Source organism: Armatimonadota bacterium, assembly GCA_031459765.1.
GTDB lineage: Bacteria > Sysuimicrobiota > Sysuimicrobiia > Sysuimicrobiales > Kaftiobacteriaceae > Kaftiobacterium > Kaftiobacterium secundum.
On the sequence record JAVKHY010000010.1, the window covers coordinates 1 to 84,109 of the forward strand.

An 84,109-nucleotide genomic window follows, 5' to 3' on the forward strand; every position below is an offset into this window, starting at 1 on the left:
CTGATCACCCCGGTGGCGCTGGAGGAGGGGCTGCGGTTTGCGATTCGGGAAGGCGGGCACACCGTGGGGGCCGGCGTGGTGACCAAGGTGGTGGAGTAGGCCCATGGCCCAGAAGATCCGGATCAAGCTGAAGGCGTTCGACCACAAGGTGCTCGACCAGTCCGCGGAGCGCATCGTGGACACCGTGCGGCGTACAGGGGCGCGGGTGAGCGGTCCCGTGCCGCTGCCGACGGACCGGAACCTCTTCTGCGTGATCCGCTCGCCCCACATCGACAAGGAGTCCATGGAGCACTTCGAGCTGCGCACCCACAAGCGGCTGATTGACATCCTGGAGCCGACGCAGAAGACGGTGGACGCCCTCAGCCACCTGGATCTCCCGGCGGGTGTGGACATCGAGATCAAGCTGTAGGTCGGGGACGGCGATGACGGCGATTATGGGACGGAAACTGGGCATGACCCAGGTCTTCGACGACCGGGGGAACATCGTGCCGGTGACGGTGGTGGAAGCGGGCCCCTGCGTGGTGACGCAGATCCGCACCCCCGAGCGCGACGGCTACCGCGCCGTGCAGCTCGGCTTCGAACCGGTGAGCGAGCGCCGGGTGACCAGGGCCATGAAGGGCCACTTCGCCCGGGCGAAGGTCGCCCCGCGCCGGGTGTTGCGCGAGTTCCCGGTGGAGGAGGACGAGACCTTCACCGTGGGTCAGGAAGTGACCGTCGGTGCCTTTGACCGGGGCGACATCGTGGATGTGGTCGGCACGACGAAGGGACGCGGGTTCAGCGGCGCGATGAAGCGCCACAACTTCCGCGGACAGCGCGACACCCACGGCGTCTCGCTCATGCACCGCGCGGTGGGGTCGCTCGGCATCTCGGACGTGGGACGGGTCTGGCCCGGGAAGCGGATGCCCGGACGCTACGGCGGCGAGCGGGTCAGCGTGCGCGGACTGCAGGTCGTCGGGGTGGACGCCTCTCGGAATCTGCTCCTGTTGAAGGGCGCCCTCCCCGGCCCCCGCGGCGGCCTGGTCCTCATCCGCCGGCGGACGCCGGCCAGGACCAAGAGGTGAGCGGCGTGGCGCAGGCGCAGGTCTTCGACCAGCACGGCCAGGATCGGGGGACGGTGGAGTTGCCGGCGGCGGTCTTTGGGGTCCGCCCGCACCGGGCGGTGATGCATGAGGCGCTCGTGGCGCAGCTCGCCGGACGGCGGACGGGAACGCACTCCACAAAGACCCGCGGCGAGGTGGCCGGGAGTACCCGCAAGATCTACCGGCAGAAGGGCACGGGGCGCGCCCGCCACGGCAGCCGCAAAGCGCCCATCTTCAGAGGCGGAGGCATTATCTTCGGCCCCCAGCCCCGGGACTACACCCAGGGGACGCCGAGAAGGGTCCGCCGCCTGGCCATCCGCTCCGCCCTGTCCAGCAAGGCCGCCGAGGGCAGGATCGTGGTCGTCGAGCCGCTGCCGCTCGACGCGCCCAAGACCCGCAGCGTCGCCGACCTGCTCAACCGGCTGCCCGTGGCCGGCAGGACGCTGCTGGTGACGGCCACGCCGGATCCGACCCTGGTCCGCTCCGCGGCCAACCTTCCGGGCGTGCAGGTGGCGGATGCGGCCAGTCTCAACCTGCACGACGTCCTGGCCGCGGACTACCTGGTGTTGACCCGGCCGGCGGTGGACCGGGTGGCGGAGGTGTTTGCGCCGTGAGCCTGGAGGCGCGGGCCGTGATCCGGCGGCCGATCCTGACCGAGAAGAGCATGCGCGGTTCTCAGATCGGCAAGTACACTTTCGAAGTGGCCGATGACGCCAGTAAGAGCACCATCAAAGACGCCGTAGAGCGGTTGTTCGCGGTGACGGTGACCAAGGTGAACACCGTGCGCGTCCCGGGGCGCCTGAAGCGGCGCGGGGCGCATACCTATCGGGTCGGCGGATACAAGAAGGCCATCGTCACGCTGGCGCCGGGGGAGAAGATCGACCTGGAAACCCTGACCTAAGCGGCAGAGGACGGCGCCGCGCGGGGAGGCGGTGGATCGTGGGACTGAAGAAGTTCAAGCCGGTGACGCCGGGACGGCGGTTCATGACCGTCCAGACGTTCGAGGAGTTGTCCAAGAAAGAGCCGGAGGACCGGCTTGTTGTCGCGTTGCGCCGGTCGGGCGGACGGAACGCGCAGGGTCGGATCACCGCACGCCATCGAGGCGGCGGCAGCAAGCGGCTCTACCGCCTGGTGGACTTCAAACGCGACAAGGACGGTGTGGCGGCCCGGGTGACGGCGATCGAGTATGATCCCAACCGTTCCGCCAACCTGGCCCTCCTGCAGTACCAGGACGGCGAGCGGCGCTACATCCTGGCGCCGGTCGGCCTGCAGGTGGGGGATGCCGTGCAGTCGGGTCCCGATGCGGAGATCCGGCCGGGGAACGCCCTTCCGCTGCGGGCCATCCCCGTCGGCACCCTGGTGCACAACGTCGAGCTGTACCCGCACCGCGGCGGCCAGATGGTGCGCGCCGCCGGCGCGGCGGCCCAGGTCCTGGCCAAGGAGGGCGACTTTGCGCACCTGCGCCTGCCGTCGGGCGAGGTCCGGCTGGTGAGCCTGGACTGCCGGGCCACGGTCGGTCAGGTGGCCAACCTGGATTGGGACGCCGCATCTGGCGGCAAGGCCGGTCGCAGCCGCTGGCGCGGCCGCCGGCCCAGGGTGCGGGGCGTCGCCATGGATCCGAGCAGCCACCCCCACGGCGGTGGGGAGGGCCGATCCCCCATCGGGATGCCGGGACCGGTGACCCCCTGGGGCAAACCCACGCTGGGCTACAAGACACGGAAGCCCAAGCGCAGCGATGCCTTGATCGTGAAGCGGAGGAAGTAGAGCTATGGGTCGCTCGACAAAGAAAGGGCCCTTCGTGGACCTGCACCTGCTCCGGAAGGTGCAGGAACTGAACAAGACGCGCGAGCGGCGGGTGATCAAGACCTGGTCGCGGCGCAGTACGATCCTCCCCGAGATGGTCGGGCACACCATCGCCGTGTACGACGGCCGACGGCACATCCCGGTGTACATCACGGAGCAGATGGTGGGGCACAAACTGGGGGAGTTTGCGCCGACCCGCACCTTCAAGGGTCACGGCACGCGGGTCGCCGCCGAGCGCACGACGGGCGTGGCCGTGCCGGCCGGGGGACCGGCTCCGGCGGGCGGGACGCCTCCCGCCGCCCAGAGCTGAGGAGCGGAAGAGCGATGGAAGCGAAAGCTGTGGCCCGGTACGTGCGGATCTCGCCCTTCAAGGTGCAGCGGGTCGTCGAGGCGATTCGCGGGCGCCCGGTGCGCGAAGCCCAGGCCCTGCTGGCGCACATGCCCAGCCCGACCGCGCAGGTCGTGGCCAAAGTGCTGAATTCGGCCGTGGCCAACGCCGAGAACAACCTGGAGCTGGACCGCGACCGGCTGGTCGTGGCGCGGGCGTTTGTGGACCGCGGTCCGTCGGCCAAACGGCTCCAGCCGCGGGCGCGCGGACGCGCCGACGTCATCACGAAACGCAGCAGCCACGTCACCGTGGTCGTGGCGGAGAAAGGACGATAGCCGTGGGGCAGAAGATCCATCCGGTGGGCCTGAGGGTCGGGATCATCCGCGACTGGGAGTCGCGCTGGTATGCCCGGAACATGGCCGGGCTGATCCAGGAAGACCTCAAGATCCGCACCCACATCAAGCAGAAGCTCCACCGCGCCGGGATCTCCCGCGTGGAAATCGAGCGCGCCGCGACCCGCGTGCGGGTGATCATCCACGCCGCCCGTCCCGGAATCATCATCGGTCGCGGCGGCACCGGGATCGACGCCCTGAAGAAGGACCTGGAGGCGATGACGGGCAAGCAGGTGCAGCTTAACGTCCAGGAGATCCGCCGCCCCGAGCTGGAGGCCGTGCTGGTGGCCGAAAACGTAGCCCAGCAGCTGGAGCGCCGCATCGCCTACCGGCGGGCGATGAAGCAGGCCGTGCAGCGCAGCCTCCGGGCCGGGGCGAAGGGGATTCGGATCGCGGCCAGCGGGCGGCTGGGCGGCTCCGAGATCGCGCGGTACGAGTGGTACCGGGAGGGGCGGGTCCCGCTGCACACGCTGCGGGCGGACATCGACTTCGGCATTGCCGAGGCCAAGACGACCTACGGCCGCATCGGGGTGAAGGTCTGGATCTACCGCGGAGAGATCCTCCCCGAGCGGCGGCCGGAGGCCGAGGTCCGCCGCCTGCGGCCCGCCGAGCGGCCTCCCGAGCCGGTGGCCGGCGCGTCCAGCGGACCGGCGGTGATCCCGTACCAGGACCCCCGGCCGGCGGTGCGGAGGAGAGACAGCGATGTTGATGCCTAAGCGCACCAAGTACCGCAAGGCGCACCGCGGTCGGATGACGGGCCGCCGCCTCGCCGGCACGACCATCGCCTTCGGCGAGTACGGGTTGCAGGCGCTGGAGCCGGCCTGGCTGACCAGCCAGCAGATCGAGGCGGCCCGCCGCGCGATCATGCACTTCATCAAGCGCGGCGGCAAGCTGTGGATCCGCATCTTCCCGGACAAGCCGGTGACCAAGAAGCCGGCGGAGACGCGCATGGGCAGCGGCAAGGGCAACCCCGAGCTGTGGGTGGCCGTGGTGCGGCCCGGCCGGGTGCTCTTCGAACTGGGGGGTGTGCCGCCGGCGGCGGCGCGCCAGGCGTTCCTGCTGGCGGCGCACAAACTGCCCATCAAGACCAAGTTCGTCCAGCGCGAGGAGGTGGCGGTGTAGTGGACGCATCCGCCCTGCGGGAGCTGGGCGTCGACGACCTCCTGCGGAAACTGGACGAGGCCCAGAAGGAACTCTTCAACCTCCGGATGCGCGTGGCCGGACAGCAGCCGAACACGACGAAGATCCGGGAGTTGCGCCGGCAGGTGGCCCGGCTCAAGACGGTCCTGGCGGAGAAAGGCGTGAGGACGTGACGATGGCGGACGGGCGGGCAAAGCGCAAGACCCGGGTGGGTATCGTGGTCAGCGACAAGATGGACAAGACGGTCGTGGTGCGGGTGGAGACCCTGCGCCAGCACGTCACCTACGGCAAGACGGTGCGGCACGTCCGCAAGTTCAAGGCCCACAACGAGGGCAATCAGGCCCGCGCGGGGGATCGGGTGCTGATCATGGAGACGCGGCCGCTGTCGCGGGAGAAGCGGTGGCGCGTCGTCCAGGTGTTGGAGAAGGCGAGATGATTCAGAACTATACGCGATTACGGGTGGCGGACAACACCGGCGCCCGAGAGATCATGTGCATCCGGGTGCTCGGCGGCAGCAACCGCCGCTACGCCGGGGTGGGCGACGTCATCGTGGCCACGGTGAAGCAGGCCACCCCCAACAGCCCCATCAAGCAGGGCGAGGTGGTGCGCGCCGTGGTCGTGCGGCAGACCCGTCCCCTGCGCCGGCCCGACGGCTCCTACATCCGGTTCGACGACAATGCGGCGGTGATCCTGACCGACGCCCAGAACCCGCGGGGCACGCGCATCTTCGGCCCGGTGGCCCGGGAACTGCGCGAGAAACAGTTCATGAAGATCATCTCCCTGGCCCCGGAGGTGCTGTGACCATGGCGGTGGTAGCGGGCCGGCAGCCGGTCCACGTGAGGAAGGGCGACACCGTGGAGGTCATCGGCGGCAAGCACCGCGGCAAGCGGGGGAAGGTCCTCAAGGTCCTGACCAAGGACGGGACGGTGATCGTCGAAGGAGTCAACCTCGTCAAGCGGCACACCAAGCCGACCCAGAAGCTGCCTCAGGGCGGTATCGTGGAGAAGGAAGCTCCGCTGCACGCCAGTCGGGTCATGCTGGTGTGCCCGAAGTGCGGGAAAGCCGCGCGTATGGCCCACGGCTACCTTGCCGACGGTACGAAGATCCGCGTCTGCAAGCACTGCGGAGAACAGGTAGAGAAGTAGGCCCGGGGGCCCGAGGTCCCGGGACCGGAGGAGAAGATGCCGAACGACGAGCCCAAGTCCAAGCGCACCGAGCCGCCCGCGGCGCAGGGAGCGCCGAAGGCCGACAGCGCGCCCCGGGCCTCGCGCAAGCCCAGGGCGCCCAAGGGCGAGGCGCCGAAGGCCGAGGGGCGGCCGCCGCGGACGGAAGGGACAGCCGCCTCCCAGGGGACGTCGGCGACGGAGCGCGACGCCGCCGGGACGGTCCTGCGCACCCATCCCGTCCGCCTGCGCGAGCGGTACCGCACAGAGGTCGTTCCGCGGCTGCGGGAGCGATTCGGCTACCGGAACATCATGGAGGTCCCGCGGCTGGAGAAGGTCGTGATCAACATGCGGGTCGGCGACGCCACCACCGATACCCGGTTTGTGGACAAGGCGGTGGAGGAGCTGACCCTGATCGCCGGCCAGCGCCCGGCCGTGGCCCGGGCCCGCGTCTCCATCGCGGCCTTCAAACTGCGTCGCGGCATGCCCATCGCCGCGCGGGTGACCCTGCGCGGGGACCGGATGTACGAGTTCGTGGACAAGCTGTTCAACGTGGCCCTGCCCCGCATCAAGGACTTCAAGGGGATCAGTGCCCGACAGTTCGACGGCCGCGGCAACCTGAACATCGGCGTCCGGGAGCAGCTCATCTTTCCCGAGATCGACTACGACCGGGTGGAGAAGATCCGCGGGATGGACATCACCCTGGTCACGACGGCGCGCACCGACGAGGAGGCGCAGGAACTGCTGCGGTTGCTGGGGCTGCCGCTGCGCGAGGCGGCGCCGGAACCTGTCGGGACGCGTCGGTGAAAGGAGCGATCCGTGGCCAAGAAGGCGTTGTTGAACAAGTGGAAGCGTGAACCGAAGTTCAAGGTGCGCCGCTACAGCCGCTGTCAGCGGTGCGGGCGGCCGCGCGCCGTGTTCCGCAAATTCGGGCTGTGCCGGATCTGTCTGCGACAACTGGCCCACCGCGGCGAGATCCCCGGCCTGGTCAAGGCCAGCTGGTAGGAAGGGGTGGAGCCGTGGGCACGATCACCGATCCGATTGCGGACATGCTGACGCGGATCCGGAACGCCAACAGCGCGCGACATGAGCACGTGGACATTCCGGCCAGCAGGCTGAAGATGGAGATTGCGCGCATCCTCAAGGACGAGGGCTTCATCGCGGACTGGCGGTTCATTGAGCGCGGGCCGCAGGGATTGCTGCGGATCACCCTGCGCTACGGGCCACGCAAGGAGCCGGTCCTGTCGGGGCTCCGGCGGGCCAGCCGGCCGGGCCTCCGCCTGTACACGACGCGCCGCGAGATCCCGCGCATCCGGGGCGGGATGGGCGTGGCCATCCTGAGCACCTCCCGCGGGGTCATGACCGACCGCCAGGCCCGGCGCGTCGGGGTCGGCGGTGAGGTGCTGTGCTACGTCTGGTAGCGGCGGCGATGACGGAGGAGGGAGCATGTCGCGCGTAGGCCGATCGCCCATCCCGATCCCGAAGGGGGTTCAGGTCCAGATCCAGGGACGGACCGTCGAGGTCCGCGGCCCGAAGGGAGCCCTGGCGCGGGAACTGCCGCCCGAGATGTCGGTGGAGCTGTCGAACGGGATGCTGCTGGTGCGCCGGCCTACCGACCAGGAGCGGCACCGGGCGCTGCACGGGCTCACCCGGGCGTTGCTGGCCAACATGATTCGCGGGGTGACCGAGGGGTTCAAAGTGGAACTGGAGATCCAGGGCGTCGGCTACCGAGCCGCCAAGCAGGGGAATGCGCTCTCCCTGCAGGTCGGGTACTCCCATCCCGTCGAGATCATCCCCGAGCCGGGGATCAGTTTTGAGGTGCCCCAGCCCAACCGCATCACGGTCAGCGGCATCGACAAGGAACGGGTGGGCCAGGTGGCCGCCCGGATCCGGGCGGTCCGGGAGCCGGACCCCTACAAAGGGAAGGGGATCCGCTATCTCGGAGAGCGGATCCGGCTCAAGCCGGGCAAGGCCGGCCGGACCGTAGGCGGGGCGGCGAAGGCGTAGGTGGGAGGACGGCAGATGCTCAAGCCAGTGGACCGCAAGGCGCTGCGTCGGCGGCGCCACCTGCGCATCCGACAGAAGGTGGTGGGCCGGCCGGAGCGTCCGCGGCTGTCGGTGTTCCGCAGCCTCAGACACATCCAGGCGCAGATCATCGACGACACGCGGGGCGTGACACTGGCCGCGGCGTCGACGCTGGACCCGGAGATCCGGGAGGCCGTCCGCGGCCGGAAGAAGTCCGAGGCGGCCGGCGTGGTCGGCGAACTGATCGCCAGGCGGGCGCTGGAGCGCGGAATCCGACAGGTGGTGTTCGACCGGGGCGGCTACCTGTATCACGGCCGGATCAGGGCGCTGGCCGAAGGGGCCCGGAAGGCCGGGCTGCAGTTCTGAAAGGAGGCAGCGATGCCGGTCAAGAGAGTGGATCCCGCCACGGTCAACCTCACCGTGGAGAAGGCGGTGTGGATCAACCGGGTGGCCAAGGTGACCCGGGGCGCCAAGCGCTTCAACTTCGCCGCCCTGGTCGTCGTGGGGGACGAACAGGGCCACGTGGGCGTGGGACTGGGCAAGGCGGCGGAGGTGCCGGACGCGATCCGCAAGGCCGTGGAGGACGCGAAGAAAGGGCTGATCGAGGTGCCCCTGCGCGGGACGACCATCCCCCACGAGGCGCTGGGGGTCTACGGAGCCTCCCGCGTCCTGCTGCGCCCGGCCACAGAAGGGACGGGCGTCATCGCCGGCGGATCGGCGCGCGCCGTCCTGGAGGCGGCCGGAATCAAGGACATCCTGACCAAGTCCCTGGGCTCGCGCAACCCGATCAATCAGGCCCGGGCCGTGCTTGAAGCACTGCAGCAGTTGCGGCAACCTGAAGAGGTGGCGAGGGTGCGCAACAAGCCGGTGGAAGAGGTCATGGCGTTTCGGAGATAGCGGATGAAGATCTCGGATCTCAAGCCAGCGCGTGGTTCCCGCCGTCCCGCGCGTCGCGTGGGGCGCGGACTGGGGTCGGGGCGCGGGGTGTACAGCGGCCGCGGCCGGAAGGGCCAGCAGGCGCGGTCGGGCCGGCCGCCCCGCCCGGGATTTGAAGGGGGCCAGACTCCGCTCAGCAAGCGCCTGCCGTTCCGCCGCGGGGTGCGCGCCGGCGGCGCCGTGCACACGGGAGGGAAGCCCCGGGTGCGATACACGCCGGTGAACCTGCGGGACCTGAACCGGTTTCCGGCCAACGCCGAGGTGACCCCGCAGACCCTGCGGGACGCCGGGGTGGTGCGGGGATCGGCGCCGGTGAAGATCCTCGGCGACGGCACGGTTGACCGCGCCCTGGTGGTCAAGGCGCAGGCCTTCAGCCGGTCGGCGGCGGACGCCATCCGCCGCGCCGGCGGCCGGATCGAGGTGATCCCCTAAATGTCCATGCTCGCCGGGCTGGTCAACGCCTTCCACGCGGGGGATCTGCGCAAGCGGGTCCTCTTTACCGCGGTGATGCTGGCGCTCTTCCGCCTGGGGGCGCACCTCCCCGTGCCCGGGGTGGACGTGGCCGCGGTGGAGCGCTTCTTCCGCCAGCAGGGGACCATCTTTAGCTTCCTGGACCTGTTCGTCGGCGGGGCGCTCAGCAACTTCGCCATCTTCGCCCTCGGCGTCTTTCCCTACATCACCGCCTCGATCATCATGAGTCTGATGCAGGTCATCTTCCCCTCCCTCAAGGAGATGGCGCAGGAGGAGGGGGAAGCCGGGCGGCGGCGGATCGGCATGTACACCCGTTACCTCACCGTGGCCCTGGCCGTCCTGCAGGGCGTGGCTCAGACCAGCGTGATCCGCAGCATGGGCGCCCTCCCCGACGCGCGCCCGCTGACCCTGGGCATGATCGTGGTCACGCTCGTGGCCGGGACGATGCTGCTGACCTGGATGGGCGAGATCATGACGGAGTACGGGGTGGGCAACGGCGTCTCGCTCATCATCTTCGGCGGGATCGTGGCCCGGCTGCCCGACCAGACGGCGCGCACCCTGGCCCTGGTCGGCGTGGGCGAGGTCAAGTGGTACCAGTTCCTGCTCGATGTGCTCGTCGTGCTGGGCAGCGTGGTGGCCGTGGTGGCCGTGACCCAGGCCGTCAGGAAGATTCCGGTGCAGTACGCCAAGCGGGTGGTCGGCCGGCGGGTCTACGGGGGGCAGTCCACGCACCTCCCCCTGCGCCTCATCCAGGCCGGCGTCATCCCCATCATCTTTGCCGTCTCGGTCCTGCAGTTTCCCCAGACCATCGCCCAGTTCGTGCGGTACGAGCCGATCCGGCGGATCGGCGAGACCATCCTCCCGGGCCGGCCGCTGGGAGACCTGCTGTACTTCGTCCTGATCATCCTGTTCACGTACTTCTACACCGCGGTGTCCTTCGATCCGAACGACGTTTCGGAGAACATCAAGAAGTACGGCGGCTTCATCCCCGGCATCCGGCCCGGCAAGCCGACCACGGAGTACCTCTCCCGGGTGGTGGAGCGTCTCACCCTGGTGGGCGCCCTGGTGCTCGCCGTCATCGCCGTGGCTCCCATCTACCTGGCCCGCGGCACGGGGGTACTGACCTTCTACCTGGCCGGCACATCGCTGCTCATCGTGGTCGGCGTGGCCCTGGAGACGATGAAGCAGATCGAAGCCTACGTGCTCATGCGGCACTATGAAGGGTTCATGCGGTGAACCTGATCTTCCTCGGGGCGCCGGGCGCCGGCAAAGGGACCCAGGCCCGTCTGCTGCAGGAGCGGGAGCAGATCCTGCAGCTGTCCACCGGGGACATGCTGCGTGCGGCAATCGCGGAGGGCAGCCCCCTGGGGATGCAGGCCAAGGCCTATGTCGAGCGGGGGGCCCTCGTCCCCGACGACGTCATGATCGCCTTGATCGAGACGCGGCTGACGCGTCCGGACGCCCGGCGCGGCTTCGTCCTGGACGGGTTCCCGCGGACCCTGCCCCAGGCGGAGGCGCTGGACCGGATGCTGGAGCGGGCGGGCCGGCGGGTGGACGCCGTCCTGTACTTCGACCTCGACGACGACACCATCCTCCGGCGTCTGACCGGCCGGTGGGTGTGCCGGCAGGCCGGGCACATCTACCATCTCGAGTTCAAGCCGCCCCGGCAGCCCGGGCGCTGCGACGTGGACGGCAGCGAGCTGGTCCAGCGCGTGGACGACCGGCCGGAGACGGTCCGCCGGCGGCTGGAAGTGTACCACCGGGAGACGGAGCCGGTGGTGGAATTCTATCGCCGGCGGGGGGTCCTGGCCACCGTGGACGCCGACGGGGGCATCGAGGACGTCTACGAGCGTGTGCTCCGGACGATCCGGGCGCGAATGGAGCTGCGGGCCTAGATGGTCCGGCACATGATCATCGTCAAGTCGCCGGAGGAAGTGGAGCGGATGCGCCGCGCGGGGCGCCTGGCCGCGGAGGCCCTCCGCGAGGTGGCCAGGGCGGTCCGGCCCGGGGTGACCGGCGCCGCGCTGGACCGGCTGGCCGAGACCTTCATCCGCGACCACGGGGGGGCGCCGTCCTTCAAGGGGTACCGGGGTTTTCCGGCCAGTATCTGCGTCTCGGTCAACGATGCCGTCGTGCACGGCATCCCCGACGGCCGGCCGTTGCGCCCGGGCGAGATCGTCTCGATCGACCTCGGGGTCGAGGTGGACGGGTTTCACGGCGACATCGCGGTGACCCTGCCGGTGGGGGAGATCGGTCCCGAGCTGGCCCGGTTGCTCCGGGTGGCCCGCGAGGCGCTGTTCCGGGGGATCGCCGCGGTCCGGGCCGGCCGGCACCTGGGCGATATCGGGGTGGCCATCCAGCGCCATGCCGAAGGGGCCGGGTTCTCCGTGGTCCGAGACTTCGCCGGACACGGCATCGGCCGGCACCTGCACGAGGAACCGCAGGTCCCCAACTTCGGCGAGCCGGGCACGGGCCCGGTGCTGCGGAGCGGCATGACCCTGGCCATCGAACCCATGGTCAACGAGGGAACGTGCGAGGTGTTCCTGGAAGCCGACGGCTGGACCGTCCGAACCCAGGACGGGCGTCCGTCCGCCCACTTTGAGCACACGGTCGCGGTCACGGACGACGGCGCGGACGTCCTCACCGCCATCCCGGGCGGGGTGCTGTAGCGGCTGGGGCCGGGACCTCGTGACGTGGACGAACCGTCGTTTGGCGAGTATAATGAGATTTTGTGCTATGCGGTGTGAAATGCGCCGGGAGGCGTGATGGCCAAGAAAGACGCGATCGAGGTCGAGGGACAGGTCGTCGAGGTCATGCCCAACGCCCTGTTTCGCGTGGAGCTGCAGACCGGTCACAAGGTGCTGGCGCATATCTCCGGCAAGATGCGGATCAACTTCATCCGCATCCTGCCCGGGGATCGGGTCAAGGTGGAGCTCTCGCCCTACGACCCGACCCGCGGCCGGATCACCTACCGGTACCGCTGAGCGAAGGAGACGGCGATGAAGGTCCGGGCGTCCGTCCGGCGGATGTGCGAAAAGTGCAAGGTCGTCAAGCGCGGGGGGCGGGTGTACATCATCTGCGACAACCCCAAGCATAAGCAGAAGCAGGGGTAGGAGGTCAACCATGGCGCGGATTGCCGGTGTGGACCTGCCCCGGGAGAAGCGGATCGAGGCGGCCCTCCCGTACATCTTCGGGATCGGGCTCAGCCGCTCGCGCCAGATCCTGGCCGCGACGCAGGTCAATCCCGACACCCGGGTGCGGAACCTGACGGAGGAAGAGATTACCCGGTTGCGCGACTACATCGACCGGCACTTCAAGGTGGAGGGCGACCTGCGCCGGGAGATCGCCATGGACATCCGGCGGCTGCAGGAGATCGGCTGCTATCGCGGCCTGCGGCACCGCCGCGGCCTGCCCGTGCGCGGGCAGCGCACCCGGACCAACGCCCGGACCCGCAAGGGCAAGAAGAAGACGGTCGGATCCGGCCGCCGCAAGATCGAGAAGAAGTGAGGTAAAGGAAAGGAGCGTTCATGGTCAAGAAAGCGCGCGGGCGCAAGCGAGAGCGGAAGAACGTGCCGCTGGGCGTGGCCCACATCCAGTCCACCTTCAACAACACGATCGTCACCATCAGCGACCCCCAGGGAAACGTCCTGGCCTGGTCCAGCGCCGGCCAGACGGGGTTCAAGGGATCGCGCAAGGGGACGCCCTTTGCGGCGGGTCTCGCCGCCGAGGCCGCGGCGCGCAAGGCCATGGAGCACGGGGTGAAGCAGGTCGAGGTCCTGGTCAAAGGGCCGGGGGCGGGCCGCGAGGCGGCCATCCGCGCGCTGCAGGCCGCCGGCCTGGAGGTCAACCTGATCCGCGACGTGACCCCGATTCCGCACAACGGCTGCCGGCCGCCCAAGCGGCGGCGCGTGTAGAGGCAGGAGGGCGGGATGGGACGGTATACGGATGCGGTCTGTCGGCTGTGCCGCCGCGAGGGGATGAAGCTCTACCTCAAGGGCGAGAAGTGCTACACCGAGAAATGCCCGGTCCACAAGCGGCCGGTGCCCCCGGGCATGCACGGCCAGGGCCGGCGCAAGCTCAGCGAGTTCGGCGTGCGCCTGCGCGAGAAGCAGAAGCTGCGCCGGATCTACGGGATTTACGAGACGCAGTTCAAGACCTACTTCCGCCGCGCCGCCCAGGCTAAGGGGGTGACGGGCGTGCGGCTGTTGCAGCTGCTGGAGACCCGGCTGGACAACGTCGTCTACCGCCTGGGCTACGCCACTTCTCGCCGGGAGGCGCGGCAGATGGTGCTCCACGGGCACATCGGCGTGAACGGCCGCAAGGTGACCGTCCCCTCCTACCAGCTGAAACCGGGCGACGTCGTGGCGCCCACCCCTCACGGGAAGGAGCACCCGCGGGTGAAGGAACTCGCCGCCACGGGGTTGCGCACCCTGCCCTCCTGGCTGGAGTTCACCCCCGAGCGGCTGGAAGGGCGCGTGCTGGCCCTTCCGGCGCGTGAAGAGATCGACGTGCCGGTGCAGGAACAGCTCATCGTCGAGTACTATTCGAGATAGTCCGGCCGGAGGAAGCGCCGGGACGGCGGCCGTCGCGGCAGGATCGGACAGGCAGTGATCGGGAGGAGTGCATGAGCATCGCCACTATCTGGGAAGCCCCGAAGACCAAGATCGAGTACGCCGAACTCTCCGAGACGTACGGAAAGTTCCTCGTCGAGCCGCTGGAGCGCGGCTTCGGCATTACCCTGGGTAATGCCCTGCGCCGGGTCTTGCTGTCCTCCATTCCGGGCGCGGCGGTCACCTCGGTGAAGATCGAGAACGTCCTCCACGAATTCTCCACCATTCCCGGCGTGGTGGAGGACGTCACGCAGATCATCCTCAACCTGAAGGAACTCACCCTGCGTCTGCATACCGACAAGCCGAAACTGCTCCGGCTGGAGGCGCGGGGGAAGAAGGTGGTCACCGCCGCGGACATCGCGGAGGACGCCGAGGTGGACATCCTCAACCCCGACCTGCACATCGCCACCCTGGACAAGAAGGACGCCCGGCTGGCCATGGAGCTGGTCGTGGAGCGGGGCAAAGGGTACGTGCCGGCCGAGAAGCACCGGAAGAGCGAGCACGTCATCGGCGTCATCCCGGTGGACTCCATCTTCTCGCCCATCCAGAAGGTCAACTACGTCGTCGAGGATACCCGAAGCGGGACGGCCGAGATGGACCGCCTGGTGCTGGAGGTCTGGACCGACGGCTCGATCCGGCCCGAGGAGGCCGTCCAGGAAGCGGCCCGGATCCTGATCGACCAGTTCAAGCTCTTTGCCGGCATGGGCGAGGAGGCCGAGGCCTTCGGCGGGCTGGAGCCGGGCGCGGACGCGCAGATGGCCAAGTTGTACGCCATGCCCATCGAGGATCTGGACCTTTCTGTCCGGCCCTACAACTGCCTGAAACGGGCCGGGATCAACACCGTCGGCGACCTCATGCAGCGCACCGAAGAGGAGATCGTCAGCGTGAAGAACTTCGGGCGCAAATCGCTGGACGAAGTGCGCGAGAAGCTCACCGCGCTCGGCCTGTCGCTGAAGCGGCGGGATGTGTCATCGGCCGGGGCGTGACGGCCCGGCCGATGGGCCTCGTGGGATGAGGGAGCAACCATGCTGGGGCGTGTGACTCGGAAACTCAACCGCGACAGCGGCGAGCGCAAGGCGCTGTTCCGCGACCTGGTCAGCGCGCTCATCACCCACGGTCGCATCGAGACCACGGCGGCCAGGGCCAAGGAGACGAAGAAGATCGCCGATGGGCTGGTCGCCCTGGCTCTGCGGGATGACGTACACGCCCGCCGACAGGCCCGCCGCCTGCTTACCGACCCGGCGGTGGTGAAGCGCCTGTTTGCCGAGGTCGCCCCCCGGTATCGGACGCGGGTCGGGCGCGGCGGGTACACCCGTGTCATCCGGACCCGGGCACGCCGGGGCGATGCCTCGGAGATGGCGATCGTGGAGCTGGTCTCGTAGCGCACCGCCGCGACGGGCCCCCGGCTGGGCCGCGCCGGCAGATGCGTGCGCCCGTCGATCCCACCCTTCCGAGATCGCCGCGGCGCACGGCGCCGCAGCGATGACATGGCCGCCCTGATCGAAGTCCGCAACCTGCGCCACGTCTACAACGCCGGCACCCCCCACGCCGTAGTCGCGGTGGACGGCGTGTCGATGACCATCGAGCGGGGGGAGTTCGTGGCCATCGTGGGCGGCAACGGCTCCGGCAAGTCCACCCTGGCCAAGCACCTCAACGCGCTCCTCCTTCCGACCGAGGGCGAAGTGCGCGTGGACGGGCTGGACACGCGCGACCGCAGCGCCCTGTGGGAGATCCGCCGGCGCGTGGGCATGGTCTTTCAGAATCCCGACAACCAGCTCGTGGCCACCGTCGTGGAGGAAGATGTGGCCTTCGGGCCGGAGAACCTGGGCCTCCCCCCGGAGGAGATCGCCCGGCGCGTGGCCGCGGCCCTGACCGCGGTGGAGATGCTGCCCTTCCGACGGGCCGAGCCGCACCTGCTGAGCGGGGGGCAGAAGCAGCGGGTGGCCATCGCCGGGGTGCTGGCGATGCGCCCGGAGTGTCTGATCCTCGATGAAGCCACGACGATGCTCGACCCCCAGGGGCGGCGCGAGGTGCTGGACACGGTGCAGCGCCTCAACCGGTCGGGGGTGACCGTCATCCTCATCACCCACAGCATGGACGAGGCCGCGCTGGCCCACCGGGTGATTGCGCTCTTTCGGGGGCACATCGCCCTGGAGGGCCCTCCGGAGCGAATCTTCGACCGCGGCCGCGACCTGGAGGCCATCGGTCTGGGGCTCCCGCTGGTCCCGGCGCTGGCCCGCGCCCTGCGGGAGGACGGCCTCCCCCTGAGGGACGGAATTCTCTTTCCCGAGCATCTGGTGGATGCCGTGGCCCAACTGGCGGCCGCCGCCCGGGGACGAATCGATGGCGTTCATTGAGTGCGAGGCGCTCGGTCACATCTATCTGAAGGGCACCCCCATGGAGACCGTGGCGCTGCAGGAGGTCACGCTGCGCATCGACGAAGGGGAGTTTGTCGCGTTGATCGGCCCGACCGGCTCGGGCAAATCCACCCTCGTGCAGCACTTCAACGCGTTGCTCCGTCCCACGTCCGGCACCGTTCGCGTGGGCGGCGTGGATCTGTCCGCTCCCCGGGCCGACCTGCAGGCGGTCCGCCGCCAGGTCGGGATGCTGTTCCAGTATCCCGAGCACCAGCTCTTCGAGGAGACCGTGGCCGAGGATGTGGCCTTCGGTCCCAGGAACCTCGGTCTTTCGGAAGATGAAGTACAGGCGCGCGTCGCCGAGGCCCTGCGTGCCGTCGGTCTGGATCCCGCCGTCTTTGGTCCGCGGTCACCCTTTTCGCTGTCGGGCGGGGAGATGCGGCGGGTGGCCGCCGCCGGGGTGCTGGCCATGGCCCCCCGGGTGCTGATCCTCGACGAGCCGGCGGCGGGGCTGGATCCGCGGGGGAAGGCGGAGATCCTGGGGCACTTCCGCGCCCTGCATGTCCGGCGGGGGACGACCATCGTCCTGATCACCCACGACATGGACGAGGTCGCCGCGCTGGCCCAGCGCGTCATTGTCCTGGACCGGGGGCGCGTCGTGATGGACGGTCCGGTGCGCGAGGTCTTCACCCGGGCCGACGAGCTGCAGGCCCTCGGGCTCGGTGTCCCGGCGGCGACGGACGTGGCGCGCCGGCTCCGCGCCCGGGGCCTGCCGGTGCGGGAGGACGTGCTCACCGCCGAGGAGGCGCGGATCGCCATCCGGGAGGCCCTGCGGTGGAACTGAGCCGCTACGTGACCATCGGGCAGTTCATCCCCCGCGACTCCCCGGTGCACCGACTCGACCCGCGGACCAAGCTGGCCGCGGTGACCATGCTCATGGTGGCCATCTTCGTCGCCCGGGACTTCGCCGGCTACACCCTGCTCACGGCATTCCTCCTTGTCGTCGTCGCGGTCTCCCAGCTCCCGCTCGGCTACCTGCTCCGGGGGCTGCGGCCGGTGGTCTTTCTGCTGCTGCTGACCGTCCTGCTGAATCTCTTCTTCAGCGGGATTTCGGGCGGGACCCCGCTGGTTGCCTTCCGGGGCGTGGTGGTGACGCGGGAGGCAGCGCTCCGGGCCCTCTTCATCGCCGCCCGCCTGGTCCTGCTGATCGCCGTGACCTCGCTGTTGACGTACACGACGTCCCCCGTGGCCCTGACCGATGGGATCGAGCGCCTCCTCCGTCCCTTCCGGCGGATGGGAGTACCGGCCCACGAACTGGCCATGATGATGACCATCGCCCTGCGGTTCATCCCGACCCTGGTGGAGGAGACGGAGAAGATCATGAAGGCCCAGATGGCCCGGGGCGCCGTCTTCGACCGCGGCGGGGCCTTGCGGCGGGCCCGGGCCCTGGTGCCGGTGCTGGTCCCCCTCTTCGTCAGCGCCTTCCGGCGCGCCGACGAGCTGGCCCTGGCGATGGAGGCGCGGTGCTACCGGGGAGGCGAGCACCGCACGCGGATGAAAGAGTTGCGCTTTGCGCCCCAGGACCTGGTGGCCCTGGCCGTGACCGTGGCCGCCTCTGTCGTCGTCTCCCTGCCCTACGTGGCGTGGCGGCACCTGCTCCGGTGACCCGCAACATCCGCCTGACCATCGAGTACGACGGAACCGATTTCTCGGGCTGGCAGCGCCTGAGGCGCCGTCCGTCCGTGCAGGAAGAAATTGAGCGGGCCATCCGTGCTGTGACGCGGGAGTCGGTGCATCTCATCGGCGCGGGACGGACCGACGCCGGGGTCCACGCCCTGGGCCAGGTGGCCAACTTCCGGACCGCCAGCCGGCTGCCTGTGGAACGGATCCCACCCGCGCTCAACCACCATCTGCCGCCGACGATCCGCATCCTGGAGGCGGCCGAGGTCGATCTTGCCTTCCACGCCCGGTACTCTGCCCTCGGCCGGACCTACCGGTACGCCGTCCTGAACCGTCCCGCCCCGTCGGCGATCCTCCGGAACCATGCCCACCATGTCCCCCAGCCGCTCGCCCTCGACGCGCTGGCGGAGGCCCTGCCGGCCCTGCAGGGACGGCATGCCTTTACCTCTTTTCGCGCCACCGGGTCGAGGGAGCGGTCTACGGTGTGTACGCTTCGCCGCGCCGAGGTCGTCCGCAGCGGCGACATAGTCATCTTCACCTTCGAGGCGGACCGGTTTCTCCGGCACATGGTGCGCCTGATGGTGGGCACGCTGCTGCGGGTGGGAACGGGGAAGCTGCCGCCGCAGGCGGTGGCCGAGATCCTCGCCGCAGAAGACAACGCCCGCGCCGGTCCCCGCGCCCCGGCCCGCGGGCTGTTCCTCGTCCGCGTGGACTACTGATATAATGCGCTCTGGCGGGCCCGTAGCTCAACGGCAGAGCGGCACCCTCATAAGGTGTGGGTTCCTGGTTCGAGCCCAGGCGGGCCCACCACGGGCGCCCGGCCTCCTCTGAGCCGGGATCGTCGCATGGCCCGACTGTCCGGCCTGTCCGCCGGGCAGGTATCCCACCGGGCAAGGATGGGCCGCTGCCGAGGGGAATAGTACTGCGGCTGTCGCGGCGAGGAAGGCCCGCGCGGCGGAGGTGGCGGCATGGATGAACGCGAGCGCACCGGGATCTTCCGGGTCGGCGCGCCCACATCCAGGGACATCCACCAGATCTTCAAGCACGTCTATCAGGCGCTGCGGGAGAAGGGGTACAACCCGGTGGATCAGATCGTGGGCTACCTGCTCAGCGGAGATCCGACCTACATCACCAGCCACCGGGAGGCGCGGACCGTCATCCGTCAGGTAGACCGACTGGTGCTCCTGGAGGAGCTCGTCCGCTGCTACGTTGAGCACAAACTCTAATCGGCGGATCCATCCGCCGGGACCAGAGGACGGCAGGCCGACGGAGACGCCGCGATGGACCAACTGATCATCCAGGGCGGGAGGCCTCTTCGGGGGTCGGTGCGGATCTCCGGGGGGAAGAACAGCGCGCTGGCCATCATCACCGCCGCCTGCCTCGCTCCCGACGTCTCGGTGCTGGACAACGTTCCGCTGTGCCGTGACGTCCTCACCCTCTCCGCCATCCTGGAGGCCCTCGGGGCGAAGATCACCCTGGCCGGGGGGCGGATGACTATCGACGCCCAGGCCGTCTCCCAGCACGTGGCCCCCTACGACCTCTGCCGGCAGATGCGGGCGTCCTTCTATACGGCGGGGATGCTGCTGGGCCGGCTGGGGCGGGCGCAGGTGCCGCTGCCCGGAGGCTGCGTCATCGGCTCGCGGCCCGTCGATTTCCACCTGCGCGGGTTTGCCGCGATGGGTGCCACCGTCCTTACCGAGCACGGCTATGTGCACGCCGAGGCCCCGCACCTGGGGTCGGCCAACTTCTTCGTCCCGCGCAGCAGTGTGGGCACGACCATCAACCTGATGCTGGCCGCCACGCTGGCCCGGGGCACCACGATCCTGGAAAACGCCGCGCGCGAGCCGGAAGTGGTCGATACCGCCGTGTTCCTGAATCTGATGGGCGCCAGAATCAAGGGTGCCGGGACGAACACGGTCATCGTGGAAGGGGTGCGGGAGCTGCACGGGGCGACCTATGCCGTGATTCCCGACCGCCTGGAGGCCGGAACCTACCTGATTGCCGCCGCCGCCACCGGCGGGGAGGTGCTGGTGGAGCAGATGATCCCGGAGCACCTCGGCGCCCTGCTGGTCAAACTGGAGGAGGCCGGCGCCGTCGTGGAGCGCCGGACCGACGGCGTGCGCGTGCGTCGGGAGGGGCCGCTGCGCGGCGTGGACGTGGACACGGCGCCCTTCCCCGGGTTTGCCACCGACCTGCATCCGCCCTTCGTCGCGGCCATGGCGGTCGCGGACGGCCGCAGCACCGTGCGGGAAACCATCTTCGAGTCGCGCTTTGGCTATGTGGACGAACTGCGCCGTCTGGGCGCGGACCTCCGCGTGGAGAACGACACCGTGGTGGTGAACGGCGTGCCGTTCCTCACCGGCGCGCCGGTGCAGGCCCCGGATCTCCGGGCCGGCGCGGCGGTGGTGATCGCCGGGCTGACCGCCCGGGGAGCCAGTGTCATCTCCGGCGTCGAGAACATCGACCGCGGCTACGAGCGGATTGAGGAGAAGCTGACGGCGCTGGGCGCCAGCGTCGAGCGGGTCACCACGACGACGGAACCGGCAGTGGCCCGGGTCGGCTGAGGGGGCCGAATCCCCCTGCGCCTGCTATAATCAGCACGCCGGCCGGGCCGGCCGCCGCGGGCGAGTAGCTCAGCGGGAGAGCATCCGGTTTACACCCGGAAGGGCGCAGGTTCGATCCCTGCCTCGCCCACCATTACCCCACGGAGGTTGGACCCGGCTACCGACTCCGGTTTCTGCCGCGGCGAGCTACCGGTCCCCCGACGACCTCGACACCTGGCTCAGCACCAGGCTCAGCCGCCGGTTGATCGCATTGAGGACCGCCCTGGCCGTGCCGGCGTATTTGTTCTCGTTTCCCGGAGCGATTCCCAGGAGCTTCTCCTCGCCCGCCGGGCTCATCAGCATGACCGCCACCCACAGCGCCTGGTGCTCGCCGTGGGAGACGGACTGGATGTCCTGGAGGATGACCCCGTACCCCGGAGGAAGCAGCTCGGTCAGGGCGCGGGCTGTCGCCTCCCCGACCAGGAACGGGATCCGATCCGGCGCATTCCGGCCGACGACACGGCCGACGGCATGGCGCTCACCGTACTGAACCTCCACCTCGACGGTGGCGGAGAGGCCTCCTTCGGCGAGGTTCCATCGGACGAGAGACACCCGGTGGGACTCGCCCGAAGGCGGCGCGGAGGCCGCCGGGGTTTCCTGCCCGGTCTTCGGAACCGAGGGCGGTTCACCAGCCGGCTCAGGGGCGGCGGGGAGCGGCTCCGGTCCAAGGATCTCAGGTCCCGCCGCTTCCGTGATTCCCGCGGGGGCGGAAACAGGTTCTTCCGGTGGCGCCGCCGGGCCCTCCGGCGACGCGGCCTCCTGGGGCGCGGGAACGGCGGCTGCCGCGGGCGGGAGGACCTCCTGCGCCACCGCCGGCTCCGGCGCCGTGGTGGCCGGTTCGACCGGCGGGATCGGAGCCTCAGCCAACTCGGCCGCCGCGCGGGCCGTCTCCCCCGGCTCCGGAATGGGTGGTGTTTCGGGTTCCCGTGGGATCGCCGGCTCAGCGGACGGCAGCTCATACACGGGAGCCTCCGCTTCCTCCAGGGGTTCCGCCGCGGCGGGTTCTTCGACCGGCGGGATCGCTTCCGCCGGGATTCCGGTCGATGGCGGGGACGGGGCGGGCGTCGTTCCGGCCGGAGCCGGGCCCCGATCGGCCTCCGTAGCCGGACCTCGGCCCCGCAGCGCGATCTCCGCCGAGATGATGAGCGCATCAAGCGCCGCGTAGGCGTCGGCCGGATTGGCCACGGGATCGGTCCCCGCCACGCCGAACCGGCCCTCCGGAACGCGGCCCTCTGCCGTCTCGATGGACAGCGTGAAGACCCGGTCGCGGATGCGGTTCAGCAGCTCCCGGATCTCGTCGTACGGTCGCTGGGTGAGGATGAGGAAGGCATCGCCCGAGTGGCGACCGAGGAGGTCGCGCCCGTCGAGCTGCAGGCGGAGGAGGCGCGCCACCTGGGCAAGGATGGAGTGGCCGGCGCGATAGCCGAAGACATCCATCAGCGTGCCCAATCCCGCGACCTGGATGCACACCGCGTGGATCTCCGACCTGGTAATCCAGGCCGTTCCCTCTGCGCGGAGGGCTACCGACCAGGGGAGGTGGGTAATCGGGTCGATTGTCGACATCTGCGGATCGCCGTCCATTGGTCTCCTCCGGGGTCCGATAACATCATGCCCAATTACATGAATCTAGACCAATTCTTGTGCCCGACTCGCCAGGAGATTCGATAGACGAAAGTCTATCAGTCCTGCCAGGGCCGGATTCGGAGGGAATCTTCGGCATCCCACAGAATATCGTTCCGCATTGGCTCGTTTTCCTGCGTGAACGGGCCCTGGACTCATCCAGAAGCCCCCCGACGAGGTGAACCTTGTGAAGAAACTCAAGCCGACGGATACGGATGTGCTGCTCCGCATCATGCAGATTGCGGACTCCCCCTCGAACCTCGACGCCATGCAGTACATCCTGTTCCAGTTCGACTTCAAGGATTACGAACAGTTCATCCTGGAGTGTCCCCCGGGGAGCATTCGGTTCAACAATTTCTTGCGGGTGGCGGTGTTCTGCGACAACCTGGGCGTGCTCGTGGACGGCGGTGCGCTCGATCCCGAGGTGGTCTTCGAACTCTACCCCATCCCCTGGGCCAAGATGGAACCCATCGTCATGGGGATGCGCCGCGAGCTGGGATGGCCGGATCTCTTCGACTATTTCGAAAAGCTCGGCAAGCAGTATCAGAAGTGGTGGGAGCCCAAGGCGAAGAAGATCAAACTTCCCGAAGCGCCCAAAGGTGAGGCGCCGCGCCCGGCGCTGCGGCCTGTGGCCCGGCCGACCCTGGTGCAGGCGACGCGGTTCGCGCGTCCCGGTGCCGTCCCGGCCCGCCCGGGGGCGGGAGCGGTGAAGCCGGCGGCCCGTCCGGCGGCTCCGGCCCGTCCGACCAAACCCGCCGCGAAGAAACCTGCGGCGAAGGCCAAGAAGAAGAGTCGGCGCTAGGGGTTCGGGTCTAGCTGTGGGCCGCGGCCTTCCCGGTGTCCGGGAGGGCCGCGCTGGCGTCGGCCAGGATCTCCCGGAGGCTCTGCCGCTCCGTGGTAAGGAGTTCCCGGACCGCCCGCACGACCTGCGGGTCGAACTGCGTGCCACGGCCGCGCTCCAGCTCGGCGAGCGCCTGTGCCTCCCCCAGCGCGGTGCGGTAGGGCCGGTCCGAGGTCATGGCATCGAGCGCATCGGCGACGGCGATGATGCGCGCGCCCAGCGGGATGCGCTCGCCGCTCAATCCAAAGTATCCGCCCCCGTCGTACCGCTCGTGGTGATAGAGGATGAACTCTTTGCCTTCGCGGTACTCGGGCAGGCTGCCCACGATCTCCGCGCCGATGGCGGCGTGCCGGCGCACCTGTTCGATCTCCCGCCGGCTGAGGCTTCCGGATTTGCGGAGCAGCGCGTCGGGGATCCCCAGCTTGCCCACGTCGTGGACGCGGGCGGCACGGGCGATGGCCTCGCAGGTCTCGGGGTCCAGTCCAAGGCGGTCGGCCAGGCGCCGCGCCAGGGCGGCCACCCGCTGGGAGTGGGCGAAGGTATACGGATCGCGCCGGTCGATGGTATCCGCAAGCAGCTCCACGGTTTCCTTCGTCTGACGCAAGACGATCCGTTCGCTGCGCAGCGCCCGGTACACCGCCGCCACCGGGAGCGCCAGCACCGGGGTAAAGTAGGGCGCGTGAATGAAGATGACCGCGGCGACGACCCCGAGCAGCAGCGTGCTCAGGTAGGGGACCAGGGCGCGCCCGAAGGTCGCCCTCCAGTACGCGGGGAACCGCGTGCGCTGCAACAGGACCGCTGCGCCCGTCACGACGAGGCTGTTGACGACGTAGAAAGCCGCGACGGAGGTGAGGACGGCGGCCACCTGAGGCAGGGAAAATCCCGTCGCCAGCGGGCCCGGACTCAGACGCCAGTAGAGAGCGCCGGCCAGCCCGACCGTGAGCGCGGTCTGCGCCGCGTTGAAAGCGATGAGTTCGGGCTCCCAGCGCTGGAGGGTGTACAGCAGGGCGACGCCCGCCGCCGCGGTCAGGGCGGCGAACCCGGGCGGCAGGAGCAGCAGCAGGGCCATCATCACGGCGCTGCCCATGTTCACGGCGACGTTCTTGCCCAGGCAGATCAGGCAGTACCCGGAAACCGGAATCAGGAGGAGACTGCCGGCGAGCAGCACCCAGAAGGTCGGGCCGGACGGGACGGTCGGGATCCAGCCGCGCAGGAAGAGGACCAGGCCGATCCCGGCCGCCATCGTGGCCCCCATGTACAGCCAGGCCGCTCGCGACAGACGCATCGGGGGAGAGGTCGCGGCGTTGTCCGAACGTTTACTCGTAGGTGACGCCGAGGTCCTGCCAGTCGGTAACGGGGCTCTCCCGGCAAACCTTGCACCCGGTGAGTACCCCGATGCCCTCCGCCGGCCGCACCAGCCCCGGCACAGCCGTGGCGAGGAGGAGAAAGACCAGAGGCGGAAGCCATCTGCGGGCGATCCGGTTCATCATCTCGTGTCCCCCCTCGTCAGGATGGAACACACAACCCCCTGCCGATGACTCAGGGGGTAGCGGTGAGCGTAGCACCGGGGCCGGGGTCTGTCAACGCCAGATCGGCGTCGGTTTCTTGGAGCCTTGATGGCAGTTCGGCGCGTCAGCGCTGGGACTCGAGACGCAGCGAGTCGATCAGTGCGCGGGCCCGTTTGGCTTCGTACATCCGCATGTCGGCCTGCTCCAGAGGCTCGGTGAAGGTGTCCCAGGTGCTCACGCCGATGCTGACCGACAGCCCTTGGGGAGCGCCCAGCGGTCGCCAGTGGCCGAAGACGCGCTCCAGCCGGGCCACCACGGCCTGCGCGGCCGCCGCCCCGGTGCCGGACAGGAGGACGACGAACTCATCGCCGCCGTACCGGGCCAGGACATCGGCCGAACGGAGCGACGTCTTCAGGACATCGGCGAAGGATTCCAGGATGCCGTCACCGGCGAGGTGGCCGTTGGTGTCGTTGAACCGTTTGAAGTCGTCGAGATCCAGCATGGCCACGGAGAAGGTCCGCCCCGTCCGCCGGGCGCGCAGCACCTCGGCGGCGTACACCTCGCGGAAGTAGCGACGGTTGTACAGACCGGTCAACGGATCGCGGATGGCGAGATCGTGCAACTGGCGCTGGGACTCCTGCAGCCGCAGCACGAGCACCCAGGCGATGCCGGCCATGACCAGGGCCACGAGCAGAAGGACACCCAGCTCGGCCAGGGTCGTGGCGAAGAAGAGACGGGTCTGATCGCCGGCCAACTGGCTGATGCGGATCCAGCCGCGCACCACGACCACGGCGCTGGCCACGGCGACGCCTGCGGCCAGGAGGATGCCGACGAGCGTGGCCTGGGGGAGCGGCGGGTGCGTCCGCGACGGCCGCGCTCTCGGTTCCACGGGTGGTGGCTCGGACGGTAGCATGGGCACAGGGAGGCGTCAATCAGTCAATCGGAAGACCGCGCCCGGACCTGAAGCGTCCGGGCAGCCTCATGGAGATTTGTTCAAGGATTTGCGCCCGCGGCGCCCGAAGGGGGTGGTGCCGATGATTGTGGAGGACCTCTACGAACTACAGGTGCTCGACTCGCACCTGAGCCGGCTGGAGCGGGCGCTGGCCGCCCTCGATGACGGGGCGCGGGTGCAGGAGCTGGCCGAGCGGGCCGCGGCGGAAGAGGCGGCCGTGACCGCGGAGCGACGCGCCAAGCAGTCCCGGCTGCAGGACCTGGAGCTCGAGCTGCAGAGCGTAGTGGAGAAGCGCCGCAGGATCGAGCAGGACCTCTACAGCGGGCGGATCGGCAACCCCAAGGAGTTGAGCGCGATGCAGGCCGATGTCGACCTGCTGGGGCGCCAGCGGCAGCGCCTGGAGGACGAGATGCTGGCTCTCATGGACGAGCTCGAGCGTCTGGACGAGCGGAGCGGCGTGCTCGCCCTGCAACGGCAGGCGCGCCAGCGTGAACTGGAGGATCACCTGCTGCGGCATCAGGAGCAGGCCCGCGCGATCACCGCGGAGATCGCCGCCGTCCGCCGGGCGCGCGAGGCGAAGGCTGCAGCGATCGATCCCGAGGTCCTGCGCCGCTACGAGCGGTTACGCCAGCGGAAGGACGGCGTGGCCGTCGCTGCGGTAACCCACGGCATCTGCGAAGGGTGCCACGTGGCCATCCCCGAAGGACGCGTCGCCCAGATCCTGGAGGGAGAGCGGTTGTACACGTGCGAGGAGTGCGGGCGCATCCTCTATGTCTCCGGGTAGGCCGGCCACCGTGGCCATCTACATCGACGGCGCCGCGCGCGACAATCCCGGCCCCGCCGGGATCGGCGTGGTCCTGAAGGACGGCGACCGGGTCATCGCTGAGATCAGCGAGTACATCGGGCGGACGACGAACAACGTGGCCGAGTACCGCGCGTTGCTGCGCGGGCTGGAGGAGGCGAAGGCGCTGGGCGCGCGGGCCGTGGACGTGCGGTCGGACAGCGAGCTGCTGGTCCGGCAGCTCAAACGGGAGTACAAGGTGAAGAGCCCGGACCTGAGCCCGCTGTACCTGGAAGCCAACCGGCTGCTGACCTCCTTCGCGCGCTACGCGGTGCACAAGGTCCCCCGGGGGGAGAACGCGGCGGCGGACGCGCTGGCCAACCGCGCCATCGATGCCGCCGTGCCCGAGTCGACGCTGGACTTCTCCGTCCTCGTCGAACCGGTGGCGGGGGGATTCGTGGCCCGCGTCCCGGCGCTGGGCGTCATAGCGGAGGGGAAGACCCGATCCGAGGCGCTGGACAGCGCGCGGCGTGCTGTGGTCGAAGAGGTGCGGCGGCGGCGGGCCGCGCATCGCCCACTCCCCAGGGAGGAGCGCATCCGCGTCCGCATCGGGCCGGAAGGAGTTGAGTGACCTGGTCCCGGGTGGTAGGATGACCCCGGGAGCAGGCCGGGCAGCCGCTGCGGGTCCCGTGCGTACGGCGGGACGGCCCGCAGAGGAAAGTCCGGGCACCACAGGGCAGGGCGCTGGGTAACGCCCAGTGGGGGCGACCCCAAGGACAGTGCCACAGAAACATACCGCCGGCCGCTCGGCCGGTAAGGGTGCAATCGTGCGGTAAGAGCGCACGGCGTGCCGGGTGACCGGCGCGCGGGCAAACCCCGCCCGGTGCAAGGCCATGTAGGGGGAGATGAGGCGGCCCGCCGCATCCCCGGGTAGGCCGCTATCAGGCGTCTGGCAACAGGCGCCGCAGAGAGATGGCTGCCGCCGCCCACCCGGCGGTACAGAACCCGGCTTACAGGCCTGCTCCCGCATCCTCCTGATGTCGCGGCTTCGATTGCGCCCTGCCGAGGGTCCCGCGTCCGCGTGGGGGGCCCGTCCGACTCAGCGGGGGATGTGGGGCGTCCCGCGAGGATAGAGCAGGTAGCGCTGGCGGATCGTCACAAACCATTGGAGGTCGGCCTGCCAGCCGGCCACGATCCAGTCCGCACGCTCCCCCCGCAGGACGGCCTTCCGCACGGCGTCGGTGCCCCAGAGCAGATCGAAGCGGTACCGCTCCCCGCTCCGTGGCGGCGTGAACAGCGGCGTCCGAGGGTGGAGGCGGTGCACGGCGTCGAGAATGTGCACGGCGGTCGCCGCGGGGCGAAACCGGCGCCGGTCCGTAAGGACGAGCCGCACGCCGCCCTGGCGGCGTTCCGGGGGGCCGACGGTGACCGCCTCGAAACGCACCCCCGGAAGGCCGCGCCGGTTGAGGTGCATGGCCAGCAGATCCCCGCGCAGCCAGCGCGCCGTGACCGTCTGGAAGGGCGTGGTGGTCCCGGCGCCGACCCGGAGCGTGGTTCCCTCGAGCAGTCCCGTGGCCGCATGGAGCTGTGCCGCGGCCGGCGAGGGGAGGTTCGGCGAGGGGCGGAACCAGGAGAGGCCGGTATCCTCCCAGTGCATGCGACCCCGCCAGCCGCTCATCGGGACCACGGCCAGCCGCGCCCCGACGCCAAACTCCTCATTGAAGAGCAGGGCGAGCTCGCCGATGGTCATGCCGTGCACTGCGGGGAGGGGGTAGATCCCGATGAAGGAGGCGAAGTCGGGGTCGAGGACCGGTCCGTCCACGCGGTCCCCGCCGAGCGGATTGGGGCGGTCCAGGACGACGACCGTCTTGCCGTATTCGGCCGCCGCCTGCATGGCCAGGGCCATCGTGGAGGTGTAGGTGTAGGCCCGCGCCCCGACATCCTGAAGATCGACGACCAGCGCGTCCACGCCGGCCAGCATCTCCGGGGAGGGGCGCCGGCGGCCCGCGTACAGGCTGTAGACCGGGAGGGTCCTCGCGCCCGTGGCGGCGCGCAGGAAGGGCACGGCTTCGCCCGCCTGCAGCGTCCCCGCCAGTCCGTGCTCGGGGGCGAAGAGGGCGACGACGCGGATACGCGGATCGAGGGTGAGGATCGTCGCCGTGGGCCACCCCCCGAGTCCGGTTGCCGCGCGGTGGGTGATCAACCCGACCCGCTTGCCGGCCAGGAGCGGGGTGTAGTGGGCAACGAGGACGTCGACGCCGGGCCAGACCTGCGGTCGTGGCGCCGACGCTGCCGGCGGGCCGCCGCCCAGGACGAGGAGAACCGCTGCTGCGGCCAGAATTCCGCGGGTGTGAGCCCGGCGAGCCTGAAGTGTCCTCAATGCGGCAGTCGCCACGTGATCTCCAACATCACGATCCGGTGGCGCCAGGTGCAGGGCGCCTTTCTCTCCGAGCGCGGTCACTTCTGCTTCCGGTGCGGACGCCCCTTCCAGCCCGGATCCAACGGGGAACTCGCCTTCCGGACGGTGCGGGTGGACGCCGTCTCCCCGGCCGTTCGGAGCCTCCAGGCCACCGCCGACGTCATCGTCGTGCGGTACCGCAACGGGGCGACGGAGATCCTGTACTGAGGCCGCCGGCGCGCTATCGCTGCCGCGGCGCCTCTGCCGTTGTCCTGCCCCTCTTCCGGCGCCCTTCAGACCTCGCCAGGGGGCCGTTGCGGGCATGGGAAAGAGGGGTCCGGTTTCGGAGGTGCAGCCGGTGTCGGGTGAGGCCGTCGCCGTAGCGCACGACCACGCATCGGGTTTCCTCGGCCTGATGCGGAACCGGAACTACGCGTTGCTGTGGTCCGGACAGCTCGTCTCGGAGATGGGCAACCGGTTCCACTGGGTGGCGGTGTCGCTCTGGGTGTACGCTCTCACCCAGTCCGCCGGGGCCGTCTCACTGGCGATCTCCTCGATGTTCGTGGGCAGCTTGCTGGTGAGTCTGTGGGCGGGAGCCCTGGTCGATCGGCTCAACCGGAAAGTCATCCTCGTCGCCGCCGACCTCGCGCGCGGCGCCCTGGTGGCGCTGATTCCCACGCTCATCCCGATCAGCCTCTGGCTCGTTTACCTGGATCTGGTGCTCATCTCCGTGGCCACCGCCTTCTTCCGGCCGGCCATCTTTGCCATCGTGCCGCAGGTCGTACCGCGGCGCGACCTCATGCCCGCCAACTCCTTTTTCACGGCCATGGACACCGGGACGGAGATTCTCGGCCCCATCCTGGCGGGATTTCTCGCCCAATCCTACGGGTACGCGCCGCTGCTGTACCTGGACAGCATGACCTACTTCTTCTCGGCGCTGTGCGTCGTGTCCATGAACTTGAGCCAGGAACGCCGTGTCCCGCCCGGCCTGGACCTCCGGGCGGTGTGGGGCAGCGTGGTGGAAGGGCTGCGGTACATCCGGCGAGATGAGCTCCAGCGCGGGCTGTTCGTCCTCATCTTCCCGGCCACCCTGGTCGGAGCGGGCCTCAACGCCCTGCAGACCCCGCTGGCCAAAGGAGCCGTCGGTATCACCGATGCGGAGTTCGGTACGTTTCAGAGCGTGTGGGGCCTCGGCTTCGTCGTCGCCTCACTCCTCCTGGGATGGTACGGAGGGGCCTTCCGCAAGAGCCGGCTGATCATCGCGGGATACTTTCTGGGTTTCCTGGCCACGGGACTGATGGGATTTAGCGCCGCCTACACCGCCCTGTTGCTCACCGCCTTTGCCGTTGGCTTCGCCAACACTCTGTACTACGTCGGGCTCGGCACCGTCTTGATGGAGTACACTCCCAGCGAACTCATGGGCCGGGTCGTCTCCACCCGCCAGCTGGCCCTGGCCGTAACCCGGGTCTCGTCGCCGCTGATTTTCGGAGCGGTCGCCGAGATCGCCGGAATCCGGGAGGCCATCTACATTATGGCCGCAGTCGGGGCGGTCGGCACGCTCACCGCGGTCTGGCGCTATCCGTCGGTGCGGCAGTTCGACCGCGACTGGCAGACGTCCGGCCCCTGGCTGTCCGCCCTCCTCAAGCCCTTCGTGGAGCCCGTGGATCCCGAGTTTCAGGAGGCGCCCCAGCGCTGGCTCAATGTGCTCTCGCTCCTCGTGGCGGCCCTCGGCTGGCTGATCATTGCCTTCGCCAACCTTATGGCGGCTCTGGCCCTCCTCGTGGCGGCCGTGGGTATCGGGATCCTGGGGTCCAGGCTGAAGCGGTATGGATGGCTCCGGTGAACGGGTACGATCTCCAGGGAGAGGAGGAGTCACCGGGTTGCCGTAGAACACCGGTGCTTAACCGGACCGACAGCATGAAGTAGGCCACTCCAAGGCCGCATCGAGGCATCTCCGGGTTCGGGCGAGTCGCCCAGTAGGGGATGCGTCACAGCCCATAACGTGCGGGAGCGCCGAGCCGAACACCTGTGTAGGTGAGCGTTGAAAGCATCCCGCAAGACCCGGTTGGTTCTCAGGGCACTGGGTGGCGAGAGAGGTTGGTAATGCTGGCGGTTCGGGTTTTTTTATGGAAGTCCTACCTAAGAGCCTGCAATTATACATCATAGGGATTATCGTTGCTGCTGCCAGCACTTTATGGGTCTTACTTCCTAGCATCCCCCTTGATTCGACCAGTGAACTAACATTGTTTCTTGTTCTCATTGCGATTGCCTCCATGTTTCCCATCCCAGATCCGCGGGGTGGCTTCATTACAGCTGCGGCCATCCTCTTCTATGTGATGATAAGTCTTTACGGTCCCGGGACGGGTCTCATTGTCGCTGGGCCTGGGTACGCGGTCGGCGCCGCAATATCTAGGCGGTGGATCCCATGGCGCACTTTATCAAATGGCGCTCAAATGGGCTTGAGTGTGGCTGCCGCAGGTGTGGCATTTCGCCTTGGCGGCGGCAGTCTTTCAAACCCGGACTTTCGGTCCCTGCTTCTTCCGCTTGCGGCAGCTGTTCTGACCTTTCAGTTGGTAAACAATCTCCTTGTAGCGATCTACTTCAATAGATTGCGGGGAATGCCACTAATACCTACATGGCTTTCGGACGTGAAGGAGCTCTTAGTCTCCAATCTCCTGAGTATTCCCACGGCCGCCCTTCTGGCTATCCTTTACAAGACAGCGGGCCCGGCAGTGCTCCTAGCTTACCTCGTATACCTCCCGCTGCAGCGACGAGCCCACGTCCTGTATCTCCAGCAAAAGCGGATATATGACCAGGCAATCAACTCGCTTGTGCTTGCTATTGACGCTAACTTCCCGCAAGGTAAGGGCCACTCGCGCCGTGTGGCAAGCATCGCAGCCGCTATCGCCCGTCAAATGAGGTTATCGGACAGAGAGGTTGAGACGATTGAATTGGCTGCTTTGCTGCATGATGTAGGACTCATTGGCATCGATATGTCAAACGAAAATGACACTCTGTCCGATCTTAGTGGGAGGTTCAAAGAACATACTCTGATTGGTGCGGAACTAGTGCGTGAGTTACCTCAAAGGGGCGTTGCTAACATCGTAAAATACCATCATGAAAAGCTCGATGGCACGGGCTATCCGGATGGCCTCAAGGGAAGTGAGATTCCTCTCGGTGCGCGTATTGTCGCGGTTGCCGAAGTCTTCGACTCTAGGCTTTCGGATGAATCCCTCCGGGAATCCCCTCAACTAGCCGAGGTGGCCCTGAAACAGATACGAAGCGAAGCGGGAAAGTCTTTCGATCCTCGGGTCGTCGATGCACTGGCATCAGCGGTTATGTCCGGAGCCATAGATTGGATGAGTTTACAACGCGTGGACGAGGATAGCGATCCTCTCCGCCGAGGAGCAGCCCAGACCCAATGACTAGCTTCTACAGCCTGCTCATGCAGGCCTTTGGCATCTTTTCGGTTCTTGCGTCTGCAATGCTCGTCTTCATTCATGGAATGGGGCGAGATACAGCGCTCTTATCTCTGATTGGAGTAGCGGCTGGCTGGCTGAGGTTCAGCCTGGCGCCTGCCGGTTATCTCACACTCTCGCCAGTAGTTTTTTTCCTTTCTCTTCTTATAGGAGCTCCGTGGGATGCCCTCGTCGTTGGGATCGTCTCGATCGTTTTAGGGACCGTCGTGTTCCATCGATCGCAAGCTACGATGCGGGAAGTCGGCGAGGAGTCTGTCCCACTACTTGTTGCGCTTATTGCGTACTACTTTGCCGGGGCGATTATCTCTAGAGATCCTTCGCAGCAGGTGCTTTTTCCTTATCTGGCAGCAGCGATTGCATACGTGGGGGCAAGATTTGTCGTCGGCATGACCAGTGCGTACGCCAGAGAGGGCATCGCACCTACGTCGTATCTTTCAGATGCTGGAAAGGACGGTGTAGTGAATCTCGCGCTACATGCCTTTATCGCTCTCGCGCTTCGGCACTTTCTCTTCGACGAGTACGGATATTTCCCGCTAGTTCTAGCAATTGTTGCACTTCTTGAGCTTTATCATCCTTGGAAGCTGCTTAGCGAACAGGATGCGATTCTTTTTGCAAACCTAGCAATGATAGCCCAGGCTATAGACGTAAAGGACCCCTACACTGCGAGGCATTCGCGGAACGTAGCTCGAATCGCCGTCAGGATAGCGCGAGCAATGAAGCTGCCTGAAAGTGAAGTGCGAAAAGTCCGAATCGGAGCCCTGATGCACGACATTGGGAAGATTGGTGTTAGCACGGGAATAATTCGGAAGCCGGCAAGACTTGATCCCGATGAGGAGCGGTCGATGCGGGCTCATCCGGTGATAAGCGCAGACATAATACAGCCAATTGAGTTGCTTGAGAAGACTGCCGAAATCGTCCGACATCATCATGAACACTGGGATGGTTCGGGTTATCCGAAGGGGTTAAGGGGTGAGGAAATTCCGGTGGGTGCGCGAGTCGTACTTGTTGCGGATGCGTTTGACGCTATGACGACAGATCGGCCGTACAGACGTGGTCGGTCAAAGCAGGAAGCCCTAGCGGTGCTTAAGGAGCACGCAGGGAAGCAGTTTGATGCCGGCGTAGTCCGAGCCCTAGAAACTGTAATCGACGCCCTTTAATGGCCCATCCTAGAGCCCACAAGCGATCACCTACGGACATAGCAGCTTACGCGTTGTAAGTACAGGCAGGTAGCGGATGGATTACGTGGGGTGGGTGGTGGACGCGGAGTCAAAGCGCCTCAAAGTTACTTTTCTCGGTCCCTTCCGTGCTTGCGCTGGAGAGTGTGAGATCATCTTTCCGACGAAGAAGGCGACCTCATTATTCGCTCTCTTGTTGCTCCGGCGCGGGCGGAGGCTGTCGCGAGAAAGCATCACTGCCTCTCTTTGGCCAGAATTGGACGAAAATCAAGCCCGCCGTAGCTTGAGCATGTCTCTTTGGAGGATCAGGCGAGAGCTGCGGCGATGGCAGAACGTCGCCGTGCATTCTGGGAGGGATGGAGTCCAGCTAAACTGCACTGACGTGGATGTTGACCTTGATCGATTCCGGGAGTCGGTTGCGCGGGCAGCAGTTAGCCGGGATGAGGAGCGGAGGCAGTTATTGATAGAGGCGGAGGCCGCCTACACCGGGGACTTTCTTGAAGGAATTCTAGATGACTGGTGCGAGGAAGAAAGGCGTGCATTAAAGACCACTTATGAAGGGGTACTGCGAGAAATAGGCACAGCCTGCCTGGAGACGGCGGATTACGGGTCGGCCATCGAACATTTGGAAAAGCTCGTGCGTTTGAGTCCCTACGACGAAGATGCGCATAGGGAATTGATGCGCGCGTACTACATGGCGGGGAAGCGAGGGGCTGCACTATCCCACTTCCAGCGGATGAAGCAGAATTTTGCTGAGGAATTGCAGTCATCTCCATCTGCAGCGACCATCCAATTGTACGAGCACATTCGAGCTTCCGCAGATTGGTTGCTTCCAAGTGCAAGCAAGTCACACTATGCTGACGACGTGAAAAGCGCGCCAGCGGATTCATTCGCCATCGTTCCTCTGATCGGACGGGGGCGTGAAGCCGATAGAATATGTCGGGCCCTTGACCACGGGCTGGAAGGGAGAGGTTCTTCGGTTCTCATCTGTGGTGACATAGGCGTTGGTAAGACAAAGCTTATTGATGCAGTCACGGTTGAAGCACGGCTGAGAGGTTTTGACGTTTTTATTGGCGTTTGTCCTGATCTCGAATATCCGTCTCCATATCAAGTCTTAATCCAGGCGCTGTGGCCGCGGATTCGGGGACGTCTTGTGTCTGGAGGTGCCTCTGCGAAGTATCTCTACCAGATTGGTGGTGGGAGTCCTTTCCCATCCGCTTCCTCGTTGGAAGAGCCAGATGCGTCGCGTGGACAGGCAGAAGGCTCCGTTATCAACGAGTACGTCGCAGACCTACTACGGAGCGCGTTGGTCTCTCCTCGTGCGACGCTGTTGATACTCGAAGATATCCATCGGATTGACAGGGCTTCTGAGGGGTTCCTTGTGAATTTGCTGGGTCGGCTCCCAGCCGCACGGGTCGTTGTCGTCTTGTCTGCCAGGCGGGGAGAGCGTGACTCGGAGCGGATCATCTCAACATTGCTGGCTGCTGGTGCTGAGGTTATGGAGCTAGCTCCGCTTGCGGAGGACGACGTTGCAAGATTGGTGGAAATGCTTCTGGGACGCGTAACACCCATACGGCGATTCGCCGGGTTTGTGCATCGTCGGACCGGGGGTGTACCGCTGTTTGTGGTCGAATTGACAAAGTTTCTAGTGTCGGAGAAGTATGTACGGAGAACGCCAGAGGGCGCCTGGGTATTTGACGAGAGGTCGGTGACAGCCGATAATTGGCGCCTACCTTCTCAAGTGATGGAGACAATACGAAGACGCATCTTGAGGTTGTTACCTGAAGCACAACGGTTTCTTGGGGTTGCCGCGGTGATCGGGTCAGAAGTTCCGTATGAAGTACTCGAACATCTTCTTGGCATTCCGGAGGACAGGTTTATTGAGACGGTGGAGGATCTTAGCAGGAGCCGTTTACTTCTTGAGTCTGAAGGCGGATTGAGATTTCCTCATGAAAGCATCAGAATGGCCGCCTTGAACACGCTGAGCCGGACGAGATTGCGGAAGCTGCATTCGAAGGTAGCTGCGATTCTTGAGGTACTCGCGCCAGGCAGAACCTCGGACATCGGTTGGCACCACGCTGAGGCGGGAAATCTTGTTAAGGCTGCACAATTCTTTGAGCTATCCGGTGACAGGGCTCGGAATTTTCACGCCAATGAGGATGCTGTACGTTACTACTCCCACGCGATCTCGTCGATCGAGGCTAGTTGTAGAGAATCCCAGCAATCCCTGAGGCACTTGGCATCGGTTCTCTTGAAGAGGTGTGAAGTTCTTGATCTGGTCGGAGAGCGTGCACAACAGGCACAAGACATAGACTCGGTCATCAGGATAGCGGTAAGGCTTGGAGATCCGTCTTTGCGCGGGCAAGGTTTGTATCTCCTGAGCCAAGTGCAAGCCCGGCTGAATTTGAATGCGGACGCGCTCAAATCTGCATCCGAGGCTGAATACCTGTTTCGTATCGCGAGGGATATGAGGGGTAGGGCACTGGCTGCCCAGTCGGCTGGCCTTGTTTACGTCAACTTGCGAAATGAAAGAGAGGCTGGCCGAGCATTGCGCCGTTCTGTCGAACTGTTCAGGAATTTGGGTGATCAAGCTGGCGAAGCTCGATCCCTTGTTCACTTGGGAACGGTAATGACGATCGCTCGGGACAGCAGAACGAGCATGCAATGTCTTAACAGGGCGGAGAGAGTCTTGCGGGGTTTGGGCGACAAGAGATCCCTGGCCTGGGCCGTGATGCAGAAGGGTGTCCTCTGTCGCTATGTTGGACAGGTCGCCCGCTCGGAGGAACTCTTGATGGAAGGCGTGAGGCTGATGCAGGAAATTGGCGACAAGATCGGCGAGGCCAGAGGTAGGTCGCAGTTGTCGTGCACCCGAGTTGCGATGGGAAAACTCCGAGATGGACTGCGCGATGCAATCACAGCGAGCCGCTTGGCCCGGGAATCTCGTGACGTTCGTGCAATGATAGTTATACTCAATAATGCTGCCTACACAACTCTGAGGTGTTTGGGTAACTTTGCTCGGGCGCAAGAGTGCGCACGAGCTGCGATTCGAATGGTCTCTAGGGATGGAGGGGCGGAGAATAAAGCCACCTATTACGATACGATGGCTGCTGTCCTACTGGACAAGGGAGATTCGGGCGGGGCATTGCGCTGGGGGAAGCAGGCGTACGTTCTCCATGCGAGGCGAAAGGGGCACTTTGGTTTTGTGGGTGACGAGATTGCTTATCACCTCGGTCTTGCCTACTTGCGGCTAGGCAAGGTGGGTTCGGCTGAGCATTATTTCAACCGGGCGGTGAACAGCTGGCGGCGCAGTGGAGACCTCGTTGGGCTCATTCACGGAGTAAGTGCTTTGGGGGAACTAGGCTTGGCCAGAGGGAGGATCGACGAGGCCCTGGAAGCGGCGCGGGAAGTGCAGAAGTTGCTTCGAAAGGTTGACGGGCTGGAGCAAATTCAGCAGGTGTACTGGACCCAGTACAGGATTTACAGTGCGGCGGGGGCGCGGGTCGCCGCCAGGCGGGCGCTGAGGCGGGCGTGCGCCGAGATCGGGAGGCAGGCCGATACCCTGAAGGGGCGGTCCCGACGGCGGTTCCTGGCGATTCCGGTCCATGTGGAGATCCTGAGGGAGGCCGAGAAGCACGGGATGGGGATCGGGGACTTCAGGGTGGGGGAGTGGAGTTGGCGGCCCGCTCCCGATCCGGCATTGCGCATCGATCAGCGAAGGCAGGCGATCCTGAGCCTTATCGCCGAAGGGGATATCAGCCGCAAGGCCATCGCCGGGCGGTTGGGTGTCTCCGAACGGACCGTGGAGAGTGATGTGGCCGCATTGCGGCGCGAGGGATTGATTGGTGGTCACGGCGCGCAGCCGCGGCCGATCTGAGTTCTCTCCTTTCGCCTTTCCTCCGGAGCCGTTTCCGCTGTGGGAGATCCGGGTAACCTTCCCGCGGCCGGTCGCCCCCTTCCCCTCGAGCATCGACGCGGCGGTGGACGCCCTGGTCCCCGGCAGACTGGCGGGCAAACGTATCGCGGTCACAGCGGGCAGTCGGGGGATTCGGGGGATTGCCGACATCCTCGCCCGGGTCGTGGCACGGCTCAAAGCCGTCGGGGCCCAGCCGGTCGTCGTCGCGGCGATGGGCAGCCACGGCGGGGCGACGGCGGAGGGCCAGCAGCGGCTGCTCGCTCGCCTGGGTATCACCGAAGCGGCCGTCGGCGCGCCGATCCTCGCCGAGATGGATGTCGTCGAACTGGGGCGCACCGCAGAGGGGCTCGTCGCCTACTGCGATCGGCGGGCCGCGGAATGCGACGGGATCCTGGTCGTGAACCGGATCAAACCCCACACGGGATTCGCCGAACCGATCGGCAGCGGCCTGCTGAAGATGCTGGCCGTGGGCCTCGGGAAGGCGCCCGGCGCCGCGCAGATCCACCGCCAGGGGCCGGCCGGCATGGCCCAGGCGATCGAAGAGATCGCGGCGGTGTTCCTGGCCTCGGGGAAAGTCCTGGGCGGGCTGGCGATCATCGAGAACGCCTACGACGAGACGGCGGACGTCGTTGCCGTCCCCCCCGGGGAGATGGCGACGTGGGAGCGCGAGTTGTTCCGGCGGGCGAAGGCGCTGATGCCGCGCCTGCCGGTGGACGAAGCCGACGTGCTCATCGTGAACGAGATGGGCAAGAACTTCAGCGGCACCGGGATGGACGTCAACATCATCGGCCGGTGGCGGCTGCCGGGAATGCCGGATCCGTCCGTCCCCCGCTTCTCGCGCATCGTCGTCCTGCGGCTCTCCCCCGAATCCGAAGGGAACGCCCAGGGGGTCGGTCTTGCCGACGTCGTGACGCGCCGGCTGGTGGACGCCATCGACCCGGTTACCACCTACACGAACACGATCACGAGCACCTTCCTCGAGCGGGGGTTCATCCCCATCACGATGCCCACGGATCGGGACGCGATCGGGGCGGCGCTGGCCAGCCTGGCCCTGCCGGACCCCGGGCAGGCGCGGATCGTGCGCATCCGCAACACCCTGCACCTGGACCGGCTCTGGGTCTCCGAGGCCGTCCTGCCCGCGCTGGCAGGTCGCCCGGATGTGACCGTGGGCGCCCCCGTCCCCCTGCAGTTCGCGGCCGACGGCACGCTCGCCGATCTCGCGTGACCTCGCGGGCATGACCGACGCCATCGCGAAGGCGGCGGCGGTGCTGGCCCGGGCGCGACGGATCGCCGCGCTCACGGGGGCGGGGGTCAGCACCGAGTCCGGACTTCCCGACTTTCGATCTCCGGGAGGCCTGTGGGCCGGGGTGGATCCCATGGAGGTGGCCAGCCTCACCGCCTTCCAGCGCCGGCCGCAGGTGTTCTACGACTTTTACCGTCGGCGCCTGCTGGCGCTGGCCGGGGCGAAGCCCAACCCGGCCCATTACGCCCTGGTGACCCTCGAGCGGTTCGGGCTCCAGGCTGTGATCACCCAGAACGTCGACGGCCTCCACCAGGCGGCGGGCAGCCGCCGCGTGATCGAACTGCACGGCAACCTGCGCGAGGCCGCCTGCGTGGCGTGCCGGGCGGTGCGCCCCATCGCCGTCCTGACTGAGGCCCTGGACCGCGGGGAGCTGCCGACATGCTCGACCTGCGGCGGGCCGTTGAAACCCAACGTGGTGCTCTTCGAGGAACTGCTGCCGGCAGCCGCCTACGCGGCCGCGGAACAGGAATGCCGTCTGGCGGACGTCCTGCTCGTCGCCGGATCCTCGCTGCAGGTCACCCCGGCGGCCTGGCTGCCCGAAGTGGCCAGGGAGAGCGGAGCGGCGATCCTCATCGTCAACGACGAGCCGACGCCCCTGGACCACCGGGCCGAGGTCGTCCTGCGCGGCCGGGCGGGAGCGGTGCTCCCAGCGCTGGCGGCTGCCGTCTCCGGCCAGCGCGGGGAGAGGGAGACGTCCCGGTAACGCAGAAGATACCGGCTGCGCCATCCCGCGTCGGACGAGTCGCATCTCCCCCGAGGACGGATATGTCCCTGGCTGAGATCGGTGTCATCGGCGGTACCGGGTTCTATACCCTGCTGGAAGGGGCGAAAGCGCAGCGGGTCGAGACCCCCTACGGTCCCCCGAGCGACGTGGTCACGCTGGCGGAGGTGGGGGGGCGGAAGGTGGCATTTCTCCCCCGGCACGGACGGGAGCATACGCTGCCGCCCCACGCCATCAACTACCGGGCCAACCTCTGGGCCTTGAAGTCGCTGGGCTGCACGCGGGTTCTGGGGCCTTGCGCCGTGGGCAGCCTGCAGCCCCACATCCGCCCGGGGGATCTGGTGTTCTGCGATCAGTACGTCGACCGGACGACGGGCCGGAAGGACACCTTCTACGACGGGCCCGTCATCACCCACGTCAGCATGGCGGAGCCGTACTGCCCCGAGTTGCGGGCGGTCGGCCTGGCCACGGCCCGGGAACTGGAGTGGCGGACCCACGAGCGGGGGACGGTCGTCGTGATCCAGGGCCCGCGCTTTTCCACCCGCTCCGAGAGCCGCTGGTTCCGGGATGCGGGGTGGGAGGTGATCAACATGACCCAGTACCCCGAAGCGGCCCTGGCCCGGGAGCTGGAGATGTGTTATGTGAACATCTCGCTAATCACCGACTACGATGTAGGTTTGGAGGGCGAGCCCGGCATCGAACCGGTGACGGCGCAGGAGGTGCTGGCCCGGTTTCGGGAGAACACGGCGCGGCTGCGGGAGCTGATCCTGCGGATCATCCCGCGCATTCCGGCGCAACGGAGCTGCGTGTGCGCAACCGCGCTGCAACAGGCTCGGCTCTAGGTTCGCGAGTCGATTACGGACGGTCCAGATCTTTCGGGACCGGTGAGGAGGGGAGTCCCGTGGCCCAGACGATGCCCGTTCGCGCCATCGCCACCGATACGACAGGCCGCGCTCTCGGGATCGTGGTCTTCTTGCTCGGCGTGGCGATGCTGGTCGGCGTCTTCGCCATCGCCTACCGCGACCTGGTCGCGGCGGCGGACGGTTCGATCTTCCAGCGGATGTCCAATCTGCCGCTGACCCTGAGTTTCAAGGCCGCCCTGCTGCTGGTCATGGGGGTCGTGGCCTCCGCCATCGCCAACAAGGGCATCGCCCTCTATGAGGCGGCCCGGCCGCGGGAAGGCTAGACGTGGTCGAGCTGATCGACCTGCGCAGCGACACGGTGACCCAGCCGACCGAGGCGATGCGGGAGGCGATGGCCCGGGCGGCGGTCGGCGACGATGTGTTCGGGGAAGATCCGACGGTCAACGAACTGGAGGCGCTGGCCGCGGAGAAGATGGGCAAGGAGGCCGCGGTGTTCGTCCCCAGCGGGACGATGGGAAACCTCATCGCCGTGATGGCCCACACCCAGAAAGGGGACGCCGTCATCCTCGAGGCGGAGTGCCACACCTACCGCTTCGAGGTGGGGTCGATCTCGGCGGTGGCGGGGGTGGTGCCCAATCCCGTGGCCGGCGTCGATGGCTTCATCACGCCGGACCTGCTGCGCGCCGCGGTGCGGGGCCCGAACATCCACATCCCGCCGGCGCGCCTGCTGGCGCTTGAGAATACCCACAACCGCGCCGGGGGGATGCCCTTCGGCCCCCTGGAGATGGACGCCACCTGCCGGGCGGCCCGGCAGCTGGGCCTGGCCATTCACCTGGACGGCGCCCGGATCTTCAACGCCGCCGTGGCCCTGGGGGTACCGGTCACCGACCTGACCCGCCACGTCGATTCGGTGATGTTCTGCATCTCGAAGGGTCTCTCCGCGCCGGTGGGATCGCTGGTCGCCGGACGGCGGGACTTCGTGGAACGGGCCCGGCGGTTCCGGAAGATGGTCGGCGGAGGCATGCGGCAGGCCGGGATCCTGGCCGCAGCCGGGATCGTCGCCTTGACCACCATGGTCGACCGCCTGGCCGAAGACCACGCCAACGCGCGCCGCTTGGCCGAAGGGCTGGCGGTCCTGCGCGGCCTGTCGGTGAACCCGGAACGCGTGCGGACGAACATGGTGCTGGTCGACGTCCATCCGCCGGTCAGCGCGGCGGAGTTCTGCGCCCGGCTCAGGCGCGAGGGGGTGCTGGCCCTGCCGGTGAGCGCCTCGACGGTCCGGATGGTGACGCACCGGCACATCACTTTTGCCATGGTCGAACAGGCGGTGGCGGCGGCGGCGCGGGCCCTGCAGTGATCCGCGGAGGGTTTTGGAGCCCCGGGGTGAAGATACGCCCCGATGGCACCCTGGGGCCCCGAGGGCGTGGGATTTGCCGAGATGCTTCTGCCGGCGCACCCGGCCCACGTCCGCCTGGCCCGGGCCATCCTGCGCACGCTGGCCGCCCACGCCGGGTTCTCCGAGGTGCAGGCCGGCGAAATGGCCGTGGCGCTCTCGGAAGCCTACACCAACGTCATCCAGCACGCGAACACCACCTGGGTGACGCTGCGGTTTGCCCTGGAGCCCGACGCCCTGACCATCGAGGTGGAGGACGACGGGGAGGGATTTGACACCGCCATCCTGGACCAGCCCTACTCGCCGGAGCGCGAGGTGGGGCGGGGGATGCACCTGATCCGCAGTCTCATGGACGCGGTGGAGTGCCAGAGCAGTCCGATGGGCACCATTGTCCGGATGACGCGGCTGAAGGCCGGGCGTGCGCTGGAACAACGTCCGTGGAAGGTGGCGGCCCGTCCCTTCCGGACCATCGGCCACATCCGGCGGACCATTGACCGCTACCAGCGCGACCTGGCCCTGATGCTGGGCGAAGCGGAACCGATCGATGAGGATCTGGACGACCTGGCGATCATGGAGCGCTTTCAGGCCTCGGGGGACAAGGAGAGTCTGATCAGCGACCGGAAGTTGCGAATCAAGACCCTGCAGGCGACGCTGGAGATCCTCCGTGAGGACGCCGGCGAGGAGCAGGCCGGCTGACCCCGTCGGGCGGCCCCCGGCGGGGTGTCCCGGGTTCAGCGGGACGGCGCCGGTCTAGGGAAGACCGCGGAGGGGCAGATGGAGGTATACGGGAAGTCCCGGGGAAGGTTGAGGGTGACTTCGGGTGAAGCAGGCGAACGACCCCAAGCCCGCGGTCAGGCTGACCAACAGCGGGAAGAAGTTCAGCGTCACGATTCAGGTGCCGGAGGACGTCGCGGCACAGTGGCCGGAGTGGTTTTCTACGGATAAGCTCACTGGCGAAGTGTTCAAAGCGGCCGCCGTGACGGGCGCCCCGGCGCGCGCCCGACTGCTCTCGCGCCTCACCACGCTGGCGGTGCTCGTGCTCATCGTCGAGCTGTTCATCGGCGGCCTGGCCCTGGGCTACTTCGCCTCATCGTGGCTGCGCCGACCGCAGAGCGCGTCGCCCGGCGCCGTGCCGGCCGTCACCGGCGAGGAGACGGCGGATGCGCCGGCCTCCGGACCAGCCGTTCCCACTCCGGCGGACGCGCCTCCTGCCGGTTCGTCCGCCGTGCAGGCGCCCGTCGCCACGCCTCCCTCGGCCGCCGCCGGCCCGGGGGCGACGGCCGGGTCGACCGCGGCCTCGGCCGGGTCGACCGCGGCCCCGGCCTCGGAGCCGGCACGACCGGCGACCCGTTTCCGCGTCCAGGTGGGAGCGTACCGCATCGAGGCCAACGCCCGGGCCGTGGTGGGGAGGCTGCGGGACCAGGGATACCGGGCGGACGTCCGCACCTACGGCGGGCTGTACCTGGTACAGGTAGGATCCTTCGCCAGCCGGGCGGACGCGGCGAAGCTGGCGCAGGACCTCCAGCGGCTGGGCTACGAGACCCTCATCATCCCATAGCGGCGTCCCTGCGCCTGTGGTATACTGCGGGCAGTTGTGAAGGGCCCAAGCAGAAGCCATCCGCTTCTCACCGGCCGGGGGTCGTCGCTCGCGCCGGTCAGCGCCGACAGACCGTGATTCGTCTTGCCGGGGATGGTGTCTGCCATGCCCGGCATTTCCCTGTTTGAGAGGAGGTTTACTCCATCGCGCCTGAACCACGCGTGAACGACCGCATCCGGGCCAGGGAGATCCGCGTGATCGGTCCTGAGGGGGAGCAACTGGGGGTGATGACGGTCCGCGACGCCCTCCTCCGCGCACAGGAATTCGGGTTGGATCTGGTCGAGGTGGCCCCAACCTCCCAGCCGCCGGTGTGCCGGATCATGGACTACGGGAAATACAAATACGAGCTGAGCAAGAAGGGACGGGGGACCCACCACCGGGGCGGCGACCTCAAGGGGATGCGGTTCTCCCCCAAAATCGGCGAGCACGACTTTCAAACCAAAGTCAAGCACGTGATCGAGTTTCTCAAGCAGGGCAACAAGGTGCGGGTGTCCGTCTGGTTCCGGGGGCGGGAGATGGCCTATCCGCAGATGGGACACAAGTTGCTTCAGCGGGTGAGCGAGATGGTCGCCGACGTCGGAGTGGTGGAGCGTCCGCCGCTGTTTGAAGGACGCAACATGATCATGATCCTGAGCCCAAAGCGGTAGAGGGGTTCCGGGAGGGCTGACATGGGCAAGGCCAAGACGCACCAGGGGACGGCGAAGCGGATCCTCGTGACCGGGCGCGGGCAACTGCGCCGCAGGCGCCAGATGGCGGGGCATCTCAAGGTATCCAAACGGCCGGCGCGGCTGCGCAGGCTCCGGCGCGAGGCCGCGGTCTCCGGAGCGGACCGCCGGAAGATCGAAGCCCTGCTGCCGAACCGCTAGGAGGGATCTGGGATGGCCCGGGTCAAACGGGGCGTGACCACACGCCGCCGTCACAAGAAGATCCTCAAACTGGCCAAGGGCTACTACGGCGCGAAGAGCCGCTGGTTCAAGCTCGCCAACCAGTACGTGCTGCGCGCGCTGGCGCAGGCCTACCATGACCGGCGCGTGCGCAAGCGGGACTTCCGGCGGCTGTGGATCGCGCGGATCAACGCCGCGGCGCGGAGGGATGGCCTCTCCTACAGCCGGCTGATCAACGGACTGCGCCGGGCCGGGATTGCCATCAACCGCAAGGTGCTGGCCGACCTGGCGGCGCGGGACAGCCAGGCCTTCACGGCGCTGGTGGCCAAGGCCAAGGAGGGCCTGAAGTCCTGAGCGGGGATGGCCCAGGCAACGGTCCTGGAAAAGCGATCCCCCTTCGCCCGGCTTGAGCTCACCCCCTCCCAGGCGATCATCGCCGGCTTCGCGGCGATCATCCTGGCGGGGGGGCTCGTGCTGACCCTGCCGGTGGCTGCCGAGGACGGACAGGCCACGCCGTTCCTAACCGCGTTGTTCACCGCCACCTCGGCGACCTGTGTGACCGGACTCGTGGTCGTGGACACGGCGGATCACTGGTCCACCTTCGGAGAGATCGTAGTCCTCCTCCTCATCCAGCTGGGCGGCCTGGGGTACATGACCGTCGCCACGCTGATGGCCATGGCCATCGGCCGGCGGATCGGCCTGCGCCAGCGGCTGGTGCTGCAGGAAGCCTACAACCTCTACACCGTAGGCGGTGTGGTCCGCTTCACCCGCACCGTGGTCCTGGCCACCCTGGCCATCGAAGGGGCGGGCGCGCTGCTGCTCCTCCTGCGCTGGGGGCCGGAGCTGGGATGGCTGCGGGGTGCCTACTACGCCGTTTTCCACAGCGTCTCCGCCTTCAACAACGCGGGATTCGACCTGTGGGGGGGATTCCGAAGCTTCACCCCCTTCGTCGGCGATCTCCCCGTCAACCTGATCCTGGCCCTGCTGATCATCCTCGGCGGCCTGGGGTTCACCGTGCTGGTGGACCTGAGGCGACCGGAGCGGCTGACCCTGCACGGGAAGGTGGTGCTGGCCACCACGGCGGCGCTGATCCTGGCCGGCACGGTGCTGATCCTCCTCCTCGAATTCCGCAACCCCGCCACGCTGGGTCCCCTGCCCGGCTGGCAGAAGGTCCTGGCGGCCTTCTTCCAGAGCGTGACCCCGCGCACCGCGGGGTTCAACACGCTCGATATGGGCCGGATGCTGGAGCCGACGCTCATGCTGCTCATCGCGCTGATGTTCATCGGCGCCTCCCCCGGGGGGACGGGCGGCGGCATCAAGACGACCACCTTCATCGCGCCGCTGGCAGTCATCCTGGCCATGCTGCGAGGGCGGCCGGACCCGGAGCTGTTCTGGCGCCGGCTCCCCCCGGTGGTGGTGTACAAGGCCGTGACCATTGCCCTGGTCGGCCTGGCGTTCGTCGTCACGATGGGCACGGCCCTGTCCTCCACCGAGGGGGTCGACCTCATCGACGCCCTGTTCGAGGTCACCTCGGCCTTCGGCACGGTGGGGCTGTCCACCGGCCTGACGCCGCACCTGAGCACGGTCGGGCGGATCATCGTCATGATCACGGTGTTCATCGGACGGGTCGGCCTGCTGACCATGGCGTTTGCCCTGACCCGGCGCCAGCGGCAGGGGTATTTCCGCTATCCTGAGGAGCGGATTCTGATCGGGTAAGGAGCGAGGCGAGCCAACGATGGAGTTCGCGGTTATCGGCATGGGGCGATTTGGCAGCAACGTGGTGCGCACGTTGCGCGAGCTGGGACACACGGTCCTGGCGTTGGACAAGAACGAAGAGGCCCTGCGCAAGGTCACCGACTACGCCACCCACGCGGTGCAGATCGACTCCACCGACGCTGAGGCGCTGCGGGCGGTGGGCATCACGAACTTCGACGCCGTGGTCGTGGCCATCGGCGCCGACGTGCAGGAGAGCATCCTCACGACGCTGATCCTGAAGGAACTGGGCTGCCGCAAGGTGGTGAGCAAGGCGGTGGACGAACTGCAGGGCCGCGTCCTGGAGAAGGTGGGCGCCGACCAGGTCGTCCGGCCGGAGCGGGACATGGCCGTGCGGGTGGCCCGCAGCCTGGCCAGCCGGCACGTCGTCGACCTGTTGGAGCTCTCCCCGACTTTCCTGGTCGAGGAGGTCAGCGTGGGGCCGAAGCTGGCCGGGAAGAACCTGGGCGAGCTCGACCTGCGCACCCGCTTCGGCGTCAACGTCCTGCTCATCAAGCGCGACAGCCAGATCCTGATCACCCCGACGGGCGAGACGCAGCTCCTGCACGGGGATGTCCTGGTCGTGGTAGGGGAGAAAGCCGCCCTGGGCCGTCTGGAAACCGTCCTCTGATCGGTGCGGATCAGCAGCCCCCGGAACCCCCTGGTCGCGCGGCTCCGGCGTCTGGCCGACCGGGCCGGCCGCCGGGCGGAGGGGCGGATGGTCGTGGAAGGCGTGCGCCTCGTCCAGGAAGCGCAGACGGCGCACGTCCCCATGGAGCTCCTGCTGTATGATCCGGAAGCCGCCGGGAAGGACCCGCGGATGGCCGCGATTGTGGCGCGGGCAACGGCGGCCGGGGTCCGGATTGTCGCTGCCAGCGCCCGCGTCCTCGCCGCCTGCAGCACCCTGGAGACTCCGCCCGGGCTGCTGGCGGTCGTGGCCATCCCCACCGCCGACCTGTTCGGCGTCCTGGGACGTCCCGACCTCCTGCTGGCCGTGGCCGACGGCATCCAGGATCCCGGCAACCTCGGGACGATCATCCGCGTCGCCGACGCGGCGGGAGCCTCCGCCGTGGCCGTCGTGCGCGGCAGTGTGGATCCCTACCATCCGAAGACCGTACGGGCGACGATGGGCTCGCTGTTCCACCTCCCGGTCGCGGAGGCGGACAGGGACGACCTGGCGGAGGGGTTGCGGCGGCGCGGCGTGCGCATTCTCGTCGCGGACCAGCGCGGCGTCGCAGACTATGCCGCCGCCTCCTATCGCCGTCCCCTGGCTCTGGTCCTCGGCGCGGAAGCGGCCGGGGTGCATCCGCTGTGGCAGGAGGCGGCGGAGGCCTCGCTGCGAATCCCTCTCTATGGCCGCGCCGAGTCCCTCAACGTGGCGATTGCCGCGGCCCTGCTGCTGTATGAAGCCCGACGACACGAGGAGGTGTGACGATGGACCAGGTGCGGTGGGCGCATCTGGAACGGCTGCCCGAGCGTGAGGTGCGCCCCGGAGTGTTCCTGAAGGTCCTGCCCGGACAGGCACTCATGTTCAGCGCCGTGCGCTTTGCCCCGCACGCCATCGTCCCCACCCACCATCACCCGCACGAGCAGATCGGGATCGTCCTCCAGGGCGAGCTTGAGCTGTGGATCGATGAGGAGCGTCGGACCCTGCGCTCCGGCGACATGTATACGGTGCCGCCCAATGTCCCCCACGGCGCCGAGACCAAAGGGTCTCCCTGCCTGGTTCTGGACGTCTTTCACCCCCTGCGCGAAGACTACATCCGTCTCTTCTGAGGCCCGGCGGCGGTCCGAGTTCCCGCCCGCAGGTCCGTGTGTTATACTCTGGCCAAACCGGACGGCACGGACAGGATGCCCCAGCGCTCTTGAGGCAGGAGGGACAGGGTGCAGACGGTCTGGACGGCGGAGATGCTCTGGGATCTGTTCGAAGCGACGGGTTCGGTCTGGGCTTATCTGATTTACCGTCGGTTTGCCGCGTTCCAGAAGTCGCGGCTCCGGGCATCCGTAAACTGACAGGTTCGGCGAAGACGGAGAGCGTACCCGGCTTCGGCCCCCGCAGGGAGGGAAGGTCGTCGACTGCAAGCCTTCCCGGGCGGCCTCCGGCGACATTCACTCCCGAGCCGGCTCCTGAAGCTCCGGGCGAGTGGTAGGGGGCCCGTTCGCTTTCCACGAGACGGGAAGCTGAGGGCTGCCGCCTTCGGGCGGCAGAACCGGGGTGGTACCGCGGAAGCGCCGCTTTCGTCCTTGGGACGAGGGCGGCGTTCTTTGTGCGTTCGGTCGAGGCGGGAGGCACGAGATGGAGGAGGATCTGGAGCACGTCGTGCGGGAAGCGGAAGCCGCGATTCGCGAGGCGGCCACGGAGGAGGCCCTGGAAGAGGTCCGCCGGAGGTACCTCGGCCGCCGGGGCCTGGTGACCCGGCTGTTCGAGGCGCTGCCGTCGCTGCCGGCACCGGAGCGTCCCGAGCGGGGCCGGCGGCTCAACGCGCTGCGTCTTCGGCTGGAGACCCTGCTGGTCGCCCGCCGGGCGGATCTCGCCGCCCGGGCGCGCGAAGCGCGGATGAGCGCCGAGGCCATCGACGTCACCCTCGCCGGGCGGCGGCCGCGCCTGGGCCGGCGCCACCTGCTGCGGCAGACCCTCGACGAGGTGGAGCGCATCTTCCTGGGACTGGGCTTCGAGATCGTGGACGGCACGGAGATCGAGACGGACGAATTCAACTTCGAGCGCCTGAACATGGGCCGCGACCACCCGGCGCGCGACGCCCAGGATTCCTTCTACCTGACCGACGAGCTGCTGCTGCGGACCCACACCACCGTCGTCGATGCGCGCGTCATGCTGGGGCGCACCCCCCCGATGCGGATTCTGACCACCGGCCGCTGCTACCGACGCGACGCGCCCGATTGGAAGCACATGCCCGTCTTCCACCAGGTGGACGGGTTCATGGTCGGCGAGCACATCACCATGGGGGACCTCAAGGGGGTGCTGACCTCCTTCGCCCGGCAGCTCTTCGGCGCACAGGTGCGGACGAAGTTCGTGCCGGGATACTTCCCGTTCACCGAGCCGAGCGCCGAGATGCTCGTCCACTTCAACGAGCAGTGGATGGAACTCGGGGGGTGCGGGATGTTCCACCCGCGGGTGCTGGAGATGGCCGGCATCGACCCCGCCCGCTACACCGCCTTCGCCTTCGGCCTGGGCGTTGATCGCCAGGTGATGGTGCGCTACGGCATTCCGGATATCCGGCTCTTCTGGGACAACGACCTGCGGCTGCTGCGGCAGTTCTGAGGAGGGGCGAGGGGTGAAGGTCCTGCTGTCCTGGCTGCGCGAGTATGTGGAGATCCCCTACGGGATCGAGGAGCTGTCGGACCGGCTGCCGATGCTGGGCCTGGGGATCGAGGGTGTGGAGCGGCTCGGCGACGACGCCGTCTTCGACCTGGAGATCGCCGCCAACCGGGGCGACCTGATGAGCCTGCTGGGTGTGGCCCGGGAGCTGGCCGCCGCCGCAGGAACGCGGGTGCGCCCGCCGGCGGTGCGGGTCGTCGAGTCCGGTCCGCCCCTCGGCGAGCTCACCGGCGTGGAGGTGACCGATCCGGTGCGGTGTCCCCGCTTCACGGCCCGTATGCTCGTCGAGGCCCGCGTCGGCCCTTCGCCCTCCTGGCTGGCCCGGCGGCTCGAGGCCTGCGGCATTCGCAGCATCAACAACATCGTGGATGTGACCAACTACGTCATGCTGGAAACCGGCCAGCCGATGCACGCCTTCGACTACGACCGGCTGGCGGGGGGCCGGTTGGTCGTCCGACCGGCGCGCCCCGGAGAGCGCCTGGTCACCCTGGACGGGGTGGACCGCGTCCTGGACGAAGGCGTCTTTGTGGTCGCGGACGCCGAGCGCGCCCAAGGGGTGGCGGGGATCATCGGCGGCGCGGCGGCGGAGATCGGACCGCAGACGCGCCGCGTGCTCCTGGAAGCCGCCTCCTGGCAGGCGGCGATGATCCGGCGCACCAGCCGGCGGCTGGGCGTGCGCACCGAGAGCAGCGCGCGCTTCGAACGGGGCACCGACATGGACGGGATCCTCGCCGTGCAGGACCGCGCCGTGGCGCTGATGCAGGACCTGGCCGGCGGCCGCGTGCTTCCCGGGGTGATCGATGTGTACCCGGACCCGCGGCCCGCCCCTCGGGTCCACCTGCGCTGGAAGAGCATCCCGCGTCTCCTGGGGCTGGCCATCCCGCAGGACGAGTGCTGCAGGATTCTCCGCAGCCTTGGGTTCGAACTCGCTCCCTCCCCGGAGGCGGACGGCGTGCAGGTGACCGTGCCCTCCTTCCGGCGTGACGTGGAGCGGGAAGAGGACCTGATCGAAGACCTCGCCCGCCACCACGGGTACGATCGCATCCCCGAGACGTTACCGGTGGAGATCATGGCCCAGGGGACGCGCGCGCCGTCGCTGGTCGCCGAGGAGACGGTGCGCGACATCCTGGTCCGCGCCGGGTTGGTGGAGGCCCTGACGGTCTCCTTGACCACCCCGGCCGTCCTGGAGGCGCTCCGCCTCCCGGCCGACCATCCGTGGCGGCGGATGGTGCCGCTGCGCAACCCGCTGGTGGACGACCATACCCACCTGCGCTCGACACTGCTGCCGGGACTGCTGCACGTCGCGCAGGTCAACGTCAGCCGCGGCGTCGGTGAGGTGCAGATCTTCGAGATCGGACACGTCTTTCTCCAGGAGGAGGGGGGCATTGCCGAACGCCGGCGGCTGGGGATCCTGATGATGGGGACCACCTGTGACGGACGGTGGAATCTCCCTCCGGAGGCGGTGACGATCACCTACTATCACCTCAAGGGCATCCTGGAGGGGCTGCTGGCGGAACTGGGGATTTCCGACTCCGCCTTCAGGGCCGCGGCGGAGGCCTGGCTTCACCCCGGGCGCGCGGCGCAGGTGACCGTGGGAGGCGCGGTGGTGGCCACCCTGGGCGCACTGCATCCCGAGGTGGCCGCGCGGTTCGACCTGCCCGCCGCCGTGTATGTGGCGGACGTGGACCTGCCCCTCCTGCTCTCCAGGAGCGCCCCGGCGCGTCGGTTCACCCCGCTCCCGCGCTTTCCGCCTGTCCGGCGCGACGTGGCCATCGTCCTGCCCGCCGAGGTCCCCGCCGCCCAGGTGGAGGAGGTGATCCGGGCCTCCGGTGGAGCGTGGCTGGAGCGCATGGAGTTGTTCGACGTATACACCGGGGCGCCGGTCCCCGACGGTCACCGCAGCCTGGCCTACGCCCTGACCTTCCGCGCCGCAGAGCGGACACTGGCCGCCGACGAGGTGGACGGCGCGCTCCTGAACATCAGGGGGGCGCTGGAGCAGCGGTTGCGGGCGAAAATCCGCGAGTGATAGAATCGTCGCGTGACCTGGATCGATTGGGTCATCGCGGCGTTCGCGCTGTTCGCGGCGCTGCAGGGGCTGAAGCGGGGCCTGCTGGCGGCGGTGATCGGGATCGTCGCCGTCTTCGCCTCCTACCTCATCGCCTCGGCCTGGTATCGTTCCCTCGGCGACGCCATCGAGCGCACCGTCCGCTTTACGCCGGCGTGGGGCGATACGGTGGCGTTCGGCGGGCTGTTCCTCCTGGTCTACGATCTCGTGGCGATTCTGACCGTGATGGCCTTCGGGGGCGAGCGGCTCCCGTTGCCCTCGCGGGTCTCCGGCGCGGTGCTCGGGTTCGTCCGGGGGACGATGCTGGCCGCGGCGCTGCTCATCATCGCCGCTGCCGCTCCCTTCGGAGACCCGATCCGTCGCGACCTCGAGCGTTCCACGGTGGCCCCGGTCGCGCTCGCCGTCTACCGCGGAGGCCTCAGGGCCGTGGCCGCCCTCCTGCCGTCCACGGCGAAGCCCTTCGGCCTGGAGCCTGGAACCTTCTAGGCGCGCCATGCAGAACCGGGCGATTGCGGCGATGTTCAACGACATCGCCGACATGCTCGAGATCAAGCAGGATTCCCCGTTTCGCATCACCGCTTACCGCCGGGCGGCCCGGGCTTTGGAGACTCTGAGCGAGGATGTGGCGGCGGTCGCCGCGCGCGGCGCCCTCACCTCCATCCCGGGCATCGGCAAGGGGACGGCGGAGAAGATCGAGGAGTTCCTGCGGACCGGCCGCTGCCGGTACTACGACGAACTCCGGGCCTCGCTCCCCGAAGGGATCACCGCGCTGATGGCCGTCCCGGAGGTGGGCCCGAAGACCGCGCTGCTGCTCCACCAGAGACTGGGCATCACCACCATCGAGCAGTTAGAACAGGCCTGCCGGGAGGGCAGGGTCCGCACGCTTCCGCGCCTGGGGGCGAAGACCGAGGAGAACATCCTCAAAGGGATCGCCCTGCTCCGCCGGACCAAGGAGCGCCAGCCCCTGGGACGCGTCCTGCCCCAGGCCAGGGAGATTGTGGATGCCCTGCGCGGCCTGAAAGAGGTGACCTCCCTGGCCGTGGCAGGCAGCCTGCGGCGGATGAAGGAATCCGTCGGCGACATCGACATCGTCGTCACCAGCACCACCCCCGGTCCGGTCATGGAGACCTTCACCTCGCTGCCCCGGGTGAAGCAGGTTCTGGCCAAAGGCCCCACCAGGAGCTCGGTGGTCCTGGACTCGGGGATCCAGGCCGATGTGCGCGTGGTCGAGCCGGAGTCCTTCGGGGCGGCGCTGCAGTACTTCACCGGCAGCAAGGACCACAACGTCAAGATTCGGGAGCGCGCCGTGCGGCGGGGGCTGAAGATCAACGAGTACGGCGTGTTCCGCGTGAAGGACAACCGGCGGCTGGCCGGCCGGACGGAGGAGGAGGTCTACGCCGCGGTGGGGCTCCCCTGGATCCCCCCGGAGATCCGCGAGGACCAGGGGGAGATCGAACTGGCGGAGCAGGGCCGCCTGCCGGTCCTGGTGCAGCGGTCGGATATCCGCGGGGACCTGCAGATGCACACCCGCTGGAGCGACGGGACCGATAACGTCGAGGCCATGGCCCGCGCGGCCAAGGACCTGGGCTATGAGTACATCGCCATCACCGACCATTCCCAGTCGCTGAAGTTCGTGGGCGGGGTGCCGGTCGACGAGCTGCGCGCCAACGCCAGGACCTGCCGGCAGGTCTCGGACAAGGTCGGCCTGGCGGTTTTGATCGGGACCGAATGCGACATCCTGCCCGACGGACGCCTGGACTACCCCGACGAGGTGCTGGCCGAGCTCGACGTCGTCGTGGCCTCGGTGCACTCGCGCCTGCGCATGGGCCGGGAGGAGATGACGGCGCGCATCGTCAAGGCGATGGAGAACCCCCACGTGGACATCATCGGCCATCCCACCGGTCGGCTGCTCGGCCAGCGCGAGGCCTACGCCGTAGATATGGAACGGCTGGTGGAGGCGGCACGCCGAACCGGGACGGCGCTGGAGATCAACGCCTCGCCGGAGCGGTTGGATCTGAGCGACGTCCACGCCCGACTGGCCCGGGAGCGGGGGGTCATGCTGGTCATCAGCACCGACGCCCACAGCCGCTATGAGCTCCGCCACATGGAGTACGGCCTCGGTGTGGCGCGGCGCGCCTGGGTCGAGCCCCGGCACGTCCTCAACACCCGCCCACTGGCCGAGCTGCGTGCCTACCTTGCCTCCCGGTAGCGGTGCCGGTCGCGGCCGGCCGGCGCGGCTGCGGCCCCTGCCCCGGTCCTTCTTCGCCCGCAGCACCCTCCAGGTCGCCCGGGGCCTGCTGGGCCATCTCCTGGTGCATGAGACGCCGCGGGGCCGCCTGGTCGGACGGATCGTCGAGGTCGAGGCCTACCGCGGGCCGCGGGACCCGGCCAGCCACGCATTCCGCAAGACGGCCCGCAGCCGTATCATGTGGGGGACGCCGGGCACGGCGTACGTGTATTTCTCTTATGGGAACCACTACTGTCTCAACGTGGTGACGGAACGCGAGGGGACGGCCGGTGCGGTGTTGCTCCGGGCGCTGGAGCCGATGGAGGGCCTGGAGATCATGCGCCGCCGTCGCCGGACCGCCGACGTGCGTCTCCTGACCAGCGGACCGGGGCGGTTGACCCGGGCGATGGGGATCGGCCGTGAGCACAACGGCCGGGACCTGACGCGTCCGCCGCTGTACCTGGCGGCCGGCCGGCGGGGACCGGTGCGGATCAGGGCGGGCCCGCGGATCGGCATCCGCAGGGCGGTGGACCGCCCGTGGCGGTTCTACCTCTCCGGCAGTCCCTTCGTCTCGCGACGATGAGGCGCGTCCTGCTGCTCTTCGTCGACGGGCTGGGATGGGGTCCCGACGACCCGGCGGTCAACCCCCTCGTCGCCGGTCGGACGCCGACTCTGGACGGCCTGCTGGGACGTCGGCTGGCCGGGCCCGTCGCCCGGATCCGGGGGAACGGGGCGCTGCTCCTGCCCGCGGATGCGACGCTGGGCGTGGAAGGGCTCCCTCAGAGCGCGACGGGACAGACCGCGCTCCTCACGGGCGTGAACGCGGCGCAACTCGCCGGGCGGCACGTGGCGGCCTACCCCACGGCCCACCTCCGGGAGGTGTTGAAGGCGCACAACCTTTTCGCCCGGGTGCTGCGGATGGGCGGCAGGGCGGCGCTGGCCAACGCCTACACGCCGGAGTACTTTGCCGCGGTGGAGGCCGGCCGGCTGCGCCACGCCTCCATCACCTATGCCGCGCTGAGCGCGGGGGTGCGACTGCGGGGGCTCGATGACCTGCGGGCCGGGGCCGCGGTGTTTCACGACTTGACCAACGACCGTCCGCGGGCGTGGGGGTACGACGTTCCGTCGATCACTCCCCGCCAGGCGGGGCGGCACCTTGCCGGAATCGCCCGCGGACATCATCTCACCCTCTTCGAGTTCTTCCTCACCGATCTGGCCGCGCACGGCCGCATTCCGCTGGAGCCGGCGGCCGTTGTGGAGATGCTGGACGCGCTCCTGGCCGGGGTCCTTGAGGGCGGGGATCCCGGCGAGATGCTGGTGCTGATGGCCAGCGACCACGGCAACCTGGAGGACGTGCTGTCCGTTGGGCATACGCGCAACCCGGTCCCCGTCCTCCTCATCGGCGCCGGGCGCGAGGAGGTCGGTGCGTCCCTGCGCACCATCACGGACGTCGCGCCGGCGGTGACGGCCTGGCTGGCCGGAGCCCTTCCGGGGGGAGAGGTCCGGCATGGATGACCGCACCCTGCGCCTGCTTGAGTTCCCCAAGATCCGGGACCGCCTGATGGAGCAGACCGTGACCGCGTCCGGCCGCGACCGGGCCGCGGCGCTGCGGCCCTTCGTCGACCCGGAGGAGGTGCGCAGGGCGCTGGCGGAGACGGCCGAAGCCCGGGCCCTGGGTGAAGACGGCGAGGTTCCCCTGCGGGGGACGACCGACATCCGCGAGGCGGTGCGGCGCGCGGCCATCGGCGCCGCCCTCGACGCCGGGGAACTCCTGAACCTCCGGCAGACCCTGCGGACCATCCGGCAATGCAAGGGGTTTGTGACCGCCCGGCGGGAGCGGGCGCCGTACCTGGCCGAGGTAGCCGGCAGGATGGCGACCTTTGCCGCCCTGGAGGAGGCCATCGGCCGGACGGTCGCGGAGGACGGATCGATCCCGGACGGCGCCAGCGCCGGCCTGGCCCGCATCCGCCGCGAGCGGCGGACGACGCAGGCGCGCCTGCGGGAGAAGCTCGACGAGGTGCTCCGCGGGCCGTACGGCCGCATGCTGCAGGACCCCCTCATCACCTCGCGCGGCGAACGGTATGTCGTCCCGGTCCGCGCCGAGTTCAAAGGGACGTTCCCCGGCATCCTGCACGACCAGTCCAGCAGCGGCGCCACCGTCTTCATGGAGCCGCTGGCCGTCGTGCCCCTGGGCAACCGCCTGCGCGAGCTGGAGATCGAGGAACGGGAGGAAATCGCCCGGCTGCTGCGCGCACTGAGTGCGCAGGTCGGAGAACGCTCCGCCGAGATCCTCCACGCCTACGAGGCCCTGGGGCAGATCGATTTTGCGGTGGCCAAGGCGCGTCTCGCCGACGCCATGGAGGCCAGCCGGCCCGTGGTGCGCGACGACGGCGCCCTGCGCTTTGTGGCCGCGCGCCACCCCCTGCTGACGGGCAAGGTCGTGCCCGTCGATGTCCGGCTGGGGGAGGAGTTCACCACGCTGGTCATCACCGGGCCCAACACCGGCGGCAAGACGGTGACCCTCCGGACCATCGGGCTGCTCACCCTCATGGCCCAATCCGGGCTGTTCATCCCTGCGGCGGAAGGCTCGGAGGCGGCGGTCTTTCCCCAGGTGTTTGCCGACATCGGCGACGAGCAGAGCATCGAGCAGTCGCTGTCCACCTTCTCCTCGCACATGGGCGCCATCGCCGAGATATTGCGCCGGATCCGCGGGCCGGCGCTTGTGCTGCTTGACGAGATCGGTGCCGGGACCGATCCCACGGAGGGCGTGGCCCTGGCCCGGGCGATCCTGGAACATCTGCACGCCCGGGGGTGCCGCACGGCGGTGACCACGCACTACCACGAGCTGAAGTCGCTGGCCTACACGTTGCCCGGCGTCCAGAACGCCTCGGTGGAGTTCGACCCGCAGACGCTCGCCCCCACGTACCGGCTGCTGATCGGTTTGCCCGGGCGCAGCAACGCCCTCATCATCGCCGCACGCCTTGGGGTGGATCCCGCGGTGGTGGAGCGGAGCCGCGCACTGCTGGGAGCGGGGGCGGTGGAGATCGACCGCATCCTCGGCGAGATCGAGGCAAACCGCAGGGCCGGCGAGCGGGAACTGGCCCGGGCGGCCGAAGCCCGGCGGGAGGCGGAGGTCCTGCGCGATCGGCTCCAGGCCGAACTCGCCCGCCTGCAGGCCGAGCGGAGGAAGATCCTGGCCCGCGCCCGGGAGGAAGGCGAGGCGTTGATCCTCCGGGCGCGCCGCGAAATCGAGGCCATCCTCCACCGGGTGCGATCGACGGGCAGCCCCGAAACCGTGCGCCGGGCCCGGGCCGACCTGCGCCGGGTGGCCGAAGACCTCCCGGTCGCGGAGGAGGCGTCCTCCGCGGAGCCGGGCGAGGCGGTGACCGACGTCCGTCCCGGGCAACCGGTGTACATCGTGCCGCTCAGGCGCGCGGGCACGGTGCTCACGGCTCCCGACAGCCGGGGAGCGGTGGATGTCGACACCGGGGGCATCCGGGTGACCGTGGGGCTGGCCGGACTCCGCAGGGCGGCGGCGGCGCCCCCGAGCGCCGGCCGCCCTGAAACGCCGGCGCCGCAGGGGGAGATGGGCGCCGGTCCGGCCGTTCCCCTCTCGCTCAACCTGCGCGGCGAAACAGTGGACGAGGCCCTGGCCCATCTGGATAAGTATCTGGACGAGGCGTTCCTGGCCGGGCTCAGCACAGTCACCGTCATTCACGGCAAGGGGACCGGAACGCTGCGCAGAGCGGTGCACGGATTTCTGGCCCACCATCCTCAGGTGAAGTCCTTCCGCCTCGGCGAGCGCGGCGAAGGGGAAGGCGGCGTGACCATCGTAGAACTGGACGTGCGATGAAGAGACTCTCCCCGGAGGCGCAGCTGGACCTGCTGCGCCGGGGCACCGTCGAGATCATCACCGAAGAGGACCTGCTGGCCAAGCTCCGCGAAGGCCGCCCGCTGCGGGTGAAGCTGGGTGTGGACCCCAGCGCCCCGGACATCCACCTCGGGATCGCCATCGTCCTGCGCAAGCTGCGCCAGTTCCAGGATCTGGGCCACGAGGCGATCCTCGTCGTGGGCGACTTCACGGGACTGATCGGCGATCCCTCGGAGAAGAAGCGCACCCGTCCCATGCTCTCCCGCGAGGAGATCGAGCGGAACGCCGCCACCTATCGGGAGCAGTACAGCCGGATCCTGGACCCGAAGAAGACGCGGGTGGTCTTCAACAGCCACTGGCTGGGGCCGATGACCTTCGAGTCGGTGATCCGCCTGGCGGCGAAGACTACTGTGGCCCGCATCCTGGAGCGCGACGACTTCACCAACCGGCTCAAGGCCGGGACGCCCGTCTTCCTCCACGAGCTGCTCTATCCGCTGTGCCAGGCCATGGACTCGGTGCACCTCCAGGCCGACGTCGAACTCGGCGGGACCGACCAGAAGTTCAACAACCTGATGGGCCGCGATCTCCAGCGCGAGTTCGGCCAGCCCCGCCAGGTGGTGATGCTCACCCCGCTGCTGGTGGGCACCGACGGCGTGGAGAAGATGAGCAAGAGCCTGGGCAACGCCATCGGCATCACGGACCCGCCGGAGGAGATGTACGGCAAGGCGATGTCCATTCCGGACGGGCTCATCGCCCACTACATGGAGTTCGCCACCGACATACCCATCGCGGAGGTGCGGGCCGTGGCGCGGGGCCTGACCGACGGCCGCGTCCACCCGCGCGAGGCCAAGGCGCGCCTGGCCCGGGAGATCGTGACGATGTGGCACGGCGCGGACGCCGCCCTGGAGGCGGAGCGCGCCTTCGAACGGGTCTTCAAGGCGCGGGAACTGCCCGACGAGATGCGCGAGGTGTCCCTCGGCAGTGCCGTGCTGCACCAGGGGAGGATCAGGATCGTGGACCTTTTGGTGCAGGCCGGGTTGGTCGCCTCAAAGAGCGAAGCCCGGCGGTTGGTCAGCCAGGGGGGCGTCAGCGTGGACGGCGGCCGGGTCGAGAAGCCCGAGGCCGAAGTGAGCGTGAAGGACGGCGCGGTCGTGCGGGTCGGCCGGCGCCGCTTCGCCAGGATCCGGATTCGGGAGGGAGAGCGTGGCTCTGGCTGATGACGTGCGCCGTGCGGTCGATGCCGCCTCCGAGGCACTGGTGGACCTCGCCCGACGCATCCACGCCCATCCCGAGGTTGCCTTCCAGGAAGTCCAGGCCTCCCGGTGGCTGAGCGAGACGCTGGAGCGGCACGGCTTCACGGTGGAGCGGGGCATTGCCGACCTCCCGACGGCGTTCCGGGCCGAGGTCAGAGGGAGCGGTCCGGGTCCGACCGTGGCCTTCCTGGCCGAGTACGATGCGCTGCCGGAGATCGGTCACGCCTGCGGACACAACCTCATCGCCGCCGGCGCTCTGGGCGCGGGGATCGGGCTGGCCGCGGTGCGGTCGCGCCTGCCCGGCACGGTGGTGGTCCTGGGCACGCCCGCCGAGGAGGGCGGGGGCGGCAAGATCCTGATGCTGCAGCGCGGGGCCTTCGCCGGCATCGACGCCGCCTTGATGTTCCACCCGGCGAGCTACACGTTGACGATGCGGCCGTCGCTGGCCTCGTGGCGCCTCAAGGTCGCCTTCCGGGGCCGGGCGGCGCATGCCGCTGCCGCGCCGGAGGAGGGAATCAACGCGCTGGACGCCATGGTGGCGATGTTCGTGAGCATCGGCCTGCTGCGCCAGCAGCTGCGCGACGACGCGCGCGTCCACGGCATCATCACCTACGGCGGCGCGGCGCCCAACATCATCCCGGACCGCGCCGAGGCCGTCTTCAGCGTCCGGGCCGCCGATGGCGCCTACGCCGGTGAGGTGCTGGAAAAGGTGATCAACTGCGGCCGGGCCGCGGCCACCGCCACCGGGGCCACGCTACAGGTGGAAACCCAGAAGGGCTACGAGGCGATGAAGCCGAACCGCGCGCTCGCCGAGGCCTTCGGGCGCCACCTCGAAGCGCTGGGCTGGCCGCTGGATCCGCCGCCCGAGCGGCCGAAGATGGGCTCCACCGACATGGGCGACGTCAGCCAGCGCCTGCCGGCGATCCACCCCTATGTGGCGATCGGCAAGGACATCGCCGGCCACACCGTGGAGTTCCGGGAGGCGGCGCTGACGGACCAGGGGTTCGCGGCGATGCTGGCCGCGGCGAAGGCGATGGCGCTGACGGGGCTCGATCTCCTGACGAATCCCGCGTTCTTCGAGCAGGTTCGGGCGGAGTTTTCCTCCCCACGGTGAGCACCTCCTCGCTCCGGATACTCCCAGGCGTCCTCGACGGCGTCGCCCTCCTGGGGTTCCTGCTGGTCGGTCTCCGCACCCACGGGGCGCCCCTGACCCCGGCGCACATCCTGCGGGACGGCCTGCCGCTCCTCGGAGCGTGGTATCTGGTCGCCGCGATCATCCGCCTCTACCGGCACCCGCGGTGGGCCGCCGTGGTGACGACCTGGGCGATCGCCGTCCCCGTCGGGATCCTGATCCGCCAGTGGTGGGTGGGGCGGCTGTTCACCCGCGCCACACCGGTCTTCCTCGTGACGGCGCTGACCTTTACCCTGGCCTTTCTCCTCGCCGGCCGCCTGGTGGCCGCCCTCCTGGCGCGGCTGGTCGGTCGACGGGTCCGGGGCCGGGCACCCGCGGTCGGTTGACCGGTCGGGAACGCGCTGACTATACTGGATGTGCGCGCTCGATTGCTGCGTGGGCCCTTAGCTCAGGTGGTGAGAGCGCACCCCTGATAAGGGTGAGGTCCGTGGTTCGAGTCCACGAGGGCCCACCAAGGGACTCAGGGCCTCGGTCAACTGGCCGAGGCGTTTCTGCTCTTCAAGAGGGTGAGCGGGTGCATGGAGCACCCACATTCAGGGCTCGGTCGGAGTCCCAGCGTGCAAACACCTAGTCCGAACGTGATTCCTCCGCGTCACACCAGGCGGCCGGCCATATATTATTCCTTGTGGAGCCCGATGTGCTCCGCGGAGACAGGCTGGTCGGAGGTGGGGCGATGGTGGAGGCGTCCGAGCTCCGGCCGGGTATGGCCGTCCGTCTGGAGGGAGACCTCTACAAGGTGATCACGGCCTCCTTCCACGCCGGCGGGGGGCAGCTGACCGGAGTGACCCACGTGAAACTTCGGAACATGCGCACCGGGGCGGTCAGGGAGTGGCGCTTCAAGCCCGACGAACGCGTGGAGGACGTGGTGCTGGCCCGTCGGACGATGCAGTTCCTCTACCGCGACGCAGACCTTTGCCACTTCATGGATCTGGAGACGTACGAGCAGATCGCCATCGATGCTGCGCGGCTGGGGAGGTCGGCCGCCTTCCTCGTGGAGGGGATGGCGCTGCCGGTGGAGTTCTCAGACGGCCAGCCGGTGGGCGTCGTCTTCCCCGACATCGTGGAACTCCGGGTCGCCGACACCGCGCCGCCCACCCGCGCCGTGGGGACGGAGAGCGTCTGGAAGGAGGCACGTCTCGATAACGGGATGACCATCATGGTCCCGCCGTTCGTCGCGCCCGGCGAGGTTGTCCGCATCGATGTGGAGACCGCCACCTATATAGAACGGGCCAAGAGGAAGTAGTTCCGGGCACGGCCGGCGGCCTCCTACTGATGATCCGGTAGAACTGCGGCTTACTCTCCTCTTCCTGCTGGCCTCGGCGTGTCCCAAGGATTCGGGACAGGGTCGGGCCGGATCAGAGACACCTGCCGGATGCGTCCGATTCCCGGCCCAGGTCCCGGCGGCCGGGCGGCTGACCATCTACGCCTGTCGGGATGTCAGGATCACAAATACGGGCATGGGGAGGCAGGTCACCCCGACCGGGTGCGCCCGCGAATTCGCCACATCGGTGCCCTACGTCGTCCTGTTCATGCAGGTGGACGATCTCGACGTCCCGGCCACCGTCGCCTGGCAGTTGCTCGATCCCCGCGACGAAGTGTACGCCGGGTCCCAGACGCGGGTGACGCCGCCGAACGCCTACTTCCAGCGGACCTACTATCTGTTTGCGGTGCTGCCGGTGGCCTCATCGGCCAGCGAGATCCTGGAGCGCAACCCGCACTTCATGTTCCGCGTCATGGGCGGCGGACCCCGATCTGCCGCGGAGATGGAGGGGCAGTGGAAGTTCCGCACCTCGCTGGACGGACGGCCCACGGGGACCCCCACCTTGGTTCACCCTGAAGCCGTGAGGGTGCGAGGTCTACGAGTCGCCTCCACGTACGCGGGCGGTGCGTCCGGCGTCCAACCCGATTTCCAGGAAGATCGAGGTCCAGAACCGGGCGCGCTGACGGCTGTCGTAGGGACGGCTCACGACGTGGAAGACTCCGCCGTCTGCGGTGACCCCGGCGAGGTAGCCCTTGCTGCGTACGAGGCGGGCATAGGTGTCGGCCTCGGCGCGATCGGCGAAGGTGCCGAAGACGATCACGTATCGCGGTGGGGCGGGGAGCGGGCGGGTGGCCGTCCGTCCGGGCCGGACGGCCAGTGGCGCCGGGCGCAAGGTGGCCGGGGCAGGGTGGGGCACAGGCAGGCGGGGCGCTTCGAGCGGCTCCTGCGCCACAAGGCGCGGCGGCGCCGACGGCGCGCGACTCTGCAGAAACGCGGGAAGGCGCGTGGCGGCCAGCGTCCCCGCCGAGAGCAGGAAGACGGAGATCAACCCCACCAGCAGCGACCAGTTCGTGGCCAGCCGGGTGGTCCGCTGTGCCGTGGGCTGCTCTTCCCAGGTCGCCATCGCACACCCATCCTATGCCGCCGGTCCGCAGGCGTCCAGGCAACTTCTATGGCAGATATGCCACATACACCGATCGATAGACCCGGTTCTCTCGTACCGGTCCGAGAACGGCCGCGCCGGGGAGGAGGCAGGGGCCGGGGTCAGAAGCCCCATCTAGCGCCAAAAAAAGGGGGTGGATGTCGTGGCCAAGGATCTGTCCATCACGCTCGAGGACCGCCCGGGAGCCCTGGCCGCTCTTGGCGAGGCCCTGGGAAAGGCCGGTGTCAACATCGAGGGAATCTGCGGCGTGTCCGTCGGGGGAAAGGGTCACATGCACCTGCTTGTCGAGGATGCCGTCGCGGCGCGTCGCGCGCTCCAGCAGGCGGGCATCCCGGTGACGGGCGAGGAGGACGTCCTCGTGCTGGATTTGGAGGACCGGCCCGGTGCGCTGGGGGCCGCCGCGCGGAAGATCGCGAACGCGGGGGTCAACATTACCCTCGTCTACCTCGCCACGCGGACCCGCGTCGTTATTGGAGCGAGCGATCTGGTCAGGGCCAGGGCGGCGGTCGGAGCCTAGACGGTGGGAGACCGCTCAGAAGACGGATTGGGAGTTTCTCTGGAGGCGTGGAAGCCCGGTCCTCCTGGCGAAGAACCGGGCTTCCACCACCTGTTTGCGGTCCGCTGCAGACGGGGAATCCCCCGTCTACTCGTTGGGCGGTCTGGCCGGTGTCGGCGTCGTGTCCTCTGTGGCTTCGGGCGTCCCGCGGCTCCGTGCGAGGCCGAGCAGCAGACCGATCAACCCGAGCGCCCCCAGCAACCCGCCGTCGTTCTGACCCGATGGCGCGGCGGGCGGTAGCGCCGGCGTCCCTCCGCCTCCGGGAGCTCCCCCGCCGCCGTTCCCCCCGTCGGAGTCTCCGCCCGGCGAGAAGATGGCGTTGAGGGAATGCACCTGGGTACTGATCAGCCCGAGATCTTCAATCCTCGGCGTCGAGTATCTCAGTGGTCCCGCCCTCCCCTCCGCTGCAGACACCAATCCATGGTCAAGATTAACGCAACTCCCCGGGCCGCTCCCATAACTCGTTCGGAAGATTCTCTGAACTACGGAAGGAGTACGGCTGCCGGAGCCCGGTCGCCCGGGATGCTTCGTCGTCGCGGCATCTCCTGGAAGAAGCAAACCACAGTATCTTTCGATTGATTTGAGAATCTTGGTCGTTTGACGTATGCCGTCGGAAGGAGTTGCCGGATGGCGTGTGGTAATTCTCTCGCACCACCCGTTGTACTGGGACCCGCATTGACAGCGGGCTCACCCCCTGCCAGGTCACCGGATGGTGAGAGAGGTGAGAGCGGTGAGGGGTGTCCGATCCCGCGTGACTTTTCACGGGCGAGGATGCCGCCTCTAGTCCGTGTTTTGCCGGTCTGGCATCAAAATTGGTACGAAATTCCCGGGCGGCTCAAGAGCGGCCCTGGATCAGCGGTTTTCTGTAGGAAGAAGGGGACCCGGGTGCAGGCAGGCTGGATCCCGGGGCGGGGGGTTCGCGTTGGGCAGGCAAATCCGAGTGCTTGTGGCGGACGATCTGACGCTCGTCCGGGAGGGGATTCGCGCCCTCCTGAACGGGGTTGAGGATGTGGAGGTTGTGGGCGAGGCCCAGTCGGCCGACGAGGCCGTGGCCCTGGCCCGCAAACTTCAACCCGACGTGGTCCTGATGGACCAGGACATGCCGGGGAACGGCCTCCATGCGACACGTCTGATCAAAGAAGCCCTGTCCTCCACCGAGGTCATCATCATGACCGACCGCCTCAGCGACGGACGGGCGCTCCAGGCGATCGAAGCGGGGGCCACGGGCTATGTCCTGAAGGATATCCCCATCACCAGCCTGGCCTCGGCGGTGCGGGCGGTCTGCAACGGACGGGCCTTCTTCCATCCGGAGATCACCCGCAAACTGCTGGAAAGGCTCGGGCACCTGACCCGCGAGCAGCGGGACCGCCTGCGGGTGGAGTTCGAAGGACTCACTCCCAGGGAGCTGGATATCCTCTTCGAGCTGGCCCGGGGCAGCACGGACCGGGAGATCGCGGCAAAGTTCGTCCTGTCCGAGGGGACGGTCAAGACGCACTTGAGAAATATCCTGAAGAAGCTGGGAGCGCGCAACCGCACCCAGGCGGTGGCCCACGTCCTCCGCAAAGGCCTGATCGACTAGATCCGGCTTTCTCCTCACCGGGCCGCTCTTCCCTTTGGGAGGCCATCTCTGGCCAATCGAGAGATGTCTCGCTCGCCCTCGGACCTGTAGACTCTCGGTAACGGACGCGCGTCCCATTCCAACCCACTGCGAGGTCTGCGCCGGTGGCAATCCGCTCACTGGAATCTACGGTTGTGCATGCCAGGGCTCAACATTGCTCTCCCCCGGTCGTGGACCGGGGCCAGCAGGTCGTCCGGTTCGAGGGAGCGAGCTACGTCATGGTGGGGATCTACTTCGCGCGATCGCACGCGCTTGGGGCCAGCCAGAATGGGCACCGGGAGCTCTACTACATCCTCAGACCGCTCTCCAGAGACGGCGACGTCGAGCCGAACGCGTAGAGCGTACAGGCAAACGGCCGTTCGGCCGCCGCGACCGGCGGAGATCTCTGTGACGATTCGAGGCCGACTGGTTGATGGCGACACTGGTCAAAGCACTGGAGTTACCTGCAGGTACCGTCGAGTCGGAGGTGCAGGCCGGCCCGGTTTCCGGTCCTGGGCCGCGATGGTTTGTCGTCCAGGTCAAACCGCGCCGGGAGGCGCAGGTCCTGCGGCGTCTGGCGTTGGGCGCCGTGTCAACCTTCCTGCCATTTATCGAAGTGGCGCGGCGGAGGGGACCGGCCCGGCGGCGAGGTTTGGAGCCGCTCTTTCCAGGCTATCTCTTCGTCAGGATGTTCCCCGTGGGCGAGGCACCCGCGGCCTGGAGCCGCCTGCGGTGGACGCCCGGCATCGTTCGGATTTTGGGGATCGGAGAGACGCCTGTGCCGGTCCCCGAAGAGTTCATCGAGGCGATACAGGAGCGGACGAAGGAGCTGGGGTTCGTCCGCCTGCCGTCGCCGTTGATGAGCGGCATGCGGGTCCGCCTGCGGTCGGGGCCGTTTCAGGATCTGGAAGCGGTCTTTGACCGGCCGCTGTCGCGGGCCGGACGCGTGCGGGTGTTGTTGAAGTTGTTGGGGCAACCCAGGCCGGTCGAGGTCGACGAGGACTGTCTCGAACCGGCCTGAGGCCGGACGCGGGAGCACGAAAATCGAGAACCGTTGCCGCCTTCGGGGCGTTTTCGGCGGTGAATCTGCCGCAAAGGGCGGAGCCGCGCCCCGTGGGCGGTGTGTGGTTGTGAGCGAGCCTGCGATGAGGGTGAAATCGGCAGCAATCCTGACGGTGGTGGCCGTCCTGATCACCCTGGCGGCGGGGGGACCGGTGTCCGCGCAGCCTGCGGTGCAGCCCAACTATATCCTGGGCCCGGGTGACACCATCGACATCATGGTCTACGGCGAGCCCGACCTGACCCGTACCGTGACCATCAAGCCCGACGGGGCGATCTCGCTGCCGCTGCTGGGAGAGGTCAAGGCGGCCGGAAAGACGACCACGCAGCTGGCGAACGAGCTCGCCAGGCTGTACAGCAAGTACCTGAAGAGCCCATCCGTCAGTGTCACGGTCCGGGAGTTCCGCGTGGACCGGATCTACATTCTCGGGCAGGTCAGCCGGCCCGGAGAGTACCCGCTGCGGCCGGGCGTCGGCATCATGGAACTCCTGGCCAGCGCCGGCGGGCCGACCAACCGGGCGGATCTGGCTAAGATCGTGGTCATCCGGGGCCGCACGGAAGCCCAGCAGTTGAACCTCCTGGAGGCCCTGGCCTCGAACCGCAACCCCGACGTGAAGTTGCAGCCCGGCGACGTCCTGTTCATCCCGGAGACCGACAAACGCATCGTCGTGCTCGGCCAGGTGAACCGGCCCGGTGCCTACGACCTGCTGGAGGGGCAGCGGGTCTCGGACCTGCTGGCCGCTGCGGGCGGGATAACCCCCCGGGCCGCCCCCCAGGCCAGCTTCATCGTCCGCGGGCAGCAGCAGATTCCGGTGGACCTGCAGAAGGTGCTGGCCGGCGACATGGCGGCAAACGTGGTGCTGCAGCCCGGAGACATGATGGTGGTGCCGGAGTCGCAGAACCGCATCGCCGTGATGGGCGCGGTGAACAACCCCGGGACCTTCGCCCTCACGGAGAACATGAAGCTGATCGACGCCCTGGCCCTGGCCGGAGGGCCGACGCAGGCCGGGCGGCTTACCAACGTCATCGTCGTGCGGGTGGAAGGCGGTCAGGTGAAGCGGCTGGAGGTGAACCTGGAGCGGGCCATGACCGGCCAGGACGCCAGTCAGAACATCCCGCTGCAGAGCGGGGACATCGTCTTCGTCCCCGACCGGTTCACCGTCGGCACGGCCGGCCAGTGGTTGAACCTCTTCAACCTGATCAGGCTGGTGTTCAGAGGATGGTAGGCGAGGGTGAGGACGCAGCGTGAGCGGTAAGCCGAGGAGGTGGAGTCCGTGGAACTCCGGCACTACTACGACATCCTGAGGAAGCGGCTCTGGGTCATCCTGCTGCTGGTCGCCGTCGCCGTCAGCGGCGTGACCCTGCAGCTCGCGGCCCGGCCCGCCGAATACGAGGCCGGGGTGGCGATGATGGTCACCCCGCGTATTCTCAGCCCCTCGGCGGCTTTTGAGGACCCCGGCTTCTCCGCCTTCCAGTCCGGGTACCGCCAGACGGTCCTGGCCAACGTCGCCATGATTATCAAGAGCCATACGGTCCTCCAGCGGGTGCAGAAGCGGCTGGGGAACATCTCCCTCGGCCAGCTCAACCGCAGCGTGACCGTGGAGGGCGTGCGCGGAACGGACTTCCTGATCATCTCGGCCAAAGACGGCGACCCCGTCCGCGCCGCCGAGATCGCCAACGCCACCGCGACGGAGTTCACCAACTACTTCGCCGAGGTCAACGCCGCCGGTGCCAAGGTGGAGCGGACCTTCATCGAGGGGCAGCTGGCGCAGGCCCGGCAGCGCCTGATCGCGGCGGAGCAGGCGGTGCAGGCCTTCAAGGAGCAGACCGGGATCATCGCGCCGAGCGAACACGTGGCCTGGACGGTGCGGCGGCTGCTGGACACCCAGGCCGCCTATGAGGCCGCGCGCCTGGACGAGCAGGTGGCCCGGGCGCGCCTGGGCTTCCTGCGGTCCCGCGCCGCCTCGCAGAGCGAAATGCGCCGCCAGTCCTACTCCATCGGCGCCAACCCGGTGTTCGCGCGCCTGCGCGACACCCTGACCGGCCTGGAGGTGGAGCTGGCGCAACTGCGTCAGGTGTACACCGACGAGCATCCCCGGGTGAAGACGCTGCTGGGCCGGATCAGGGAAACTCAGGCCCAGATGGCCCGGGTGGCCCAGACCTCGATCAACAGCGAGACCGTCACGGTCAACCCCATCCGGGAGAGCCTGGTCAACCAGATGATCGACAGCGAGGTGGCCGCGGCGTCGGCGGCGGCCCGGGCGGCGGGCACGGCGGGCATCGTCAAGACCATGGAAGCTCGCATCAACGGTCTGCCCAAGCAGGAGGCGGCGCTGGCCCGCCTGGAGCGGGATGTGCGGCTCGCCGAGTCGCTGTTCCTCAGGCTCTCCACGCTGCACCAGGAGGCCCTGATCAGCGAGAACAAGGCGGCATCCACGGGCCAGGCCGCGGTGCTGATCGTCGATCCGGCCACCGTTCCGGTGCGGCCGGTGTCCAAGCAGCTGCCGCTGCGGGCCGGGATGGCCGGCATGCTGGGGCTGGTGATGGGCGCCGGTCTGGCGCTGCTCATGGAGAGCCTGGACACCCGCGTGCACACCTCGCGCGATGCCGAGGCGACCTACGGGCTGCCCGTGCTGGCCTCCATCCCCGTGATGAACGCCAAGACCTTCAAGCGCCTGACCACGGCGCCGGCGGCCACCTCGACGCTGCTGCTCTCGCTGATCAGCATGTTCCTCATCGGCGGGTTGATCGTCGGGATCTACACGCTGAACGCGAGGGCCACCCCCGAGGCGGGAGCCGGACAGCCGGTGATCCAGACCATCCAGCAGAGCCGGTAGGCGAGCAGGGTCGGTAGGAGGAGAGGGCGACAACATCGATGGTCCAAACGAAGAAGCCGCGCGGTGACCTGATCACCGCCTACGGCGAGGTGTCTCCCTTCGCGGAGGCCTACCGGACGCTGCGGATCAGCCTGCTCCAGGGGAACGGCAAGGCGCCCTGGTCGGTGGGCATCACCGGCATCCATCCGGCCCACGGCGCCACGACGACAGTGGCCAACCTGGGCCTCATCACGGCCGAGACGGGCACCCGCGTCGTCCTCATGGATGCCGACCTCTACAAGCCGTCCCTGCACCGCGTTCTCGACGTGCCCGGGGCGCCGGGGCTGTCGGCCGTGCTGGAGGGGGGAGCCAGGCTGAACGAGACGCTGTACGCGGTGTCGGGTGCCCCGCAGGTGCGCGTGCTGCCGGCGGGCCCCCGGGTGCGCAACCCCGCCGCGCTGCTGCGGCCCCACCGCCTCACCGAACTCCTGCACGAACTGCGGGAGTGGTGCGACTTCCTCGTCGTGGACCTGCCGTCGGTGGGGGCCGTGGCCTACGCGTCGCTGCTGGCGTCCTTTCTGGACGGCGTCGTGCTGGTCATCCGGGCCGACACACCGAGGATGGACGTGGAGCAGACGGTCAAGCGCCGGCTGCAGAACGCCAACGTCCTGGGCATGGTGTTGAACCGCGTCCCCGTATCGTCGGGAGACAGCGCGGGGTACCGTTACTACAGCAGGGATCTGTCCTAGCACTTCCGCCGCCACCCAGCCGTTCGGCCTCTGCGCCGGGGGGTGGCGGTTTCGTTCGACCGGAGTCTGCAGGTGACCGCTGAAGCGATGCACCGAGCGGGGGCCGGGATCGACACCGCCTTCGATGGGCCGGCGACCCTGGCCTGCCGGCGGTCGCGGGCCAAGCGCGTGGTGGACATCGTCGGCTCGCTGCTGCTGCTCCTGGTCCTCGCCCCGGTGTGGGCGGCGATCGCGGTCCTCCTCAGGCTGGTGGACCGGGGGCCCGTGCTGTTCCGCTGGGACCTCGTCGGCATGGACGGCCGCCGGATCCGCAGCTACAAATTCCGGACGATGGTTCCGGAGGCGGAGGCGCTGGAGCGACAGCTCCGGGCCAGCGGGGCCAACGAGATGCGGTCCGTCTACTTCAAGATGAGGGACGACCCCCGGGTGACGCCCATCGGGCGCGTTCTGCGAAAGTACAGCCTGGACGAGATCCCGTCGCTGTGGAGCGTGCTGGTCGGCGACCTGAGCCTGGTCGGCCCGCGCCCGGTGCGGGTGACCGAGCTCCAGTACCTGCAGCCGTGGCACCGGCAGCGGTTCGCCGTCAAGCCCGGACTGACCTCGCCCTGGGTCCTCAACGGGAAGAACGACGTCCGGGACTTCGACGCCATCGCGGCCTCCGACCTGGCCTACATCCGCCACTGGTCGCTGGCCGGGGATCTGCGCCTCCTACTGCAGACGGTGCGGTACATGGTGTCGGGACGGAACTACTGATGGGCGCGGCCGCACGGCCGAGGGGGCGACGAGCAGGAGTCGGACGATGCTGATTGCCAGGGCTCCGGTGCGGATCAGCTTTGCCGGGGGAGGGACCGATCTCCCCTCCTACTACCTGCGCTACGGCGGGGCGGTGGTCAGCGCGGCCATCGACAAGTACTTCTACGTCTTCATGACGGTGGACAAGAGCGACACGATCCAGATCATGTCCTCCGACTACCAGACCTTTTTCCGCCAGCCGGCCGTGGACACGATGATCTGGGACGGCGACCTGGCCCTGCCCCGGGCCATCCTCAACCACTTCAACATCCACGAGGGGCTGTCGGTCTTCCTGGCCTCGCAGGTCCCTCCCGGCACCGGGCTGGGATCCTCGAGCACCGTGGCCGTGGCCATCATCAAGGCCGTGACCAGCCTGCTCGGCCTGGGACTGAGCAAGCACGAGATCGCGGAACTGGCCTGTTTCATCGAGATCGAGAAGCTGGGGATGCCCATCGGAAAGCAGGACCAGTTCGCGGCGGCCTACGGCGGGGTGAACGCCTTCACCTTTACCGCCGACGGCGTCGGCGTGGAGCCGCTGCGGCTGCGGCCGGAGACGATCGAGCAGCTGGAGCGGAACCTGCTGCTCTTCTACACCGGGGCCGCGCGGGAGAGCGCACGCGTCCTGGACCAGCAGAACCGCAGGACCATGGCCAGCGACGCCGAGGTCCTCAACTCGCTCCATGCGCTCAAGGAGATGGCGTTGGAGGCGCGGCGCCTGCTGCAGGCCGGCCGGCTGGACGCCTTCGGGGAGCTGCTGCACGCCGGGTGGGAGCAGAAGAAACGGCTGGCCAGCGGCATCAGCACCCCGCGCATCGACGAGTGGTACGAGACGGCCCGACGGCACGGGGCGATCGGCGGGAAGATCACCGGTGCCGGCGGGGGCGGATTTCTCATGGTCTACTGCCCGTCCGGCACCGCGGCGGCGGTGACGGCGGCTCTGGAGACCGACGGGCTCAGGCGCATGGATTTCTCCATCGACTTCGACGGGGCCAAAATCCTGGTCAACAACTCCCTGCCGCTGGCGGTGACCCGCCGTGCCTGAGGGCGCCACGAACCACCGGCGGCAGCAGCGCCTGCTGCTCACGGCAGGCCTGCTGGTCGCCGACGTGTCGGCGATCGCGCTGGCCCTGACGGCCGCCCACCGGCTGGCCAACGCGCGCTCCATCTGGTATGCGCCGGAGCAGTTCCCTCCCGCCCTGTGGTTGGTCATCCCCATCGCCATCGCCATCTTCGGCCTGGGCCGCCTCTACGTGCTGGACGAACTCCTGGAGGGCTCGGTGGAGTACGGCCGCGTGGTTTACGGCTGCACCCTGGCGGCGCTGAGCCTGGTCCTCCTGGGGTTTTGGGGGAAGTTCCTGCAGGACGTCGCCCCCTCGCGAACCCTCATCGTGCTGGTGTGGGGGGTTTCGGTCTTCGCCGTAGGGGGAGGACGCTTCCTGATCCGTCGGGCGGTACGCTTCCTGCGCCGCCGCGGCTACCTCATCTCCCGGGCCGTGATCGTGGGGCTGGGCACCTCCGGGCTGGCCTTTGCCCGGCACTTCCAGCAGGCCCGGCACAGCGGGGTGCGGGTGGTCGGTTTCGTGGACGACTTCCTCCCGCCCGGCACGCCCGTGCTCGGCGATCTGGTGGTGCTGGGGCCCCCCAGCGACCTGGACCGCATCCTGGAGGAGACCGGGGCGCACGAGGTGATCATCGTCCCGACGGCCACCGCCTGGGAGAGCTTCCAGGAGCTGATGCGCCGCGCGGCGACGATGAACGGCTGCAGGGTTCGCCTGGCCCCCGGGTCCCGCGACCTGCTGGCCACCACCCTGCGGGCCCACCAGCTGGCGCAGATCCCGATGCTGACCGTGGAGCGGGTCCGGATCACCGGGCTGGACCGGGTCCTGAAGTCCACCCTGGACTACGCGATCGCCCTGGCGCTGCTGGCGCCGGCCGCGCTGGGCGTGCTGCTCTCGGCGGCCGCGCTGCGCGCCTGGGGCCTCCGCCCCTTCCGGCGGATGCGGATCATCGGACGCGAGGGCCGGCCCGTCAGCGTGTACATCCTGAACACGGGAGACGCCCGCCGCGGCGTGCCGCGCCTCATCCGGCGGCTGCGGGTGGACCGCCTCCCGCTGCTGGCCGCCGTGCTTCTCGGCCGGATGAGCCTGGTCGGCCCGCGGCCGATCCCCCTGGAGCGGCGCGCGGCCTACGCGGCCTGGCTGCCCAGCCTGCTCACCGTGCGGCCCGGGGTGACGGGGCTGTGGGCGGTGCGCCCCACGGCCTCGCTCGACGACGAGATGGAGCAGAGCCTGTTCTACATCCGCCACTACACCATCTGGCTGGACATCGAGGTGCTGCTGCGGGCGGTCCTGCGCCTGATCTCCGGCAACGGCCGGCAGGAGGAATGGGAGGGAACGGCACTCCGTGAACGCGTCCCAGTACATCGCTAGTCTCCAGTCGCAACTGGCCGCCCTGGCCCAGGCGGACCTCCTTCGTGTGGAGGCGCTGCTCCTGCGGGCGCGGGCAGAGGGCCGGACGATCTTCATCCTGGGGAACGGCGGCAGCGCGGCCACCGCTTCGCACATGGCCAACGACCTGAACAAGGGGGCGACGGTGGGCGACCGGCCCCGCTTCCGGGCCCTGGCCCTCACCGACAACGTGCCGCTGATCACGGCCTGGGCCAACGACACCCACTACGGCAACGTCTTCGTGGAGCAGCTGGCCAACTTCTTCCAACCCGGCGACGTGGTGGTGGCCATCAGCGGCAGCGGCAACTCGCCCAACGTGCTCGCCGCCGTGGAGTGGGCGGCCCGCCGCGGCGCCGTGACCATCGGGTTCACGGGCGGCGACGGCGGGCAGTTGCGCCGGCTGGTGGCCTGCCCCGTCGTCGTCCCGTCGCACAAGATGGAACAAATCGAAGATATGCACCTGATTCTGTCCCACGCCCTGTGCGTGAGTCTCCGGGCCCGGATCGCCGCCGAGGCCGAACCGGCGCTGGCCGGGCAGGAGGCCTAGCCCGCCGGGTGATCCCGTCAGGTCGGCGTACCCACCGGATGGTGTGAGATGAGGCACAAGATCTGTGTGCTGGGGCTGGGGTACATGGGGTTGCCCATGGCGGCGCTGCTGGCCACCCACGGGCACTTTGTCGTCGGCGTGGACATCAACCGCCGGAAGGTCGAGTTACTCACTCGGGGAGAGCTCACCTTCGACGAGCCGGGGCTGGAGGACCTGGTCCGCCGAGCCACCGCTGGCGGCACGCTGCGCTTCTCCCCGACCATCGAGCCCGCCGAGGCGTTCATCATCGCCGTGCCCACCCCGCTGGTCGAAGGCGCGAAGCGCTCGGAGCTGCGCTACGTGGTGCTGGCCGCCGGCTCCGTCGCTTCCGTGCTCAAGCGCGGGGATCTGGTCGTGCTGGAGTCCACGGTCCCGCCGCAGACGACGAGGAAGGTCGTCATTCCGATCCTCGAGACCTCCGGACTGGAGGCCGGGGCGGACTTCCTGGTGGCCCACTGCCCGGAGCGGGCCATCCCGGGACGGACGCTGCACGAGCTCGTCCACAACGACCGGGTCATCGGCGCGATCGACGACCGCTCGGCCGAGGAGACCGTCCGGCTCTACGGGTCCTTTGTCCGGGGCGCGATGCATGTCACCGACACCACCACGGCCGAGATGGTCAAGCTCATGGAGAACACCTCGCGCGACATCAATATCGCCATGGCCAACGAGTTCGCCAAGATCGCCGAAGAGGTCGGGGTGAACGTCTGGGAGGCCATCGACCTGGCCAACCACCACGTCCGGGTGAATATCCTCAAGCCCGGTCCGGGCGTGGGGGGGCACTGCATCGCCGTCGATCCGTGGTTCCTCACCGAGAACAGCATCCAGGGGCAGATCATCAAGACGGCCCGTGAGATCAACGACTCGATGCCCGGCCACGTCGTGGCCCACGCCGAGCGGTTGCTGAAGGGCATCCCCGATCCCGTGGTGGCCGTCCTGGGCTACGCCTACAAGGCGAACGTGGGGGACACGCGGGAGACGCCGGCGGCGCGGGTGGTCCGCCTGGCGCGGGACCGGGGCTGGCTCGTCCGGGTCCACGACCCGCTGGTCCGGGACGCTTGTGAGGTGACGCTGGTCGACCGCGTCGAGGAGTGTATCGAGGGCAGCGACTGCGTGCTGCTGCTCACCGACCACGACGCCTACCGGGCGCTGCAACCGGCGCGGCTGCGGCCGCTGGTCCGCACGCCCAACCTGATCGACACGCGGAACCTGCTGGACCACCCGGCCTGGGAAGAGGCCGGATTCACCGTCGTGTTGTTGGGAGGGGGCCGGCGCCTTCCGCTGCGCCGGGCCCCGGTGCAGGTGCCATGAGGAGCCGCCTGGCCCTGGACACGGCGGCGCGTCCCACGCAGGCGGTGATCCTGGCCGGAGGGCGGGGCACGCGTCTGCGGCCCATCTCCGATCTCAGCCCCAAGCCCATGGTCGAGATCCACGGCAAGCCCTTCATCGAGTACATCATCGAGATGCTGCGGGAGCAGGGGTTCGAGCGGGTGCTGTTCCTGCTGGGCTACCTGCCGGAGGTGGTCCAGGACTACTTCGGAGACGGCCGCCGCTGGGGGCTGCGCATCGACTACTCGGTGACCGCCTTCGAAGACAACACCGGCCGGCGGGTGCAGCTGGCCGCCCCGCTCCTGGACCCGGTGTTCCTGCTCCTGTACTGCGACAACTACTGGCCGATGCAGTTCGACCGGATGTGGCGCCGCTTCACGGCCGCCGGCGCCCCGGCCATGATCACCGTCTACAGTAACCTGGACGGCTACACCCGCAGCAGCGTCCGGGTGGACGCCGACGGCTACGTCGCCGTGTACGACAAGACCTGCACGGCGCCGAACCTCCAGGGGGTGGAGATCAGTTACGCCATCCTGCACAAATCCGTCCTCGACCTCCTCCCCGACGGCAACGTCCTGCTGGAGGAGGAACTGTACCCGCGGCTGGCCGAGCGCCGGGAGTTGCTGGCCTACGTCACCGACCACCGGTACTACAGCGCCGGGGCGCTGCACCGCCTGCCCATCACGGAGGCGTTCTTTGCCAACCGCCCGGCCGTGCTGCTGGACCGGGACGGCGTGCTGAACCGCAAGCAGCCGCCCGCGCACTACGTGCGGTCCTGGGCCGAGTTCGAGTGGCTCCCCGGCGCCAAAGAAGCCCTGCGCCTGCTGAAGGAGGCCAACTACCGGATCATCGTCGTCACCAACCAGGCCGGAATCGCCCGGGGAATGATGACGGAGGAGGACCTGCTGGACATCCACCGGCGGATGGCGGCCGAGGCCCGGGCGGCCGGGGGGAGGATCGACGCGGTGTACTACTGTCCCCACAACTGGGACGAGGGCTGTCGCTGCCGCAAACCCAGGCCGGGCATGCTCTTCGAGGCCCAGCACACCTTCAATCTCAACCTGCGCCGCACACCCTTCATCGGCGACGACGAACGGGACGCCCAGGCGGCGGAGGAGGCCGGCTGTCCCTGGATTCCGGTGACCCCGGATCGCCCGCTGCTGAGCATCGTCCGGGACCTGATCAGGACTCCGGTGGCGGTGTGACGATGGCCACGACGATCAGGCGCGTGCTGGTGACCGGCCACAACGGGTACATCGGCTCCGTCCTGGCGCCGTACCTGATCCGGGCGGGCTACGACGTCGTCGGTCTCGACACCGAGTACTTCGGGGAGTGCACCCTGGTCCCCGACCTCGGGCCGGTGCCCGGGATCCGTAAGGACATCCGCGACCTCACCGCCGCCGACCTGGACGGCTGTGACGCCGTGGTCCACCTGGCCGCGCTGAGCAACGATCCGCTGGGCGACCTGAACAGGGCCTGGACGGAGGAGATCAACCTCGCGGCCTCCGTGCGCCTGGCGCAACTGGCCCGCGCGGCCGGGGTGCGACGGTTCCTGTTCTCGTCGTCGTGCATCATGTACGGGATGTCGGAGGCGGAGGTCGTCGACGAGACCTCACCGCTGGATCCGCGGACCGACTACGCGCGGACGAAGGCCGAAGCCGAACGGGCCATCGCCGCCCTAACCGACGACGACTTCGCCCCGGTCTTTCTGCGCAACGGCACGGTCTACGGATTGTCTCCGCGCATGCGGTTCGACACGGTGCTGAACAACCTGGTGGGCTCCGCCGTGGCCACAGGACGGGTGGTGGTGCACAGCGACGGCAAACCCTGGCGGCCCGTGGTGCACGTCCAGGACGTGGCCCGGCTGTTCGCCGCGGTGCTGGAGGCGCCCGAGGAGGCGGTCCGGGGCCAGGTCTTCAACGCCGGCGCCAACCACCTGAACTACCAGGTCATGGACCTGGCCCGCATCGTGGCCGCCACCGTGCCCGGGGCGCAGCTCGAGGTCGTGGCCCGGCCGGGGGCCGACCAGCGCACCTACCGCGCCGACTTCGGCAAGTTCGCCCGGACCTTCCCCGACTTCCGGTTCCGCTGGACGCCGGAGGACGGGGCGCGGGAACTCTACGAGGCCTTCGCGGCCCTTGGGGTCGGCGAGGAGACCTTCCTGGACAGGCGGTTCACGCGCCTGAAGTGGTTGCGCCACCTGCTGGACAGCGGCCGCCTCGACGGGACGCTCCGGTGGGCGCGGGGGAGGGTGGAGGCCGTCCATGATTGAGGGCGTCAAGGTCATCCCGCTCAGGCAGATCGTCGACGAGCGGGGCAAGATCATGCACATGCTCAAGGCCACCGACCCCCACTTCATCCGCTTCGGGGAGATCTACTTCTCCTGCGCCTGGCCCTCGGTGATCAAGGGGTGGCACATCCACAAGACGATGACGGTGAACAACGCCGTGATTTCTGGGCGGGCCAAGCTGGTGATGTACGACATGCGCGAGAACTCGCCGACCAGGGGCCAGCTCCAGGAGGTCTTCCTGGGCGAGGACAACTACTGCCTGGTGCAGATTCCGCCGGGGGTCGCCAACGGCTACAAGGCCTACGGGGACAAGATGGTGATCCTGGCCAACTGCGCCACCGAGCCCCACGATCCCGACGAGATCATCTACCTCGATCCCTTCACGAAGGAGATCCCCTACGATTGGTCGCTGAAGAACCGGTGACCGCAGCCGACGTCGCCACGGCCCTCCGTCCGGGGACGGGCATCCGCTGCCTGGTGTGCCGGCAGCCGGCGGTGGAGGAGTTCCTGGACCTGGGCACCACCGCGCTGGCCAACCGCTTCCTCACCCGCGACGAGCTGGCGCAGCCCGAGCCGAAGTTTCCGTTGCGGATGGGGTTCTGCCACGGCTGCGGCCACGTGCAGCTCACCGAGCTTGTGCCGCCGCAGCTGATGTTCGAAGACTACCTGTACGTGTCGGCGGCCTCCGACACCTTGAAGGCCCATCTGCTCGAGCTCAGCGACCTCCTGGTGCGGCGGTACCGGCTGACGGCCGAGGATCTCGTCATCGACGTGGGCTGCAACGACGGCACGCTGCTCAGCGGCTTCCGCCGCCACGGGGTGCGGGCGCTGGGCGTGGATCCGGCGCGCAACCTGGCCGAGCTGACGAAGGGGCTGGACATCGAGCGCTACGTGGGCTACTTCGACTCCCGCTCCGCCAGAGAGATCGTCGGGCACTGGGGGCGGGCCCGGGTGATCACGGCCACCAACACCTTCCCGCACATCCAGGACCTCCACGACTTCCTGGAGGCCGTGGAGCTGACCCTGGCCCCCGGCGGCGTGCTGGTCGTCGAGATGCACTACCTGGTGGACCTGCTGGAGCAGTGCGCCTTCGACACCGTCTACCACGAGCACGTCTCCTACTGGGCGCTGACCCCCATGCTGAGGCTGTTCGAGCAGCACGGAATGACGGCGGTGGATGCGGAGCGGCTGCCCCTCCACCACGGCCAGCTGCGGGTCTCCGCGACCCGCCGGGGGGAGGCCCGGCCCCATCCGCGCGTCGGGGAGACGCTGGCCCTGGAGGCCGCCCGGGGCATCGGGACGTTTCAGACCTACCGGCGGTTTGCCGGCGAGGTGCTGCGCATCAGGCGCGAACTGTTGGAGACGATCGACACGCTCCGGAGTCGGGGCGCCCGGATCGCCGGCTACGGCGCTCCGGCCAAGGCCAGCACACTGCTCAGCTTCCTGGGCATCGGCCCGGACCGCCTGGAGTACATCGTCGACCGCAGCCCGCTGAAGCAGGGCCGCTTCACACCCGACTCCCACATCCCCATCGTGGAGCCGGAGCGGCTGCTGGTCGACCAGCCCGACTACGTGCTGCTGCTGGCCTGGAACTTCGCGGAGGAGGTCCTGCAGCAGCAGGCCGTGTACCGCCGCCGCGGGGGGAAGTTCATCATCCCGGTCCCTCAGGTGCGGATCGTATGAGAACCGCGGTGCCGGTGCCGGAGACCCGGACCGTCCGGCCGGACGACCCGGGCGCCCAGATGTACGCGCTGATGAAGCGGCTGTACCCGATCTGCCGCAGCATCACCGGAGAGGGTCTGCGGGAGACGTTGCGGATCATCGGGGAGTACGCGCCGCTGGCCGTGCGCGAGGTGCCGACCGGCACGCGCGTCTTCGACTGGACCATTCCGAAGGAGTGGAACATCACGGGCGCCTCCATCCGGACCGCCGGCGGCGAGACCGTGGTGGATTTCCGCGACTGCAACCTCCACGTGGTGAACTACAGCGTGCCGGTGCAGGGCCGCTTCACCCTGGAGGAGCTGCGGCCGCACCTGCACTCGCTGCCGGAGCACCCGGACTGGATCCCCTATCGCACGGCGTACTACGCCGAGACCTGGGGATTCTGCCTGCAGCATTCGCGCCTGCTGGCCCTGGCCGACGGCGAATACGACGTGCAGATCGACGCCACGCTCCAGGACGGCCACCTCAGCTTCGGCGAGGTCGTGATCCCCGGCCGCCGCGAGGAGGAGGTGCTGATCTCGACGCACGCCTGCCACCCCTCGATGTGCAACGACAACCTCTCCGGCGTGGTCGTGGCCACTTTCCTGGCCCGGCGGCTGGCGGAGGCGCCCCGCGCGTACACCTACCGCGTCCTGTTCGTCCCGGGCATGATCGGAGCGCTGACCTGGCTGGCCCTCAACGAGGACCGGCTGGCGAAGATCAGAGCCGGCCTGGTCCTGGCCTGCCTGGGGGATCCCGGGGGCTTCACCTACAAACGCAGCCGCCGGGGCGACGCCGAGATCGACCGGATCATGGGCCACGTGCTGCGCACCTCCGGGCGGCCGCATCGGATCGTGGGCTTCTCCCCGGACGGCTATGACGAACGCCAGTACAACTCCCCGGGATTCGACCTGCCCGTCGGCGCGCTGTCCCGGACGCCGCACGGGGAGTTCCCAGAGTACCACACCTCGGCCGACAATCTGACCTTTGTCCGCCCTGAGAGCCTGGCCGAGTCGCTGCAGCTGGTGCTGGATGTCCTGGACGTCCTGGAGGCCAACCGCGCCTATCGGAACTTGAATCCCAAAGGGGAGCCCCGGCTCGGCGCGCGGGGGCTCTACCGCTCTATGGGAGGGCGCGTGGAGCGGTCCGCGGGTGAGCTGGCCCTGCTCTGGGTGCTGAACCTCTCCGACGGTCACCACTCCCTGCTGGATGTGGCCGAGCGGTCGGGCCTGCCCTTTTCCGTCGTGAAGTCGGCGGCCGACGCCCTGGTCGGAGCCGGACTGCTGCGGGAGCTGGAGTGTTGACATGCGACTGTCGGGGCGGACCGCCGTCGTCACCGGCGCCAGCAGCGGCGTCGGCCGGGCCATCGCTCTGGCCCTGGCCGCCGAAGGCGCCGCGGTATGCCTGGTCGGGCGACGGGTCGAGGCGCTGGAGGACGTCGCCGCCCAGGCCAGGAGCACCGCGGCCCGCGTCCTCACCTATCCGACCGACCTGGCCGAGGATGCGGAGGTTGCCGCCCTGGCCGACCGGCTGCGGGAGGAGGTGGGCGGGGTGGACCTCCTCGTCCATGGGGCGGGGGAGATCGCCCTGGGGCCCATCGATCAAGCTCCTGTCGAGTTATTCGACCGACAGTACCGGATCAACGTCCGGGCCGCCTATCTGCTCACCCAGGAGCTGCTGCCGCTGCTCCGTTCCCGCCGCGGGCAGGTGGTGTTCCTGAACTCCAGCGCCGGCCTGAGCGGCCGGGCCGGCAGCGCCCAGTACGCCGCGACCAAGCACGCCCTGCGGGCCGTGGCCGACAGCCTGCGGGACGAGGTAAACGCCGACGGCGTCCGGGTGTTGAGCGTGTTCCTGGGCCGCACCGCCACCCCGATGCAGGCCGCGGTGCACCAGGCGGAGGGACGCGCCTTCCACCCCGAGCGGTTGATCCGTCCGGAGGACGTCGCCTCCATCGTCATCAGCGCCCTGGTCCTGCCGCCCAGCGTCGAGGTGACGGATATCACCCTGCGGCCGCTGCAGAAATCCGGGCCGTGACGGAAGCGTCGAGGTCAGGAGCGGACGAAATGGTCTTGGACACAGGCGTCGTTCATCCCGAGGTCGCGTCGGGCGCGCAGAATGCCTTCGACCGGGCGGTCCTGGCCCGCGAGGCCCGGATCGCCGTCATCGGCGTCGGCTACGTGGGGCTCCCCCTGGCCCTGGCCTACGCCGCCGAGGGATTCCGTGTCGTGGGGCTCGACATCGACGCGGGGAAGACGGCCATGCTGAACGCCGGGCACTCCTACGTCGACGACGTTCCCTCAAGCGTCCTCGCCTTGCAGGTGGAGGCGGGGCGGTTTCGCGCCACGGAGGACCCTGCGGCGCTCGAATCGGCGGACGCCATCTTCATCTGCGTACCGACCCCCTGCACCCGGAACAAGGAACCGGACACGTCGCAGATCCGGTCGGCGGCGGAGTGTATCGCCGGCCGCCTCCGGCCGGGGGCCGTGGTCATCCTCCGCAGCACCAGTTACCCGGGGACCACCGAGGAACTGGTACGCCCGATCCTGGAATCCGGCGGGCATCGGGTGGGCGCGGACGTCTTCCTGGCCTTTGCGCCGGAGCGCGTCGATCCCGGGCGCAAGGACTTCACCATTCGCAACACGCCGGTGGTCGTCGGCGGCTGCGACCCCGAGAGCACGCGACGCGCCGCGCTGGTGCTGGGCCAGGTGGCCGACCACATCGTTCCCGTGTCCTCCCCCGCCGCCGCGGAGATGGCCAAGCTCCTGGAGAACGTGTTCCGGAACGTCAACATCGCTCTGGTGAACCAGCTGGCCATGCTCTGCGACCGCATGGGCCTCGATATCTGGGAGATCACCCGGGCGGCGGCGACGAAGCCTTACGGGTTCCTGCCTTTCCAGCCCGGACCCGGCGTGGGCGGGCACTGCATCCCGGTGGATCCTTACTACCTGGCCTGGAAGGCCCGCGAGTACGACTTCCACATGGACTTCATCGAGCTCGCCGCGCGGGTCAACGACGAGATGCCCTACTACGTGGCCACGAAGATCCTCCTGGCCCTGAACGGCCATCAGGTCGGCGGTGCTCCGAAGGTCCTTGTCGTCGGCGTGACCTTCAAGCGCGACATCGCCGACTTCCGGCACTCGCCGGCGATCAAACTGATGGAGATCCTTCGTCGGCGCGGGGCGATCGTAACCTATCACGACCCTTTCGTGCCCGCGCTGACGCTGGACGGGGAGACGCTGGAAAGTGCGCCTCTGACCGAGGACACTTTGGCCGCCGCCGACTGCGTGGTGATTGCGACAGACCACACGAGGTTGGACTACGGCCGAATCGTGCGGAAGGCCCGCCTCGTCTTCGACACGCGCAACGCCACGGCCCGCGTGACCGAGGGCCGGGAGAAGATTCTGAGGATCTGATCGGCGTCCCCCCGGAACCTCTGAGGGAGGTTGTCTCTTGGTGATCGATCAGCTGTCGTCACCTGGCACTCCGCTGCGGACGGTCTCGGCGCTGGAGCGCATCGCGGAGTTCGCCGAGCGGACGGGGCGGTTCGTGGTCCCCCTGCCGGAGCGGGTGTCCTGGAACAAGGACGAGTGGCTGTCGCGGCCCTTCGTCCACCTGCGCGTGGAGCAGGGGAGGGTGTCCGTCCGCGGGCTGAGGGCCTGGTTCGGCGGTCACGTCATCCTCCTGCCGGCCGAGGACGCCGTGGACGGAGTCTTCGCCGCATGGGCGGCAGACGACGACGGGGTCGAGATCCGGAACGACCGGGGCGGGATCTACCCCCTGTACTACTTTGCCGGGGAGAAGGAGTTCGCGGCCTCACCGTTTCTCCTCACCCTGCTGGCCCTGGGGGCGCCGAAGGCGCTCGACGACGAAGCCCTGGCCCTGTTCATCCGCTGGGGCGGGTTCATCGGCGAGCAGACGCCCTTCAGACACATCCGCGCCCTGCCGCCGGACTGCCGGCTGACGTGGCGGCGGGGAGTCCTCCAGGTGACCGGCGGGATGTGGCAGGCGACGCACCGGGAGATCGACCGCTCCGCCGCCATCGACGGGTACATCGACCTCTTCGCCCAGGCCGTCCGGCGCCGATCACCGCGCGGCCCCTTTGACCACCCCCTCAGCGGAGGGCGGGACTCCCGACACATCCTGCTGGAGCTGTTGCGCCAGGGGCACGTTCCCCGGGCCTGTGTCACGATGCGCCACTTCCCGCCGAGGCCGAACACCGACCTCGAGATCGCCTGGGAACTGACCAAGGCGGCGGGCCTTCCCCACCTCTTTGTCGATCACCCGAGGTCCTTCGTCCGGACGGAGATGGAGAAGAATCTCTGGACCGACCTGTGCACGGATGATCACGCCAACTACATCCCCCTGGCCCGCTTCCTCCAGCGGCGCGGAACGACCACGGCCTACGACGGCATCGGTGGCGATGTCCTCTCGGGGGTGCGCGATGAGGACCGGTTGAAGCTGTTCCGGGCCGGCCGCTGTGAGGAACTGGCCGAGCGCATGCTGGATGAAACCCGTGAGCGCGTGCTGGCCGCGGTCCTCCACCCCGACGCCTACCGACGGTTCGGCCGCTCCCTGGCCGTGGGCGCCCTCGCGGCGGAACTGCTCCGGCACGTCCGCCAGCCCAATCCGGTAGGATCCTTCCTCCTGTGGAACCGGCTGCGGCGCAGCTTCGCCCTGATCCCCTACCGGCTCTACTCGTCCGTTCCGGACGTCTTCGCCCCCTATCTTGATCGAGATCTCCTCGACTTCGTCACCTCCCTGCCGGGGGAGATGTTGCTGGGCCGTCAGTTCCACATCGACGTCATCTCTCGGGCCTTTCCCAAGTTCGCGCACCTCCCCTTCGCCGCCGGCTGGGGGTACGGGCCGCCGCGGCGGGATCCCTGGTTCATGCGCCGGTTCACCGGCGCCCTCCTGGCCCGGTTGGCGATGAGGAAGTCGGCGTTCGTGCACCGGGGCTATCTCGCGCCGCGGCTGGCCCGCCGCCTGTGGGAAGGCACGGACGGCGTCCGGCAGTACTTCCCCAGGACCGTCCTTCATCTGCTCCAGCTTGAAGCCGTTTCTGAGGGTGGAAGGTAACTTCTCAGGCTCCGCGCACCAGACCCCCGCGCCGACGCTATCGTCCGCCGCGGCCGCTCGTCCCCGGCGGGGGGCTTCCCCGCTGGAGGACATCGCGGCCTTCGCCGACGCCGTTGGTGCGGGCACTGTCGGCGCGATGCCGGAGCGTCCGTCTCCGGATCCGGACCGCAGCTGGCTGTCCCGACCCTTTGTCCACGTCCGGATCGTCGCCGGCAAGACGGTGGTCCGGGGGGTGCGGGCGTGGTTCGGGGGACACGTCCTTCGCCTGGGGCCCGACGGCGCCGCCGATGGGATTTTCGGGGCGTGGCGCGCCGACGAGAACGGCGTGGAGGTGCGCAACGACCGGTACGGCTGCTATCCGCTGTACTACTTTGCGAATGCGCAGGAGATCGCCGTCTCACCCTTCGTGATGACGCTGCTGGCCTGCGGCGCTCCGCGCGAGCTGGACGACGAAGGCCTGGCCGTCTTCGTGCGGACGATGTTCTTCCTCGGAGAGCACACGCCGTTCAGACACATCCGCGCCCTTCCGCCCGGCTGTCGCCTGCGCTGGTCGGGCGGCGCGCTGCAGGTCTCGGGCGGGATGGTGAACGCGACGGAGCGCACCATTTCCCGGGACGCCGCCATCGATACGTTCATCGACCTGTTTGCCCAGTCCGTCGGGCGCCGCGCGGCCGGTTTGGGCCCTCTGATCGTCCCCCTCAGCGGAGGCAGGGACTCCCGGCACATCCTGTTGGAGCTGCTGCGGCAGGGTCACACCCCCGACTGCTGCATCACGACCCACCAGTTTCCGCCGACTCCCGATCACGATGTGGCGATCGCCTCCGAGGTGGCGCGGACGGCGGGAGTGCGCCACGTGATTGTCCGACTGCCCGTCTTCCCGGTTCGGGGCGAACTGGCCAAGAATCTCTGGCTGGGGTTGGGCACGGAGGAGCACGCCCAGTTCCTGCCCGTCATGCGCGCCATGGCCGCCTACCCT

At 68.5% G+C, this 84,109-nt stretch carries 97 protein-coding genes, 3 tRNA genes, 1 other RNA gene and 1 pseudogene; 96 read left to right on the forward strand and 6 right to left on the reverse strand.

What is annotated here, in order from left to right:
* The 39 genes and pseudogenes from QN141_10790 to QN141_10980 form a co-directional block, all read left to right on the forward strand.
* The coding region (locus QN141_10790; GenBank protein MDR7558963.1) for a hypothetical protein at positions 1 to 99 on the forward strand (99 nt) is incomplete at its 5' end.
* Between the two features lie 4 nt (positions 100 to 103).
* On the forward strand, positions 104 to 409 hold the full coding sequence (rpsJ, locus tag QN141_10795) for a 30S ribosomal protein S10 (protein MDR7558964.1): 306 nt from the start codon (positions 104 to 106) through the stop codon (positions 407 to 409).
* 13 nt (positions 410 to 422) lie between these two features.
* Positions 423 to 1,061: a 50S ribosomal protein L3 gene (rplC, locus tag QN141_10800; protein ID MDR7558965.1), complete on the forward strand. Its 639-nt coding sequence runs from the start codon at positions 423 to 425 to the stop codon at positions 1,059 to 1,061.
* Positions 1,058 to 1,693: a 50S ribosomal protein L4 gene (gene rplD / locus QN141_10805; GenBank protein MDR7558966.1), complete on the forward strand. Its 636-nt coding sequence runs from the start codon at positions 1,058 to 1,060 to the stop codon at positions 1,691 to 1,693. The genes rplC and rplD overlap by 4 nt, the downstream gene beginning before the upstream one ends.
* On the forward strand, positions 1,690 to 1,980 hold the full coding sequence (gene rplW / locus QN141_10810) for a 50S ribosomal protein L23 (GenBank protein MDR7558967.1): 291 nt from the start codon (positions 1,690 to 1,692) through the stop codon (positions 1,978 to 1,980). The genes rplD and rplW overlap by 4 nt, the downstream gene beginning before the upstream one ends.
* Positions 1,981 to 2,018: 38 nt before the next feature.
* Positions 2,019 to 2,843: a 50S ribosomal protein L2 gene (gene rplB, locus QN141_10815; protein ID MDR7558968.1), complete on the forward strand. Its 825-nt coding sequence runs from the start codon at positions 2,019 to 2,021 to the stop codon at positions 2,841 to 2,843.
* 4 nt (positions 2,844 to 2,847) lie between these two features.
* Positions 2,848 to 3,192, forward strand: a complete 345-nt coding sequence (rpsS, locus tag QN141_10820) for a 30S ribosomal protein S19 (GenBank protein ID MDR7558969.1) — start codon at positions 2,848 to 2,850, stop codon at positions 3,190 to 3,192.
* A 14-nt stretch (positions 3,193 to 3,206) separates the two neighbouring features.
* Positions 3,207 to 3,545 (forward strand): 50S ribosomal protein L22, encoded by a 339-nt coding sequence (gene rplV, locus QN141_10825; GenBank protein MDR7558970.1) that lies wholly within the window; start codon positions 3,207 to 3,209, stop codon positions 3,543 to 3,545.
* Between the two features lie 2 nt (positions 3,546 to 3,547).
* A pseudogene (gene rpsC / locus QN141_10830) lies at positions 3,548 to 4,171 on the forward strand (30S ribosomal protein S3).
* Positions 4,172 to 4,304: 133 nt separating this feature from the next.
* Positions 4,305 to 4,724, forward strand: coding sequence for a 50S ribosomal protein L16 (rplP, locus tag QN141_10835; GenBank protein MDR7558971.1), 420 nt, complete (start codon positions 4,305 to 4,307; stop codon positions 4,722 to 4,724).
* Complete coding sequence (gene rpmC, locus QN141_10840) at positions 4,724 to 4,915, forward strand: 50S ribosomal protein L29 (GenBank protein MDR7558972.1); 192 nt, start codon at positions 4,724 to 4,726, stop codon at positions 4,913 to 4,915. The genes rplP and rpmC overlap by 1 nt, the downstream gene beginning before the upstream one ends.
* 2 nt (positions 4,916 to 4,917) lie before the next feature.
* Positions 4,918 to 5,178: a 30S ribosomal protein S17 gene (gene rpsQ / locus QN141_10845; protein MDR7558973.1), complete on the forward strand. Its 261-nt coding sequence runs from the start codon at positions 4,918 to 4,920 to the stop codon at positions 5,176 to 5,178.
* Positions 5,175 to 5,543: a 50S ribosomal protein L14 gene (gene rplN / locus QN141_10850; GenBank protein ID MDR7558974.1), complete on the forward strand. Its 369-nt coding sequence runs from the start codon at positions 5,175 to 5,177 to the stop codon at positions 5,541 to 5,543. Before rpsQ ends, rplN begins: the two co-directional genes overlap by 4 nt.
* 2 nt (positions 5,544 to 5,545) lie before the next feature.
* Positions 5,546 to 5,887: a 50S ribosomal protein L24 gene (gene rplX, locus QN141_10855; protein MDR7558975.1), complete on the forward strand. Its 342-nt coding sequence runs from the start codon at positions 5,546 to 5,548 to the stop codon at positions 5,885 to 5,887.
* Positions 5,888 to 6,130: 243 nt separating this feature from the next.
* Entirely contained in the window at positions 6,131 to 6,712 is a 582-nt protein-coding gene (gene rplE / locus QN141_10860; GenBank protein MDR7558976.1) for a 50S ribosomal protein L5, read from the forward strand.
* A 12-nt stretch (positions 6,713 to 6,724) separates the two neighbouring features.
* A complete protein-coding gene (locus QN141_10865) occupies positions 6,725 to 6,910 on the forward strand; it encodes a type Z 30S ribosomal protein S14 (GenBank protein MDR7558977.1) in 186 nt (61 codons plus the stop codon).
* 23 nt (positions 6,911 to 6,933) lie between these two features.
* Positions 6,934 to 7,326, forward strand: a complete 393-nt coding sequence (gene rpsH, locus QN141_10870; protein ID MDR7558978.1) for a 30S ribosomal protein S8 — start codon at positions 6,934 to 6,936, stop codon at positions 7,324 to 7,326.
* 25 nt (positions 7,327 to 7,351) lie between these two features.
* On the forward strand, positions 7,352 to 7,912 hold the full coding sequence (gene rplF / locus QN141_10875; protein MDR7558979.1) for a 50S ribosomal protein L6: 561 nt from the start codon (positions 7,352 to 7,354) through the stop codon (positions 7,910 to 7,912).
* Between the two features lie 15 nt (positions 7,913 to 7,927).
* A complete protein-coding gene (gene rplR, locus QN141_10880) occupies positions 7,928 to 8,296 on the forward strand; it encodes a 50S ribosomal protein L18 (protein ID MDR7558980.1) in 369 nt (122 codons plus the stop codon).
* Positions 8,297 to 8,308: 12 nt separating this feature from the next.
* Entirely contained in the window at positions 8,309 to 8,827 is a 519-nt protein-coding gene (rpsE, locus tag QN141_10885) for a 30S ribosomal protein S5 (GenBank protein MDR7558981.1), read from the forward strand.
* Between the two features lie 3 nt (positions 8,828 to 8,830).
* Entirely contained in the window at positions 8,831 to 9,298 is a 468-nt protein-coding gene (gene rplO / locus QN141_10890) for a 50S ribosomal protein L15 (protein MDR7558982.1), read from the forward strand.
* A gap of 6 nt (positions 9,299 to 9,304) precedes the next feature.
* Positions 9,305 to 10,573, forward strand: coding sequence for a preprotein translocase subunit SecY (gene secY, locus QN141_10895; GenBank protein MDR7558983.1), 1,269 nt, complete (start codon positions 9,305 to 9,307; stop codon positions 10,571 to 10,573).
* Entirely contained in the window at positions 10,570 to 11,232 is a 663-nt protein-coding gene (locus QN141_10900) for an adenylate kinase (protein ID MDR7558984.1), read from the forward strand. The genes secY and QN141_10900 overlap by 4 nt, the downstream gene beginning before the upstream one ends.
* Positions 11,233 to 12,006, forward strand: a complete 774-nt coding sequence (gene map / locus QN141_10905) for a type I methionyl aminopeptidase (GenBank protein MDR7558985.1) — start codon at positions 11,233 to 11,235, stop codon at positions 12,004 to 12,006.
* A gap of 96 nt (positions 12,007 to 12,102) precedes the next feature.
* On the forward strand, positions 12,103 to 12,321 hold the full coding sequence (infA, locus tag QN141_10910; GenBank protein ID MDR7558986.1) for a translation initiation factor IF-1: 219 nt from the start codon (positions 12,103 to 12,105) through the stop codon (positions 12,319 to 12,321).
* 15 nt (positions 12,322 to 12,336) lie between these two features.
* Positions 12,337 to 12,450 (forward strand): 50S ribosomal protein L36, encoded by a 114-nt coding sequence (rpmJ, locus tag QN141_10915; protein MDR7558987.1) that lies wholly within the window; start codon positions 12,337 to 12,339, stop codon positions 12,448 to 12,450.
* A 10-nt stretch (positions 12,451 to 12,460) separates the two neighbouring features.
* Complete coding sequence (gene rpsM, locus QN141_10920; protein ID MDR7558988.1) at positions 12,461 to 12,844, forward strand: 30S ribosomal protein S13; 384 nt, start codon at positions 12,461 to 12,463, stop codon at positions 12,842 to 12,844.
* 20 nt (positions 12,845 to 12,864) lie between these two features.
* Entirely contained in the window at positions 12,865 to 13,251 is a 387-nt protein-coding gene (rpsK, locus tag QN141_10925; GenBank protein ID MDR7558989.1) for a 30S ribosomal protein S11, read from the forward strand.
* A 15-nt stretch (positions 13,252 to 13,266) separates the two neighbouring features.
* Positions 13,267 to 13,890 carry a 30S ribosomal protein S4 gene (gene rpsD / locus QN141_10930; GenBank protein MDR7558990.1) on the forward strand — a complete coding sequence of 208 codons (624 nt, stop codon included), beginning with the start codon at positions 13,267 to 13,269 and terminating at the stop codon, positions 13,888 to 13,890.
* Between the two features lie 71 nt (positions 13,891 to 13,961).
* Positions 13,962 to 14,933 carry a DNA-directed RNA polymerase subunit alpha gene (locus tag QN141_10935; GenBank protein ID MDR7558991.1) on the forward strand — a complete coding sequence of 324 codons (972 nt, stop codon included), beginning with the start codon at positions 13,962 to 13,964 and terminating at the stop codon, positions 14,931 to 14,933.
* A gap of 39 nt (positions 14,934 to 14,972) precedes the next feature.
* Entirely contained in the window at positions 14,973 to 15,329 is a 357-nt protein-coding gene (gene rplQ / locus QN141_10940) for a 50S ribosomal protein L17 (GenBank protein ID MDR7558992.1), read from the forward strand.
* A gap of 105 nt (positions 15,330 to 15,434) precedes the next feature.
* Positions 15,435 to 16,304 carry an energy-coupling factor transporter ATPase gene (locus QN141_10945; protein ID MDR7558993.1) on the forward strand — a complete coding sequence of 290 codons (870 nt, stop codon included), beginning with the start codon at positions 15,435 to 15,437 and terminating at the stop codon, positions 16,302 to 16,304.
* Positions 16,291 to 17,148 carry an energy-coupling factor transporter ATPase gene (locus QN141_10950; GenBank protein MDR7558994.1) on the forward strand — a complete coding sequence of 286 codons (858 nt, stop codon included), beginning with the start codon at positions 16,291 to 16,293 and terminating at the stop codon, positions 17,146 to 17,148. Before QN141_10945 ends, QN141_10950 begins: the two co-directional genes overlap by 14 nt.
* Complete coding sequence (locus QN141_10955; protein MDR7558995.1) at positions 17,145 to 17,969, forward strand: energy-coupling factor transporter transmembrane component T; 825 nt, start codon at positions 17,145 to 17,147, stop codon at positions 17,967 to 17,969. The genes QN141_10950 and QN141_10955 overlap by 4 nt, the downstream gene beginning before the upstream one ends.
* Positions 17,966 to 18,703 carry a tRNA pseudouridine(38-40) synthase TruA gene (gene truA / locus QN141_10960; protein MDR7558996.1) on the forward strand — a complete coding sequence of 246 codons (738 nt, stop codon included), beginning with the start codon at positions 17,966 to 17,968 and terminating at the stop codon, positions 18,701 to 18,703. Before QN141_10955 ends, truA begins: the two co-directional genes overlap by 4 nt.
* A gap of 16 nt (positions 18,704 to 18,719) precedes the next feature.
* Positions 18,720 to 18,794 (forward strand) — tRNA-Met (locus QN141_10965).
* 158 nt (positions 18,795 to 18,952) lie between these two features.
* Positions 18,953 to 19,210, forward strand: a complete 258-nt coding sequence (locus QN141_10970; protein MDR7558997.1) for an IreB family regulatory phosphoprotein — start codon at positions 18,953 to 18,955, stop codon at positions 19,208 to 19,210.
* A 54-nt stretch (positions 19,211 to 19,264) separates the two neighbouring features.
* Positions 19,265 to 20,548 (forward strand): UDP-N-acetylglucosamine 1-carboxyvinyltransferase, encoded by a 1,284-nt coding sequence (murA, locus tag QN141_10975; GenBank protein MDR7558998.1) that lies wholly within the window; start codon positions 19,265 to 19,267, stop codon positions 20,546 to 20,548.
* A gap of 58 nt (positions 20,549 to 20,606) precedes the next feature.
* Positions 20,607 to 20,681 (forward strand) — tRNA-Val (locus QN141_10980).
* A gap of 53 nt (positions 20,682 to 20,734) precedes the next feature.
* Here QN141_10980 and QN141_10985 read toward each other — a convergent pair.
* Complete coding sequence (locus QN141_10985) at positions 20,735 to 22,168, reverse strand: diguanylate cyclase (protein MDR7558999.1); 1,434 nt, start codon at positions 22,166 to 22,168, stop codon at positions 20,735 to 20,737.
* A 217-nt stretch (positions 22,169 to 22,385) separates the two neighbouring features.
* Between QN141_10985 and QN141_10990 the strand changes: the two genes are divergently transcribed.
* On the forward strand, positions 22,386 to 23,009 hold the full coding sequence (locus QN141_10990; GenBank protein MDR7559000.1) for a hypothetical protein: 624 nt from the start codon (positions 22,386 to 22,388) through the stop codon (positions 23,007 to 23,009).
* A gap of 10 nt (positions 23,010 to 23,019) precedes the next feature.
* Here the strand turns inward: QN141_10990 and QN141_10995 are convergent, their stop codons facing one another.
* The 3 genes from QN141_10995 to QN141_11005 form a co-directional block, all read right to left on the reverse strand.
* Positions 23,020 to 24,333: an HD-GYP domain-containing protein gene (locus QN141_10995; GenBank protein ID MDR7559001.1), complete on the reverse strand. Its 1,314-nt coding sequence runs from the start codon at positions 24,331 to 24,333 to the stop codon at positions 23,020 to 23,022.
* Positions 24,334 to 24,364: 31 nt separating this feature from the next.
* Positions 24,365 to 24,538, reverse strand: coding sequence for a hypothetical protein (locus QN141_11000; protein MDR7559002.1), 174 nt, complete (start codon positions 24,536 to 24,538; stop codon positions 24,365 to 24,367).
* A gap of 142 nt (positions 24,539 to 24,680) precedes the next feature.
* Complete coding sequence (locus QN141_11005) at positions 24,681 to 25,445, reverse strand: GGDEF domain-containing protein (protein ID MDR7559003.1); 765 nt, start codon at positions 25,443 to 25,445, stop codon at positions 24,681 to 24,683.
* Between the two features lie 145 nt (positions 25,446 to 25,590).
* Here QN141_11005 and QN141_11010 point away from each other — a divergent pair, with 145 nt between their 5' ends.
* The 3 genes from QN141_11010 to rnpB all read left to right on the forward strand — a co-directional run bounded on the left by QN141_11010 (position 25,591) and on the right by rnpB (position 27,318).
* The gene (locus QN141_11010; GenBank protein MDR7559004.1) at positions 25,591 to 26,292 is read left to right on the forward strand and encodes a C4-type zinc ribbon domain-containing protein; all 702 of its coding nucleotides are present in this window, start codon (positions 25,591 to 25,593) and stop codon (positions 26,290 to 26,292) included.
* A complete protein-coding gene (locus tag QN141_11015) occupies positions 26,279 to 26,920 on the forward strand; it encodes a ribonuclease HI family protein (GenBank protein MDR7559005.1) in 642 nt (213 codons plus the stop codon). Before QN141_11010 ends, QN141_11015 begins: the two co-directional genes overlap by 14 nt.
* Before the next feature lie 28 nt (positions 26,921 to 26,948).
* An RNA gene (gene rnpB, locus QN141_11020) (RNase P RNA component class A) lies at positions 26,949 to 27,318 on the forward strand.
* A gap of 70 nt (positions 27,319 to 27,388) precedes the next feature.
* Here rnpB and QN141_11025 read toward each other — a convergent pair.
* Entirely contained in the window at positions 27,389 to 28,684 is a 1,296-nt protein-coding gene (locus QN141_11025) for a DUF1343 domain-containing protein (GenBank protein MDR7559006.1), read from the reverse strand.
* On the opposite strand from QN141_11025, the gene QN141_11030 reads away from it, so the two are divergent.
* From QN141_11030 to QN141_11185, 32 genes are all read left to right on the forward strand, one after another.
* On the forward strand, positions 28,685 to 28,915 hold the full coding sequence (locus QN141_11030; protein MDR7559007.1) for a hypothetical protein: 231 nt from the start codon (positions 28,685 to 28,687) through the stop codon (positions 28,913 to 28,915).
* Positions 28,916 to 29,045: 130 nt separating this feature from the next.
* Entirely contained in the window at positions 29,046 to 30,530 is a 1,485-nt protein-coding gene (locus QN141_11035; GenBank protein ID MDR7559008.1) for an MFS transporter, read from the forward strand.
* 241 nt (positions 30,531 to 30,771) lie between these two features.
* On the forward strand, positions 30,772 to 32,112 hold the full coding sequence (locus QN141_11040) for an HD domain-containing protein (GenBank protein MDR7559009.1): 1,341 nt from the start codon (positions 30,772 to 30,774) through the stop codon (positions 32,110 to 32,112).
* A complete protein-coding gene (locus QN141_11045) occupies positions 32,109 to 33,323 on the forward strand; it encodes an HD-GYP domain-containing protein (GenBank protein MDR7559010.1) in 1,215 nt (404 codons plus the stop codon). The genes QN141_11040 and QN141_11045 overlap by 4 nt, the downstream gene beginning before the upstream one ends.
* 76 nt (positions 33,324 to 33,399) lie before the next feature.
* Positions 33,400 to 37,215 (forward strand): BTAD domain-containing putative transcriptional regulator, encoded by a 3,816-nt coding sequence (locus QN141_11050; GenBank protein ID MDR7559011.1) that lies wholly within the window; start codon positions 33,400 to 33,402, stop codon positions 37,213 to 37,215.
* Positions 37,184 to 38,479: a lactate racemase domain-containing protein gene (locus QN141_11055; GenBank protein MDR7559012.1), complete on the forward strand. Its 1,296-nt coding sequence runs from the start codon at positions 37,184 to 37,186 to the stop codon at positions 38,477 to 38,479. Before QN141_11050 ends, QN141_11055 begins: the two co-directional genes overlap by 32 nt.
* Positions 38,480 to 38,489: 10 nt before the next feature.
* Positions 38,490 to 39,260: an NAD-dependent deacylase gene (locus tag QN141_11060; GenBank protein MDR7559013.1), complete on the forward strand. Its 771-nt coding sequence runs from the start codon at positions 38,490 to 38,492 to the stop codon at positions 39,258 to 39,260.
* Between the two features lie 62 nt (positions 39,261 to 39,322).
* A complete protein-coding gene (locus QN141_11065) occupies positions 39,323 to 40,120 on the forward strand; it encodes an S-methyl-5'-thioadenosine phosphorylase (protein MDR7559014.1) in 798 nt (265 codons plus the stop codon).
* Between the two features lie 59 nt (positions 40,121 to 40,179).
* Positions 40,180 to 40,464 (forward strand): hypothetical protein, encoded by a 285-nt coding sequence (locus QN141_11070; protein MDR7559015.1) that lies wholly within the window; start codon positions 40,180 to 40,182, stop codon positions 40,462 to 40,464.
* Between the two features lie 11 nt (positions 40,465 to 40,475).
* A complete protein-coding gene (ltaE, locus tag QN141_11075) occupies positions 40,476 to 41,498 on the forward strand; it encodes a low-specificity L-threonine aldolase (protein ID MDR7559016.1) in 1,023 nt (340 codons plus the stop codon).
* 42 nt (positions 41,499 to 41,540) lie between these two features.
* Positions 41,541 to 42,230 (forward strand): ATP-binding protein, encoded by a 690-nt coding sequence (locus QN141_11080; GenBank protein ID MDR7559017.1) that lies wholly within the window; start codon positions 41,541 to 41,543, stop codon positions 42,228 to 42,230.
* Positions 42,231 to 42,354: 124 nt separating this feature from the next.
* The gene (locus QN141_11085) at positions 42,355 to 43,092 is read left to right on the forward strand and encodes an SPOR domain-containing protein (protein ID MDR7559018.1); all 738 of its coding nucleotides are present in this window, start codon (positions 42,355 to 42,357) and stop codon (positions 43,090 to 43,092) included.
* Between the two features lie 200 nt (positions 43,093 to 43,292).
* Entirely contained in the window at positions 43,293 to 43,778 is a 486-nt protein-coding gene (gene infC / locus QN141_11090; GenBank protein MDR7559019.1) for a translation initiation factor IF-3, read from the forward strand.
* Positions 43,779 to 43,799: 21 nt separating this feature from the next.
* Positions 43,800 to 43,997 carry a 50S ribosomal protein L35 gene (locus QN141_11095; protein ID MDR7559020.1) on the forward strand — a complete coding sequence of 66 codons (198 nt, stop codon included), beginning with the start codon at positions 43,800 to 43,802 and terminating at the stop codon, positions 43,995 to 43,997.
* Positions 43,998 to 44,009: 12 nt separating this feature from the next.
* Positions 44,010 to 44,369, forward strand: coding sequence for a 50S ribosomal protein L20 (rplT, locus tag QN141_11100; protein ID MDR7559021.1), 360 nt, complete (start codon positions 44,010 to 44,012; stop codon positions 44,367 to 44,369).
* 6 nt (positions 44,370 to 44,375) lie between these two features.
* Positions 44,376 to 45,731, forward strand: a complete 1,356-nt coding sequence (locus QN141_11105) for a TrkH family potassium uptake protein (GenBank protein ID MDR7559022.1) — start codon at positions 44,376 to 44,378, stop codon at positions 45,729 to 45,731.
* A 19-nt stretch (positions 45,732 to 45,750) separates the two neighbouring features.
* Positions 45,751 to 46,398, forward strand: coding sequence for a TrkA family potassium uptake protein (locus tag QN141_11110; GenBank protein MDR7559023.1), 648 nt, complete (start codon positions 45,751 to 45,753; stop codon positions 46,396 to 46,398).
* Between the two features lie 3 nt (positions 46,399 to 46,401).
* Complete coding sequence (locus tag QN141_11115) at positions 46,402 to 47,199, forward strand: RNA methyltransferase (protein MDR7559024.1); 798 nt, start codon at positions 46,402 to 46,404, stop codon at positions 47,197 to 47,199.
* 2 nt (positions 47,200 to 47,201) lie between these two features.
* Positions 47,202 to 47,543 carry a cupin domain-containing protein gene (locus QN141_11120; GenBank protein MDR7559025.1) on the forward strand — a complete coding sequence of 114 codons (342 nt, stop codon included), beginning with the start codon at positions 47,202 to 47,204 and terminating at the stop codon, positions 47,541 to 47,543.
* Between the two features lie 108 nt (positions 47,544 to 47,651).
* On the forward strand, positions 47,652 to 47,780 hold the full coding sequence (locus tag QN141_11125; GenBank protein MDR7559026.1) for a YqzL family protein: 129 nt from the start codon (positions 47,652 to 47,654) through the stop codon (positions 47,778 to 47,780).
* A 283-nt stretch (positions 47,781 to 48,063) separates the two neighbouring features.
* Positions 48,064 to 49,047, forward strand: a complete 984-nt coding sequence (gene pheS, locus QN141_11130) for a phenylalanine--tRNA ligase subunit alpha (protein ID MDR7559027.1) — start codon at positions 48,064 to 48,066, stop codon at positions 49,045 to 49,047.
* A 13-nt stretch (positions 49,048 to 49,060) separates the two neighbouring features.
* Complete coding sequence (gene pheT / locus QN141_11135; GenBank protein ID MDR7559028.1) at positions 49,061 to 51,130, forward strand: phenylalanine--tRNA ligase subunit beta; 2,070 nt, start codon at positions 49,061 to 49,063, stop codon at positions 51,128 to 51,130.
* A gap of 12 nt (positions 51,131 to 51,142) precedes the next feature.
* A complete protein-coding gene (locus QN141_11140) occupies positions 51,143 to 51,655 on the forward strand; it encodes a CvpA family protein (protein MDR7559029.1) in 513 nt (170 codons plus the stop codon).
* Positions 51,656 to 51,662: 7 nt separating this feature from the next.
* Positions 51,663 to 53,378 (forward strand): DNA polymerase/3'-5' exonuclease PolX, encoded by a 1,716-nt coding sequence (polX, locus tag QN141_11145; protein MDR7559030.1) that lies wholly within the window; start codon positions 51,663 to 51,665, stop codon positions 53,376 to 53,378.
* Positions 53,365 to 53,979, forward strand: a complete 615-nt coding sequence (locus QN141_11150) for a DNA-3-methyladenine glycosylase (protein ID MDR7559031.1) — start codon at positions 53,365 to 53,367, stop codon at positions 53,977 to 53,979. Before polX ends, QN141_11150 begins: the two co-directional genes overlap by 14 nt.
* Positions 53,976 to 54,911 carry a metalloenzyme gene (locus QN141_11155; protein ID MDR7559032.1) on the forward strand — a complete coding sequence of 312 codons (936 nt, stop codon included), beginning with the start codon at positions 53,976 to 53,978 and terminating at the stop codon, positions 54,909 to 54,911. The genes QN141_11150 and QN141_11155 overlap by 4 nt, the downstream gene beginning before the upstream one ends.
* Positions 54,904 to 57,249 carry an endonuclease MutS2 gene (locus QN141_11160; GenBank protein MDR7559033.1) on the forward strand — a complete coding sequence of 782 codons (2,346 nt, stop codon included), beginning with the start codon at positions 54,904 to 54,906 and terminating at the stop codon, positions 57,247 to 57,249. Before QN141_11155 ends, QN141_11160 begins: the two co-directional genes overlap by 8 nt.
* Complete coding sequence (gene tyrS / locus QN141_11165) at positions 57,246 to 58,484, forward strand: tyrosine--tRNA ligase (protein MDR7559034.1); 1,239 nt, start codon at positions 57,246 to 57,248, stop codon at positions 58,482 to 58,484. The genes QN141_11160 and tyrS overlap by 4 nt, the downstream gene beginning before the upstream one ends.
* On the forward strand, positions 58,471 to 59,634 hold the full coding sequence (locus tag QN141_11170) for a M20 family metallopeptidase (protein MDR7559035.1): 1,164 nt from the start codon (positions 58,471 to 58,473) through the stop codon (positions 59,632 to 59,634). Before tyrS ends, QN141_11170 begins: the two co-directional genes overlap by 14 nt.
* A complete protein-coding gene (locus QN141_11175) occupies positions 59,631 to 60,038 on the forward strand; it encodes a DUF3054 domain-containing protein (protein ID MDR7559036.1) in 408 nt (135 codons plus the stop codon). The genes QN141_11170 and QN141_11175 overlap by 4 nt, the downstream gene beginning before the upstream one ends.
* A gap of 51 nt (positions 60,039 to 60,089) precedes the next feature.
* Positions 60,090 to 60,166 (forward strand) — tRNA-Ile (locus tag QN141_11180).
* Positions 60,167 to 60,385: 219 nt separating this feature from the next.
* Positions 60,386 to 60,955 (forward strand): elongation factor P, encoded by a 570-nt coding sequence (locus QN141_11185; GenBank protein ID MDR7559037.1) that lies wholly within the window; start codon positions 60,386 to 60,388, stop codon positions 60,953 to 60,955.
* A 613-nt stretch (positions 60,956 to 61,568) separates the two neighbouring features.
* Here QN141_11185 and QN141_11190 read toward each other — a convergent pair.
* On the reverse strand, positions 61,569 to 62,096 hold the full coding sequence (locus QN141_11190) for an SPOR domain-containing protein (GenBank protein MDR7559038.1): 528 nt from the start codon (positions 62,094 to 62,096) through the stop codon (positions 61,569 to 61,571).
* A gap of 181 nt (positions 62,097 to 62,277) precedes the next feature.
* Between QN141_11190 and QN141_11195 the strand changes: the two genes are divergently transcribed.
* The 21 genes from QN141_11195 to QN141_11295 all read left to right on the forward strand — a co-directional run.
* Positions 62,278 to 62,652, forward strand: coding sequence for an ACT domain-containing protein (locus QN141_11195; protein ID MDR7559039.1), 375 nt, complete (start codon positions 62,278 to 62,280; stop codon positions 62,650 to 62,652).
* Positions 62,653 to 63,631: 979 nt separating this feature from the next.
* Positions 63,632 to 64,270, forward strand: a complete 639-nt coding sequence (locus tag QN141_11200) for a response regulator transcription factor (protein ID MDR7559040.1) — start codon at positions 63,632 to 63,634, stop codon at positions 64,268 to 64,270.
* Between the two features lie 143 nt (positions 64,271 to 64,413).
* Positions 64,414 to 64,647, forward strand: coding sequence for a hypothetical protein (locus QN141_11205; GenBank protein MDR7559041.1), 234 nt, complete (start codon positions 64,414 to 64,416; stop codon positions 64,645 to 64,647).
* A gap of 74 nt (positions 64,648 to 64,721) precedes the next feature.
* The gene (locus QN141_11210) at positions 64,722 to 65,309 is read left to right on the forward strand and encodes a transcription termination/antitermination NusG family protein (protein MDR7559042.1); all 588 of its coding nucleotides are present in this window, start codon (positions 64,722 to 64,724) and stop codon (positions 65,307 to 65,309) included.
* 124 nt (positions 65,310 to 65,433) lie between these two features.
* On the forward strand, positions 65,434 to 66,573 hold the full coding sequence (locus tag QN141_11215; protein MDR7559043.1) for an SLBB domain-containing protein: 1,140 nt from the start codon (positions 65,434 to 65,436) through the stop codon (positions 66,571 to 66,573).
* A gap of 48 nt (positions 66,574 to 66,621) precedes the next feature.
* Entirely contained in the window at positions 66,622 to 68,184 is a 1,563-nt protein-coding gene (locus QN141_11220; protein MDR7559044.1) for a GNVR domain-containing protein, read from the forward strand.
* Positions 68,185 to 68,222: 38 nt separating this feature from the next.
* Entirely contained in the window at positions 68,223 to 68,912 is a 690-nt protein-coding gene (locus QN141_11225) for a CpsD/CapB family tyrosine-protein kinase (GenBank protein MDR7559045.1), read from the forward strand.
* A 72-nt stretch (positions 68,913 to 68,984) separates the two neighbouring features.
* Entirely contained in the window at positions 68,985 to 69,665 is a 681-nt protein-coding gene (locus QN141_11230; protein MDR7559046.1) for a sugar transferase, read from the forward strand.
* A 46-nt stretch (positions 69,666 to 69,711) separates the two neighbouring features.
* Positions 69,712 to 70,746 carry a GHMP kinase gene (locus tag QN141_11235; GenBank protein ID MDR7559047.1) on the forward strand — a complete coding sequence of 345 codons (1,035 nt, stop codon included), beginning with the start codon at positions 69,712 to 69,714 and terminating at the stop codon, positions 70,744 to 70,746.
* Positions 70,739 to 72,133 carry a sugar transferase gene (locus QN141_11240; protein MDR7559048.1) on the forward strand — a complete coding sequence of 465 codons (1,395 nt, stop codon included), beginning with the start codon at positions 70,739 to 70,741 and terminating at the stop codon, positions 72,131 to 72,133. Before QN141_11235 ends, QN141_11240 begins: the two co-directional genes overlap by 8 nt.
* Positions 72,108 to 72,698 (forward strand): SIS domain-containing protein, encoded by a 591-nt coding sequence (locus tag QN141_11245; GenBank protein ID MDR7559049.1) that lies wholly within the window; start codon positions 72,108 to 72,110, stop codon positions 72,696 to 72,698. The genes QN141_11240 and QN141_11245 overlap by 26 nt, the downstream gene beginning before the upstream one ends.
* A gap of 48 nt (positions 72,699 to 72,746) precedes the next feature.
* Positions 72,747 to 74,048: a nucleotide sugar dehydrogenase gene (locus tag QN141_11250; GenBank protein ID MDR7559050.1), complete on the forward strand. Its 1,302-nt coding sequence runs from the start codon at positions 72,747 to 72,749 to the stop codon at positions 74,046 to 74,048.
* Positions 74,045 to 75,271: an HAD-IIIA family hydrolase gene (locus QN141_11255; GenBank protein MDR7559051.1), complete on the forward strand. Its 1,227-nt coding sequence runs from the start codon at positions 74,045 to 74,047 to the stop codon at positions 75,269 to 75,271. The genes QN141_11250 and QN141_11255 overlap by 4 nt, the downstream gene beginning before the upstream one ends.
* Before the next feature lie 2 nt (positions 75,272 to 75,273).
* Positions 75,274 to 76,338, forward strand: a complete 1,065-nt coding sequence (locus QN141_11260) for an SDR family oxidoreductase (GenBank protein MDR7559052.1) — start codon at positions 75,274 to 75,276, stop codon at positions 76,336 to 76,338.
* Entirely contained in the window at positions 76,331 to 76,780 is a 450-nt protein-coding gene (locus tag QN141_11265; GenBank protein ID MDR7559053.1) for a dTDP-4-dehydrorhamnose 3,5-epimerase family protein, read from the forward strand. Before QN141_11260 ends, QN141_11265 begins: the two co-directional genes overlap by 8 nt.
* On the forward strand, positions 76,777 to 78,039 hold the full coding sequence (locus tag QN141_11270) for a class I SAM-dependent methyltransferase (GenBank protein ID MDR7559054.1): 1,263 nt from the start codon (positions 76,777 to 76,779) through the stop codon (positions 78,037 to 78,039). The genes QN141_11265 and QN141_11270 overlap by 4 nt, the downstream gene beginning before the upstream one ends.
* Positions 78,040 to 78,098: 59 nt before the next feature.
* A complete protein-coding gene (locus tag QN141_11275; protein MDR7559055.1) occupies positions 78,099 to 79,361 on the forward strand; it encodes a DUF4910 domain-containing protein in 1,263 nt (420 codons plus the stop codon).
* A 1-nt stretch (position 79,362) separates the two neighbouring features.
* The gene (locus QN141_11280; GenBank protein ID MDR7559056.1) at positions 79,363 to 80,091 is read left to right on the forward strand and encodes an SDR family NAD(P)-dependent oxidoreductase; all 729 of its coding nucleotides are present in this window, start codon (positions 79,363 to 79,365) and stop codon (positions 80,089 to 80,091) included.
* A gap of 29 nt (positions 80,092 to 80,120) precedes the next feature.
* Positions 80,121 to 81,470: a nucleotide sugar dehydrogenase gene (locus QN141_11285; GenBank protein ID MDR7559057.1), complete on the forward strand. Its 1,350-nt coding sequence runs from the start codon at positions 80,121 to 80,123 to the stop codon at positions 81,468 to 81,470.
* A gap of 40 nt (positions 81,471 to 81,510) precedes the next feature.
* A complete protein-coding gene (locus QN141_11290; GenBank protein ID MDR7559058.1) occupies positions 81,511 to 83,133 on the forward strand; it encodes an asparagine synthetase B family protein in 1,623 nt (540 codons plus the stop codon).
* Between the two features lie 136 nt (positions 83,134 to 83,269).
* Positions 83,270 to 84,109, forward strand: an 840-nt coding sequence (locus QN141_11295) for an asparagine synthetase B family protein (GenBank protein MDR7559059.1), incomplete at its 3' end; no start/stop codon positions are given.

Excerpts from the sequence above, each read along its gene's own strand:
- rpsJ (MDR7558964.1), top strand. The coding sequence starts at position 104 with ATGGCCCAGAAGATCCGGATCAAGCTGAAGGCGTTCGACCACAAGGTG.
- rplC (MDR7558965.1), top strand. The coding sequence starts at position 423 with ATGACGGCGATTATGGGACGGAAACTGGGCATGACCCAGGTCTTCGAC.
- rpsS (MDR7558969.1), top strand. The coding sequence starts at position 2,848 with ATGGGTCGCTCGACAAAGAAAGGGCCCTTCGTGGACCTGCACCTGCTC.
- rplV (MDR7558970.1), top strand. The coding sequence starts at position 3,207 with ATGGAAGCGAAAGCTGTGGCCCGGTACGTGCGGATCTCGCCCTTCAAG.
- rplP (MDR7558971.1), top strand. The coding sequence starts at position 4,305 with ATGTTGATGCCTAAGCGCACCAAGTACCGCAAGGCGCACCGCGGTCGG.
- rpsQ (MDR7558973.1), top strand. The coding sequence starts at position 4,918 with ATGGCGGACGGGCGGGCAAAGCGCAAGACCCGGGTGGGTATCGTGGTC.
- rplN (MDR7558974.1), top strand. The coding sequence starts at position 5,175 with ATGATTCAGAACTATACGCGATTACGGGTGGCGGACAACACCGGCGCC.
- rplX (MDR7558975.1), top strand. The coding sequence starts at position 5,546 with ATGGCGGTGGTAGCGGGCCGGCAGCCGGTCCACGTGAGGAAGGGCGAC.
- rplF (MDR7558979.1), top strand. The coding sequence starts at position 7,352 with ATGTCGCGCGTAGGCCGATCGCCCATCCCGATCCCGAAGGGGGTTCAG.
- rplR (MDR7558980.1), top strand. The coding sequence starts at position 7,928 with ATGCTCAAGCCAGTGGACCGCAAGGCGCTGCGTCGGCGGCGCCACCTG.
- rpsE (MDR7558981.1), top strand. The coding sequence starts at position 8,309 with ATGCCGGTCAAGAGAGTGGATCCCGCCACGGTCAACCTCACCGTGGAG.
- rplO (MDR7558982.1), top strand. The coding sequence starts at position 8,831 with ATGAAGATCTCGGATCTCAAGCCAGCGCGTGGTTCCCGCCGTCCCGCG.
- secY (MDR7558983.1), top strand. The coding sequence starts at position 9,305 with ATGCTCGCCGGGCTGGTCAACGCCTTCCACGCGGGGGATCTGCGCAAG.
- map (MDR7558985.1), top strand. The coding sequence starts at position 11,233 with ATGGTCCGGCACATGATCATCGTCAAGTCGCCGGAGGAAGTGGAGCGG.
- infA (MDR7558986.1), top strand. The coding sequence starts at position 12,103 with ATGGCCAAGAAAGACGCGATCGAGGTCGAGGGACAGGTCGTCGAGGTC.
- rpmJ (MDR7558987.1), top strand. The coding sequence starts at position 12,337 with ATGAAGGTCCGGGCGTCCGTCCGGCGGATGTGCGAAAAGTGCAAGGTC.
- rpsM (MDR7558988.1), top strand. The coding sequence starts at position 12,461 with ATGGCGCGGATTGCCGGTGTGGACCTGCCCCGGGAGAAGCGGATCGAG.
- rpsK (MDR7558989.1), top strand. The coding sequence starts at position 12,865 with ATGGTCAAGAAAGCGCGCGGGCGCAAGCGAGAGCGGAAGAACGTGCCG.
- rpsD (MDR7558990.1), top strand. The coding sequence starts at position 13,267 with ATGGGACGGTATACGGATGCGGTCTGTCGGCTGTGCCGCCGCGAGGGG.
- QN141_10935 (MDR7558991.1), top strand. The coding sequence starts at position 13,962 with ATGAGCATCGCCACTATCTGGGAAGCCCCGAAGACCAAGATCGAGTAC.
- rplQ (MDR7558992.1), top strand. The coding sequence starts at position 14,973 with ATGCTGGGGCGTGTGACTCGGAAACTCAACCGCGACAGCGGCGAGCGC.
- QN141_10945 (MDR7558993.1), top strand. The coding sequence starts at position 15,435 with ATGGCCGCCCTGATCGAAGTCCGCAACCTGCGCCACGTCTACAACGCC.
- QN141_10950 (MDR7558994.1), top strand. The coding sequence starts at position 16,291 with ATGGCGTTCATTGAGTGCGAGGCGCTCGGTCACATCTATCTGAAGGGC.
- QN141_10970 (MDR7558997.1), top strand. The coding sequence starts at position 18,953 with ATGGATGAACGCGAGCGCACCGGGATCTTCCGGGTCGGCGCGCCCACA.
- murA (MDR7558998.1), top strand. The coding sequence starts at position 19,265 with ATGGACCAACTGATCATCCAGGGCGGGAGGCCTCTTCGGGGGTCGGTG.
- QN141_10985 (MDR7558999.1), bottom strand. The coding sequence starts at position 22,168 with ATGGACGGCGATCCGCAGATGTCGACAATCGACCCGATTACCCACCTC.
- QN141_10995 (MDR7559001.1), bottom strand. The coding sequence starts at position 24,333 with ATGCGTCTGTCGCGAGCGGCCTGGCTGTACATGGGGGCCACGATGGCG.
- QN141_11000 (MDR7559002.1), bottom strand. The coding sequence starts at position 24,538 with ATGATGAACCGGATCGCCCGCAGATGGCTTCCGCCTCTGGTCTTTCTC.
- QN141_11010 (MDR7559004.1), top strand. The coding sequence starts at position 25,591 with ATGATTGTGGAGGACCTCTACGAACTACAGGTGCTCGACTCGCACCTG.
- QN141_11015 (MDR7559005.1), top strand. The coding sequence starts at position 26,279 with ATGTCTCCGGGTAGGCCGGCCACCGTGGCCATCTACATCGACGGCGCC.
- QN141_11045 (MDR7559010.1), top strand. The coding sequence starts at position 32,109 with ATGACTAGCTTCTACAGCCTGCTCATGCAGGCCTTTGGCATCTTTTCG.
- QN141_11050 (MDR7559011.1), top strand. The coding sequence starts at position 33,400 with ATGGATTACGTGGGGTGGGTGGTGGACGCGGAGTCAAAGCGCCTCAAA.
- QN141_11060 (MDR7559013.1), top strand. The coding sequence starts at position 38,490 with ATGACCGACGCCATCGCGAAGGCGGCGGCGGTGCTGGCCCGGGCGCGA.
- QN141_11065 (MDR7559014.1), top strand. The coding sequence starts at position 39,323 with ATGTCCCTGGCTGAGATCGGTGTCATCGGCGGTACCGGGTTCTATACC.
- QN141_11080 (MDR7559017.1), top strand. The coding sequence starts at position 41,541 with ATGGCACCCTGGGGCCCCGAGGGCGTGGGATTTGCCGAGATGCTTCTG.
- QN141_11095 (MDR7559020.1), top strand. The coding sequence starts at position 43,800 with ATGGGCAAGGCCAAGACGCACCAGGGGACGGCGAAGCGGATCCTCGTG.
- rplT (MDR7559021.1), top strand. The coding sequence starts at position 44,010 with ATGGCCCGGGTCAAACGGGGCGTGACCACACGCCGCCGTCACAAGAAG.
- QN141_11105 (MDR7559022.1), top strand. The coding sequence starts at position 44,376 with ATGGCCCAGGCAACGGTCCTGGAAAAGCGATCCCCCTTCGCCCGGCTT.
- QN141_11110 (MDR7559023.1), top strand. The coding sequence starts at position 45,751 with ATGGAGTTCGCGGTTATCGGCATGGGGCGATTTGGCAGCAACGTGGTG.
- QN141_11120 (MDR7559025.1), top strand. The coding sequence starts at position 47,202 with ATGGACCAGGTGCGGTGGGCGCATCTGGAACGGCTGCCCGAGCGTGAG.
- pheS (MDR7559027.1), top strand. The coding sequence starts at position 48,064 with ATGGAGGAGGATCTGGAGCACGTCGTGCGGGAAGCGGAAGCCGCGATT.
- polX (MDR7559030.1), top strand. The coding sequence starts at position 51,663 with ATGCAGAACCGGGCGATTGCGGCGATGTTCAACGACATCGCCGACATG.
- QN141_11155 (MDR7559032.1), top strand. The coding sequence starts at position 53,976 with ATGAGGCGCGTCCTGCTGCTCTTCGTCGACGGGCTGGGATGGGGTCCC.
- QN141_11160 (MDR7559033.1), top strand. The coding sequence starts at position 54,904 with ATGGATGACCGCACCCTGCGCCTGCTTGAGTTCCCCAAGATCCGGGAC.
- tyrS (MDR7559034.1), top strand. The coding sequence starts at position 57,246 with ATGAAGAGACTCTCCCCGGAGGCGCAGCTGGACCTGCTGCGCCGGGGC.
- QN141_11185 (MDR7559037.1), top strand. The coding sequence starts at position 60,386 with ATGGTGGAGGCGTCCGAGCTCCGGCCGGGTATGGCCGTCCGTCTGGAG.
- QN141_11190 (MDR7559038.1), bottom strand. The coding sequence starts at position 62,096 with ATGGCGACCTGGGAAGAGCAGCCCACGGCACAGCGGACCACCCGGCTG.
- QN141_11210 (MDR7559042.1), top strand. The coding sequence starts at position 64,722 with ATGGCGACACTGGTCAAAGCACTGGAGTTACCTGCAGGTACCGTCGAG.
- QN141_11215 (MDR7559043.1), top strand. The coding sequence starts at position 65,434 with ATGAGGGTGAAATCGGCAGCAATCCTGACGGTGGTGGCCGTCCTGATC.
- QN141_11225 (MDR7559045.1), top strand. The coding sequence starts at position 68,223 with ATGGTCCAAACGAAGAAGCCGCGCGGTGACCTGATCACCGCCTACGGC.
- QN141_11235 (MDR7559047.1), top strand. The coding sequence starts at position 69,712 with ATGCTGATTGCCAGGGCTCCGGTGCGGATCAGCTTTGCCGGGGGAGGG.
- QN141_11250 (MDR7559050.1), top strand. The coding sequence starts at position 72,747 with ATGAGGCACAAGATCTGTGTGCTGGGGCTGGGGTACATGGGGTTGCCC.
- QN141_11255 (MDR7559051.1), top strand. The coding sequence starts at position 74,045 with ATGAGGAGCCGCCTGGCCCTGGACACGGCGGCGCGTCCCACGCAGGCG.
- QN141_11260 (MDR7559052.1), top strand. The coding sequence starts at position 75,274 with ATGGCCACGACGATCAGGCGCGTGCTGGTGACCGGCCACAACGGGTAC.
- QN141_11265 (MDR7559053.1), top strand. The coding sequence starts at position 76,331 with ATGATTGAGGGCGTCAAGGTCATCCCGCTCAGGCAGATCGTCGACGAG.
- QN141_11275 (MDR7559055.1), top strand. The coding sequence starts at position 78,099 with ATGTACGCGCTGATGAAGCGGCTGTACCCGATCTGCCGCAGCATCACC.
- QN141_11280 (MDR7559056.1), top strand. The coding sequence starts at position 79,363 with ATGCGACTGTCGGGGCGGACCGCCGTCGTCACCGGCGCCAGCAGCGGC.
- QN141_11285 (MDR7559057.1), top strand. The coding sequence starts at position 80,121 with ATGGTCTTGGACACAGGCGTCGTTCATCCCGAGGTCGCGTCGGGCGCG.